At 55.2% G+C, this 115,343-nt stretch carries 96 protein-coding genes, 2 tRNA genes and 1 riboswitch (1 of these 99 only partly in view); of the genes, 52 read left to right on the plus strand and 46 right to left on the minus strand.

What is annotated here, in order from left to right:
* Positions 1–341: 341 nt before the first annotated feature.
* Positions 342–674 (minus strand): thioredoxin TrxA, encoded by a 333-nt coding sequence (trxA, locus tag ACPUC7_RS14610; RefSeq protein WP_008105741.1) that lies wholly within the window; start codon positions 672–674, stop codon positions 342–344.
* 117 nt (positions 675–791) lie between these two features.
* Here trxA and rhlB point away from each other — a divergent pair, with 117 nt between their 5' ends.
* Together rhlB and ppx are read left to right on the plus strand one after the other, a co-directional pair.
* Positions 792–2,087, plus strand: a complete 1,296-nt coding sequence (gene rhlB, locus ACPUC7_RS14615; RefSeq protein WP_343553931.1) for an ATP-dependent RNA helicase RhlB — start codon at positions 792–794, stop codon at positions 2,085–2,087.
* A 7-nt stretch (positions 2,088–2,094) separates the two neighbouring features.
* The gene (gene ppx / locus ACPUC7_RS14620; RefSeq protein ID WP_343553932.1) at positions 2,095–3,579 is read left to right on the plus strand and encodes an exopolyphosphatase; all 1,485 of its coding nucleotides are present in this window, start codon (positions 2,095–2,097) and stop codon (positions 3,577–3,579) included.
* 67 nt (positions 3,580–3,646) lie between these two features.
* Here the strand turns inward: ppx and rep are convergent, their stop codons facing one another.
* The gene (gene rep, locus ACPUC7_RS14625; RefSeq protein ID WP_494923470.1) at positions 3,647–5,668 is read right to left on the minus strand and encodes a DNA helicase Rep; all 2,022 of its coding nucleotides are present in this window, start codon (positions 5,666–5,668) and stop codon (positions 3,647–3,649) included.
* Between the two features lie 77 nt (positions 5,669–5,745).
* Here rep and ppiC point away from each other — a divergent pair, with 77 nt between their 5' ends.
* Complete coding sequence (gene ppiC / locus ACPUC7_RS14630) at positions 5,746–6,027, plus strand: peptidylprolyl isomerase PpiC (protein WP_008105734.1); 282 nt, start codon at positions 5,746–5,748, stop codon at positions 6,025–6,027.
* Here ppiC and ACPUC7_RS14635 read toward each other — a convergent pair whose 3' ends face one another.
* Both ACPUC7_RS14635 and pdeH read right to left on the minus strand, forming a co-directional pair.
* A complete protein-coding gene (locus tag ACPUC7_RS14635) occupies positions 6,028–8,088 on the minus strand; it encodes an AsmA family protein (protein ID WP_494923471.1) in 2,061 nt (686 codons plus the stop codon). It lies immediately after the preceding gene.
* Between the two features lie 61 nt (positions 8,089–8,149).
* The gene (pdeH, locus tag ACPUC7_RS14640; RefSeq protein ID WP_494923472.1) at positions 8,150–8,923 is read right to left on the minus strand and encodes a cyclic-guanylate-specific phosphodiesterase; all 774 of its coding nucleotides are present in this window, start codon (positions 8,921–8,923) and stop codon (positions 8,150–8,152) included.
* 281 nt (positions 8,924–9,204) lie between these two features.
* Between pdeH and kdgK the strand changes: the two genes are divergently transcribed.
* Together kdgK and ACPUC7_RS14650 are read left to right on the plus strand one after the other, a co-directional pair.
* Positions 9,205–10,137 carry a 2-dehydro-3-deoxygluconokinase gene (gene kdgK / locus ACPUC7_RS14645; protein ID WP_494923473.1) on the plus strand — a complete coding sequence of 311 codons (933 nt, stop codon included), beginning with the start codon at positions 9,205–9,207 and terminating at the stop codon, positions 10,135–10,137.
* A 365-nt stretch (positions 10,138–10,502) separates the two neighbouring features.
* The gene (locus tag ACPUC7_RS14650; protein WP_343553937.1) at positions 10,503–11,375 is read left to right on the plus strand and encodes an alpha/beta hydrolase; all 873 of its coding nucleotides are present in this window, start codon (positions 10,503–10,505) and stop codon (positions 11,373–11,375) included.
* A 156-nt stretch (positions 11,376–11,531) separates the two neighbouring features.
* Here ACPUC7_RS14650 and ACPUC7_RS14655 read toward each other — a convergent pair whose 3' ends face one another.
* The 6 genes from ACPUC7_RS14655 to bcsE form a co-directional block, all read right to left on the minus strand.
* Positions 11,532–13,046 (minus strand): M16 family metallopeptidase, encoded by a 1,515-nt coding sequence (locus ACPUC7_RS14655; RefSeq protein ID WP_494923474.1) that lies wholly within the window; start codon positions 13,044–13,046, stop codon positions 11,532–11,534.
* Between the two features lie 245 nt (positions 13,047–13,291).
* On the minus strand, positions 13,292–14,572 hold the full coding sequence (locus ACPUC7_RS14660) for a dicarboxylate/amino acid:cation symporter (RefSeq protein ID WP_343553939.1): 1,281 nt from the start codon (positions 14,570–14,572) through the stop codon (positions 13,292–13,294).
* A 228-nt stretch (positions 14,573–14,800) separates the two neighbouring features.
* Positions 14,801–16,813, minus strand: coding sequence for a biofilm formation regulator HmsP (gene hmsP / locus ACPUC7_RS14665; RefSeq protein ID WP_494923602.1), 2,013 nt, complete (start codon positions 16,811–16,813; stop codon positions 14,801–14,803).
* 204 nt (positions 16,814–17,017) lie between these two features.
* Positions 17,018–18,652 (minus strand): cellulose biosynthesis protein BcsG, encoded by a 1,635-nt coding sequence (bcsG, locus tag ACPUC7_RS14670; protein WP_494923475.1) that lies wholly within the window; start codon positions 18,650–18,652, stop codon positions 17,018–17,020.
* Positions 18,645–18,833, minus strand: coding sequence for a cellulose biosynthesis protein BcsF (gene bcsF, locus ACPUC7_RS14675; protein ID WP_343553941.1), 189 nt, complete (start codon positions 18,831–18,833; stop codon positions 18,645–18,647). The genes bcsG and bcsF overlap by 8 nt, the downstream gene beginning before the upstream one ends.
* On the minus strand, positions 18,830–20,380 hold the full coding sequence (gene bcsE / locus ACPUC7_RS14680) for a cellulose biosynthesis protein BcsE (protein WP_494923476.1): 1,551 nt from the start codon (positions 20,378–20,380) through the stop codon (positions 18,830–18,832). Before bcsE ends, bcsF begins: the two co-directional genes overlap by 4 nt.
* A gap of 193 nt (positions 20,381–20,573) precedes the next feature.
* Here bcsE and bcsR point away from each other — a divergent pair, with 193 nt between their 5' ends.
* From bcsR to bcsC, 5 genes are read left to right on the plus strand one after another with little or no spacing between them, the layout of a single operon-like run.
* The gene (gene bcsR / locus ACPUC7_RS14685; RefSeq protein ID WP_343553943.1) at positions 20,574–20,771 is read left to right on the plus strand and encodes a cellulose biosynthesis protein BcsR; all 198 of its coding nucleotides are present in this window, start codon (positions 20,574–20,576) and stop codon (positions 20,769–20,771) included.
* Complete coding sequence (gene bcsQ / locus ACPUC7_RS14690; RefSeq protein WP_494923477.1) at positions 20,768–21,499, plus strand: cellulose biosynthesis protein BcsQ; 732 nt, start codon at positions 20,768–20,770, stop codon at positions 21,497–21,499. The genes bcsR and bcsQ (ACPUC7_RS14690) overlap by 4 nt, the downstream gene beginning before the upstream one ends.
* A complete protein-coding gene (gene bcsA / locus ACPUC7_RS14695; RefSeq protein ID WP_494923478.1) occupies positions 21,496–24,099 on the plus strand; it encodes a UDP-forming cellulose synthase catalytic subunit in 2,604 nt (867 codons plus the stop codon). The genes bcsQ (ACPUC7_RS14690) and bcsA (ACPUC7_RS14695) overlap by 4 nt, the downstream gene beginning before the upstream one ends.
* Positions 24,100–24,108: 9 nt before the next feature.
* A complete protein-coding gene (gene bcsB / locus ACPUC7_RS14700; RefSeq protein WP_494923479.1) occupies positions 24,109–26,412 on the plus strand; it encodes a cellulose biosynthesis cyclic di-GMP-binding regulatory protein BcsB in 2,304 nt (767 codons plus the stop codon).
* Entirely contained in the window at positions 26,405–29,794 is a 3,390-nt protein-coding gene (gene bcsC, locus ACPUC7_RS14705) for a cellulose synthase complex outer membrane protein BcsC (protein WP_494923480.1), read from the plus strand. Before bcsB (ACPUC7_RS14700) ends, bcsC begins: the two co-directional genes overlap by 8 nt.
* Positions 29,795–29,817: 23 nt before the next feature.
* Here the strand turns inward: bcsC and ACPUC7_RS14710 are convergent, their stop codons facing one another.
* From ACPUC7_RS14710 to ACPUC7_RS14795, 18 genes are all read right to left on the minus strand, one after another.
* Positions 29,818–30,120: a BrnA antitoxin family protein gene (locus ACPUC7_RS14710; protein ID WP_494923481.1), complete on the minus strand. Its 303-nt coding sequence runs from the start codon at positions 30,118–30,120 to the stop codon at positions 29,818–29,820.
* Positions 30,101–30,400: a BrnT family toxin gene (locus tag ACPUC7_RS14715; RefSeq protein WP_494923603.1), complete on the minus strand. Its 300-nt coding sequence runs from the start codon at positions 30,398–30,400 to the stop codon at positions 30,101–30,103. The genes ACPUC7_RS14710 and ACPUC7_RS14715 overlap by 20 nt, the downstream gene beginning before the upstream one ends.
* Before the next feature lie 228 nt (positions 30,401–30,628).
* Positions 30,629–31,633, minus strand: coding sequence for a family 8 glycosyl hydrolase (locus tag ACPUC7_RS14720; protein WP_343553949.1), 1,005 nt, complete (start codon positions 31,631–31,633; stop codon positions 30,629–30,631).
* A gap of 9 nt (positions 31,634–31,642) precedes the next feature.
* On the minus strand, positions 31,643–32,089 hold the full coding sequence (gene bcsD, locus ACPUC7_RS14725) for a cellulose biosynthesis protein BcsD (protein WP_494923482.1): 447 nt from the start codon (positions 32,087–32,089) through the stop codon (positions 31,643–31,645).
* Positions 32,089–35,898: a cellulose biosynthesis protein BcsC gene (locus ACPUC7_RS14730; RefSeq protein ID WP_494923483.1), complete on the minus strand. Its 3,810-nt coding sequence runs from the start codon at positions 35,896–35,898 to the stop codon at positions 32,089–32,091. The genes bcsD and ACPUC7_RS14730 overlap by 1 nt, the downstream gene beginning before the upstream one ends.
* Positions 35,899–35,909: 11 nt before the next feature.
* Positions 35,910–38,399: a cellulose biosynthesis cyclic di-GMP-binding regulatory protein BcsB gene (gene bcsB, locus ACPUC7_RS14735; RefSeq protein WP_494923484.1), complete on the minus strand. Its 2,490-nt coding sequence runs from the start codon at positions 38,397–38,399 to the stop codon at positions 35,910–35,912.
* A complete protein-coding gene (gene bcsA, locus ACPUC7_RS14740; RefSeq protein ID WP_343553953.1) occupies positions 38,396–40,501 on the minus strand; it encodes a UDP-forming cellulose synthase catalytic subunit in 2,106 nt (701 codons plus the stop codon). The genes bcsB (ACPUC7_RS14735) and bcsA (ACPUC7_RS14740) overlap by 4 nt, the downstream gene beginning before the upstream one ends.
* 54 nt (positions 40,502–40,555) lie before the next feature.
* Entirely contained in the window at positions 40,556–41,356 is an 801-nt protein-coding gene (gene bcsQ, locus ACPUC7_RS14745; RefSeq protein ID WP_494923485.1) for a cellulose biosynthesis protein BcsQ, read from the minus strand.
* Positions 41,347–42,063 carry a cellulose biosynthesis protein BcsO gene (gene bcsO, locus ACPUC7_RS14750; RefSeq protein ID WP_494923486.1) on the minus strand — a complete coding sequence of 239 codons (717 nt, stop codon included), beginning with the start codon at positions 42,061–42,063 and terminating at the stop codon, positions 41,347–41,349. The genes bcsQ (ACPUC7_RS14745) and bcsO overlap by 10 nt, the downstream gene beginning before the upstream one ends.
* A gap of 477 nt (positions 42,064–42,540) precedes the next feature.
* The gene (gene dppF, locus ACPUC7_RS14755) at positions 42,541–43,548 is read right to left on the minus strand and encodes a dipeptide ABC transporter ATP-binding subunit DppF (protein WP_343553416.1); all 1,008 of its coding nucleotides are present in this window, start codon (positions 43,546–43,548) and stop codon (positions 42,541–42,543) included.
* Complete coding sequence (gene dppD / locus ACPUC7_RS14760; RefSeq protein WP_222213140.1) at positions 43,538–44,524, minus strand: dipeptide ABC transporter ATP-binding protein; 987 nt, start codon at positions 44,522–44,524, stop codon at positions 43,538–43,540. The genes dppF and dppD overlap by 11 nt, the downstream gene beginning before the upstream one ends.
* Before the next feature lie 12 nt (positions 44,525–44,536).
* Positions 44,537–45,439 carry a dipeptide ABC transporter permease DppC gene (gene dppC, locus ACPUC7_RS14765; protein WP_049852294.1) on the minus strand — a complete coding sequence of 301 codons (903 nt, stop codon included), beginning with the start codon at positions 45,437–45,439 and terminating at the stop codon, positions 44,537–44,539.
* A 9-nt stretch (positions 45,440–45,448) separates the two neighbouring features.
* Positions 45,449–46,468, minus strand: a complete 1,020-nt coding sequence (gene dppB, locus ACPUC7_RS14770; RefSeq protein ID WP_343553414.1) for a dipeptide ABC transporter permease DppB — start codon at positions 46,466–46,468, stop codon at positions 45,449–45,451.
* Positions 46,469–46,741: 273 nt separating this feature from the next.
* Entirely contained in the window at positions 46,742–48,376 is a 1,635-nt protein-coding gene (dppA, locus tag ACPUC7_RS14775) for a dipeptide ABC transporter periplasmic-binding protein DppA (RefSeq protein WP_494923487.1), read from the minus strand.
* A 1,021-nt stretch (positions 48,377–49,397) separates the two neighbouring features.
* A tRNA-Pro gene (locus ACPUC7_RS14780) sits at positions 49,398–49,474 on the minus strand.
* Between the two features lie 159 nt (positions 49,475–49,633).
* On the minus strand, positions 49,634–51,328 hold the full coding sequence (gene eptB, locus ACPUC7_RS14785; protein ID WP_494923488.1) for a kdo(2)-lipid A phosphoethanolamine 7''-transferase: 1,695 nt from the start codon (positions 51,326–51,328) through the stop codon (positions 49,634–49,636).
* Positions 51,329–51,585: 257 nt separating this feature from the next.
* The gene (locus ACPUC7_RS14790; protein WP_343553411.1) at positions 51,586–52,014 is read right to left on the minus strand and encodes an organic hydroperoxide resistance protein; all 429 of its coding nucleotides are present in this window, start codon (positions 52,012–52,014) and stop codon (positions 51,586–51,588) included.
* Positions 52,015–52,115: 101 nt separating this feature from the next.
* Positions 52,116–52,577: a MarR family winged helix-turn-helix transcriptional regulator gene (locus ACPUC7_RS14795; RefSeq protein WP_494923489.1), complete on the minus strand. Its 462-nt coding sequence runs from the start codon at positions 52,575–52,577 to the stop codon at positions 52,116–52,118.
* 62 nt (positions 52,578–52,639) lie between these two features.
* Between ACPUC7_RS14795 and ACPUC7_RS14800 the strand changes: the two genes are divergently transcribed.
* Entirely contained in the window at positions 52,640–53,233 is a 594-nt protein-coding gene (locus tag ACPUC7_RS14800; protein ID WP_494923490.1) for an HD domain-containing protein, read from the plus strand.
* 41 nt (positions 53,234–53,274) lie between these two features.
* On the opposite strand, the gene ACPUC7_RS14805 is transcribed toward ACPUC7_RS14800, so the two are convergent.
* From ACPUC7_RS14805 to ACPUC7_RS14835, 7 genes are all read right to left on the minus strand, one after another.
* Entirely contained in the window at positions 53,275–53,571 is a 297-nt protein-coding gene (locus ACPUC7_RS14805) for an HTH-type transcriptional regulator (protein ID WP_343553408.1), read from the minus strand.
* Positions 53,572–53,756: 185 nt separating this feature from the next.
* Positions 53,757–57,356: an urea carboxylase gene (gene uca / locus ACPUC7_RS14810; protein ID WP_494923491.1), complete on the minus strand. Its 3,600-nt coding sequence runs from the start codon at positions 57,354–57,356 to the stop codon at positions 53,757–53,759.
* Between the two features lie 79 nt (positions 57,357–57,435).
* Positions 57,436–58,071, minus strand: a complete 636-nt coding sequence (locus ACPUC7_RS14815; protein WP_494923492.1) for an urea amidolyase associated protein UAAP2 — start codon at positions 58,069–58,071, stop codon at positions 57,436–57,438.
* On the minus strand, positions 58,071–58,778 hold the full coding sequence (locus tag ACPUC7_RS14820) for an urea amidolyase associated protein UAAP1 (protein ID WP_494923493.1): 708 nt from the start codon (positions 58,776–58,778) through the stop codon (positions 58,071–58,073). The genes ACPUC7_RS14815 and ACPUC7_RS14820 overlap by 1 nt, the downstream gene beginning before the upstream one ends.
* A 10-nt stretch (positions 58,779–58,788) precedes the next feature.
* Entirely contained in the window at positions 58,789–59,535 is a 747-nt protein-coding gene (locus tag ACPUC7_RS14825; protein WP_494923494.1) for an ABC transporter ATP-binding protein, read from the minus strand.
* Between the two features lie 10 nt (positions 59,536–59,545).
* Entirely contained in the window at positions 59,546–60,358 is an 813-nt protein-coding gene (locus tag ACPUC7_RS14830) for an ABC transporter permease (RefSeq protein WP_343553402.1), read from the minus strand.
* Positions 60,359–60,372: 14 nt separating this feature from the next.
* A complete protein-coding gene (locus ACPUC7_RS14835; RefSeq protein ID WP_494923495.1) occupies positions 60,373–61,431 on the minus strand; it encodes a putative urea ABC transporter substrate-binding protein in 1,059 nt (352 codons plus the stop codon).
* 63 nt (positions 61,432–61,494) lie between these two features.
* A riboswitch (guanidine-I (ykkC/yxkD leader) is annotated at positions 61,495–61,589 on the minus strand.
* 407 nt (positions 61,590–61,996) lie between these two features.
* Here ACPUC7_RS14835 and ACPUC7_RS14840 point away from each other — a divergent pair.
* The 12 genes from ACPUC7_RS14840 (at position 61,997) to ACPUC7_RS14895 (ending at position 75,374) form a co-directional block, all read left to right on the plus strand.
* The gene (locus ACPUC7_RS14840; protein ID WP_343553400.1) at positions 61,997–62,719 is read left to right on the plus strand and encodes a FadR/GntR family transcriptional regulator; all 723 of its coding nucleotides are present in this window, start codon (positions 61,997–61,999) and stop codon (positions 62,717–62,719) included.
* Positions 62,716–63,711 (plus strand): ABC transporter ATP-binding protein, encoded by a 996-nt coding sequence (locus ACPUC7_RS14845; protein WP_494923496.1) that lies wholly within the window; start codon positions 62,716–62,718, stop codon positions 63,709–63,711. The genes ACPUC7_RS14840 and ACPUC7_RS14845 overlap by 4 nt, the downstream gene beginning before the upstream one ends.
* Positions 63,708–64,769 carry an ABC transporter ATP-binding protein gene (locus ACPUC7_RS14850; protein WP_494923497.1) on the plus strand — a complete coding sequence of 354 codons (1,062 nt, stop codon included), beginning with the start codon at positions 63,708–63,710 and terminating at the stop codon, positions 64,767–64,769. The genes ACPUC7_RS14845 and ACPUC7_RS14850 overlap by 4 nt, the downstream gene beginning before the upstream one ends.
* A 16-nt stretch (positions 64,770–64,785) precedes the next feature.
* Complete coding sequence (locus tag ACPUC7_RS14855) at positions 64,786–66,303, plus strand: ABC transporter substrate-binding protein (protein ID WP_494923498.1); 1,518 nt, start codon at positions 64,786–64,788, stop codon at positions 66,301–66,303.
* Positions 66,304–66,320: 17 nt separating this feature from the next.
* Positions 66,321–67,262: an ABC transporter permease gene (locus ACPUC7_RS14860; protein ID WP_343553396.1), complete on the plus strand. Its 942-nt coding sequence runs from the start codon at positions 66,321–66,323 to the stop codon at positions 67,260–67,262.
* Positions 67,263–67,264: 2 nt separating this feature from the next.
* On the plus strand, positions 67,265–68,146 hold the full coding sequence (locus ACPUC7_RS14865) for an ABC transporter permease (protein WP_494923499.1): 882 nt from the start codon (positions 67,265–67,267) through the stop codon (positions 68,144–68,146).
* A 9-nt stretch (positions 68,147–68,155) separates the two neighbouring features.
* Positions 68,156–69,754 (plus strand): gamma-glutamyltransferase family protein, encoded by a 1,599-nt coding sequence (locus ACPUC7_RS14870; RefSeq protein WP_494923500.1) that lies wholly within the window; start codon positions 68,156–68,158, stop codon positions 69,752–69,754.
* A 183-nt stretch (positions 69,755–69,937) separates the two neighbouring features.
* Positions 69,938–70,651: a DUF3053 domain-containing protein gene (locus ACPUC7_RS14875; RefSeq protein WP_343553393.1), complete on the plus strand. Its 714-nt coding sequence runs from the start codon at positions 69,938–69,940 to the stop codon at positions 70,649–70,651.
* Positions 70,652–71,122: 471 nt separating this feature from the next.
* Complete coding sequence (locus ACPUC7_RS14880) at positions 71,123–73,057, plus strand: PTS mannitol transporter subunit IICBA (RefSeq protein WP_343553392.1); 1,935 nt, start codon at positions 71,123–71,125, stop codon at positions 73,055–73,057.
* A 93-nt stretch (positions 73,058–73,150) separates the two neighbouring features.
* A complete protein-coding gene (mtlD, locus tag ACPUC7_RS14885; RefSeq protein ID WP_494923501.1) occupies positions 73,151–74,299 on the plus strand; it encodes a mannitol-1-phosphate 5-dehydrogenase in 1,149 nt (382 codons plus the stop codon).
* 59 nt (positions 74,300–74,358) lie between these two features.
* Positions 74,359–74,904 carry a mannitol operon repressor MtlR gene (gene mtlR / locus ACPUC7_RS14890; RefSeq protein WP_343553390.1) on the plus strand — a complete coding sequence of 182 codons (546 nt, stop codon included), beginning with the start codon at positions 74,359–74,361 and terminating at the stop codon, positions 74,902–74,904.
* A 107-nt stretch (positions 74,905–75,011) separates the two neighbouring features.
* Positions 75,012–75,374 (plus strand): YibL family ribosome-associated protein, encoded by a 363-nt coding sequence (locus ACPUC7_RS14895; protein ID WP_343553389.1) that lies wholly within the window; start codon positions 75,012–75,014, stop codon positions 75,372–75,374.
* 6 nt (positions 75,375–75,380) lie between these two features.
* On the opposite strand, the gene ACPUC7_RS14900 is transcribed toward ACPUC7_RS14895, so the two are convergent.
* From ACPUC7_RS14900 to ACPUC7_RS14910, 3 genes are all read right to left on the minus strand, one after another.
* The gene (locus ACPUC7_RS14900; RefSeq protein ID WP_494923502.1) at positions 75,381–76,343 is read right to left on the minus strand and encodes a VirK/YbjX family protein; all 963 of its coding nucleotides are present in this window, start codon (positions 76,341–76,343) and stop codon (positions 75,381–75,383) included.
* A 189-nt stretch (positions 76,344–76,532) separates the two neighbouring features.
* Positions 76,533–77,150 carry a superoxide dismutase [Mn] gene (sodA, locus tag ACPUC7_RS14905; protein WP_494923503.1) on the minus strand — a complete coding sequence of 206 codons (618 nt, stop codon included), beginning with the start codon at positions 77,148–77,150 and terminating at the stop codon, positions 76,533–76,535.
* A 158-nt stretch (positions 77,151–77,308) separates the two neighbouring features.
* Complete coding sequence (locus ACPUC7_RS14910; RefSeq protein WP_494923504.1) at positions 77,309–78,334, minus strand: LacI family DNA-binding transcriptional regulator; 1,026 nt, start codon at positions 78,332–78,334, stop codon at positions 77,309–77,311.
* A 293-nt stretch (positions 78,335–78,627) separates the two neighbouring features.
* Between ACPUC7_RS14910 and ACPUC7_RS14915 the strand changes: the two genes are divergently transcribed.
* From ACPUC7_RS14915 to alsE, 4 genes are read left to right on the plus strand one after another with little or no spacing between them, the layout of a single operon-like run.
* Entirely contained in the window at positions 78,628–79,068 is a 441-nt protein-coding gene (locus tag ACPUC7_RS14915; RefSeq protein WP_494923505.1) for a PTS sugar transporter subunit IIA, read from the plus strand.
* Between the two features lie 18 nt (positions 79,069–79,086).
* A complete protein-coding gene (locus ACPUC7_RS14920; RefSeq protein ID WP_494923506.1) occupies positions 79,087–79,353 on the plus strand; it encodes a PTS sugar transporter subunit IIB in 267 nt (88 codons plus the stop codon).
* A 43-nt stretch (positions 79,354–79,396) separates the two neighbouring features.
* A complete protein-coding gene (gene ulaA, locus ACPUC7_RS14925; RefSeq protein ID WP_343553383.1) occupies positions 79,397–80,656 on the plus strand; it encodes a PTS ascorbate transporter subunit IIC in 1,260 nt (419 codons plus the stop codon).
* Between the two features lie 50 nt (positions 80,657–80,706).
* On the plus strand, positions 80,707–81,387 hold the full coding sequence (gene alsE / locus ACPUC7_RS14930; protein WP_494923507.1) for a D-allulose 6-phosphate 3-epimerase: 681 nt from the start codon (positions 80,707–80,709) through the stop codon (positions 81,385–81,387).
* 69 nt (positions 81,388–81,456) lie between these two features.
* On the opposite strand, the gene ACPUC7_RS14935 is transcribed toward alsE, so the two are convergent.
* The gene (locus ACPUC7_RS14935; protein WP_494923508.1) at positions 81,457–82,797 is read right to left on the minus strand and encodes an aspartate aminotransferase family protein; all 1,341 of its coding nucleotides are present in this window, start codon (positions 82,795–82,797) and stop codon (positions 81,457–81,459) included.
* Positions 82,798–82,971: 174 nt separating this feature from the next.
* On the opposite strand from ACPUC7_RS14935, the gene ACPUC7_RS14940 reads away from it, so the two are divergent.
* Complete coding sequence (locus ACPUC7_RS14940) at positions 82,972–83,748, plus strand: DeoR/GlpR family DNA-binding transcription regulator (RefSeq protein ID WP_494923509.1); 777 nt, start codon at positions 82,972–82,974, stop codon at positions 83,746–83,748.
* On the opposite strand, the gene fdhD is transcribed toward ACPUC7_RS14940, so the two are convergent.
* Entirely contained in the window at positions 83,745–84,587 is an 843-nt protein-coding gene (gene fdhD, locus ACPUC7_RS14945) for a formate dehydrogenase accessory sulfurtransferase FdhD (RefSeq protein ID WP_494923510.1), read from the minus strand. The two genes, ACPUC7_RS14940 and fdhD, sit on opposite strands and share 4 nt — an antisense overlap.
* Positions 84,588–84,711: 124 nt before the next feature.
* On the opposite strand from fdhD, the gene fdnG reads away from it, so the two are divergent.
* From fdnG to ACPUC7_RS14990, 9 genes are all read left to right on the plus strand, one after another.
* Positions 84,712–87,759, plus strand: coding sequence for a formate dehydrogenase-N subunit alpha (gene fdnG / locus ACPUC7_RS14950; RefSeq protein WP_494923511.1), 3,048 nt, complete (start codon positions 84,712–84,714; stop codon positions 87,757–87,759).
* A gap of 11 nt (positions 87,760–87,770) precedes the next feature.
* The gene (gene fdxH / locus ACPUC7_RS14955) at positions 87,771–88,667 is read left to right on the plus strand and encodes a formate dehydrogenase subunit beta (RefSeq protein ID WP_343553377.1); all 897 of its coding nucleotides are present in this window, start codon (positions 87,771–87,773) and stop codon (positions 88,665–88,667) included.
* Complete coding sequence (fdoI, locus tag ACPUC7_RS14960) at positions 88,667–89,308, plus strand: formate dehydrogenase cytochrome b556 subunit (RefSeq protein WP_343553376.1); 642 nt, start codon at positions 88,667–88,669, stop codon at positions 89,306–89,308. Before fdxH ends, fdoI begins: the two co-directional genes overlap by 1 nt.
* Complete coding sequence (fdhE, locus tag ACPUC7_RS14965; RefSeq protein WP_343553375.1) at positions 89,308–90,234, plus strand: formate dehydrogenase accessory protein FdhE; 927 nt, start codon at positions 89,308–89,310, stop codon at positions 90,232–90,234. Before fdoI ends, fdhE begins: the two co-directional genes overlap by 1 nt.
* An 81-nt stretch (positions 90,235–90,315) precedes the next feature.
* Complete coding sequence (locus tag ACPUC7_RS14970; protein ID WP_494923512.1) at positions 90,316–90,927, plus strand: glutathione S-transferase; 612 nt, start codon at positions 90,316–90,318, stop codon at positions 90,925–90,927.
* An 8-nt stretch (positions 90,928–90,935) separates the two neighbouring features.
* The gene (selA, locus tag ACPUC7_RS14975; RefSeq protein ID WP_494923513.1) at positions 90,936–92,315 is read left to right on the plus strand and encodes an L-seryl-tRNA(Sec) selenium transferase; all 1,380 of its coding nucleotides are present in this window, start codon (positions 90,936–90,938) and stop codon (positions 92,313–92,315) included.
* Positions 92,312–94,165, plus strand: coding sequence for a selenocysteine-specific translation elongation factor (selB, locus tag ACPUC7_RS14980; protein ID WP_494923514.1), 1,854 nt, complete (start codon positions 92,312–92,314; stop codon positions 94,163–94,165). Before selA ends, selB begins: the two co-directional genes overlap by 4 nt.
* A gap of 111 nt (positions 94,166–94,276) precedes the next feature.
* On the plus strand, positions 94,277–94,561 hold the full coding sequence (locus ACPUC7_RS14985; RefSeq protein WP_494923604.1) for a type II toxin-antitoxin system ParD family antitoxin: 285 nt from the start codon (positions 94,277–94,279) through the stop codon (positions 94,559–94,561).
* Positions 94,527–94,817: a type II toxin-antitoxin system RelE/ParE family toxin gene (locus ACPUC7_RS14990; RefSeq protein WP_494923515.1), complete on the plus strand. Its 291-nt coding sequence runs from the start codon at positions 94,527–94,529 to the stop codon at positions 94,815–94,817. The genes ACPUC7_RS14985 and ACPUC7_RS14990 overlap by 35 nt, the downstream gene beginning before the upstream one ends.
* A gap of 99 nt (positions 94,818–94,916) precedes the next feature.
* Here ACPUC7_RS14990 and glyS read toward each other — a convergent pair whose 3' ends face one another.
* Both glyS and glyQ read right to left on the minus strand, forming a co-directional pair.
* Entirely contained in the window at positions 94,917–96,986 is a 2,070-nt protein-coding gene (gene glyS, locus ACPUC7_RS14995) for a glycine--tRNA ligase subunit beta (RefSeq protein WP_494923516.1), read from the minus strand.
* Between the two features lie 9 nt (positions 96,987–96,995).
* Complete coding sequence (gene glyQ, locus ACPUC7_RS15000) at positions 96,996–97,907, minus strand: glycine--tRNA ligase subunit alpha (protein ID WP_008105242.1); 912 nt, start codon at positions 97,905–97,907, stop codon at positions 96,996–96,998.
* A 347-nt stretch (positions 97,908–98,254) separates the two neighbouring features.
* Here glyQ and ACPUC7_RS15005 point away from each other — a divergent pair, with 347 nt between their 5' ends.
* From ACPUC7_RS15005 to ACPUC7_RS15050, 10 genes are all read left to right on the plus strand, one after another.
* Positions 98,255–98,647, plus strand: a complete 393-nt coding sequence (locus tag ACPUC7_RS15005; protein WP_494923517.1) for a RidA family protein — start codon at positions 98,255–98,257, stop codon at positions 98,645–98,647.
* Positions 98,647–99,618 (plus strand): NAD(P)-dependent oxidoreductase, encoded by a 972-nt coding sequence (locus ACPUC7_RS15010; protein WP_494923518.1) that lies wholly within the window; start codon positions 98,647–98,649, stop codon positions 99,616–99,618. Before ACPUC7_RS15005 ends, ACPUC7_RS15010 begins: the two co-directional genes overlap by 1 nt.
* Positions 99,619–99,740: 122 nt before the next feature.
* Complete coding sequence (locus ACPUC7_RS15015) at positions 99,741–100,637, plus strand: transporter substrate-binding domain-containing protein (RefSeq protein ID WP_343553140.1); 897 nt, start codon at positions 99,741–99,743, stop codon at positions 100,635–100,637.
* Positions 100,638–100,692: 55 nt separating this feature from the next.
* The gene (locus tag ACPUC7_RS15020) at positions 100,693–102,222 is read left to right on the plus strand and encodes an amino acid ABC transporter permease/ATP-binding protein (RefSeq protein ID WP_494923519.1); all 1,530 of its coding nucleotides are present in this window, start codon (positions 100,693–100,695) and stop codon (positions 102,220–102,222) included.
* The gene (locus ACPUC7_RS15025) at positions 102,206–103,249 is read left to right on the plus strand and encodes an alpha-hydroxy acid oxidase (protein WP_494923520.1); all 1,044 of its coding nucleotides are present in this window, start codon (positions 102,206–102,208) and stop codon (positions 103,247–103,249) included. The genes ACPUC7_RS15020 and ACPUC7_RS15025 overlap by 17 nt, the downstream gene beginning before the upstream one ends.
* 72 nt (positions 103,250–103,321) lie before the next feature.
* The gene (locus ACPUC7_RS15030; RefSeq protein ID WP_494923521.1) at positions 103,322–104,242 is read left to right on the plus strand and encodes an ABC transporter substrate-binding protein; all 921 of its coding nucleotides are present in this window, start codon (positions 103,322–103,324) and stop codon (positions 104,240–104,242) included.
* Positions 104,242–105,618: a dihydroorotase gene (locus ACPUC7_RS15035; protein ID WP_494923522.1), complete on the plus strand. Its 1,377-nt coding sequence runs from the start codon at positions 104,242–104,244 to the stop codon at positions 105,616–105,618. Before ACPUC7_RS15030 ends, ACPUC7_RS15035 begins: the two co-directional genes overlap by 1 nt.
* 14 nt (positions 105,619–105,632) lie before the next feature.
* Positions 105,633–106,394: a GntR family transcriptional regulator gene (locus ACPUC7_RS15040; RefSeq protein WP_343553135.1), complete on the plus strand. Its 762-nt coding sequence runs from the start codon at positions 105,633–105,635 to the stop codon at positions 106,392–106,394.
* Positions 106,395–106,425: 31 nt separating this feature from the next.
* Complete coding sequence (locus ACPUC7_RS15045; protein WP_494923523.1) at positions 106,426–107,541, plus strand: mandelate racemase/muconate lactonizing enzyme family protein; 1,116 nt, start codon at positions 106,426–106,428, stop codon at positions 107,539–107,541.
* A gap of 138 nt (positions 107,542–107,679) precedes the next feature.
* Entirely contained in the window at positions 107,680–108,675 is a 996-nt protein-coding gene (locus tag ACPUC7_RS15050) for an acyltransferase (RefSeq protein ID WP_494923524.1), read from the plus strand.
* On the opposite strand, the gene ACPUC7_RS15055 is transcribed toward ACPUC7_RS15050, so the two are convergent.
* Positions 108,660–109,592: a GlxA family transcriptional regulator gene (locus tag ACPUC7_RS15055; RefSeq protein WP_494923525.1), complete on the minus strand. Its 933-nt coding sequence runs from the start codon at positions 109,590–109,592 to the stop codon at positions 108,660–108,662. The genes ACPUC7_RS15050 and ACPUC7_RS15055 overlap by 16 nt on opposite strands.
* 414 nt (positions 109,593–110,006) lie before the next feature.
* Here ACPUC7_RS15055 and ACPUC7_RS15060 point away from each other — a divergent pair.
* Both ACPUC7_RS15060 and ACPUC7_RS15065 read left to right on the plus strand, forming a co-directional pair.
* Positions 110,007–110,101: transfer RNA gene (locus ACPUC7_RS15060), tRNA-Sec, on the plus strand.
* Between the two features lie 162 nt (positions 110,102–110,263).
* A complete protein-coding gene (locus ACPUC7_RS15065; RefSeq protein WP_494923526.1) occupies positions 110,264–111,439 on the plus strand; it encodes a tyrosine-type recombinase/integrase in 1,176 nt (391 codons plus the stop codon).
* A gap of 13 nt (positions 111,440–111,452) precedes the next feature.
* On the opposite strand, the gene ACPUC7_RS15070 is transcribed toward ACPUC7_RS15065, so the two are convergent.
* The 3 genes from ACPUC7_RS15070 to sid form a co-directional block, all read right to left on the minus strand.
* The gene (locus ACPUC7_RS15070; RefSeq protein WP_494923527.1) at positions 111,453–112,622 is read right to left on the minus strand and encodes a hypothetical protein; all 1,170 of its coding nucleotides are present in this window, start codon (positions 112,620–112,622) and stop codon (positions 111,453–111,455) included.
* 322 nt (positions 112,623–112,944) lie between these two features.
* On the minus strand, positions 112,945–113,196 hold the full coding sequence (locus tag ACPUC7_RS15075; protein ID WP_494923528.1) for an ogr/Delta-like zinc finger family protein: 252 nt from the start codon (positions 113,194–113,196) through the stop codon (positions 112,945–112,947).
* Positions 113,193–113,909, minus strand: a complete 717-nt coding sequence (gene sid, locus ACPUC7_RS15080) for a capsid size-determining scaffold Sid (protein ID WP_494923529.1) — start codon at positions 113,907–113,909, stop codon at positions 113,193–113,195. Before sid ends, ACPUC7_RS15075 begins: the two co-directional genes overlap by 4 nt.
* A gap of 522 nt (positions 113,910–114,431) precedes the next feature.
* Between sid and ACPUC7_RS15085 the strand changes: the two genes are divergently transcribed.
* The 3 genes in view from ACPUC7_RS15085 to ACPUC7_RS15095 are tightly spaced (at most 13 nt apart) and all read left to right on the plus strand, a layout consistent with a single transcriptional unit that may run on beyond the window.
* Positions 114,432–114,689 carry a helix-turn-helix transcriptional regulator gene (locus tag ACPUC7_RS15085; RefSeq protein ID WP_494923530.1) on the plus strand — a complete coding sequence of 86 codons (258 nt, stop codon included), beginning with the start codon at positions 114,432–114,434 and terminating at the stop codon, positions 114,687–114,689.
* Entirely contained in the window at positions 114,686–114,934 is a 249-nt protein-coding gene (locus tag ACPUC7_RS15090; protein ID WP_494923531.1) for a hypothetical protein, read from the plus strand. Before ACPUC7_RS15085 ends, ACPUC7_RS15090 begins: the two co-directional genes overlap by 4 nt.
* Before the next feature lie 13 nt (positions 114,935–114,947).
* On the plus strand, positions 114,948–115,343 hold the 5' portion of the coding sequence (locus ACPUC7_RS15095) for a host cell division inhibitor Icd-like protein (RefSeq protein ID WP_494923532.1). 129 nt of this gene lie beyond the right edge of the window; only the first 396 of its 525 coding nucleotides appear in the window; it begins with the start codon at positions 114,948–114,950; its stop codon lies off the right edge, out of view.

The raw sequence follows: 115,343 nt of genomic DNA on the forward strand, positions 1-115,343 counted from the left end.
GGGTTCTTAAACTCGGGGTAATTCTCGAAATGATTGTCGTGAGTGGTATGGCAAAAATTCCATGCCTGTTAATGGCTCTTTTTCAACTCAGCTCGACGATTATCGTCAGATGTGGCGATAGGAAACGAGGAGACAGTCGAAAGATGATGCCGAATGTGCTTAGTCATCAGATTGCCAAACCACGATAACGTTCATTGCGAGTAGGGTCTGACAAGGGAAAACTTTAGATGCAAACTACAAGGTAAGAGCGTAATGCAGTGAACTCAACTTAACACGCTTAAAGTGAGACGTCCAGCAGTGGCGAAAAAATTCACCACTGCGGGATAAACACCGCGCTGGGCTTAGGCCAGGTTAGCGTTCAGGAACTCTTTCAGCTGCCCTTTAGACAGCGCACCCACTTTGGTTGCCGCCACTTCACCGTTCTTGAACAGCAGCAGAGTTGGGATGCCACGGATGCCATATTTAGGCGCGGTGCCTGGGTTGTCATCAATGTTCAATTTGGCGATGGTAAGCTTACCTTCGTACTCTTCTGCGACTTCGTCGAGAATCGGGGCGATCATTTTGCAAGGACCACACCATTCAGCCCAGAAATCTACCAGAGTGACACCGTCTGCTTTCAGTACGTCTGTGTCGAAACTGTCATCGGTCAAGTGAACGATCTTATCGCTGCTCATGTTTAACTCCAAAAGATTGCGCCTGGCGAATTGGCGGAAATGTTACCAACGTAGGTTGACTTTATTTCATCGGATACGCTTTCGTAAAGCGCTAGTAAGCTGATATTCTACCACACTATGAGCAAAACACACTTAACTGAACAGAAGTTTTCCGACTTCGCCCTGCACCCTCAGGTGGTTGAAGCCCTTGATACCAAAGGCTTTTCTAACTGCACGCCTATTCAGGCGCTCGCGTTGCCATTTACGCTTTCAGGGCGTGATGTCGCGGGTCAGGCGCAAACCGGTACTGGCAAAACGATGGCGTTCCTGACGTCAACGTTTCATTATCTTCTTTCTCATCCTGCCGCTGAAGGCCGCCAGGTTAATCAGCCACGTGCGCTGATCATGGCGCCGACGCGTGAGCTCGCCGTACAAATTCATGCCGATGCTGAACCGTTAGCAAAAGTGACTGGCTTAAAGCTGGGCTTGGCTTACGGTGGCGACGGCTACGATAAACAGTTGAAAGTGTTGGCAGATGGCGTCGATATTCTGGTGGGCACCACCGGACGTTTGATCGACTATGCCAAGCAGAATCACGTCAATCTGGGCGCGATTCAGGTTGTTGTGCTGGATGAAGCCGATCGCATGTTCGATCTCGGTTTCATTAAAGACATTCGTTGGCTGTTCCGCCGCATGCCGCCGGCCACCCAACGCCTGAGTATGCTGTTCTCTGCCACCTTGTCTTACCGCGTGCGTGAACTGGCGTTTGAACACATGAATAACGCCGAATACGTGGAAGTCGAACCGGAGCAGAAAACCGGCCACCGTATTAAAGAAGAGCTTTTCTATCCTTCGAATGAAGAGAAAATGCGCTTGCTGCAAACGCTGGTTGAAGAAGAGTGGCCAGATCGCGCCATCATCTTTGCCAACACCAAACATCGCTGTGAAGACATTTGGGGCCATTTGGCAGCCGATGGTCATCGCGTTGGTTTGTTGACTGGCGATGTGGCACAGAAAAAACGTCTGCGCATCCTTGATGATTTCACCAAAGGTGATGTTGATATTCTGGTTGCCACCGACGTCGCCGCACGTGGTTTGCACATTCCTGCGGTAACGCACGTGTTCAACTACGATCTGCCTGACGATCGCGAAGATTATGTTCACCGTATTGGTCGTACCGGCCGCGCGGGTGCCAGCGGACACTCCATCAGCCTGGCGTGTGAAGAGTACGCGCTGAACCTGCCAGCGATTGAAGAGTATATCGGTCACGGCATTCCGGTCAGCAAGTACAACAGCGATGCTTTGCTGGAAGAGTTGCCACCACCGAAACGTCTGCAACGCAGTCGCTCTGGAAACGGTCCACGCCGTGGCGGTAACAACAGTAACCGTCGTAGCGGTGCACCTCGCAATAGCAACCGTAAACGTCCGGGTTAAGCACACCATGCTAAGCGCATCGTCACTTTATGCTGCGATTGATCTAGGTTCTAACAGCTTTCATATGTTGGTGGTGCGCGAGGTGTCTGGCAGTATCCAGACCGTCGCGCGGATAAAGCGCAAAGTGCGTCTGGCTGCCGGTCTCGACAAAGCCAATCATCTCTCCGCAGAGGCGATGCAGCGCGGCTGGCAGTGCCTGAAATTGTTCTCCGAACAGCTTCAGGATATTCCCCCTGAGCAAATCCGCGTGGTGGCAACCGCCACGCTGCGCATTGCCGAAAACGCGCAGGATTTTCTTACTACTGCTGAACAAATTCTTGGCTGCGCGGTGAATGTCATCAGCGGCGAGGAAGAAGCGCGCCTGATTTATCAAGGTGTGGCGCATACTACCGGCGGTTCCGATCAGCGTTTAGTGGTCGATATCGGCGGCGGCAGCACCGAACTGGTTACCGGCGAAGGTTCACACGCCACCACATTGTTTAGTTTGTCGATGGGTTGCGTCACTTGGCTGGAACGCTATTTCAGCGATCGTCATCTTGCTAAAGAGAATTTCGAGCAGGCCGAATTGGCCGCGCGTGAAATGATTCGCCCGGTCGCCGCGGCATTGCGTGAAAAAGGCTGGCAAATCTGTGTAGGCGCATCCGGTACCGTTCAGGCGTTGCAGGAAATCATGATGGCGCAGGGCATGGATGAGCGCATCACGCTGAGCAAGTTACAGCAGCTTAAGCAGCGCGCCATTCAATGCGGCAAGCTGGAAGAGTTGGAAATTGAAGGATTGACGCTGGAGCGCGCGCTGGTTTTCCCAAGCGGCCTGTCGATTCTCATCGCCATCTTCCAGGAACTCAGTATTGAAGGCATGACGCTGGCTGGCGGCGCACTGCGCGAAGGTTTGGTGTACGGCATGCTGCATCTGCCGATTGATCGCGATATCCGCAGCCGCACACTGCAAAACGTGCAGCGCCGTTTTGCCATTGATGTTGAGCAGGCAGGACGCGTGCGCCAGTTGGCGGAGAGTTTCTTCCGTCAGGTAAGCAGCACGTGGAAGTTGGATAATCGATGTCGCGATCTGCTGTTAAGCGCCTGTTCGATCCACGAAATTGGCCTCAGCGTCGATTTCCGTCAGGCTCCGCAACACGCCGCCTACCTGATTCGCCATCTCGATCTTCCTGGCTTTACTCCCGCGCAGAAAAAGATGCTCGCCTGCTTGTTGCAGAATCAAAGCGGCAGCATTGATTTAGCCTTGCTGACGCAGCAAAACGCCGTGCCACCGCGCATGGCCGAGCGTTTAAGCCGTTTGCTGCGTCTGGCGATTATCTTCTCCAGCCGCCGCCGCGATGACACATTGCCCGCCGTGCGTTTGCAGGCCGATGATGATGCCTTGCATTTAACCTTGCCAAGTGGCTGGCGCGAAGCGCATCCGCTGCGTTCAGAGTTGCTTGAGCAGGAAAGTCATTACCAATCATATGTGCACTGGTTACTGACGATCTCCTGATGTTCGGGCGGCATAAATGCCGCCCCTACATTCGTCGTAGGGGCGCCATTTTTGGCGACCGCTAGCATTAACCCTTCTTCGCATTCTCCAGCATCGCTCTTAACCCCGCGACCCGCGTCTGGCTAGTTTTGGCCCGCTCTTCCGCGCTCACCACTTTTTTCTCGTGTTCCCACAACAGGTCATCCTGCGGCAATTCCAGCAGGAAGCGACTCGGCTCTGGGCGCACCAGCTCGCCATATTGACGGCGCTCGCGGCACAGCGTAAACGTCAGCTCGCGCTGCGCACGCGTGATACCTACGTAGGCTAAACGGCGCTCTTCTTCGATATTGTTCTCATCAATGCTGCTCTGATGCGGCAACAAACCCTCTTCCATGCCGACCAGATAGACATACGGGAACTCAAGTCCTTTAGACGCATGCAGCGTCATCAATTGCACCTGATCCAGCTCCTCGTCGCTCTCACCGCGTTCCATCATGTCGCGCAACGTAAAGCGCGTCACCACTTGCGCCAGCGTCATCGGCTCGTTGAGCTCATCACCTTCCAACATTTCGGTCATCCACTGGAACAGCAAATTGACGTTCTTCATGCGCATTTCAGCGGCTTTTGGGCTGGGCGAGGTTTCGAACAACCAACTCTCATAATCGATGCCGCGAATCAGGTCACGCACCGCATTCACCGGTTCACGCTCGGTTAGCTGGATAATCTCATTCAGCCAATGGGTAAAACGCTGCAAATGCTCTAATCCGCGCCCGCTCAGCGTTTGTTCCAGCCCCATATCAAAGCTGGCGTGATACAGGCTTTTGTTGCGCAGGTTGGCCCATTCACCCAGTTTTTGCAGCGTTGCCGGGCCAATCTCACGACGCGGCGTATTCACAATACGCAGAAATGCGCTGTCATCTTCCTGATTGGTCAGCACACGCAGATAAGCCAGTAAATCTTTGATTTCCGGACGTGAGAAGAACGAAGTGCCGCCGGAAATACGATAAGGAATACGGTTCTGCATCAGCTGCTTTTCAAACACGCGTGACTGATGATTGCCGCGATACAGAATCGCGTAATCTTTGTAGGCGGTTTTATTGATGAAGTGATGCGCAATTAACTCGCCAGCCACGCGTTCGGCTTCATGATCTTCGTTGTTGGCGCTCAGCACTTTCAGCTCGCTGCCCTGCCCCAATTCAGAGAACAGGCGCTTTTCAAACACGTGCGGATTGTTAGCAATCAGGATGTTGGCCGATTTGAGGATGCGCTGGGTTGAGCGGTAATTCTGCTCCAGCTTCACCACTTCCAGCGCTGGGAAATCCTCTTTTAGCAGCACCAGATTTTGCGGTCGCGCCCCGCGCCACGAGTAAATCGATTGATCGTCATCGCCCACCACGGTGAATCGCGCGCGCGCGCCGACAATCAGTTTCACCAGCTCATACTGGCTGGTATTGGTGTCCTGATATTCATCCACCAACAGATAGCGAATACGCTGCTGCCAGCGTTCACGCACTTCCTGATTGCGTTGCAGCAGCAAGGTGGGCAACGCGATTAAATCGTCGAAATCCAGTACGTTACAGGACTTGAGATGCTGGTCATACAGCTGATAGCAGTGGGCAAAAATCTGGTCGCGCTGCGATTGTGCCGCGCCAATCGCCTGTTGCGGATCAACCAGATCGTTCTTCCAGTTGGAGATGGTAGAAATCAGCTGCTGCAACTGGGTTTTATCTTCTTCCAGCCACTGTTGGGTCAAATCTTTGAGTAGCGCCAGCTGATCCTGATCGTCGAACAGCGAGAAGCTGGCTTTCATGCCGAGTGCTTTGTATTCGCGTTTGATGATCTCCAACCCCAAGGTGTGGAAGGTAGAAATCATCAGGCCGCGCGCCTCTTTGCGTCCCAGCGTCTGCGCCACGCGCTCTTTCATCTCACGTGACGCTTTGTTGGTAAAGGTCACGGCGGCGATATGGCGCGCCTGATAGCCGCATTCGCGAATCAAGTGGGCGATTTTATTGGTGATAACGCGGGTTTTACCGGAGCCAGCACCGGCCAGCACCAGGCAAGGTCCAGTGACAAATTCGACAGCACGTTGTTGGCCGGGGTTTAAACGCATAACGGAAATCGCTCAGTGGATTCGAAAAAAAGGTGGGTATAATGCTTGCGCACGATTATACACAACGAGATTCAATGATGGCGAAAACCGCGGCGGCTTTACATATCCTCGTGAAAGAGGAAGCGCAGGCAAAATCCCTGTTGGCGCAGCTTGAGAAAGGCGCGAACTTCCAGCAACTGGCAAAAAAACACTCAACCTGCCCGTCTGGGCGCAACGGCGGAGATTTGGGTGAATTCCGTAAAGGGCAAATGGTGCCAGCCTTTGATAAGGCGGTCTTCTCCTGTCCGCTGCTCCAACCTTATGGACCGGTGAAAACCGCCTTTGGTTACCACATCATCAAAGTGCTGTGGCGTAACTGATCACTTCTGATTCTTCATCTGCTGCAGCACGTTACTGCATTGGTTGGCTTCGTTATCGCTAGGCGACACCAGCGCCAACAATGCAGCAGCCGGAGCCACGACCGCGCCGAGCGCCACCGCAGCCGCGCCACGCGCAATCAGCGGTCCGGCTTTCACGCCAGCATCCGGATTTTTGAAGGTGCCGCGCACATACAGCGGCGAACGCAGCGTGATGATGCGAATCCCTTTACTCTCCGGATTGATCGACAAGTCCATGCGTTCGTTAGCAAAGTTGACGTTGCCGGTCACGTTGATCACCGCATTTTCGGTATCCAGTAAGAACAGCTGCGGCGTCGCTAATCCCTGACGAATATTCAGATCGGTGGCGGCGCAGTTGATTTTCACCTCATCGTCACCGAACAGCTTGCCGACGATATAGTTACCGACGTTCAAACCGGCAATTTCCATTAGGCTGCGGCTGATTAAGCCATCGTTCATCAGCAGTTTCAGTTCACCATTGCTGGTACCGAGCAGATCGGCCACCGAATTGCCGGTGCCGCTCAACGTCGCATCACCATTAAGCTGCCCCAAACTGTTTTGCATTGCCGTGACATCCGGGAACAGCTGACGCAGACGCAATTTCCGCGCATGCAAATCCGCCTTTCCGCGCATCGGCGTGCGATTGCCTTCCAGATGAATAGTGGAGTTGATACTGCCGCCCGCCATGCCGAAGCGCAGCGGATCAAGCAGCAGATCGCCGTTCTTCAATTGCAGATGGGTATACAGATCGCTGAGCGGCAGCTTGCTGCTGTGTTCGATACGTTTGCCGCTGAACTTCACATCGGCATCCATCACGTCCCAGCTTTTGGTATCGAACTTGTCATGCGGCAACACGCGATCGGCCGGTTGCGTTGAGGCATCGCCACGCTGCGCTTTGGCCTGCTGCGTTTTCTCGCTGCCTTTACCCGAATTCACGCCAATCAGCGGCCCCAAATCGGCCATACGCAGTTGATTCGAGGAGAGTTCACCATTCAGTGTTGGCCGTGGTTTACCTTGCTGATAGCGCAGCGAGCCATGAATATCGCTGTCGCCGATATGGCCGTTGAAGTTTTCATAGCGGAACAGCGGCCCTTTCTCGTCGGTAAAGCGCGCAATCAAATGGCCGTCAGTTTCATACGGTGGCGTATCCGGCAACAGCACGCCGGTCAAACCATACAAATTCGCCAGCGTATCGCCGGAGAAGCGCAGACGCACATCCAGCCCGCCGAGATTCAGCGGATCTTGTAAGGTGCCATCGATGCGCACACGCGTGCTGCCATTGCGCACATCAACCTGCAACGGGAACGGCGTGGTTTTACTGCGCAGCGATAACATGCCGCCAATTTTGCCGTCGCCATCCAGTTTCTGATCGTTGTACGTGCCGCTCGCTTGCCAGCCAAAGACAAAATCACCCGCGCCTTTTTGCTGATCGTTGCCGCCAGCGACTTGCGCATACGGCACCGGTTTGCCCAGCGGATTGATGGTGACAGTGACATCGGCTTTGTTGATGGCGTCGCGATAGCGCACTTGCCCCTGATCGAACAGGATATTATCGAGACGGAATGACCATGCCGATGGCGCAGCATTGGCGTCGCTGTTCTTGCTGCTTGCCAGATCGAAGGTCCAGTTGTTCTTTTTATCAGCGGTCTGCACCAGGCGCGCATCCGGCTGTTGCATCTTAATCCATGGCAGGTAGATCTGCTGATGCAGCAACGCCAGCGGCGCTATCGTCGCTTCCACACGCTGCAAATGCACCATGGTGACATCAGGAATCGATGGCGGGTTGCCGAGCATCACATCGTCGGCATGGATCTGCGGCCACGGCACCCAACTGCGCCAGCCGGGTTCTTCGCGATTGCGCACCCACGCCACGCCCAGATCGCCGCGTATCGCGAAAGGTCGATTTAATTCCGCTGAAACTTTTTGATTTATCGTTGGTTTCAGGCGATTCCAGTCAAAAGTGGCGATGATCACCACAATCAGCACAACCAATAACAAAAAAATCCCGACCACCCAGCTCAGGATCTTTCGGGTACGTGACATATTGCATCCTCCTTGCCCTTCCACGTCTCACTAAGGATAGTCGAGACGTCGCGGAACGGGATCAGGGAAGCTCAAGCGCCATACGTTCCAGCTCGCTAAACGGCACCGGACGTGAGAAGAAATAGCCCTGCGCCGCCATTGCTGGCGAGCTACGCACCTGTTGCCACTCTTCCTCGGTTTCCACGCCTTCAACGATCACGCCGTTGCAATAACGGTTAATCAACGCCAGCAGCATCGAAAACATCGAACGCCCTTCATCGCTGGCACGCAGCAGCATAAACAGTTCGCGAGAAAGTTTGATGTAGTCATAACGCAGTTCGGTCAATGCCGAGAAATTCGCCATGCCCGAACCGAAATCATCCAGCCACAACGGGCCGAGTTCCGGCATCTTCGCCACCATCTCTTCCTGCGGCAGCGCGTGGTGTTCGGTCAGTTCAAAACGCACCCACGGCAATTGGGCGATCAGTGTGCGAATCGACTCGTGCTGCTCAATCTCCATCAACGTTGGGCCGTCGATATTGACCGATGCCACCAGTTCACGTTGCTGGAAAAACGGTGACCACTTTATCAATAGTTCAAGTTGCTCCTGCACCACAGCCAAGCGCTGTGCGATAGTCAGTGCATCAAAATACGCTTCGGGCGACAGCCTTTTTTCTGGCGCGGATGGATGAGTTACCGCCGTCAGTAATTCAATGGCCAGCAAGCGGCCTGAGACCTGGTAAATCGGTTGGAAAGTGTAGAATCGTTGGCACTGCTGCCAGAAGAGACGCGTTTCCTGTTGTTGTTCCAGCTCATTTGAAATAGGCAGCCGATGACTCAAATTCTTCATCACCATGGTTTTTTCCTGGTTGGTGGTGAGTGCCTGCAAATAGCATCTCAGCGGCAAGTATCGGCGATCGCATGGATAACTTTATCAATCTAAGCGGGTCCATGAAGAGAGGAGTGTAACAGCGTACTTCGCGCTTAATCGGCAAAACACAAGGCGCTTTGGCCGTTAAATCCGCGCAGCGTGGCGTTTTTGTTGCCTTAAGCTAAATCAAAACATCGTTTTAAAAACCATTGACGACTGCCATACCAGACGCGAGACTAGGGCAAAATCACTATAGGCTACAGACCATGACGCAGAAGAAAATTGCCATCATTGGAGAATGCATGATTGAGCTATCCGAGAAAGGCGACAGCATCAAACGCGGTTTTGGCGGCGACACGCTGAATACTGCGGTATATCTCGCACGCCAGTCAGATGAAAACCAGCTGCGCGTTGATTACATCACCGCACTCGGCACCGACAGCTTTAGCGATCAAATGATCGCCGCCTGGCAGCAAGAGCAAGTACATACCGATCTGATTCAGCGCCTCGACAACAAAATGCCGGGCTTGTACTTCATCGAAACCGATGAACACGGCGAGCGCACCTTCTGGTACTGGCGTAATGACGCAGCGGCGCGTTTCTGGTTGGATAGCGCGCAGGCGGATGAGATTTGCCAGCAACTGGCGCACTACGATTATCTCTATTTGAGTGGCATCAGCCTGGCGATTCTGCCCGCCGCCAGCCGCGACAAATTGATGGCGTTGCTCAGTGCTTGCCGTAAAAACGGCGGCAAGGTGATTTTCGATAACAACTATCGTCCGCGCTTGTGGGCCGATAAAGCCAGCGCGCAGCAAGCCTATGCAGAAATGCTGCGCCACACCGATATGGCGTTTCTTACCCTCGATGATGAAGATTTGCTGTGGGGCGAGCAGCCGCTGGAAGCGGTGATCAAGCGCACGCGTGATGCCGGTGTAACGGAGATTGCGATCAAGCGCGGCGCGGATTCGTGCCTGGTTGCGGTGGGTGACGACGCGATGCGTGAAGTGGCGGCCATTAAGCTGGCGAAAGAAAAGGTCATTGATACCACCGCAGCGGGTGACTCGTTCAGCGCCGGTTATCTGGCGGTGCGTTTAGCCGGTGGCAGCGCCGAAGAATCCGCCGCACGTGGACATCTCACCGCCAGCACCGTGATCCAACATCGCGGCGCGATTATCCCGCTGAGCGCGATGCCAAAGTAAATTTGCCGCTTCGCTGTAGGGTCGCCATTTATGGTGACCCAAATCATTACCAACACTAACAAACCAACCCGCAAAGTTTGCCTTAATTCAGCATTTTCACCTGTGAATTTTAGCTAATCACCCAGCCGACCCACTTCTGTAACAAAACCCGTAACCCAGCTTCAAGCCCGCTTAACAGAATGATTTAAATTCAATGTGTTATGGCACGAAAACTGGCCGCCAGGCATAGTCCGAAACTGGCGAAATCCACGGTTTTCGGCTGGACGTCATCGCCAAAAGAGACCATGTTTTAATCAACAACAGCAGGACGCTGTTACTCCGGCCGCGAAAAAATAACGACAACATGACTCGCTCAGGACTGACTTATGCACACAGAAATTATCAACATCTGGCCACACGGTGATGCGCCCGGCGCGAGCGATTCACGCGCTCAGCCGCAGATCGTCGATCTCGCCAAAGAGTACGAACCTTATGACCGCGCTGCCACTGGCGTGCGTTGCCCGGAAATCGCTATCTGGCATCCCGAAACCTCGAACGGCATCACCTTGCTGGTCGCGCCGGGCGGCGGTTATCAGCGCGTATTAATTGATCGCGAAGGCAGCGCGCTCGCCACCTTCTTCACCTCAATGGGCTATACGCTGGCGGTGATGACTTATCGTCTGCCGTACGATGGCCATCATGAAGGTCCAGACGCGCCACTGGCCGATGCGCAGCGGGCGATGCGCGTGCTGCGTGAACGTGCGCAGCGTGGTTTGAATGGCAAGTACATCGTGATGATGGGCTTTTCCGCTGGCGGACACGTGGCTGCCAGCCTTGGCACCCGCTTCGGCGAAAAACTCTATCCGGTGCAAGATCAAGCCGACAGCTTCTCGCCGCGCCCGGATGCGATGGTGCTGCTCTATCCGGTGATCAGCATGCGCGAAGGGTTAGCGCATGAAGGATCACGCACCCGCTTGCTCGGCGCGTGGCCGGATCAAAGAATGGTTGATGCCTATTCGCTGGAAACGCGCGTACACGCACAAACACCGCCGACCTTGCTGATTCACGCTTCGGACGACGAGTCGGTTTCGGTGAATAACAGCATGGTGTTCTTCAGCGCGCTGCGCGAGCACAAGGTGCCGGTTGAGATTCACTTCTATCAGAAAGGCGGGCACGGATTTGGTATTCGCGGCGTGGCAGATTTGCCTTTAGCCAGCTGGCCGATGCTGGTAACGGAATGGCTTCGTGCTAAAACGTAGGGGCACCATTTTTGGCGTAACACTCGTCAATTAAGCTTTTTGGTCACCATAAATGGCGACCCTACAACGGAATAGCGCGCTTTTCGTAGGGTCGCCATTTATGGTGACCCATTCGCTCAGAATTAGCATAAGGGCGCATTTTAATGCGCCCTTACATTACGAAGACGGTGGCGCCGGATCGGTTACTGCGCCGGCATTACCGCTATCGACTTTCACATCGTCGGGATTGGCTGGCGCCGCTGGCGGATCAGGCAACTTCATCACCTTGTCCCAGCCTTCTTGCAGCATCTTCACATTGGTTTCCGCTTCGCCCTGCGGCTGAATCAGTACCATGGTCAATTCTTGCGACAGTTGCTGGCGCAGTTCCTGATTCAATTGATCGCGCGTTAAGCCGCTGAGGAAAGCCTGACGCAGTTTCTGATACTGCTCCGGCGCGATATCCACCACCGCATTTTGCTGCGAACGCAGACGCTGGCCCATCAAAATATCAGTATCGGTACGCGCGTAAGTGGCAAACAGCTTGTTGAGTTCCAACAACTTCTGCGCCATCAACGCATCGAATTCATCTTGCGGCAAGCCTTTGTCACGTACCGCCGCCAACTCTTTTGCCACCTGATTCATGTTCTGCGGCAACGAGGCATTCGGGCTGTCCATGTTGATTGAGCACTGCGCGCGTTGATACAGCACGCGACAATCAAAACCAACCTGCACGCTTTGCGCTTTGCTGTCCGCCAGCGCACGTTGCACATGCCAGAACAGCGCTTCACGCGCCAAATCACTCTGCCAATAGCGCTGCAAATTCTGCGAATCGCGAATCGGCTGCCATGCCGTATCCCACACCAGCGACAGGCGATCCTGATTCATCCCGCCATTAACCAGATTCACTGGCTGATGCGGCAACGGTGACAAGGTTGGCATTGCGGCCGGTGCGACGCGCTTACCTTTTAGCGGCGAGAAGGCTTTGTTGATCTGCTCTGCCATGCTGCGGCTATCAACGTTACCCACCACATACAGCGTCATGCCATCCGGCGTGTACCACTGCTGATAGAAGCTGTTGAGCTGCGCGATATCCACCGGCGCGCGCGGTTGCTCGCCGGGATCGTGCGCCAGCATCGTTGAACCTTTCAGACGATAGCGCCACCACACATCTTGCGTATTCGGCGGCCAGGTGGCGATCGGATCATTTGCCGTCAACGCGGTGGAAACCACTTGCTCATTAATCGTCATTTTCCCGGCAGTTGCCGCCAGCCAGCTCAGCGCTTCTTTCAGCAAATCTGGGCGGTTGTTGGGCAAGCTCAGGTTGTATTGGGTGTAATCGTAGGACGAAATTGCAGGCGGCAGCGGACGTTGCGGGTCCATGGCTTGTTGCCACAGCGCACGTTGCTGATTGGTGTCCAGCGTGGCGTTATGCACCATCGCTAAACGCGGTAATAAGTGGCTATAGCCAGTTTGTTGTGCGCTCTCCACCAGCGAACCGGTGTTAACAATCAGGCGCAGCTCAATACGATCGCTCGGACGCTGTGGTGTGGTAAGCAGTTGCCAACTAAAACCATTGTCCAGTTTGCCTTCTTGCCAGGCGGGATCGGGTTGGAGCGTCTCGGCGTGCACGCCAAAGCCGGATGCTGCCAGTAGCAATCCGCCAACCAAAAGCCGAATTCTGGTGCCCTGCATGTGAACCCCTAATCAAACAGATCAACGCTCGTTAGCGCGGCATGTTCGGCCACATCTGGGGTGACCGGCGCGGCATTTTGCCGCCACGTTTATTTAAGAACAGACTCTTTGACCACAAGAAGGTCAGGATGTCGCGCAACGAGGCAAAAAATCGGGAAAAAAATCAATGGGGTTTATTATGCAAATGCCCGCTGTCAGGGCAAGCGACAGCGGGCATTTCTCAGCAATTTAACGCAAATGGGCGTTTATACGGCAGTTTCTGATGGCTTATTCACCTTTTTCCCGGAAGAAAGCGTCGCGTTCAACTGATTTTCATCCAGCTGGCCGACCCACTTCGCTACCACGATGGTCGCCACACCGTTACCGACCAGGTTAGTCAGTGCACGCGCTTCGGACATAAAGCGGTCAATACCGAGAATCAGCGCCAGGCCAGCAACCGGCAAGTGTCCCACCGCAGACAACGTCGCCGCCAGCACGATAAAGCCGCTACCGGTTACGCCCGCTGCGCCTTTCGAGGAGAGCAGCAGCACCACCAGCAAGGTAATTTGGTGGAACACATCCATATGCGCGTTGGTCGCCTGCGCGATAAACACCGCCGCCATGGTGAGATAAATCGAAGTGCCATCGAGGTTAAACGAGTACCCGGTTGGGATTACCAAGCCGACCACCGATTTCTTACAACCCAGTTTCTCCATCTTATCCAGCATGCGCGGCAGCGCAGATTCAGATGAAGACGTCCCCAGCACAATCAGCAGTTCTTCTTTGATGTAAGCAACAAACTTGAAGATGTTGAAACCGGCAAAGCGCGCGATTAATCCCAGCACCACCACCACGAACAGCACACAGGTAATGTAGAAGCAGATAATCAACTGACCGAGCTGCACCAGCGATCCCACACCATATTTACCGATGGTAAACGCCATGGCACCAAAGGCACCGATCGGCGCAAGGCGCATGATCATGTTGATCACGCCGAAAATCACTTTGGAGAAACTTTCAATCACGTTAAACATCACGGTACCGGCGCTACCCAGACGATGCAGGGCGAAGCCGAATAGAATCGCGAACAGCAGCACTTGCAGGATATTGCCGCTGGCGAAGGCACCGATAACGCTATTCGGAATCACATCCAGCAGGAAGGCAACCACGCCTTGTTGTTCCGCTTGTTGTGCATAAACCGCTACCGCTTTGGCATCCAGCGTAGCCGGATCAACGTTCATGCCCGCACCCGGCTGCACCACGTTGACTACCACCAAACCGATAATCAGCGCGATGGTGCTGACCACTTCAAAGTACAGCAGCGCAACCGCGCCAGTACGTCCAACGGCTTTCATGCTCTCCATGCCGGCAATACCGGTCACCACCGTACAGAAAATAACGGGGGCGATGATCATCTTGATCAGCTTAACGAATCCATCGCCAAGCGGCTTCATTTGCGCGCCTAACTCAGGATAGAAGTGGCCCAACAGGACGCCGATGCCAATGGCAACCAGTACCTGAAAATAGAGGCTTTTTAAGATTTTCATAACAGGTGTCCAGTAAGACGGTTAGCACCGCCATTGTTGTGGAGAACGCATGCGGCAAGCCGCCAGAAGCGTAAAACCTTACCGATGGCGAGGAAAATAACACCCTGTTAACAAGATTAATATCCCCTAACATTCCTTACAAAAGTTACAAAACTCTAACTATGAACTGAAACGCTTCAGCACCGCGCTTCGCTTGAATTTTGCAAGGAAAATCAATAACCAAGGTGATTATTTAGGGAGTTGCGGGGTTCTGAGCCAGCGGTGATTGAAGACCACCAGCGGTAGGGCTTCAGCGTATAAGTAGCCTTGTCCTATAGTAATTCCACGCGCCAGCAGCCAATCGCGTTGCTCGGCGGTTTCGACGCCTTCGGCAATCACATCGAGATGAATGATGTCGGCAATCGCCGCCACAATGCGCACCATGGTGTCGTCATCCGGCAGCGCGGAAACAAAGCTGCGGTCCATTTTTAACTTATTCACCGGCAGCGCTTTGAACTGATGCAGATAGTTAAGGTTGGAATAGCCCATGCCGAAATCGTCGAGCGCCACGGCGACGCCGGTTTGCTGCAATAAACGCAGCAGCGCGATGGCTTGTTCTGCATCACCAATTTGCGCGGTTTCAGTGATTTCCAGCACGAAGTTGCCTGGCGCAATGCGATGCCGCTCCAGCAAGCCCTGCAAATGACTCACCATGCTGGCATCACGCAGTTGCACCGCTGAAATATTAACGCTCAACGGGATGTTAATGCCCTGCTTCTGCCAGCCGGCGATAATGCGGCACGCTTCTTCGAACACCCAGCGGCCAATCGCTGAAATCACGCCTATCTCTTCGGCGCTAGCAATAAATTCTTCCGACAAACCGTAACTGCCGTCTGGCATCCGCATGCGCAGCAGTGCTTCGGCACCGGCTAATTCACCGGTTTCCATGTTGATTTGCGGCTGCAAATAGAGGGCAAACTGCTCGTCCTGTAAACCTTGCAAGATGTCATGCTCCTGGGTTAACCGCTTTTGCGCCCGCTCGGTGAGCGCCGGGTCGAAGAACAGAATCTGGTTTTTGCCTTGATGGCGCGCCGACATCATCGCCGACGTGGCGCGATCCAACTGCTCGCTGGCCGCGATGCTGCTCTCTTCATGCAGCGCCAGGCCAATGCTGGCGTTCGGTCTGAGCTGGAGCTGTTGCAGGTTTACCGGTTGATTGATGCGAATCATCAAGCTGCGCGCCAGACGCATAGCGCGGAACGGATTGTGCGCGCGCTTCATTAACAAGGCGAAATCGCTGGGTCCGGTTTGCGCCAATAGCGAATGATCGTCCACCGTGCTGCGAATCTTCTCGACCAGCGTCAGCATCAGCGTATCGCGCTGTTCATCGCTCAACACGCCGTTGGCTTCCTGCAACGTCTCAATGCGAATCACCATCAAGCCCCACGGCTGGCGGTTGCTTCGATGGCTGATGTGCTGCTCCAGCAACGCAAGAAACAGCGCGCGATTGGGCAAATCGGTGACGGCGAAATGCGTGGTCATGCGGCTCATTTCGTCGTGAATGGATTCCAGCACCTGCTGGTTACGATTGTAGCTGCGGATCATCATGCCGATTTCATCATCACGATGATTATGCGGCAGCGGCAGCTTGTGAGTCAGAATCGCCTGCGGCGGCAGTTCCTGCAAATCACGCGAAATATTGCGCAGCGGATGAACAATCAACCGATTGATACACCAGCTGATCGCCACGGAAAGAATCAGCGCCAGCAGCAAATAGGTGGTGATCATGGTGGACAAGGTACTGAGCAGGAACTGATAGACGCGCGAAGAATCCGCTTGCAACACTAAATAAGCAATCGGCTTCGGCAATCCCGCACGCTCTGCGGAGTAGAGCGGCAATGTGATTTGCACTGGCAGCTCGAAAAGGCGCGCCACCCAGCGCGGCACCGGTTTTTCTGGCGCAAAATCGGCATGCAGCGCCTGGAACGCATTCGGCAGCACCACATCGGCGCGCGATAAAATCCCCGCCGGTTTCAACGTGTTGAGAATACGTTCTGCTTGGGGAATATCGCCTTTAATCACCGCATCAGTCAGCGGTTGACGCACGGTATGCGCCACATTTTCCATTTGTTGGGCGTAATCAATCCTGCGCTGCTGCACAAAGTGGAACAGTTGGATGACAATAAAGATGCTGATGGTCACCATCGCCACGGCGGAAACCGTCGCCATCTGCTTGATCGTTAGAGAACGACTGACGCGCAACAAAACCTCTCCAGGCTACTTTAGCCGTGTGGTTAGATGAAATTCGCAGCGAGTATATCTCAGGTCATGGGGTTATTTCGCCGGGATAAAGGCGAAAAATGGCCGAGTTCGGTGATTTAGAGGAGGATTCGGAAAAATGCAGGAAAGATGCCATCGCATTGTAACGGCGACCCAACGGGCCGCCCACTCTGATCACTATCGGTTTTACTGCGGATAAGCCACCCAATCACCGCCGTTCAGGCGGATCCACGGTTTGCCCTGATACATCATCACCACCGCATTGTCGTTCTCAGACACCACCGGCGTTTGCGGCAGGTTATCGGTCAACACCGACATATTCACGTTCGGCGCATTGAACACTTGTCCATCCACCACGCGTGAAACAATCTCTGAAATCGCTTGCAGGCTGGTTGGCGTATCCACGCTGAGCGGCTGACCTTGATGCGGCGCTTTCATACCCACAAACTTGATCCCGACTGGCACATGCGTGATATCCGGGCTTGGAATGTCACGCAAGCCCGACATCTGCATTTTATCGCCTTGCAGCGCCGCACCGTGTTCCGGCACCACCAGCACCATCACGCGACGGCCCGATTTCTCCAGATTCGTCAGGAAGGCGTCGAGTTGATCAAACAGCACTTTGGCGCGCGGCTGCCAATCGGCGCTGCGCGTGCTGCCCAATTCGCGTGTCCCGTCATGCAGCGGAATCAGGTTATAGAAAGTGGCGCTGCGCGCATCGCTGCTTTTAGTGCGATCGTCGAGCCAACGCTGCATTAACTGCGCATCATTGAATACCGGCGAACCATCAAATGAGGTCACTTCCGGCGCGATGCCGGCCTGCGACATCAACGGTGCCTGTAAATTGCCCTCTTCGCGCAGCTCTTTGAGATAGTTACCAAACACGCCGGTGTGATCCATCATCAACTGCTGCTTGAAGCCCAGCTTCGCTAAATTATCAAACAGATAGCAGCGCGCGTCGGTGGCTTTATACAGGTCGCTGTGCGAACTTTGGCCGCAACTGGCGCGCAGTAAACGAATCCCTGCCGGGCCGCTGTAGCCGGTGGCGGAATTGTAATTGTTAAGCAGGATATCGAAGTGCTGCCATAACGGATGATTGCGCAGCTGCGCCACGTTCAAATCTGACCACGACAGCGAACAGATGTTGATCACCAGAATATCAAACGGCTGTGAATCCGCAGGCAGCGCATCCGGGAAATGCGTGACGCGCTGGCGCTCGCTGTCGTAGAAGCGGTTAAGCCACGCGGTGAGATTGGCGCTGGTAGGCGGCGCGGATTGATCGAGGCCGTCTGGCGCTTTCGCCGCTGGCGCATTGTCCAGCTTCACGCTGGGCGTGGCCGCGTTGCTTGGCAACAAATTCAGCGCCGGACCGGCAATGGTCAGCACGTTGAGCCAGATCAGCATCAGTGAAACCAGCACGGTGACACGAATCCACTGTGCGACAAACAGATACAGCACCAGCAGCACAAAGCCCGCGCCGATCATTTCCCAGTTGATAAAGCGATTAGCCAGATCGAGCAGATAGCTCGTCGAGAAGCCCGCCAGTTGGCTGCCCTGGCTCATAATCGAACTCAGTCCCGGCAGCCAGGTATCGTGCCAGAACAGCGCAAAACCCATCGGCAGCGAAATCCAGTGGCGCAGGCGGTGCAAACGCAGATTAGGCAACGGGAACAGCAGCCACGCCAGAAACACCAGATTGCTCAGCGCGTGGAAATTCAAATAGCCGTACCACAGCAGCGCAAATTTAATCAGGAAATAGAAATTCCAGCCGCCGAGACCGCGCCACCACGAACCGCGCAGCGTTGAAGATGTGTTATCCATGTTTATCCGTTTTTTTCACTTTGCGTTGCCACTGCCCTTCTGATTTCAATGCACGCGTCGGCAGCAAACGCATCAGCGAACTGCTGCGACTGCGCGACAATCCGCGGCCAAACAGCGATTTCAGAAACAGCAAAACCAATAACAGCAGGATCGCCACCTGCACCCAGTCCATCAGTGTCATGGGCGGCTTACTCCATTGAGATTGAGGCTAATCGGTTGCGGCGTCTGCGCACTGCGCACCGTTTCCGCTGCGTGTGCGGGCTGCGGCAGCGCGGCGATCGGCTCGGTGCTGACATCGCGCTGGACCACCGGTGTGAGCTGGCGAATTTTATGCGCTTCCGACAGGATCTGATTGTCTTCGAACCACACCATGCGATTGCTGAATAGCTCATCGTGCGGCAACGAAAAAATCGATTTAAGCGCGATATCCAAATCGTTAAATCGGCAGGAAGAGAGGAATAAATAGATGCGATCGTTAATTAACGTCACCAAATCGCCAAAACGACGCGGTTTGCATAACGTCAGAATCTGTTCCGGCTTCAATTGCGGCACGGGACGCAACGCCACCATCAACCCTTTATCGTTTTCCGGCAGCAGCGTGTTGCTCATCAACTGCTGCACCGCCGCACAGAACGCCTCCAACGGCAAATAACCTTTCTGCTGCAACGGTTGTAGCGCTTGCATCAACGCATTGAGATTGGCCGGCACATGACGAGAGAATTGCTGCCCCTGAATGCCTTCCAGCGTAGTAAGAAAGCGCGACAAACTGGCCGCTGTTGGCACGATGGCGTTGACGCCACAAGCCAGCAGCAATCGTTCATCACTATAGCGAAGCGTGGTACTCATTTCGCGTACCACAATCTTCAACGCGCTACCACGCGAACGGCGCAAACTATGGACCATCTTCGCTAACGAATTGATGTCCTGATTATGGGCCAGGCTAAAGATCACCGTGGCGGCATTCGCCTGTTGGGCACGCGAAAACACGCTCTCGTTATCGCTAAACATCTGCCACTGCACAGAAAGCGGCGGCGCGCCTTCCAGCACGCTTTCTTGCGCGAGGAATTGATTTTCATCGTTGAGGCTTAATGGGATATTTTGCTCGCTTTCATTGGCGGCAATAAATTGATCTTCGATACAACTCAAGCGTATCGCGCGATCGGCCAACAATTTATCGGCGGAGTACCACCAATTAATTCGATATTGCCAGCTATCTTGTTGAAAATCTAAATGTGCGACACCATCAAGCTGGCGAAAATAACCTTGCAGATGATTGCGCAAGTGAATTATTGCCGTGCCGGAGGCGATCATTAACAAGGTGATTTGTTTATTGATTAACATGCGCCGCATGCGTTTAAGCCAAATTACCAGTTCGTCTGGCGATAATTTTGCCCACAGTTCAGCGTGGCTATAAAACAGCACTAAGCCGCTGTGCCTATCCAGAACACGCGCAAAATCGCTTTCTAACTGCTGTAAACTGGCTTTATTCGCTGGCAGCGAAAATAACGGCATACGCGCGGGACCATCCGCCGGATCGGGCGTCATCAGTGCCTGCGGTTTATCCGCAGCGCTAATCAGCGTAGCGGCATTTTGCTGGCTAACTACCTGACGCAACAATATTCTTGCGTCTTCCTGACGCTGACAAGTGATCCAATACAATCCAGGCGTTTGCAGGGAGTTTAATTCCTGCTGCACCTGTTGCAGTCCGAGCGCGTAGTGATTTTTCATATTTGATTCACGTTCTGTACAATCCAGGCTAGTTTAATCTAGACGACTATGATTGGAACTGCTGAAATAAAAAATAGCGACTTAATGCGAATCACATTGATCTGTGCATAGCATTTGCCTTTACTTCAGGCTTAAACTTTACAAAAAATAGAACCACAATTCATCCGTTGTTGTTTTTCGGTGGCAAAAAGTAATGAAAACTGAAAATGCCTTTTCGTTGATCGCATCCACCAGCGATGATCACGATGACATTAATGCGCTGAGTGATGCTTTTTCGTTAAAAGCATTTCACTACATTGATATTGCTCGCGAAGCGCGACTGAATACTATTATGGCGCGCTGGCCTTTGCTGCGTGAATTAACTGCGGCGCAGGAGTGGGATCGCCAATGAGCGTCATTGCACTTCAGGGTTTACGCGGCGGTTGTGGCGCGACTTCGCTCTGCGCGGCGTTAGGCTGGGCGCTAAATGCGCTGCAACAATCGGTGTTAGTGATTGATCTTTCAGCGGTAAATCAACTCGCCGCCCATTTTAATCTGCCGCTGGATAATGCTTCCGGCTGGGCGTCCGCGCTGCTTGAGCAGCAAGCGTGGCAAAATAGTGCGCAACGCTATCAAAACGGACTCGATTTCCTGCCGTTTGGCCATTTATCTTCAACGCAAGTCGCACGCTTTAATGCCGCTGATGCGGATTTTGCCGCGCCGCTGCTGCACGCTTTACCGGCCCTGAAATCACAGTACGATTGGATTATTTTCGATGTCCCAGCGGATCTGTTGCCGTGGCATCGCGCGTTTTTGCTGGCGGCCGATCGGCTGCTGCAAGTGCTGACGTTGGATGCCAACTGCCAATTGCGTCTGCATCATCCACGTTTCCTGCCGCATACCTTGTTCCTGATTAACCAATTCAACGCCAACAGCCAACTGCAACAAGATCTGCATCAGTTATGGATTAACTCGCTCAACAACCTGATTCCGCAAGTGATTCATCGCGATGAAGCGCTAGCGGAAGCCTTGATGATGAAGCAGCCGGTTGGCGAATATCGCCCGCATGCGCTGGCGAGTGATGAGATCAACACGCTGGCCAACTGGCTGTTGCTGCACGTGGCGGGAGGCGCAGCGTGAATCCGTTGCGTTGGTTGCTGCTACCGCAAGCGTGGCAGGCGCTACATAACCGCGCGCAGGTGGCGCGTCAGCATGGCGCGGGCCGCTTAACCACCGCGCTGCATCTGATGTGGTGCGTGTTGGCCTGGTCGCTGCTGCGGCTGGAATCGCCCAGTTGGCAACGTATCTTGCAACAGCGTCAGCGCTATTATCCCAACATTTCGCCACTGCGCCCGCGCGCGTTGGATGTGCTGCGTTATGCGCTGCAAAGCCTGTGGCTGATGCTGGTGCTGCCAATGCATAACGAGCGCCAACGCTTTAACGCCTTTGGCCCGCTGTTCCGCTGGCGGCAGCGGCTGTATCAATGGTTGGGATCGATTCCCGCCCGCTTAGCGGAAACCGGTCTGCGTGAACGCTCGGAGCAGAAGCTGCAAGCGCTGCCATCGCGCATGCGCCAGCTGCTGTTTATCGTGGCAGCGATTGTCGCCAGCTTGTTGGCACTGCTGTGTATTTCGCAACCGTTCGGCATTACCACCCAGTTTGTCTTCGTGCTGCTGCTGTGGGGTTTGGCGATGCTGGTGCGGCGCGTGCCGGGTCGTTTATCCACCATCATGTTGATCGTGTTGTCGCTGACCATTTCCTGCCGCTATTTGTGGTGGCGTTATACCGAAACGCTGAATTGGGACGATCCGCTCAGCCTGACGTTTGGCTTGCTATTGATTGGTGCGGAAACCTATTCGTGGACGGTGCTGGTGCTGGGTTATTTCCAGACGCTGTGGCCGCTGAATCGCCAGCCGGTTTCCATGCCGCCGGAAATCACCTCGTGGCCAAGCGTCGATATTTTGGTGCCGACCTACAACGAACCGCTCAGCGTAGTGAAACCGACCATTTATGCGGCGATGGGCATCGACTGGCCGCAGGATAAGCTCAACATCTATATTCTCGATGACGGCACGCGCGACGAGTTTCGCGAATTTGCCGCCAGCGTCGGCATCAATTATGTGGTGCGCCCCACGCACGAACACGCCAAAGCCGGCAACATCAACCATGCGCTGAAAGTCGCTTGCCGCAGCGATTACGTGGCAATTTTCGACTGCGACCATGTGCCAACCCGCTCATTCCTGCAACTCACCATGGGCTGGTTCCTGAAAGATCATCGATTGGCGATGCTGCAAACGCCGCACCACTTCTTCTCGCCCGATCCGTTCGAACGCAACCTGGGCCGTTTCCGCCAAACGCCAAACGAAGGCTCGCTGTTTTATGGTTTAGTGCAGGACGGCAACGATACCTGGGATGCGGCCTTCTTCTGCGGCTCTTGCGCCGTATTGCGTCGCAGCGCATTGGATGAAATTGGCGGCATTGCGGTTGAAACCGTGACGGAAGATGCGCACACCTCGCTGCGTTTACATCGCCAGGGCTACACCTCGGCGTATATCCGCATTCCGCAGGCGGCGGGTTTGGCGACCGAGAGTTTGTCGGCGCATATCGGGCAACGTATTCGTTGGGCGCGCGGCATGGTGCAAATTTTCCGCCTCGATAACCCGCTGTTCGGCAAAGGCTTAAAGCTGGTGCAGCGCCTGTGTTACGCCAACGCCATGCTGCATTTCCTTGCTGGTATTCCGCGTTTGATCTTCCTGCTGGCGCCGCTGGCGTTTCTGCTCTGTCACGCTTACATCATCTACGCGCCCGCGCTGGCGATCGCCATTTACGTGCTGCCGCATATGCTGCACACCAGCCTGACCAACTCGCGCATTCAGGGCCGCTGGCGGCATTCGTTCTGGAGCGAAGTGTATGAAACCGTGCTGGCGTGGTACATCGCGCGCCCTACCACGGTGGCGCTGTTCAATCCGCACAAAGGTAAGTTCAACGTTACTGCCAAAGGGGGTTTGGTCACCGAACGCCATCTGGATTGGGTGATCACCAAGCCGTACATGATGCTGGTGCTGTTGAATCTCGCCGGCATCGGCATGGCGTTCTGGCGCATGGCGTATGGCCCGGCGAATGAAATGCTCACCATTTGGGTCAGCCTGGTTTGGGTGCTGTACAACATGATTATTCTTGGCGGCGCGGTGGCAGTTTCGGTGGAAGCACGCCAAATCCGTGAAGCGCACCGCGTGGAGATCGCCATGCCAGCGGCGATTGCGCGCGAGGATGGTCACATGGTGCCGTGCACCTTGCGCGACTATTCCGATGGCGGCGTCGGCGTGGAACTGCGTGAAGAGAATGCGCTGAAAGAGGATGAAGCGGTGTGGCTGCTGCTGCGTCGCGGTCAGCAAGAGTTCAGCTTCCCGTGCCAGGTGCAGCGTGTGTTTGGCCGTCGCGCCGGTATTCGCCTGCATCAACTCTCTACCCGCCAGCACATCGAATTTATTCAATGCACCTTCGCCCGCGCCGATACCTGGGCGCTGTGGCAGGACGGCTTCCCAGAAGATAAACCGGTGCAAAGTCTGGCCGATATTATGGTGCTGGGTTTCAAAGGCTATCTGCGTCTGGCCGAGTACGGTCCCGCGCCGCTGCGCCGATTATTCCGAGGACTCACCGCATTGGTGAGCTGGCTGGCGACATTGCTGCCGCAACGCATTGGCCGCGCGCCCGCAACCATCAAAACCGATTTCACTTAAGTTGATGATATGACCATGACGAGAAAACTGAGTTGGTTCACCGCCCTGCTGCTGGGCTGCGTTTCTACCACCCACGCCGCGCCACAGCCCGACGCGCCGCCTGCGCCGCGCGCCACTGCGCAAACGTCGTTGCCGGTGGTGAACGATCTGCTCGATCCGCAAGCGCCGCTGCGTGATAGCCAACTGGTCTTTAACCAGGTCGCACCGCCGCCGGGCAGCATGACGCTGCGCGGCACCGAGCCGAGCAGTCAGATTGAGTTCGGTGTGCGCAGCGATGAAGTGGTGACACGCGCGCTGCTCAATCTCAGCTATCGTCCCTCGCCCGCGCTAATTCCTACGCTGTCGCAGCTTAAGGTCTATCTCAACGATGAACTGGTTGGTTTGGTGACGGTCACCGCTGACCAACTCGGCAAAGAGAACCAAACGCAACTCCCTATCGATCCGCGCTTCATCAGTGACTTCAACCGTGTGCGGCTGGAGCTGGTTGGCCATTACGCCAACGTGTGTGAAAACCCGGCGAATAGCACCATTTGGCTGGATATCGGCAAAGACAGCAAACTCGATCTGACCTTGCAAAAACTGCCGCTGAAGAACGATTTGTCGCACTTCCCAGAACCGTTCTTTGATACGCGTGATAGCCGTCCGTTGCAGTTGCCGATGGTGTTCAGCGCGCAACCGGATTTAGTGCAGCAACGCGCGGCGGGCATTTTGGCTTCCTGGTTTGGCAGCAAAGCGCAGTGGCGCGGCCAATCCTTCCCGGTGCTGTATAACCAATTGCCGCAAGCGCAGCACGCCATTGTGTTTGCCACTAATGACCATCGCCCAGACTTCCTGAAAGATCTGCCGCCAGTGGATAAACCAACGGTGCAGATGGTCAATCAGCCCGACAATCCCTACGAAAAAATGCTGCTGATTTTGGGTCGTGATGACAACGATCTGCTTACCGCTGTGGAAGGGATCTCGCAAGGCCAGTTGCTGCTGCGTGGCGACAGTTCAACCATTGATAGCGTGAAACTGCTGGCACCGCGTCAGGCTTACGATGCACCAAACTGGGTGCGCACCGATCGCCGCACCACCTTCGCCGAGCTGACGCAGTATCAAAACCAGCTACAAGGCGACGGTTTGCAGCCGAATCCGATTAGCCTGACGCTGAATCTGCCGCCGGATCTGTTCCTGGTGCGCGCACGCGGCATCGATATGGATCTGCATTATCGTTACACCTCGCCGATTCAGCAGGATGGTTCACGCCTGGCGGTGCACCTCAACAATCAGTTCATGCAGGATTATCCACTGACGCCGAAAGATACCGCCGGGCAGCAGCTGATGCGTATTCCGCTGATGCAGGGTTTGCAGGACAGCAATCGCCAGCTGACCATTCCAGCGCTGCGTCTTGGTGTGGTCAATCAGCTACGTTTCAACTTTGATTATGCCAACACCTTTATTGGCGGCACCGCCGATGGTCGCTGCGAAACGGTGACCGCGGTGGGTCATCACGTGGTGATCGACGACAACTCCAGCATCGATTTCTCCGGTTATCGTCACTACATCGAAATGCCGTCGCTGGCGGCGTACGCCAATGCAGGCTTCCCTTACAGCCGCTACGCCGATCTGGCGCAAACGCTGGTGCTGGTGCAGCCGAAGCCGAGCAATAACCAAGTCAGCACCTTGCTGAATGCGCTCGGCAGCATCGGCGCACAAACCGGTTATCCCGCGCTGCGCGTGCAGATGAGCGATGACTGGAGCAAAGCCAAAGCCAGCGATGCCGATCTGCTGATGATCGGCGACCTGCCAAAAGATCTGCAAGATGACAGCAAGATCAACCTGCTGGCTGATGCGGCACGCAGTTGGATCAACATGCCATCGCGCCCAATTACCGCCGCGAACGTGCCGGTTTCTGCCAGCGATCGCGCCGTCGAAAGCCAAACCACCATCAGTTCGCGCGGGCCGATGGGCGCGATTGTCGGCTTCCAGTCACCGTTTAACGATCAACGCAGCGTGGTGGCGTTAATGGCAGACAGCCCACGCGGCTGGGATTTGCTGAATAACGCGCTGCTCGACAGCGGCAAACGCGCGGCAGTGTTTGGTTCGGCCAGCGTGATTCGTGAATCGGGCGTCACCAGCGTGCGTGTCGGCGACACCTATTTCGTCGGTCATTTGCCGTGGTGGGAACGCTTGTGGAACCTGCTGGCGACCCATCCGGTATGGCTGGCGATTTGCGCCACCCTGGTGGTGATTCTGTTTGCATTGATGGCATGGCGTTTAATGCGCATGGTGAGCCGTCGTCGTTTAGCCGAACTTGATGACGATGAATAAGCTCAAACTCGGATTACTGATTGGTAGCACCTTGGGCGTGTTGGCGGGATCAACCGCCGCGCCCATCGGCCCGCAGGTGGCGCCGGTCGAGTGGCTGCTGATGCAGATCCGTACCGGCGAATCGACCAACAAAATCGACCTGGTGCAGCAATCACTGTATCGCCTGGAAAAAATCGATCCCGATAATCCGCAAGTATTGGCGGCGCAAATCCGCATGGCGCTGCGTCAGGGCGATCAGGCCAAAGCGCAGCAGTTGCTGGATCAGTTGAAACGCATCGCGCCGAATGATGCCGCGACGCGTGAATCTGAAACCGGTTTGCGGCTGATCAGCGCTGAAGGCCGTCAGCAGTTGCAGCAAGCGCGTTTGCTGGCGACCGCCGGACGTGTTGAAGAAGCGAAAACCGCGTGGGATAACCTGTTCCACGGCGTGTTCCCCGATGTGAATACCGAGCTGGAATATTGGCGCCTGGTGGCGCGTTTGCCCGGCCAACAGCAGCGTGCCTACAACCAACTGCAAGCGCTGGAGCAGCGCTATCCGGGCAATATCGGCGTGGAATTGCAATTGGCGCGCATGGCGTTTGATAACAATCAACCGGGCGAAGCGCTGACGCAGTTGAAACGCCTGGCCAATCGCAACGGCGGACGCGATGCCGCATCCGAGCTGTGGTTACAACAAATCCAGAATCAGCCGGTGAGTGAACGTAGCGTCGCCAGCCTGCAACAATATCTGCAAACCTTTACCGAAGGCGATGCGCAACAGCGCGGTCAGCAAGAGTTGGCACGTCAGCAAAAGCTGCTTGCCGATCCGGCGTATCGTCAACGTATGCGCGGACTGGCTTTGGTTGATGCGGGCGGCGGCACGGGCGCAATTGCCGCGCTCAATGCCGCACTGAAAGCCAATCCCAATGATGCCGAACTGATGGGCGCGATGGGCCAGGCGCAGGCGCGCGCCAATAATCGTGCGGACGCCATTAGCTGGCTGGAAAAAGCCATCAAAGCCGGTCAGGCCAGCACGCAGATCGGCAAGTGGCAATCGCTGCTGCAAACCAACCGCTATTGGCTGGCGATCAACAACGGTGATGCGGCGCTGAAAAAAGGCGATCTGGCGGGCGCAGAACGCCAATATCGCAGCGCACAGGCGCTGGATAATCGCGACAGTTGGGCGCTGATCGGTTTGGGTGATGTGGCGCAGGCACGCAAAAACAGCAACGTAGCGCAGCAATATTGGCAGCAGGCGCTACGTCTTGATCGCAGCAACAGCACGGCGCAGCGACGCTTATTACAACTGCATACCGATGCGTTATTGGCAGAAGCCGATGCGCTGGCGCAACAAGGCCAATGGCATCAAGCGGCGTTGAAATATCGTCAGGCGGCACAGGAAAATCCTGACGACATCTGGCTGGCTTATCGCCTGGCAGCCGCACTGCGCAGCAGCGGAGAAGCATCACAAGGTGCGCAGGTGATTGAAACCATGCTGCGCCAGCATCCGCAAGATGCGACGGCGCTGTATGCGGCCGCGCTGTGGCTCTCTTCCGGCGATCAAGCTGACAAAGCGCTGGCGACCTTGCATCGACTGCCCGAGGCGCGCTGGGACAGCAATATGCATGAGCTGGCCGATCGTCTGGAACAAGATAAAGTGTTTGCGCGCGCCGATACGTTACGCGCGCAAGGCAAAGAGCAAGCCGCCATCGCGCTGCTGAAACAGCAACCGGCGTCGATTCGTCGCGATATCCGCCTCGCCGATTGGGCGTTGGAGCGCGGTGATGCCAACAGCGCGCTGGCGAGTTATCAGCATGTATTGAAGCAAGATAGTAAAAACAGCGATGCCGCGTTGGGCCGGATTGAAGCGTTGCTGGCACTGAAGCGCAACGCGGAGGCGCGCCAGGCGCTACAAACCTTGCCGGATAGCGTCGTGCTGCAAAGCGTGAACACCGCGCGTCGCGTGGCGCTGGCGTGGCAAAGCAGCGGCGATAACGCCCGCGCGCAGCAGTTGTTTACTCAGCTGAAAACCCGCGCCGACAAACTTGCGCCTTCGCAGGAGAAAGCGCTGGCCTATCGCGATGCTGCACGGCTGGAAACCCAGCGGCAGCAGCCAGAGCTGGCGCAGCAAGATTATCGTTTAGCCATGACCGCCAGCGGCATCAGCGCCGCTGTGCCAGCAGATAACGACAGTTATACCGCGCTGACGCGCAACCAGGTGCAAGACGATTGGCTGAAACGCAGCATCCGCAGTGACGCCGCCGATCTTTATCGCCAGCAAGACACCACGTTTACGTTGGAGCAGGATTACTCGCGCAACAAAGGCAATGGCGGCACCTCTGATTTCACCGCGCACACCACCATGATGCAGGCGGAAACGCCGTTGGCCGACGGACGCAGTTTCGTGCGCGTCGATCATGTGCTGGTTTCGGCGGGCACTTTCTCCACCACCAACGGCAGTCACAGCGAGCGCTTTGGTAGCTGCAACGATGACAATTCCGGCGGATGCAGCCGCGATCTCACGCAGCGCGATGAAGGCACCGCCGTTGGCGTGGGCTGGCACAACGATCGCTGGTCAGCCGATCTCGGCACCACACCGCTCGGTTTTGAAGTCACCAATTGGGTTGGCGGCGTCAGCTGGAAAACCGATGTCGATGATTTCGGCCTAACCTTCACCGCATCACGCCGACCGATTTCCAGTTCGTTGCTGGCTTTCGCCGGCGCACGCGATCCGGCGGCCAACGGCGGCAAAACCTGGGGCGGCGTGGTCGCCACCGGCGGTTCGCTGGGATTGAGTTACGATCAGGGCGGCGCGAATGGCGTGTGGGCTGATTTGAGTGCGCATCAACTCAGCGGTGAAAACGTTGCGGATAACAGCCGCGAACGTCTGATGGCCGGTTATTACTACAAGCTGATCAACGAAGATAATCGCCGCGCCACCGTTGGCCTGAATAGCATGCTGTGGCATTACCAGAAAGATTTGAGCGATTACACCTTCGGCCAGGGCGGCTATTACAGTCCGCAGGAATACTTCTCGCTGTCGGTGCCGGTGACGTATCGCCAGCGTACCGAGAATTGGTCGTTTGATCTCGGTGGCTCGGTTTCGTGGTCACAATCGCAAACCGATGGCCAGCAGCGCTATCCGGTTAATCCGGGCTACGCACTGGCATCAAATCCGACTTCAGATAACGGCTCAGGCAACGGTTTTGGTTACACCGTACAAGCGTTGGTCGAGCGCCGTATCACACCGCATTGGTCGGTTGGCCTGGCGATGGATATTCAGCAAGCCAAGGATTACACCCCAAGTCATGGGTTGATTTTCATGCGTTATTCGATGGCGGGCTGGAACGGAGATATGGATATGCCGCCACAGCCGTTAACGCCGTATGCGGATTTTAAATAATGGCGGCGTTCAGCCGCCCTGCGCTATTTACTTTGCATTTCACGCAGCATCGCAGCGCGTAAAATGGCATTCAAGCGCGTTTGATATCCTTTCCCCGGCGCTTTCAACCACTCCAACACATCGGCATCAATTCTGACTGAAGCCTGTGTTTTGACCGGCCGATAGAATCGTCCATTGGAAGAGGAGGCCCAAAATTCCTCACCCAAAGGAGCGATATCACTGCAATCAATCTCAGCGTCTGGCTTTTGACTAAGCGCTTCCAACTCAGCTTGTTGCGTATCCGTTAATGGCGGTAACGCGCTGCGTTTAAACCGAACCTTGCTCATAGCGCCTCCTCTCATTGCGCGTAGCGGGACGTGCACTGATGATTCTGATTATTTCGCTGCCTTGTTCAAATCGAACAGTATGGGCGACCAGGATAATGATTTGTCCTAATAAATTACCGATGGTTTGCCAGCGATATTCACCGTTTTCAAAGCGATCCTGCTTAGACAAATGAAAGGGATCATCAAATACGCGGGCAGCGATTTCAAAGCGGATACCATGCTTACGGAAGTTGCTTTCCGCCTTCATAAGATCCCACTCAAACTCCAGTTCCGTTTGCATCATGCAATACACTTTTGTCTATACATTTTAGCATGACAAAGTGCATTCGTGCTTGTTTAAGCACTTTGATCGTTAGCAACAAAAAGCTGGAACTTGTGAGATTGAGACAAAACCGTGAGAATTTAACCGTGCCTGAATAAACAAGGTCACCATAAATGGTGGCCTTGTAAGTGAAGAGCCGATTTTGTAGGGTCGCCATTTATGGCGACCTGGTTTCCAGCAATAGAATTAACGCTTTTCCTGATACGCCATCCAGGTCAGCAGTTGCAGGCTGGCGGAGAAGTAGTTTTGATCGGCGGCCAAGCGGTCACTGAGATAACCGGTTTGGTTAAGCGTCAAATCGCGAATCGCTAGCAAGCCACCTTCCATATTGTACGGTGCAGGCTGGTTGCCGAGCACATCATACCAGGCGGGTGTGGTCATGCGCGCAGAGCCTTGCCACACACGCTGGAACGGTACCAGACGCAGGCTTTGCGGATCGTACCACCAGATGTTCAGCGGAATACGAATTGCGTCGTAGCTGAAGCGGTTGGAATACCCCACCGCCGGCGCCACCGAACCATCGGCATTCAACGCCACCCAATCCAGCGGCAGGCCGGTTTTGCCGAAGTGCATATTTCCCAGCAATTCCATGCCATCGTCGATCAGCTCATTCCACACGCGCAAATGGCTGTGCTCCGCGAATTCGCGCCACGCAGCGAACAGGAAATAAGAGGGATTGAGCACCACATAGCTGGTTTTATTGAAACCTTGCGCCCCCGGCAGCATCACTTTGTGGCCGCCGAAATTCACCACCGTCAGTTTCACCACCGCGCGCTGAATGCGATCTGAAGCCTGCTGATAATCGCCGCCCCACTTCTGCGCCGCACGTTGCAGCGCCCAGGCGATCAGCACGTCGCCATCCGACGCATCGTTTTTATCCGCGATTGGATCGGCCGCTCCCGGCGTGTAGCGCCAGTAGAACAGATCGTTTTGCGGATTACGCAGATGAGTGCGCGTCCACTGCCACAGCAGGTCAAAAGTGGCGCGATCGTTATTCGCCACCGCCAACAGCATGCCGTAGCCCTGGCCTTCGGTATGGCTAACATTGTTGTTCGCCGTATCGCTGATGCGACCATCGCTGCCCATAAAGCGGCTTTTGTAAGTGCTCCAGCCATCTGCGGCTGCCTGCGCGCTAAAAAACATCACCATCAAACACAGCATCCATTGACGCCAGAATCGCATCACTCTCATTACAGCTTCCTATTGGTATCGATAGTGCAGCGTGCCGCCGTCATTCTTCTCAAGTATTAAAGGCACTGACGCGCTGCCGCCTTGCGCTTGCAGCCATTGCGCATACACGCCCGCTAACACCGCGCTTAACGCCAACTGCCAACGCTCAACATTCACGTTGCTGTCGCCCTGCGGCAACGCATGATGTTGAAGCAAAATGGCATTTTCCTTGGGCTGTAACTGCACAAAGCCCCAGTTAAAACGCGCCAGCTGCAAATTGATTTCACGCTCCAGATCCTGCACGGTGCGCGCTTCTGGTAAAGGATAGCGGGTTGCCAGCGATGCGCCGACACCGTTAAGGAAGCCTTCTGCTTCCTCGCCTGCGTTGTCCAGCATGCTCTCAATCATCGCGCTAACCAGATCAAACCATCCTGGCTGATGTGGATGGTTAACGCGCGCGGTTACTTGCTCACTCATTAGTAGTCTCCGAACATGTAACGGAAGTACAGATTGGCTGTGCTTTCGTTGTAATCGCCAAAGGTGTCGTAGCCAAGTTGGCCGCCAATGCTGACATCTTTGTTAATTTTGTAATCCGCACCGGCATGCAAGTTATAGCCAATGCCATTCTTGCTTTCACCGCTGTAGAACGCGTTCTTCACGTAGCCCTGATCGGCCAGGCTTTGCAGCTGTGCCTGATAGTCCGGATTGTTCGGGAAGTAGGCGCTCTTATCCTGGCTGTAGGATTGATAACCCACCGAACCGCCAACATTCACTTTCAGGTCGTCAAACTTGCGGCTGAATTCGATTGGGAACGACACCGACGCATAATTTTGCGGGCTGAAGTAGCCGCCCTGACCGTAGCTGAAGTAGCTAAGGTTTTTCGAGTAATCCATCCACGACAAACTCATGCCGACTTTCAGCTCGCGGTCGTCGAAGTGATAAGGACGCACATACGCACCGGCGGTAGCCTGCACGCTGTTGTTGCTCGCCACGTTTTCACCGATGTAGCTGTACGCGCCGCCGCCGACGTAGAAACCGGCATCGCCGTTATCGTAGCTCAGCAAGGCGTTACCGCCGTTTTTGGTCACGCGGCCCCAGCGTTTGCCACTGGTTTTATCTTCGACGCCAACATAAGAGAGCAAGCTGTCGGTCATCGCGCGACGTTCACCAGTGAGGATCAGCGTCAGGAAGTCCGTGAGTTTCGGTGACCACTGCACACCGCCCACCAGCGTACTCAAGTCCTGACCGAGCGGCGTACTGCCGAGGTCGATCTTGTAGCTGTCGCCCTTCAGCGCCATGTTCAGCTCAACGCCGGTGGCAGATTGTGAATCGGTTGAGGAGTTTGGCACGTCGTCGATTTTCGCCGCGCCCGATGCCACCACTTGCCCCTGCACCAGCGAGTTGGTGCCGAAACGACGCCATGCATCGCCACCGGCGCTGCCGGCGGTGAGGGAAACTGGCGTCATCGTGAAGTCAAAGCGTGACTCGCCAAACGGCACGGTGGAGAAGGTCAGCGGCGCTTTGGCTTCGGTCAGTTTACTCAAGCCTGATTCGCCATCACGACCGCGCACCTGCATTTGCCCCTGCACCCACGTGCCGGTTTTCTCTTGCAGATCGTCCATCATGGTATCGATTTGATGCAGCGTTTGGCTCTGCTGAATCGCTGGCGTGTTGCTCGCCAGCGTCACGCCGGACGCGCTGCTGGTCGCATCGCTGGCGGGCGCCGCTTGCCACGGCATCACCGCGCCATAGCTGGATGGCGAACCGGAAACCGGTGAAGTGCTGCGATTGATGAACGGATTATCTGCAATCGCCAATCCGCCCACGCTTGGCACGCTGCCAGTTTGCGCCCCTTGCAAGCCGATCAACTGGCCGCGTGCGGTGCGCAGATAACTCATCGCCTGGCTGTGTTCACCGTTGGCTTCCGCCACGCGTGCCAGCAACAGCAAGCGATCCGGCGACTGCTCATTGCGCAGGCCGCGCGTTAAGGTATTGGCTTTGTTGACATCGTTCTGCGCCAGCGCCACGTTGATCGCGCCGGTACGCGCATCTTGCGTCGCGGTGTCCTGCGTCATCAGGTAGTCGTACACCACGCCAGCTTCTTTGTTCATCTTGCCGGACTGATAGAGACGCGCCATCGCGAACATCAAATCGCGGTTCTGCGGATCGTGTTGCAGCGCGCCAACCAGCTTGTCGTAAGCGGCGGCGTACTGTTTCTGCTCACGCAAGCGATCCACTTCGTTGATCACGTAACCATTGCGAATCCCGGCCAGCTGCGTTGGCGTGCTGCGTGCCTGCAATTCCGGGCTGCTGAGGAAACTCTGCGCTTCGGTATTCAAACCGGCTTGATTCAGCACCGCGACCTGCGCCGCATAATCTCCGGCGTTGCCCTGAATACCGCGCTGCATATTGCTGCGCACCACCGAAACCGCGGTGGTGAGATCGCCAGCTTTTGCCAGTTTCTGCGCCAGGTTCCCGGCATCAACCGGATTCGACGGCGGCGTGGCCGCCAGCGCGCGCAAGGTGTTGGCTGCCGCTGCATTTGAACCCTGCGCCAGATATTGATCGGCGGTGGTCATTTGCAGGTTGAAGTTCACACGCTGCGCCAGCTCACGCATATCGCTGTTTTTGCTGCCGTTAGGAATGCGTGACAGCAACAAGCTCGCCTGCTGCCAGGCACCGCTTTCGCTGGCGTTTAACGCACCCGCGTAAAGTTCCGCGGTGCTGGCGCCGGTGCGCATGGTGGGCTGCATGATATTTGCCGCCATCATGCTATCGCCTTGCGCGCGATAGATGCGCGCCAAATCCAGACGCAACCAACCATCGTTCGGATAACGTTGAATGCCGCTGTTCAGCGTAGCAATCGCCGCGCTGTTGTTGCCAGCCGCCAGCTCACGCTTGGCCTGAGCTCGAATCGGATCGGTGCTGCTGCCGCGCGGTGCCACGCTCTGACGCACGCTGTCTGGCAAGGACGCCAGCAAGGTGTTGGCTTCGGCGCTACGATTTTGCTGACGCAGTACGTAGAACAAGCCTTCTTTGGCGTTGCGGTTGTTGGCATCGCTTTGCAGGATTGAACGATAAGTTTGCTCGGCTTGATCCAGCTGATTGCTGCGACGCTGTACATCCGCACGGAACAGCTTGGCCGATACGCCTTTCTCGCCGTCGGCCTGCGCCAACGGTTCGCTCAGCGCCAACGCTTGCGCGCTGTCGCCATTTTTCAGCGCCTGCTGTGCAGTCGCTAATTGTGCGTAGAAACGCGCATCCGCCGCCTGCTTCTGGCGCGTTTCGCTTTGATCACCGCCCATCTGCGCGGCGCGCGTCAGATAATCCGCGGCTTCGCTATAACGACCGGCACGCTGCGCCACATAACCCATGCCGGCTAACGCATCAGCATCTTGCGGGTTGGCTTGCAGCACTTTCTCAAAGTTGTTCTGCGCATTGCTGACGTCGCCGCTGTTCAGAGCGGTGAAGCCAGCCCCTTTCTCAGCGCCGCCGACGTTTTTACGGTAATAATCCATCACCGCATTGTCTTGCGGATGGCGCTGCTGCCAGGTTTGATAAATCGAGGCATCAGACGCCTGCGGGCCGAGCCACAACAGCGCCTGACGCAGCGAGCGGTCGGCTTCTTTGTTGCCATCCGCCAGACTGCCGAGCAGATCGATACCCTGACGACGCGTCGATTCCTGATAGGTCATCGCTTTGCCCAGCGCCAACTTCGCGCCGGTATCTTGCGGATGATCGGCCGAGAACTGACGCAGCGCTTCTACCGCCTGCGGCAGCAGCGATCGATCGCCCGCCATGGTCAGATAATATTCTGCTGCCACGCTCGGCGGCGGCTCATTGCCGCTAAAGGTGTTGCGCCAGGTTTGCAGCGCCGCCTGAATGTTGCCGCTGCGCGCTTGCTGACGCGCCAGTTGTAGCTGCGCCTGCGGAATAGTTTGCAGCTGACGCGCGTTATCCAGCTCGGTGAGATGCGGATCGTTCGGCGACGCGGCACTCAAACGGGCACGCCACTGCGCGGCTTCCGCTGTGCTGCCACTTTGCTGCGAATACAACGCCAGCAGATACAGCGCTTGCGTATTGTTCGGCTCCACCATCAACACTTTTTGCAGCGATGATTTGGCCAAATCGTCGTGGGCTTTCTGATGCCAGTAAGCCGCCTGATCGAACAGCGCTTGTAACGCAGGATTGGTACTCTCGGCCGCCAGCAGCGGCTGCGAGAGCGTCAGTGCCCCACCCAGAATCAGGGCATGACGGATACCGGCACTTAACAGATGTTTTTTCATTGTTTTTATCCTTACTTCTTGCCGGACTTGCTATCAACTTTTGGGTTGAGACGACGCCACGCATGACGTTTCAGCATCACCCAGGCGCCACCGCCGACCAGAGCTGAAAGCAGCAATGCCGCCAACGCCATCAGCACTGAGTGCTGGTTGGCATACCACACCACCATCATGTACCAAGGCATTTCGCCGCTCGGGAATTGCGGGCCAACGCGGAAGCTGCGGATGCCGTTCTCATCAGTGATGATGGCGGTATCGCCACGAATACCGGCGTTAATGCGCGCGGAATTCAGGTCTTCATGCAGGCGCAGCAATTGCTGATCGCTGGTCGCCACCGTCATCACCACCAAACGATCCGGGTTCCACGGCGAGCGATAGCTGACAAAGCCGCGCCACGCTTCGTTAGACGAGAAGTAACGATCGGCATCCAACTGCTGGCGATACCAATCGCCAGTCAGCCAACCGCGCAGCTTGTCCATGGTGGTTGGGTCTTTCACGCCCAGCGTATTGCCGCTGGTATCAAACGGCGTGTTCGCCAGCATCGACTGATTGAAGTCGTTGTTTTGCGTGGTGCTTACCGCCAGCAGATCGCTCTGCTGCAAGCGCGTTAAGTTAGTGCCACCGTTAGGCAGGCCGAACAACACCTGGTTCTGCAACAGCGGAACACCGGTGGCGTTACCGGCGCGTGACGCCATATCCAGCAGCGTGGAAATTTCCGCATCGCTCGGTTTTTCTGGCAGCAGCAAGGTGGTCTGCGAGAAGTCCGCCAGGCGCGAGAACGGGAACGAGGCGCCGACGAAGTACGACAGGTTCGGCAACATGGTGAAGTGGCGCGTGTGGCTCAAATCAATCCACGAATCCTCTTCAATGCGGCTTTTGATGTTGTTGTTCAGCAACACGCCGCACGGCGCATCCGCTTTCGGCTTGATGTTGAAATACAGCGCCAGTTGGTTGTCACCGTAAATCAGGTACGGTTCCAGCTGCAGGGTGTAATGTTCCTGACGCGCGTCGCCGCCCAGACGATGCCAGGCGCTTTCCAGCAAGCCGACTTTGTTCACCGTCAGGTTGCGCAGGAACGTGCCGTTGATCATCACGTTGAGGAACGAGTTGTTCTCATCAATCCAGCTTTCTGATGGGAAGCGATAGTGCAGCTCCACCGGAATGGTGTCGCCATCCCACATAAACAAATCGGGCGCGGCGCGGAAGTTGACGCTCAACGCATCGTGCCAAATACCGGTGGTGGTCAGGCTCTGATCTTTACGCAGCAGCTCGCTCAAACGTACCGGGCGCGTGGTGTTGATCCAGCGCGGCGCATCGTAAGGTTTACGCAGGCCAATCGGCTGCGGCTGCACGTTGAGGCTACTGGCATCGGTCGCCAGCGGCTGGGTAGTTAAACGGTTCGCCGCCTGACGCAGTTGATCGTCATTCGCACCCACCACCAGCAACAATTTGTAGACCGGGTTGTTCGGATTATCGATGACTTGCAACAGCGGGCCATTGGTCGCAGGCAAGGTTACCGTGCCAATTTTGTCACCTGGATGGCCGATCAAGATGCCGTTGTGCTCCGGCAGATCGCCACGGATAACCGGGAAACGAATGCCGCGATAGTCCGATTGAATACCCATCCACGATGCCACCAACGCGGCGGCGCTGACGCTATCTGGCTCGGCGTTAGCCGCAAAACCAAAGGTCACGCTGGCTGGCGTCATGCGCTGTGCGTCGATAAATGGACGCGGGAAGTTGCGCAGGCTGGTGCCGATATTCAGCTGCTGGCCTTCGAGGCTCAGCGTGGTTTTCGGCAGAATCGAGACCTGATACTGCTGCGCACTCTCTTTCTCACACAGCAACTTATCGGCATCATTGATCTTGAAGCTGAGGTTGTTGCTGGAAACCACCATCGCGGCCGGAATATCCAGCTGATAGTCGCTGACATCGCTATCGCTGGAACCCAGCGGCAAGGTGCCCAACGGCTGACCGTTCAGCATCAGTTGCAGCGAGGTGTTGCGCGCCGCCAACGCTGCCGAGACGCGCAACGATAAATTCAGGCGCGCGTTGGTGATCACTTCATCACTCGGCAAGGTGAACACGATACCGGATTGCAGCTGGCCGCCAGTCAAGGTAATCCCTTGCGGCTGGCCCATTTGCGCGACGGAAATCACGCTGCTGACTGGCTGGTTCAGCATTGCTACTGGCGCTGGCGCAGGAGCAACAGAAGGCAGCACCATTTCAGGCGCAGGCGTGGCATCGCTGGCTGCTGGCGCTGCATCACTTGCCGCAGGCACTGCGTTTTCAGTGCTCGGTGCGGTTTCCGCTGGCGCGTAAGGTGCGGTGCCTGCGGCTTGCTTCAGTTGTTGATCGGCTTCACTTTCAATGCCTTGCGGCGGCGGCACGTTGGAGAGCGCGGAGCTATCCTGCGTCACCGCTGGCGTTTCTGCCCATGCTGGCGCGAGTACCAGCGCCGCTGCCAGCGAGCTTGCCAGCAGCGTTTGCGTCAAATTCTTCATGCAGCGCTGTCCTCTTTTACCGCAGGCTGATTGGCACGCTTACGCTTCTCACGGCGATCTTTCCAGGTCAGCCAGAACAGCTCAAACACGGTACGAATAATGGTGCCAAGTGAAACCAATGGATTGTCTTGTTTGTATTCCGGCTGAATCCACGCATCAGCACGCGCCAATACCACGCGCACCAACTCACGACGCCGCGACAACGGCATATCTTCAAAGCGCAGACGAATACTCTCTTCATCGCCAGAGATTTTGCTCACTGGAATGGTGATGGTGCCGGATTTCAGCAGCAGATCGATCTCTTCGATTTCGTCTTGTTCGTGACGATTATCTGGCGCATCCAACTGCGCGCCACCCATCGACAGATCGCTGGTTTGCGTGCGTGAAGAGATGCCGCTGGCGTAGTGAATCACCGCAGGAATCTGCACCTCGATGCGGATGGTTTTACGCACCTGTTTGGTTTCACGCGCCACGGCAATCGCCGCCATCAGGATGATCAGGCTGAACACCGCCCAACCGACGTTGAGGGCGATAACGTAGGGATCAACGCCAAAGTAATCATGCGCTACCGCTCGCACCACGCCCGCCACGATACCGATGGTCAGCAACACCGCCACAATCACGTGTGGACGCACGATGTGGAAATCGAAAAAGCCCTGATCGAGCAAGCCGCCTTTATCCGTTACGTTAAACTTGCCGCGCTTCGGTGCCAGCATGGTCAGCAAGGTTGGGATAACCAGGTGGAAGCACATCACGGTTTCGTAGATTTCGCCCCAGAAGGTGTAACGGAACTTGCCGTTCATCCGCGAGTTGACGTACAGCGACATCACCAGATGCGGCAGTACGTAGGCGAAAATCAGCGAAGCTGAGGAGTGAATGATGTTCAGGTTGAACAGCAAATACGCCAGCGGCGCAGTCAGAAACGCGACGCGCGGCAAGCCAAACTGGAAGTGCAGCATGGCATTGAGGTAGCACAAACGTTGCTGCCACTTTAAGCCACGACCAAACAGCGGGTTATCGACGCGGAAGATCTGCGTCATGCCACGCGCCCAGCGGTTACGCTGAACCACGTGCAGACCCAAACGTTCGGTCGCTAAGCCAGCCGCCAGCGGGATCGCCAGGAAAGCCGAACCCCAACCGAGGCGCTGCATTTTCAATGCGGTGTGCGCATCTTCCGTTACGGTTTCCACCGCAAAGCCGCCAATCTCTTCCAGCGCGCTACGGCGAATCACCGCACACGAGCCGCAGAAGAAGGTGGCGTTCCAGTTATCGTTACCTTGCTGCACCGGGCCGTAGAACAGTGAACCTTCGTTCGGGATGCTACGCGCGGCGCGCAAGTTACGCTCGAACGGGTCTGGCGAATAGAAATAGTGCGGCGTTTGCAGCAGCGCCAGTTTCGGATCTTTCAGGAACGGGCCAACGGTGGCTTGCAGGAAAGTACGCGTTGCGACGTGGTCGCAGTCAAAAATACAAATCAGCTCACCTTTGGTGATCTTCATGGCATGGTTGAGGTTACCGGCTTTGGCGTGGTTGTTGTCATCGCGGGTGATATAACCCACACCAGCGTCAGCGGCAAATACCGCAAATTCGCTGCGCTTACCGTCATCCAGCAAATAAACTTTTAATTTGTCGCGCGGATAATCAATACACTGCGCCGCCAATACGGTGTCGCGTACCACATCAAGACTTTCGTTGTAGGTCGGCACATAGACGTCAACCGTTGGCCACAGGCTGGTATCATCCGGCAGCGGTTCGATGGTGCGTTTTAATGGCCAGGTGGTTTGCAAGAAACCGAGAATTAAAATCAGCCAGACGTACAGTTCGGCCAGATATAAGCCAATACCGAGAATCGCTTCAACCTCAGAATTAAATTGCAGCGTCTCCGTGGTGCGCCACCAGATATATCGGGTCGACATCAATGCAGAAAGGATAACCATCACGATGGTTATTTTGCGGCTTTTGCTGAAGCCCAGTAAAAACATCATCCCGATGCTGATTAAGCCAAAGATATATTGCTTCTGGCTGTCCATAGGCGTGATGACGATTACCGCAGCGACTGGTGCAAGCACCAGCAGCAGCAGGTAAAACCCGAGTTTACTCATGATTCACCCTGAAGAAGCTGTGTTGTTATTATGCGGCCAGGCTCGGCCTCATTATTAATAGTGGCTGCGAATAGGCGCCTGAACTTCACCGTTGCCCACGGTAATATTCAGGATATTGGCTACGCGTTTTGCCACTAATTCGATATCAAACGCGGCCGCTGATGCCGGGCTGAAATCATAGACAGATTGTTGCGAGGCATTGGCTTCCGCGACACTTTCATCACGATGCACCACGCCTAATAAATTCTCGCCTAAACGTTGCTGCATAAAAGTGGTGACTTCACGGCTAATATTGCGGCGATTATCGCTCTGGTTAAGCACGAAATAATGACCACGCTTATTATTTAGCGGCTGACCAATCATTTTGTCATTTTCAATATGCGGCAATAAAGAAACCGATGCGGTATCCGCTAACATCACCACTAAATGCATATCGGCAAGTGCTTGCATTGCTTTAAGCGCCGGGCCTGGACCTGGCGGGAAATCGGCAATAATGACTAAGCCAGGATAATTTAATACCGTGTCGAGACCACGACGCAGGAAATGCGGGTCTTTCGTCAGGTTCTCTTCAAAGCGCTCACGCTGCTCTTCCGTTACATCGCCATACGGCATGACAAAGATATTGCCGCCGGTTGTCAGAATTGATTGGCTCCAGTCTGCCTGCTCTTCAGAACGCGCCACAAAGCCGCGACCATCATGCAGCGGTACACCGAAATGCAGGCGCAGTGCGTTCTGCACATCGAAATCGATTGCCAATACCTTGCTGCCAGCGCGAGCCAGACTCCACGCAAGGTTGGCCGCCATGGTGGTTTTCCCTACTCCCCCTTTTGGCGAGCACACACAAACTAACGGCATAGCGCAATCTTCTCCAGTAGCGGTTTTAATGGTGTTTCTTTGGCAAGGTTAGCAGGCTCCGCACTCCGCGAGCGGAACAGTGCGCCAAAACGCGAAGGCTCAGCCGCGGCTGGGCGAGGCGCTGGCGGCGGTGCAGCAAAGGTCTGCACGGGCGCTGGGGCAACCGGTGCTGGCGCGATAACCGGCTGCGCAACTGGCGCAGGTGCAGCAGCAATCGGCTGGGCCACAGCCGCAGCCGGTGCCGCAGCGGGTTTCGCTGGCGGGAACAAGGATGTCGTCGCCGGACGCTCCACCAATGTCGCCTTCGGTGCCAATGACGCCGGTGCAGACGCCGGTTTAGCCGGTGGCGCAGGCGGGAATAAGGATGATGTCGCCGCAGGCGCGGGCTGTGCAGCGGCTGGCGTGGATGCGCCTAAGCTATCAAGAATCGATCCACGCGGCGTGGCGTCAGGCGCAGCGGCCACCGCAGGTGCGGCTGGTGCAGGCGCTGTCGGCGCGGCAAATTCATCACCGCGAATCGGCTGTGGCTGCGGCAAATCGATACGCTGGCCGCTGCCTAATTCAGGCTCTTGTTCAGAGGCCAATTGGCGGAGCAACGCCCACTGACTTTGATCGGCTTCTTGCGATTGCCCGGACATATCTTTAAAAGCGATATCCAGTGTCTGGGTTTTCTCTTTGAAACGCTGCAGATCGTCATAGTTCTTCATGATCAGAGCCTGTAAAAGCGGGAGGGAATTTTCCGCGAATATATCACACACATTAAAAGACGGTGAGACAAATCTGATTATTAAAACGTCGCATTCAATAAAAGAATTCTATCTTAAAGATTGAAAAAGCGGATATGCAAGAAGCATGCACATATTTAGGGACGGAGATTAATTAATATCGATTAACAGAAATAATCACGGCGGGGATTTTAACCTAAGCTACTGAAAATACGCTATTGCGCTGCAAGTTGCGGATTTTATTGCTGTGTGATGGCGCTCACGAAATCCTGACGAAAATAAGAATTTGCCTTAACGATTTATATCTTGATCAGGACCAATTGATTACAGATGCAGTGAAGTAATGCTTTTAAAGTTTCCAAAAGAATATGCTTATCTGGTGTTAATTTTACTGATGTATTATTGGGCATAAAAGAAAGGCTCCCGCAGGAGCCTTTAATCATTTATGGCCGTGATTTATTACACGCCCACCGGCTGATTTTCGTCTTGATCGACCGCGAAGCAAGCAATTTGCTGATCGCCATATTGCTTCAGTTTTGGCTGAAGCTGAACGCAGGTGCCAAAACGACGACGACAGCGAGCATTGAACGCACAACCCGGCGGCGGATTAAGCGGGCTCGGCAATTCGCCGGTCAGCTTAATGCGCTCACGGCGATCGTCTGGATTGAGACGCGGCGTGGCGGATAACAACGCTTGGGTGTAAGGATGGCGCGGATTGCTGAAAATCGCCTCCTTGCTGCCCTTCTCCACGCATCGGCCGAGATACATCACCATCACTTCGTCAGCGATGTGTTCGACCACAGACAAGTCGTGCGAGATGAACACATACGACAAACCCAAATCCTGCTGCAAATCCATCATCAGGTTGAGCACCTGCGCACGCACGGAAACGTCGAGCGCAGAAACCGGTTCATCGGCAATCAGCACATCAGGATCGAGCATTAATCCACGCGCAATCGCGATACGTTGACGCTGGCCGCCAGAGAACATGTGCGGATAGCGATCGTAATGCTCGGTCTTCAGGCCAACTTTCGCCATCATCTCCAGCGTTTTTTCCTTGCGCTCCGCCTTGGTCAACGAGGTGTTGATCACCAGCGGCTCTTCCAGAATCTGGCTGATTTTTTTACGCGGATTGAGCGAACCGTACGGGTTCTGGAACACGATCTGGATTTTCTGGCGACGCAGTTTCTGCGCCTGCGGATCGTGCTTTAACAAATCCTGGCCGTGCCAATACAGCTGGCCTTCGGTGGGTGTTTCAATCATCGTCAGCAGACGACCCAGCGTGGATTTACCACAACCCGATTCGCCCACCACCGCCAGCGTTTTGCCGCGTTCGAGGTTAAACGAAACGCCGTCCAGCGCTTTGACCAGACGTTCCTGGCCAAACAGACCTTTCTTCACCGGGTAATGTTTTTTCAGGTCAATCGCCTGCAGCAGGTAATCCTGCTTGGTGTTATCAAGACTCATAAGTCGGTCTCCCGGCATCATCCAGTGGGAAGTGACATTTGGCCTGGCGGCCCGGAATATCACGCAGCTCAGGCTCTTCACTGCGGCAGCGATCGGTCACATATGGACAGCGCGGATTCAACAAGCAGCCGGTTGGACGATCGTATTTACCCGGCACCACGCCCGGCAGCGAAGCCAGACGCGCTTTATCAGCGGCGAACTCTGGCAATGCGCGCAGCAGCGCTTGCGTGTACGGATGACGCGGCGCTTTGAAGATATCTACCGCTTTACCGCTTTCGACTACCTGACCGGCATACATCACGATGATGTGCTGTGCCGCTTCGGCCACCAGCGCCAGATCGTGGGTAATCAGGATCAGCGCCATGTTCTCCTGCTTCTGCAACTCCAGCAGCAGTTCGATGATCTGTGCCTGAATAGTTACGTCGAGCGCGGTGGTCGGCTCATCGGCAATCAACAGTTTTGGTTTGCAGGCAATCGCCATCGCAATCATCACGCGCTGGCTCATACCGCCAGAGAGCTGATGCGGATAAACATCCAGACGCGAAGCCGGATCGGGAATACCGACCTGATCCAGCAAATCAATCGCTCGCTGACGACGAGTTCTTTTGCTGCCGCCCTGATGCACCTTGAGCGCTTCCATAATTTGGAAACCCACGGTATAGCACGGATTAAGGCTGGTCATCGGGTCCTGGAAAATCATCGCTACTTCAGCACCCACCAGCTGGCGGCGCTCTTTTTCGGAGATTTTCTGCAAGTCGCGCTGATTAAATTCCAGCTTTTCGGCCATCACACGGCCGGGATAATCGATCAGGCCCATTATCGCCAGTGAACTGACGGATTTCCCCGAGCCCGATTCACCGACGATGCCAACCACCTGGCCTTGCTCAACTTGATAACTGATGCGGTCAACCGCGCGGAACGGTGTCTTTTCGTCGCCGAAATGCACCGATAGTTTGTCTACATTTAATAACGCCATCTCGGTGCCTCTTTACTGCTTGAGTTTCGGGTCGAGTGCATCACGCAAACCATCGCCCATGAGGTTGAATGCCAGAACCGTAAGCAGAATGGTGACACCAGGGAATGTCACAACCCACCAGGCACTTTGCGCATACTGCAACACGTCAGAGAGCATGGTGCCCCACTCCGGCGTTGGCGGTTGCGCCCCCATACCGAGAAAGCCCAACGCCGCCATATCGAGAATGGCGTTGGAGAAACCTAGTGACGCCTGCACGATCAGTGGTGCGAGGCAGTTAGGCAGAATATTGATAAACATCTGACGCAGCGTACCGGCACCCGCCACGCTTGAGGCGGTGACGTAATCGCGGTTCACTTCCACCAAAACGGCGGCACGCGTCAGACGGATATAGTGCGGCAGCGCCACGAAGGTAATCGCCAGCGAGGCGTTAACAATCGACGGACCAAAGATCGCCACCAGCACCAACGCCAGCAGCAGGCTTGGCAGCGCCAGCATGATATCGACGACGCGCATGATAATCGCGTCAACCACGCCGCCGAGATAGCCGGCCATCAGGCCAAAAATCACGCCGAGAATCAGCGACAACACCACCACCATGCAGCCAACCAGCAGCGACAGGCGTGCGCCGTACATCAGACGCGACAACACATCACGGCCAACATCATCGGTACCCAAGATGTAGCTCCAGTTGCCGCCTTCTTGCCAAACTGGCGGATGCAGCAACGCATCGCGGAACTGTTCAGCCGGTGCGTGCGGAGCCAGCACATCGGCAAAGATGGCAATCAACAGCATCAGAACGATGTAAACCAGGCCGATGACTGCGCCTTTGTTACGTTTAAAGTAGTGCCAGAATTCCTGCAACGGGGTCATCGGCTTGGGTGCAGCAGTTACGCTTGCGGGATCAACAGCAGACATGATTCCCCCTTATTTCTTATGACGGATACGTGGATTGACCACGCCGTACAACAGATCAACCAGCAGGTTGACCACAATGATCAGAATCGCCACCAGCAACACGCCGCCCTGCACTACCGGATAGTCACGGCGTTGCAGCGCTTCGATCAGCCAGCGACCGAGTCCCGGCCACGAGAAGATGGTTTCGGTCAGAATCGCACCGGCCAGCAAAGTACCAACCTGCAAACCGATCACCGTCACTACAGGCAGCATGGCGTTGCGCAGTGCGTGCACCACGATCACGCGCATACGCGTCAAACCTTTAGCGCGCGCGGTGCGGATGTAGTCTTCACCCAGCACTTCCAGCATTGAGGAGCGCGTCATACGCACGATCACCGCCAGCGGAATGGTGCCGAGCACGATAGCCGGCAATATCATGTGCATCACCGCATCTTTGAAATCGCCCTCTTCGCCCCACAGCAAGGTATCAATCAGCATAAAGCCGGTAAGCGGATGACTGTCGTCGAGGAAGATGGTGTCGCTGACGCGCCCGGAAACCGGAGTCAGGTTCCACTGCACCGACACCAGCATGATCAGCATGATGCCCCACCAGAAAATCGGCATTGAATAACCGGTCAGCGAGATGCCGACGGCGGTGTGATCGAAGATGGAGCCGCGTTTTACCGCCGCCAGCACGCCGACAGGAATACCAACAGCCACCGCGAACAACATCGCGCAGATGCCGAGTTCCAGCGTCGCTTTGAAACGCGGTACGAATTCGTCCCAAACCGGGATACGACTTTTCAGCGAGATGCCGAGGTCGCCATGTAATACGCCATTGATGTAGGTGAGATATTGCTTCCACATCGGCTGGTCGAGGCCAAATTGCGCCATTAATTGCGCGTGACGTTCGGGAGAGATGCCGCGCTCGCCAGCCATGATCAGTACCGGATCGCCGGGGATCAAGTGGACAAACGCGAAGGTCAACAGTGTGATACCGATGAACGTTGGGATGACTAAGCCCAAACGTCGGAGTATGAATTGCAGCATAAGCCTGGTTCTCTGACATTTCCCATGGCGCTAACGCCGGGGACAACATTGCTTAACACCCGCAGCCAGCCATAGCCGGACGCGACGCAAGAAGCGCTTCAATAATTAGAATTAGCCGGAAAAAAAGTGCGGAACACGGGCGGCGCAGGTGCCGCCCGAGGGCCAGTAACACTGGCCCTGACCGCGATAATCCGAAAGGTTATTCCTGGATATCGACGTTTTCGAAGTGATGTTTGCCCAATGGATCAACCACGTAGCCGGTCACTTTCTTACTCACTGGCTCATAAACGGTTGAGTGCGCGNCTGGATATCGACGTTTTCGAAGTGATGTTTGCCCAATGGATCAACCACGTAGCCGGTCACTTTCTTACTCACTGGCTCATAAACGGTTGAGTGCGCGATGATCAGCGCTGGCGCTTGATCATGCATCACAACCTGAGCTTGTTTGTACAGTTCAATACGTTTGTTGTGATCGGCTTCAGCACGAGCAGGCTGAATCAGATCTTCAAACGGCTTAGAACACCAACGTGAGTAGTTAGAACCGTCTTTCGCCGCTGCACAGCTGAACAGCGTCGCGAAGAAGTTATCCGGATCCCCATTGTCACCGGTCCAGCCCATCATCACGGTCTGGTGTTCACCGGCTTTAGCACGCTTCAGATACTCGCCCCATTCGAAGGTCACGATCTTGGCTTTCACGCCAATTTTCGCCCAGTCGGCCTGAACCATTTCCGCCATGCGGCGTGCGTTCGGGTTGTATGGACGCTGAACGGGCATCGCCCACAGATCGATGGAGAAACCATCTGGCATGCCGGCTTCTTTCAGCAACTCTTTCGCTTTGGCAGGATCGTAAGCGTAGTCTTTGATGTCGTTGTTGTAGCTCCACATGGTTGGTGGAATCAGGTTTTTCGCGGCCTGGCCAGCGCCCTGATAAACGGCATCAATAATGGCTTGCTTGTTAACCGCCATGGTCAGTGCCTGGCGCACTTTCACGTTATCCAGCGGTTTTTTCTCGGTGTTGAACGACAGGTAACCGACGTTCAGACCAGGCTGCTCCATCAGGTTAATTTTGTCGTCTTTCTTCATGCTCGCGATATCAGCCGGGTTTGGATACGGCATCACCTGGCATTCGCCTTTCTGCAATTTGGCGTAACGCACAGAAGCATCAGGCGTGATGGAGAACACTAAGCGATCGATTTTTGGCTTGGTGCCCCAGAAATCTGGGTTGGCTTTGTACAGAATGCGTGAATCTTTCTGGTACTGCTGCAACACGAATGGACCGGTGCCCACTGGATTCAAGTCCAGCTTCTCAGGCGTACCCGCTTTCAGCATGTTGTCGGCGTACTCTTTAGACAGGATTGAGGCGAAGTCCATGCCGAGGTCAGCAATGAACGGCGCTTCTGGACGCGTCAGGGTGAAGCGTACGGTGTAATCGTCAACTTTTTCGATTTTGGCGATCAGCTTCGGCATATCCATGCCTTCGAAGTATTCGTAGCTGCCGCCAGAAACACCGTGATATTTGTTGTTTTTATCGAGCTGACGCTCGAAGGAGAACACCACATCATCAGCATTGAAGGTGCGGGTTGGCTTGAAGTCCTTAGTGGATTGCCACTTCACGCCCTGGCGCAGGTGGAAGGTATAGGTTTTACCGTCCGCGCTCACATCCCATTTTTCTGCCAGACCCGGCTGCAACTCGGTGGTACCGGTTTTGAACTCAACCAGACGGTTGTAGATCGGTACGGAGCTCGCATCGTAAGTAGTGCCCGATGTGAACAGCTGCGGGTTGAAACCTTCAGGCGAACCTTCTGAACAATAAACGAGGGTTTTCGCCTGGACACCAGCGGCAACGGTCATAGCAATCAGGCTAAGACCGACCTTCAGCATCCTGGATTTAGCCAGGGAGTTGATCATGTTTTGCTCCATTGTGATGTGATGTTGTGTGCGTCGCCCGACCTCTGATTTTTTTATGCGGTTCGGGCAGGTCAATTAAGAGTAATCAAATGTGAGCGGTTATTGTGATGGCCCAGGCACCGTGGAATCTGCCGAGCGGCCCGTCTCTACATTTTATTGACGCATCAATTTGTCAACAGTTGCAATGAACGTCAATACAGTGTGGGGTTATTTACACAGAGTGTGAGTAAGTGCAAGCAACGATAAAAAACACCCTTCTGCGGCTGAGCCAAAATTAAAAAAGGTGATAAAGCACTCAAACCCGCGTGATTATCTGGCTATACAGTCAAATGACAGTGATTATCACCGCTAAAAAACACACAAAACTTATTGGTAAATGTTGAATATCTGAACGATTCTGCGTGCGTTATGACGTTCAGGCAGCGGAATGTGCTAGTGAAATGGCATAAGAAATCAGCATGATGCAGAAACCGGTCATAAGAAGAATGTGTCGCGAATTAAGCGGGCAGCTTAGATTTGGTAAGGGATTGAGGGGTGAAAGTGGGGATAATGGTGAGTAATAGCGATTTAACCAATGTAAGGGATGAATGCGCGGGTTTTGCGGATTATTGGTCTGTTGCTCAGGAAAGGCAACTCGATCGCAAAGACGGCGTGAATACGTCCCTGTAGCCTCGGCCGCCGCATCCCTGCGGCGGACGCTTTGCTAATCGAGTTGCCTTTCCATCGCCTGTACGATTGGCTTCGCTGTAAAACAGAACGCAGCAGAATTGAATAAAGGATGGAATGCGGGCCGCGGAATAAAGCTTTCGACGCATGGACAAAAATGCCGGGAGCATTTTTGTACAACGCGAAGCGTTGCCCGCTAGCGGGCGAGCCCCAGGGATGGGGCGAGTACTCCGTCGGCAGAGCCCACAGGGATGTGTCCACGGCGACTTTACGGAGCGGCCCGGTATTTCAGCCTGATCCACACAAATCGCAGACGAAAAAAAACCTGCTTATAAAAGCAGGTTTCTTCGAAAGATGGTCGGCGAGAGAGGATTCGAACCTCCGACCCACTGGTCCCAAACCAGTTGCGCTACCAAGCTGCGCTACTCGCCGATGGGGGCGCATATTACTGCGCTGCTAAAAAAGCGTCAATCCCTTTTGCAGAAAAGCCGTTTGATCGCCTGGAAAGCAAGCAGTGCCTTAAAAGCCCTGCTGCTCAGCAGGTTCTGAACAGCGGTCACCCTGCATGGCGCCCCTACAACCCCATCCACATTACAGCGCTTTGGCTGGCGTCGCTGCCGCCGGAGACGCACACCAGTTATTGCTTTCTTTAATACCGCCATTTGGCGAGGTATAGCCGAGGCAACCCAGAATGGTGTCAAACAGCTCAACGTGGCGATGGGTTTTGCCCACGCGCTGCTGCGCTTGCAAGCGTTCGAAGTTGCTGCGATTGGTAGGATCGGCCAGGTATTTGTCCGACGCCCACACCATCATTGGCACGCGGAACTGCTCCGGCGGCGCCATTTCACGCGGCGTGCCGTGCAAGTGCATATTCTCGCTGATCGATTCGCCGTGATCGGAGGCGTAAAACACAATCGCTTTCTTATCACGCAGCTGATCGAGCACGCTATCAAGCATGGTATCGACATACAAAATCGAGTTGTCATAAGCGTTAATCAACTGCGCTTTACTACAGGTTTCATCCACGCCCATACATTCCGGCTGGTAACGCGCAAAGCTACGCGGATAACGCTGCGAATAGAGATAGTGCGAGCCTTTGGTGTGCAGAATCACCACATGCTTGCCTTTCGGGAAACGCTGCAATGAAGCCTGCAATTCCGGCACTAACAGCATGTCATCAACCGCTTTGCCCTGATTACGCTTCTCCGAACCAATCTGCTCACGGAAGGAGAAGTTATTGGTATCGGCGTTATCGTAGAACCACACTTCACTCTGCATGGCGAACAATTCAGAGCTGAAACCGAGCTCTTTCAGCACGGCAAAGATGTTCTGCTCTTTCAGCGTACGACCCGGATTATCCATGGTGCCGCCTTCGCGCACGAACATGCAACGCAGCGACAGCTTGGTGGCGGTATCACAAGATTCACCGCGGAACGCCACCAGATTTTTCTCTTTCGACAGCTTCGGCGTGGTATCACGATCGTAGCCAAGCATGCCCATGTGATCCCAGCGCGTGGTTTCGCCAATCACAAACACCATATAAGTGTCGTCGATGCCCGGCGGTGCGACATAGGTAAACTGTTTCGCCGGATCCACCAGCTCTTTGCCATCCCACTCTTCATCGGCTTTGGTCCAGGCAAACAGCCCCAGCGCGGCAATCCAGTTGGATGGCAAGTAAGAGTGCGCCACGACACCGCCGTAACTTGGCAAGTCGATGTTAGTGAGCTCTTCATTCACCTTCTGCAACTTGTCGAAATAACGAATCGGCAGCCACACCAGCGCCACACTCAACAACATAATCACCATAGGCTTAAGACGTTGCCCTGGCGTTTTAAGTTGTTCAATCAGCGTTTGGCTCAGGTTGTTGCGCCAAATCAGCAGCAGCGGCAGCGCGCTGACCAGCACCATCCACAAGATGAAGTGCATACCAATCACTTCTTTCGACAGATCGATATCGGTGGTCATTACCGAAGCGATGATGCCGTAGCCAATCACCACGTTGAAGAACGCCATGTAATAAGCGGCGGCGACAGAAATCACCACAATCAGCGTGGCAAGAATGCGATAAGCCCATTTTCCTCCCAGCGAAATTAAGCGCATTAGGAAGAACGTAGCCAACATGGCGGCCATGACTTCTGCTGCAGCAGAGAACCAGTTAGAGGCGGTGGATTTTGTTAAGAAACCATCAAAACGGCGATAAAAAATCGGCAAATTCAACAAGATGCCGAGATATAACGCAAGCAGCAGTGACAGCTTTTGCTGCGTTAAACTTTTAATATAATTCATGAAATTAGCTTTTCCCGACCTGGTGTCGTTGTATCAACCGTTATGTGACTGTTTAAAGACAGCAGAGTTCGCTTTAATCGCCGAATTGCGAGTTATAACGTGCAGGATCGGGACGAATCCGATGGGTGCGCAGGTGATAATGCGAAGCCGAGTAGTAGAACATTTAACCAATGGTAAGACCAGAAGATTCTTGGAAATGCGCTTATACCAACGCAAAAAAGGCCCCAAACGGGGCCTTCTTCAATTATCAGCAACAATTAGTTGATGATGTTCAGCGTCACATCGATGTTGCCACGCGTCGCGTTGGAATACGGACAAACAATGTGTGCCGCATCAACCAGCTTCTGCGCTTCAGCTGCATCCATTGCTGGCAGATGGATGTTCAGTTTGGCTTCAATACCGAAACCGTTCGGGATTGGGCCGATACCGACTTCGCCTTCAATCCACGCATCTTTTGGCATGGAAATCTTGTCGCGACCGGCAACGAACTTCATTGCGCCGAGGAAGCACGCCGAATAACCAGCAGCAAACAGCTGCTCTGGGTTGGTCACTTCGCCGCCCGCGCCGCCCATCTCTTTTGGCACGCCCAGTTTCACATCCAGCACGTTATCAGAAGAGGTAGCTCGACCATCACGGCCACCGGTAGCTTTGGCTTTTGCAGTATAAACAACTTGTTCTAAAGACATATTAACCTCGTTTAATCGCTATATAATCGCGCACTATTTATATGCGCAAACCGGAACTTCATTATGTTGGATGCCACCGAAGTGACATCCCGAACGCAGTACTAGGCGCGGTTCAAACTATCGCGCAAATCGTCTAACTGACTTTTCAGCTGCGCCATCGCGCTTTCATCGCAGGCAGCCGCACACTGAATCGCTTCGGGGATGCTTTGCGCTTTCTCACGCAGCGCACGCCCTTGCTCAGTCAGCGTCACCACGACCTGACGCTCATCCTGGCGTGAACGCTGGCGATGCAGCAAACCCGCCGCTTCCAGGCGTTTTAACAGCGGCGTGAGCGTCGCCGAATCAAGAAACAGCTGCTCACCGATCTCCGAAACCGTCACATCATCCTGTTGCCACAACACCAACATCACCAGATATTGTGGATAGGTAATCTCCAGCTGAGATAGCAGCTGGCGGTAGACTTTGTGCATCGCGAGATTGGCGGAATAGAGCGCGAAACAGAGCTGTTGATCGAGCTGGAGTGGCGCCTGCTTCACTTTTTTGTCATCTTGATTACTGTTCATGGAACCAAATATAAATAGCGCGCTAGTTAATTGCAAGCAACTTTGTTCTGGGGGAGTGAAATATGCAAGATTCACTGGAAGAGCAAGCGCGCCGTTATGCCACGCAGGCGCACGCCGCTGCGGGTCAGCGCCGAAAATATACCGACGAGCCGTACATTGTGCATCCGGCCGCCGTGGCCGAGCTGGTGCGCAGCGTCACCGACGATCCAGAAATGATTGCCGCCGCCTGGCTGCATGACACGGTGGAAGATACCGCCAGCACCATCGAAGATATCGAACGCCATTTTGGTCCGCGCGTGGCGGAACTGGTGGATATGCTCACCGATAGCGCACAACCCACCGCTAAGAATCGCGCCGCGCGTAAGCTGGCGCATTTCCGCCACACCGCCGCCGCATCGCCCGATGCACAAACCATCAAACTGGCCGACATCATTGATAACACCCGCGCCATCGTGCAGTTCGATGCCGATTTCGCCCGGATTTATCTGGTGGAGAAGCAGGTGCAGATTCAGCTATTGCGCGAAGGTGATGCGCATTTGTGGCAGCAGGCCGATCAAACCATCAAGCAAGGTTTGGCGCAGTTGGCGCAGCCGCCGCACAGCGTGCCGGAAAGTTGGTTTGTGAAGCAGGCAGCAAAGTATGGCGGCTTAAATTAAAAAACCCGCCATAGGGCGGGTTCGAGAAGCAAACGCTGGCATTACTCCAGCAATTGGCGACCCAGGTAGGGATTAGCTTGTAGCAGTTTCATCAGTTTACGCGCCGTAGCGGAAGGACGCGTACGTTGCGCCTCCCAGCTTTTCACTGACGAAACGCTAACACCCATTACACGGGCGAATTCATCGACCTGCATACCGGTCATCTCGCGTAAACGCTGCGGCTCGGGAACTGTAGTTTGATTGAGCGAAATTTCTGATACGGATGGCTTAGCGTCACGTGTCAAAACAATCTGCTCAAGGCTGCTGAGCAACTCGACCATTGGATCTTTTATTTCCATAGAGAACTCCTTAAAAACTCACTATGAATCACGTGAAAGTAGAGAGGTAAGCGCCAGTCGGCGCTGAAACCGTAAGTTGCACACTGCACAAAGATGTCCGAGCAATGCAACAATAGTCCGGGTCTCTAAGTATGGGACAGATCCCCGGCTTTGCTGCCTGATTCGTGATTATTTTTTATTCTTACTTATGCCGCAGAAGGGTCGATCACCATAAGTAATTGTCCCGCCTGCACTTGCTGCCCGGCCTGGCGATAAAGGCTATGGATTTTTCCACTCACCGGCGCCACGATCGGGATTTCCATCTTCATTGATTCGAGTATGCCCACCGTGGCGCCCGCTTCGATGTCACTGCCTTCTGCCGCCAACCATTGCCACACGCTGCCCGCCACCTGGCTCTCAACACTGTGGCATCCGCTTGGTACTACCACTTCTTCACTGCTTTGCTCTTGCAATTGGCTATCGAAGGTAAATTGCCCTTCGGCGCGCCAACGTGCCAGTTCGTGATCGAATGCCTGCTGGCGTTGTTGCTGGAAGGCATCGATTTCTGCGGCTTCGGCTGCCAACATCGCCTGATAATCGGCGAGGCGGAATTCGCCCTGTTCGACGCGCAACGGATAATCGCCCCACGGAAAACGCTCACGAATGTGCAGCAATTCGTCGGCATCTACCGGGTAAAAACGGATCTGATCGAAGAAACGTAGCAACCAAGGTTGAGTAAACGCGGCGGTTGGACGATCGCGATTCCACATCTGCATGGTGCGTCCGACAAACTGATAGCCGCCCGGCCCTTCCATGCCGTACACGCACATATAGGCGCCGCCGATGCCCACCGAGTTTTCTGCCGTCCAGGTGCGCGCCGGATTGTATTTGGTGGTAACTAAGCGATGGCGCGGATCGAGTGGCGTCGCCACTGGCGCACCGAGATAGACATCGCCCAGCCCCATCACCAAATACGACGCGCTGAACACAATCTCTTTCACCGCCTCAATGCTTTCCAGCCCGTTGATGCGGCGAATAAATTCGATATTACTTGGGCACCACGGCGCGTTAGGTCGCACTGATTGGTCGTAACGCACAATCGCTTCCCGACAGGCTACGTCATCCCAACTCAACGGCAGCCATACGGTACGCGATGGCACCGCCGCGTCGGCTAGGCTGCCCAACGCTAAATCAGCGTGCAAAATTTGCGCCAATAGCTCACTTCTTGCACATAGCTGCGCGTCATAATGGATTTGCAGCGAGCGAATGCCGGGCGTCAGTTCCAGCTGCCCCGGCAGCGAATGCGCTTCCAGCCACTGCATCAACGCGTGCACGCGAAAACGCAGGGCAATATCCAGCTGCAAATCACCATATTCCACCAACAGGAAACGGTCGCCCGCCGCACGCACTGTGAGCGAAGGACGCGCTTCCATTGCCGCATGATGGTGCATCACCGGATCAATTAAAGGCAGCGCCGCGTTCACTGTAATCGGCTGACATTGCAGTTTAATGATCTCGTCATGTTGCGCTTGCGCCAATTGATCGGCGGTGGCGAGATCGATCGGCAGGAACTGGATGCGATCGCCGGCTTTGAGTTGACCAAGCTTCCACAGATCGGCCTGGATCACCGTCGCCGGGCAGACAAAGCCACCGAGTGAAGGGCCGTCCGGGCCGAGGATCACTGGCATATCGCCGGTAAAATCCACGGTACCAAAGGCGTAAGCATTGTCATGGATGTTTGAAGGATGCATGCCCGCTTCGCCGCCGTCGCTGCGCGCCCAGGTGGGTTTCGGGCCAATCAGACGGATGCCGGTGCGGCTGGAGTTGTAGTGCACTTGCCATTCAGCGGCAAAAAATTCCGCAATATCGTCATCGGTGAAGAAGGTCGGCGCGCCGTGCGGGCCGTAAATCACCCGTAACTGCCAGCAACCGTTGAGTTGCGGCAGCAAATCGTCGGGCAAACGGGCCGCGCTCAATACTTGCGGCGCAGCCAGATGCAGCACATCGCCAGCACGCAGCGCACGTCCCGCATGACCGCCAAATTTCCCCAAGGTAAAGGTGCTGCGACTGCCAAGATAGCGCGGCGTATCCAGCCCGCCCGCCAACAGCAAATAGCTGCGGCTGCCATCGTGCACCTCGCCCAACGTCAACGTTTGCCCGGCTTGCGCCGTTAAACGCTGATTCATCGGCAAGGTTTGTTGATCGAGCAACGCATCAATCGGCGCGCCGGTTAGCACAAAGCTGCATGCCTGATTAAAGCGCAGCGTCGGGCCGCGCAAAGTGATCTCCAAACCGGCGGCGTTTGCATCGTTATCTAACAGTCGATTGCCGAGCTGAAATGCGCGGCTGTCGAACGGTCCGGAAGGCGGCACGCCAACATGCCAATAACCGATGCGACCCGGCGCGTCCTGTACCGTGGTTAAAGTGCCGCCGCTGAGAATATCCAGCGTCGACGGCTGCCACGGCATGTTGCCGAGCGTAGCGGTGATGATGCGTGCTTGCTGCACTTCGGGCAGCAAGCACAACTGGCGCAGCCACAGCAGATTGGTTTCGATGCCATACAGTTCGGTGGCATTCAGTGCCTGCGTCATGCCGGTTAACGCGTTGGCACGATCGCTGGCGTGCACAATCACTTTTGCCAGCATCGGATCGTAAAACGGTGAAACCTCCATGCCGCTTTCTACGCTGCTATCGATGCGCAGCGTCGCCTGTTCCAGTGCGGCAGGAAATTGCACATGGCTAAGCAATCCGGCGCTGGGCTGAAACTGTTTGGCCGGATCTTCCGCATACACGCGCACCTGAATGGCGTGGCCTTGCGCGACGGGTTGTAAACTGGCGAGCGGCGGTAACTGTTGCTGTGCCAGTTCCACCATCCAACGCACCAAATCCACGCCGTACACCATTTCGGTGACGCCATGCTCCACCTGCAAACGGGTATTTACTTCGAGGAACCAGAACTGCTGGCTGGCATCGTCATAAACGTATTCCACCGTGCCGGCGCTGCGATAATTCACCGCACGCGCCAGTCGCACCGCTGTGGCCTGCAATTCTACGCGCACCGCGTCACTCAAACCCGGCGCGGGCGTCTCTTCCAGCACCTTTTGATTGCGGCGCTGCGCCGAACAATCACGTTCACCCAAGGCGATGACTTCGCCCGCGCCATCGCCAAAAATTTGCACTTCGATGTGGCGCGCACGCGCGATAAATTTCTCTAAAAACACACCATCGTCGGCGAAATTGTTGCCGGCTAAACGCTTCACACGGGTAAACGCGGCATTCAATTGCTCAGCATCATCGCAGCGTTGCATGCCAATGCCGCCGCCGCCCGCGGTGCTTTTCAGCATCACCGGATAACCGATGTGTTCAGCCATCGCCTGCGCTTCGTCTAACGAAGCCAGCAAACCGCTGCCCGGTAACAAGGGCACAGCACTCTGTTCCGCCAGTGCGCGGGCGCGGTGTTTCAAGCCAAACGCCGCCATCTGCTCGGCACTGGGGCCGAGAAAATGCACGCCAGCCGCTTCACAGCGCGTCACAAATTCAGGATTTTCACTGAGAAAACCGTAGCCAGGATGAATGGCCTGCGCGTCACTCTGCGCAGCAATCGCCAGCAATTTATCCTGATTAAGATACGTGTCCCGCACTTGCCCGTCGCCCAGCGGCCAGGCTTCATCCGCCAGCCGCACATGGCGCGCGTGGCGATCGGCTTCGGCATACACTGCAATCGCCCGAATATTCATGGCTCGCAGGGTACGAATAATGCGCACGGCAATCGCGCCACGGTTGGCAATTAATACGCGATCAATCATGACTGAATTCTCATATTGCGGCAGGTCGTCCTGCGTGGCATTGACGGCAAAAAACGGGTCGTCCCGTTGCGTCAGAAAATCACCACACGCTGACTAAAATCGGCGTTGGGTTGTAACCGTTGCAGGGATTGTTGAGTTGCGGGCAGTTGGAAATCAGCACCAGCAGGTTCATCTGCGCCACCATCTCGACATATTTCCCCGGCGCAGAAATGCCGTCGGCAAAGGTCAATCCGCCTTCATGCGTCACCGGTACATTCATGAAAAAGTTGATGTTGTGGGTGATGTCGCGGCGCGTCAGGCCAAACTCTGGCTTCTCCGCCACCGCCAGCATCCAGCTGTCGCGGCACGAATGCATGTGGCGTTTTTCGAGGTCATAACGCACGGTGTTGCTTTCGCAGGAGCAAGCGCCGCCCAGCGTATCGTGACGACCGCAGGTATCGGCGGTGATGGTCAACATCGGGCGATCGGCGTTGGATCGCAGCACGCTGCCGGAAGTGAGAAACACATTGTTCTGGCCGCGCAGCGTGTTGCTCATGCTGTAACGCTCGGCGGTGTCATCGGCGTTGAAGAACAAGGTATCGGCGGCTTGGTTGCCTTCAAGATCGGTGATGCGCAACGTCTGGCCGGCTTCGATGCGCTGCAACCAGTAATCACCAGCATCAATTTGCTGCTGCAAGCACGCTTCGGCGGGATCGCGCTGACTTTCGTTAATCATCACACTTCTCCTTGCAGTTGATACAACGCGTTGTTGCGCAGACCGCGCTGATTTTCTTCGCGTTCGAGACAAATAGCGGGCAGCGGCGCGCGCTGCGCATCGATGTTGATGTGCACCGGCTGGCGCGGATAATCACCCGCGGCACTCAGCGGATGCGGGCAGGTATGCAGCAGCACCAGGGTGTCCATCGCGAAGCGCAAACGCACGCTGGCTCCCGCTGTGCCTTGACGCTCCAGCTGCAAAGTGCCGTTATCGTCGGCGCGCACCTGCGCAAACAGATTGAGGCACGACGCCATATCGCGCTGGCCAAGGCCATATTTCGCCAGCTCGACGAGGAAGCTGTCGTAGCCGTTTTGATGACGCTGATTGCGCGCTTGCTGATAGTTGCTGGCACCAAAACGCGCGGCAGTTTGCTCAGCGTTCAAGGTGCCGCACACGCTTTCATGCCAGCCGAAGGTATCTTCTTCAATGCCGCAGAAAATGCGCCCCATATCGGAGTAGAGGCAATGTCCAGCGGTGAGACGAAAAGTGTGCTGACATTTCAAGGTATCCGGCGCGTTGTAACGCTCCAGCAAGTTTTCCGGGTTGTAAAACAGCATGCCGACATTCGCGCCACCTGCAACATCGGTCAGGGTCAGCGCGCTGCCGCTGCGCATCACCAATGACCAGTGCGCGCCGCTCGGCAAATGGGTTTGGTAGGAATTCATGGTTGCTCCTTTATGCCACCAGCGGCTCGGATGGCTGTGCGCGATCCAGCGGCAGGTCGTAAGTGATAGTCGCGCCCCAGGCTTCGGGCGCGTGCGGATCGTGGCGCAGCTTGTCGAACACCAGCAGCCGCGACGCGAGGCTAAATCCCTCTTTTAAATCGTGGGTGATCATGAAAATCGTCAGGTTGTGTTGCTGCCACAATGCAGTGATCAGTTGGTGCATTTCGCTGCGGATGCCGGGATCGAGCGCGCCGAACGGTTCGTCGAGCAGCAGAATGCGCGGCTGTTTCATTAACGCCTGCGCCAGCGCCAAGCGTTGCTGCATGCCGCCGGAAAGCTGATGCGGATATTTGCTCTGCGCGTGTTCCAGGCCAACCTGCGCCAGCATGGCCTGCGCCCGCTGGCGAATCGCCTGACGTTTTTTGCCCCACACGCGGCCCAACCAACGTGCGCTGCTGAACTCATCGCCCAGCATCACGTTGCCCAGCACCGTTAAATGCGGGAACACCGAATAGCGCTGAAACACCACGCCACGATGCGCGTCCGGCTCGTCGGGAATCGGTTCGCCATCCAGCAGCAGTTGTCCTTTGGTCGGCGATTCGGTGCCGAGCAGCATGTTGAGAAAGGTGGTTTTGCCGCAGCCGGATGCCCCGACAATCGCCACAAATTCGCCCTCTTCCACATTGATGTTGAGGCGCTCCAGCACCACTTGATCGCCATAATGCTTTTCGAGATTTTTCAGTTGCAGTAACGGCATGGCCCGCTCCTTATTTCGCGTGATACCACGGCCAGCAGCGACGGCTAATCAGCCGCAGCAGCAGGTCGAGCAGGAAAGCCAGCAGCGCAATCCACGCCACGTACGGCAGAATCACGTCCATCGCCAGATAACGCCGCATCAGGAAGATGCGATAGCCCAGCCCTTCGGTGGCGGCGATGGCTTCTGCCGCAATCAGGAACAGCCACGCCGACGCCAGCGACAATCGCACCGCATCAAACAGGCGCGGCATCAGTTGCGGCAGAATCACCCGCCACATGATTTGCGCGCTGTGGCCGCCAAGGGTTTGCGCTTTTACCAACTGCTCACGCGGGATTTTCTGCACCTGCAACTGCAAATCGCGGGTAATCAGCGGCGTGATGCCGATAACAATCAGCACCACTTTTGACACTTCTCCCAAGCCAAAGCAGATAAACAGAATCGGCAGAATCGCCAGCGGCGGCACCAGCGCGAACAGCGTCACCAGCGGTGCCAGCACCGCACGCACCACCGGTAGCGCGCCGGTAAACAGACCCAACGCTAACGCCAGCAATGCGCTGATCAACACGCCGCTGAGTAAACGCAGCAGACTGGCGAAGGTGTCGCTCCACAGCAGATATTCGCCGGTGCGCGGGCTGGGCTGAAACGCCATGCGGCTGATGGCATCGCCCATCGCGTTAAAGCCCGGCAATAACTTATCGGCGGCATTGAGGCTGAGACGCGCATCCGACGCGAACAGATAGGCCAGCAGCACCGCCAGCAGCGGCAGCAGGCCGAGCAGCAAACGTCCCAGCGGCAGCGGTTGGTAGTTGATCAACTTACGCATCGGCATCGCCTCGCTTACAGCTGCCCGTCGGCGGCCAGTTTGGTGTACTCATCGGTGAAGCGCAGTTTGAGGTTATCGGCGTTACCCCAATTCCCGGCAGGCGTTTCCACGCCAACCACATCAGCGCTCGGCGCGCCCTCGCCCAGCAAACCGTGCTTGAACGAGAACTCAGCAACCATCTGCATGGTGGCTTTCAGTTGTGGGCTATCAACGAAATCGAGGGTGGTTTTGGCATCGCTAAACAGATGGGTGGCGGCAAGCTGCTGATCGAAGCCCGCCAGATCGGTGCCGGAAGCCTGCGCCATTTGCGTACGTGCGGCTTTGGCGCTGTCGGTCGGGCCAGACATGGTTTTCAGCGTTTCATACCACGCACCGGTCAGCGCTTTACCCAGTTGCGGATACTTTTTCAGCGTGGCGGTATTCACCACCAGCAGGTCGAGAATTTCGCCCGGAATTTGCGCCGAGGAGAAAATCAGATGGCTGTTCGGCTGCTTCTCGGCTTCGGCTAACAGCGGGTTCCAGGTCACGATGGAGTGCACATCATCGGTGCCAAACGCCGCCACTAAATCCGCATCGGCGGTGTTCACTACTTTGACGTCTTTCTCGCTCATGCCGGATTTTTCCAGCGCGCGCCCCAGCAGGTAATGCGAAACCGAAAGCTCGACCAGATTGATCGGTTTGCCCTTCAGCGCCGAGATGTTGCCTGCGCCTTTCAGCAAAATGCCGTCATTGCCGTTGGAGTAATCGCCGACGATCAGCGCGGTGCTATCGACGCCGCCGGTAGCCGGAATGGTCAGCGCATCCATGTTGGTCATGGTGCAACCGTCAAAACCGCCAGCGGTATATTGATTCACCGATTCGATGTAGTCGTTGACCTGCACGAACTGGATGTCGATGCCGTATTTGTCGGCCCATTTTTTGACGATGCCGCTTTGCTGCGCGTAATCCCACGGCATCCAGCCCGCGTAAATTGACCAGCAAATCTTGAAGGAGGGTTTGTCGGCGGCCAGCGTGTTGACGCTGAACAGCGCGATGGAGCAAAGCAACAGCAGGCGGAGGCAGGCTTTCATCATGATGATTCCTCTGGCGTTAACGGGCGAAAAAATAGCAGGAGGCGGCGAGCAACGATCTCGCTTTCCTCCCGGGCTTTTTTCCCGCCGTGTAACCGTCAGAGGACGGTCGGTCACTCTCGGACCAGCATCTTTCGATCGGAACCCTAGTGACCCATTGCAAATTGTCTGGCGACGTCGGTTGCCCGCTATCGCTCCTGCATCTGCGTTAACACATACAAAATAGATGCCAATGTTATATCCATCTGAAAAACATTAACTATTTTCGGAACGCTCATCGCCACGTTACCGCTATTGCACAGATAAGCAGCGTGCGCGCACCACCGTGAAGCAGCGCGACATGGCGGAAGTTGACACGCCTCGCAATTCTTAACGGGCACTGAAAAAACTTTTACTTAGCGATCATGAGGTTATTACACATTCATGACAGCCCAATCCGAACCAATTAAATATTGGTTCACTTCTTGCCTACGCTAAGAAAGCGACCGCATGCGCCTTTCATCAGGAAAAGTGCTGGATACGCGGCGATTACCGATCTTTTTCTGATGCATAAACAGGCGAACCAATCATGAATGACACGCCAGAAACCAGCCGCAACTCCAGCACAGCGCTTGAGCAGCTGCGCCAGCTGATTCAGCAGCAGGAGCACACGCCCGATCGCGCGCTGCCGACCGAGCGTGAATTAGCCGAGCGCTTTGGCGTCGGTCGTCGTGAAATCCGCCGGGCGTTGGATGTGCTGGAAGAAGAAGGCCGCATCTGGCGCAAACAAGGCAAAGGCACTTTTGTTGGTCCGGCCGCGCCGGTGCAACCGCTGGTGCTACAGGATTTGCCGCAGCAATCGAATCTCCTCGAAGTGATGGAAGCGCGTTTGCAGTTGGAGCCAGGGCTGGCAAGTCTTGCCGCCCTGCGCGCCACCAAAGAGCAGATCGCGCTGATGAAGCGTCTGCTGGAACGCATGCACGGCATTACCGCGCCGGAAGATGGCGATCAGCATGAATTATGGGACAGCGCCTTTCACCGCGCCATCGCCGAGGCGGCGGGTAATCGTCTGATGCTGGGCCTGTTTGATGCGATTGATGCGGTGCGCCGCGATCCCGGCTGGCAGCATTTTCGCGTGCAGGCGCGCACTCCGGCGCGCCTCGATATCTACGACGACCATCATCAGCGCTTGGTGAATCACATCGCCCAGCGTCAACCGCATGAAGCGGCGGCGGCGATGCGTGAACACTTGCTGACGCTGCAACAGGCGCTGATGGAAACCCTGTATTCCCACCGTGAGGAGATGCCATGAGTGCCCATCCCGTTTTATCGCTGCGCAATTTGCGCGTGCAGTTTCGCGGCTCGCCCGTCACGGTGCTGGATGATATTTCTCTGGTGCTGCATGCCGGCGAAACGCTGGCGTTGGTGGGCGAATCGGGCTGTGGCAAAAGCATCACCTCGTTGACTTTAATGGGTTTGCAGCCGGACAGCGCGCAAATCTTGCAGGGCGAAATGCAGTTTGATGGCCGCGATCTGCGCCAACTCAGTCGCGACGACTATGCCAGCTTGCGCGGCAATCAACTGGCGATGATTTTTCAGGAACCGATGACCTCGCTCAATCCGGCCTTCACGTTGGGCGATCAGCTGAGTGAAGCGGTGATGCGTCATCGCAAAGTCAACAAACGCCAGGCGATGGCAGCAGCATTGGCGATTCTGCAAAAAGTACAAATCCCGGCTCCAGAACTGCGCTTAAAAGCCTATCCGCATCAACTTTCTGGCGGCATGCGGCAACGCGTGATGATTGCGATGGCGTTGATTAACCAGCCAAAACTATTGATTGCCGACGAACCGACTACCGCGCTCGACGTCACTATCCAGGCGCAGATTCTGGCGCTGCTTAACACGCTAAAACAGGAAACCGGTACTGCGGTGCTGATGATTACCCACGACCTCGGCGTGGTGGCGGAAGTGGCTCAGCGCGTAGCGGTGATGTACGCCGGACAAGTGGTGGAAAGCGGCAGCGTTGAGCGCATTTTCAACGATCCACAACATCCTTACACCATTGGTTTGATGGGATCGATTCCCAGCCTCAGCGCCCGTGAAGGCGCGCTGGCGACCATTCCCGGCCAGGTGCCGTTGCCAGAAAACATGCCCGCTGGTTGCCGCTTCGCCACCCGTTGTCCGTTCGCCGAAACGCGCTGCCATCACAGCCGCCCAACGCTGCGCGCGTTGGCAAACGATCATCAGGTCGCCTGTTTTCGCGCGCCATTAGAACAACACGTCACGCTGGGAGAGATTGCATGAAGCCGATTTTAGAGTGCCGCGATTTAAGCAAAACCTTCTCCGGCGGCAATCGCCTGTTCAGCCGCAATCGTGGCGTGACGGCGGTCGATCGCGTTTCGTTGCAGGTGATGCCTGGCGAAACGCTGGCGATTGTCGGCGAATCGGGTTCCGGTAAATCCACACTTGGCCGTTTGCTGCTGCGTTTACTGGCCGCCAGCGCCGGTGACGTATTTTATCAGGGCGAAAGCATCACCGATGCCAGCGGCGCGCGGCTCAATCAGCTGCGTCGAGAATTGCAGATCATCTTTCAGGACCCGTTTGCTTCCCTCAATCCGCGCATGACAGTGCAACAAATTGTTGGCGAGCCGCTATGGCTGCACGAAAAAATGCGCCGCGATCAGCGCCATGCGCGCGTGGCGGAACTGCTGCGCACCGTGGGTTTGCCTGCGGCGTGGGCGGAACGTTATCCGCACGAATTTTCCGGCGGTCAGCGCCAGCGCATTGGCATCGCCCGCGCGTTGGCATCACAGCCAAAATTATTGCTCGGCGATGAACCGGTGTCCGCGCTGGATGTGTCGGTGCAGGCGCAAGTGGTCAACTTGCTGGAGAACCTGAAACAGCAGTTTGGCCTGACGATGATCATCGTGGCGCACGGTTTGGCGGTGATCCGCCATATGAGCGATCGCGTGGCGGTGATGTATCTCGGCCAGATTGTTGAACTGGCGAGCGTCGATGAGATTTTCGATGCGCCGCTGCATCCGTATACCCAAGCGCTGATCGCTTCCGCGCCGCAAATGCAGCCCGGCGTCAATCGCACCATTCCGATGTTGCAGGGCGATTTGCCGAATCCGGCCGATCCGCCGAGCGGCTGCCGCTTTCACACCCGTTGCCCTTACGCCACCACAGAATGCCGCCAGTTTGAGCCAATCAATCAGGTGCTGAGCGGTGGCCGTCAAATTGCCTGCCATCGCTGGCAGGAGATTAATCGCGATCGCAGCGTCATCACTCTTGCGCCGCCTTCCGCCGCCTTTTTACGTCGCCGCGCCCTGTTTGAGCAGGCGGTGAATCAGCAAGCCTAACCTCTGGAGATACACCGTGAAGCAAGCTCGTCATACGTTATTAACCGCCCTCAGCGGCCTGTTATTGCTCGGTGCTAGCGCACACAGTCAGGCTGATAGCGTGATTCGCATCGGTTTGGGTGCCGATCCCGATATGCTCGATCCGCATCTGGCGCGCACCTACTACGGCCGTTTTGTGTTTGCGGCGATGTGCGATCGTTTGGTCGATGTTGATCAAAACCTCAAAGTAATCCCGGGCCTCGCCACCGATTGGGCGTGGAGTGACGACGGCAAAACGCTGACCATGAATCTGCGTAGCGGCGTGACCTTCCACGACGGTGAAAAATTTGATGCAGAAGCGGTGAAATTCAACATTGAGCGCGCGCTGACGCTGCCGGGTTCACTGCGTAAGAGTGAGATATCTTCAATTGAGAGCGTCGAAGTCAGCGGGCCGATGCAGGTGAAATTCCACCTGAAAAACCCGGATGCGGCGCTGCTTAGCCAGTTGACCGATCGCGCGGGTGCGATGCTGGCACCAGAAGCGGCGAAGAAGCCTGATTTCGCCGCCCATCCGGTGTGTTCCGGTCCGTATCAATTTGACAGCCGCGTGCAGCAGGATCGCATCGTGCTGAAGCGCTATGAAAACTACTGGAACAAAGGCGCGTACCACTTCGACAAAGTGATTTTCCTGCCGATTCCTGATGCGTCAGTACGCCTGGCGAACCTGCGCGCGGGCGATCTCGATCTCACCGAAGGCGTGGCCGCCAGCGATGTGAAAACCGTGGAAAGCGACAGCAAGCTGGCGCTGGCGAAAGTCACCGGCCTCGGTTATCAAGGCATCACCTTCAACATCAACAACGGCAAAGTGGACGCCAACAGCCCGTTGAAAGATGCACGCGTGCGTGAAGCCTTCTCGCTAGCAATCGATCGCGATGCGCTGAATCAGGTGGCATTCGAAGGTTTGTACACGCCCGCCAATCAGGCGTTTTCGCCGGTTAGCCCGTATCACGTCAACATGCCGATTGCCGCACGCGATGTGGAAAAAGCGAAAGCATTGCTGAAGGCCGCAGGCGTGACCACGCCGCTCAATCTGACGCTGCTGGTGAGCAACAACCCCACTTCGCAGCAAGTCGGCCAGGTGATTCAGGCGATGGTCGGCGAAGCAGGCTTCAACCTCAATCTGCAAATGAGCGAGTTCGCCACGCTGCTGGATCGTCAGCAACGCGGTGATTACCAACTCAGCTTGTCCGGTTGGTCTGGTCGTCCCGATCCGGATGGCAGCATCTACTCATTTATCAACAGCAAAGGCACGCTCAACGATGGGCGCTACAACAATCCACAAGTGGATGAGTGGCTGAATGCCGCACGTTTGACTAACGACCAGGCGCAGCGCCAGGCGTTGTACAGCAAAGTGGTGAATCAGCTGCAAAGCGATATGCCGATTGCTTACCTCTACTTTGAGCCGCGCATTTTCGGCATGTCGAAAAAATTGCAGGGCTTTAAAGCCTGGCCGGACGGATTGGTGCGTTTGGCTGGCGTGAGTCTGGCGCAGTAAACCGCTAAGGAGCGAGGATGCTGGAACTGATTGTAAAACGGCTGCTGCTGGCGATTCCGACGCTGTTGCTGGTGAGCATTATGGTGTTCGCGCTGCAAAAGCTGCTGCCGGGCGATCCGGTACTGGCGATGGCGGGCGAAGAGCGTGATCCAGCGGTCATCGCCCAGCTGCGCGCCGAATACCACCTGGATGATCCGATTCCCACGCAATATTTTTCGTGGATTGGTAACGCGCTGACCGGCGATCTCGGCATGTCGCTGCGCACCAAAGAGCCGGTGACGTCGCTGATCGCCAGCAAATTGCCGGTGACGCTGGAGTTGTCGTTGCTGGCGATGATTATCGCGCTGGTGATCGGCATCAGCATGGGGATTATCGCCGCGGTGCGCAAAGACAGTTGGGTCGATCACACCACCAACTTTGTTGCGCTTTCCGGGATTTCAGTGCCTCACTTCTGGCTTGGTATTCTGCTGATTCTGCTGTTTTCGGTGCATCTGCAATGGTTGCCGGCATCGGGATTTGTGCCAATCAGTGAAGACGTGGCGCAGAACCTGAAAACGCTGTTGCTGCCCGCGCTGGTGCTCGGCACGGGATTGGCCGCCACGCTGATGCGCCATACGCGCGCCTCGATGATTTCGGTGCTGAAGGCCGATTACATCCGCACCGCGCGCGCCAAAGGTTTGCTGAGCGGCAAAGTGGTGCTCAAGCATGCGTTTCGCAATGCGCTGATGCCAATCGTCACGCTGACCACGCTGCTGTTTGGTGAATTGCTGGGCGGCGCGGTGTTAACCGAACAGGTTTTCACTCTGCCCGGCTTCGGCAAGATGATTGTCGATGCGGTGTTTAACCGTGATTACGCCGTGGTGCAAGGCGTGGTGTTGGTCGTAGCGATTGGCTTCCTGCTGCTCAACCTGCTGGCCGACGTGTTGTATCTGTTAATCAACCCGAAAATGCGAGGCTAATCATGAGCGAAGTGTTAACGGCTGGCGCGCTGCCCGTGGCGGCCAAGCCCAATCGCCGGGTGTTGAAAAAGTTTCTGCGTAATAAAAGTGCGTTAATTGGCGCGGTGATCGTGCTGCTGTTTGTCGCGGTGGCGTTGCTGGCTCCGTGGCTGGCGCCGTTTGATCCGATCAAAGCCAATTTCCTCGCAGTGCGCAAAGCACCGTCAGTGCTGCACTGGTTCGGCACCGATGAACTGGGACGCGATATTTTGTCGCGCCTGGTTTGGGGCTCACGCACCTCGCTGCTGGCAGGCTGTATTTCGGTGATGATCGCCATTCTGATCGGCGTGCCGCTTGGGTTGATTGCCGGTTACTGGCAAGGCTGGTGCGACGGCATTATTTCGCGCTTTATTGAAGCCTTGCTGGCCTGCCCATTCCTGATTCTGGCGATTGCGCTCGGCGCGTTTCTCGGCCCAAGCCTGTCGAATGCGATGATTGCGATTGGTTTATCCGCCATGCCGATTTTCGCTCGTTTAACGCGCGGCCAGGTGATCGCCATTCGCCATGAAGAGTACATCGACGGGGCGCGAGCAATCGGTTTGCCCGATCGCTGGATCATCCTGCGTTACGTGTTGCCTAACGTGCTGTCGCCGATTCTGGTGCAGGCCACGCTGGCGATTGCTTCCGCCATCATCACCGAAGCCAGCCTCTCTTTCCTCGGTCTCGGCCAGCAACCGCCTTCGCCTTCATGGGGCGCAATGCTGAACACCGCTAAAGGCTTTCTCGAACAGGCGCCGTGGATGTCGATTTTCCCCGGTCTGGCTATTTTTCTTACCGTGCAGGGCTTCAACCTGCTGGGCGACGGCTTGCGCGACGCGCTCGATCCGCGCAATGACTCACATTAAGGAACCCTCATGAGTGAACTGGATTTTAACGTCAGCTATGCCTCACACCGCGTGCCAATGATGGGACGCAATGCGGTCGCCACCTCTCAGCCGCTGGCGGCGCAGGCCGGGATTCGCATGCTGCAACAGGGCGGCAATGCAGTAGATGCGGCGATTGCCAGCGCCATGGCGTTAACCGTGCTGGAACCTACCGGCAACGGTATCGGCAGCGATGCGTTTGCGATTATCTGGGACGGCAAAAAGTTGCACGGTTTGAATGCCTCTGGCCGTTCACCGGCGGCGTGGAACCCGGAACGCTTTGCCGGATTGGACGCTATGCCGGAAATTGGCTGGGAAGCGGTGACCGTACCGGGCGCGGTTTCTGCGTGGGTAGAATTGGCTGAACGCTTCGGCACGCTGCCGCTCACTACGCTGGCGCAACCGGCGATTGAGTATGCGCGCGACGGTTTCCCGGTTTCGCCGCTGATTGGGCATTTGTGGCAGCGCGGCTACAACAAGCTGAAAGATCAGCCAGGCTTCACCGCCTGTTTCGCGCCGGAAGGCCGCCCGCCGCACGCCGGTGAGCTGTACCGCAATCCGGCGCAAGCGGCCACTTTGCAGAAAATCGCTGAAACCCGTGGCGAAGCGTTTTATCACGGCGAGTTGGCAGAGAAGATCGTGGCGTTTGCCCAGCAACACGGTTCGGCGCTCAGTCTCGACGACATGAAAAATCACCGTGCCGATTGGGTGGAACTGTTATCGCGACCGTTCGCCGGGGGTTCGGTGCAGGAGTTGCCGCCAAATGGTCAGGGCATCGCCACGCTGATTGCGCTCGGCATTCTGGAGCAGTGGGATATTGGCCGCTATGAGCCGGATTCGGCGCCGTGGCTGCACCTGTCGTTCGAAGCGATGAAGCTGGCGCTGGTTGATCTGGAACGCTACGTTACCGATGCCGATCATCTGGAATTCCCAGCGGAATTGCTGTTGAGCGATGAATACCTCAAGCAGCGCGCGCAGTTGATTAATCCCGATCAGGCCGGAGATTTCAGCTTTGGTTCGCCCAAACAGAGCGGCACGGTTTATCTCTCCACTGCCGATGCCAGCGGCATGATGGTTTCCTTTATACAATCGAACTACATGGGCTTTGGTTCTGGTGTGGTGGTGCCGGAAACCGGTATCAGTTTGCAGAATCGCGGCTGCGGTTTCTCGCTCGATCCGCAACATCCCAATGTGGTGGCAGGCGGTAAACGTCCGTTCCACACCATCATTCCCGCCTTTGCATTAGATGGCGACGGCCAGCCGCTGATGTCGTTTGGCGTGATGGGCGGCCCGATGCAGGCGCAGGGACATCTGCAAATGGCGTTGCGCGTGATGCTGCATAAGCAGAATCCGCAGGCGGCGATTGATGCGCCGCGCTGGCGCGTGGTGCAAGGGCGCGAAGTGGTGGTTGAGCCGGGTATTGACCGCAATGTGTTGGCGAAGCTGCGCGAAATGGGGCATCACATCACGTTGGAAGATCCGCTGCTCGGCTATAACTTCGGCGGCGCGCAGGCGATTGTGCGCGATCCGCAAGGTTTCTATATCGCTGCTACCGAAAGCCGCAAAGATGGGCAGGCGCTGGTGTATTAATTTTCGCTTTGTGGCGGTCACCATAAATGGCGACCCTACAAAACCAGCAATTTCCACGTAGGGTGCGCATTAATGCGCACCATGCTTAGCGCTCCCGTTGTACAGCTCATGTCATTGCACTATTCTTTAGGACCTTTCTCACCGAATCGAATAGTGCCATTTTGTCACGACAGGAGTTGAAACATGGCGTCAGGAATTAACCGCATCTGGATGCGTATTGGGATGCTGATGGTTGGCACACTCATTGTGCTGCAACTCACTGCCTGCGGCGACAAAGAAGGCGATCAGCGTAAAGCGTTTAGCGATTTCCTTCAGAACACCGTGATGCGCAGCGGCGAACATCTGCCAAGCCTGAGTGAGAACCAGAAACAGACCTTCGGCAACTACGCTAGCGATTACGCCATCCTGTATAGCTTCTCACAGCAGGCCAATCAGGCAATTGAACAGGGTATGCGTCCGGTTGTGGACGAACTGGCAGCGATTCACGTGCCGCAGGATTATCTCACTCGCCGTGATAGCTTGCGCCAGGCCAGCGGCAATCTGAATGTGCTGACTCAGCAGATTCAAAGCGCCAAAATGCAGGCCGACAGCAGCAAGGCCACGCTGAAGCAGCCAGACGACCTGAAGAAAGTGTATGACGCGGCATATACCAAAGTGGTGACGCAGCCAGCCGGTACGCTGATTCCACTGTTGCCACAATTGCAGGCGTTGAGCCAGGCGGCGGTGCAAACCGGCGATTATCTGCAATCGCAGGGTTCACGTGTGAGCTTTAACGACAGCGGCGTGCAGTTCCCGACTCAGGATCAAGCGACGCAGTACAACACGCTGATGAGCAATCTTTCCAGCAATGCACAAGCGCTGACGCAAGCGCAGAATGCGGTGCAAGGCGGATTGTAAAATCCCCGGTGAAATTGCATTAGCAGGCGGCCAAATGGCCGCCTTTTTCATTTTGCCATCCGCTCGCCGTTTTTCAGATTTTCGTCACTTCCTTACAACGTTCTTTTCTGCATCGCCATTGTGTGATCTGGCGCATTTATGACCACAAATTGTTTGTGATCACCATCACATTTATGGAACAAACCAGCAACCTAGAAAGGTGACTTAAGTCACATTCATCGCCTTGATTTGCTTAAAAATTCGTCATCGTTGCTTTCTTACAACGCTTTTTTGTGATCAGCATCACTTTATCGCACCCCTCTTACCCCGAATTAGCGTGATCTATATCACACTTAGCCAGTGCTCTACGCAGCGTAATAAACTAGTGCTAGAGTCCGCGTGCATACAGTAATGCCACGGCCCCCGCCGTAACGTTCAAACAAAAACAAACGCGCTCTCTTATTGCGGCGCGTCTCAATAAGGGGTGGGTTTATGTCCTCATCAGTAAAGGTCAAGGTTCAGAGCTTTGGTCGCTTTCTGAGTAATATGGTGATGCCTAACATCGGTGCGTTTATCGCCTGGGGTATCATCACTGCGCTGTTCATCCCAACCGGATGGATTCCAAACGAAACGCTGGCGAAACTCGTCGGCCCAATGATCACTTATCTGCTGCCACTGCTGATTGGTTTCACCGGTGGACGTCTGGTAGGCGGCGACCGCGGTGGCGTGGTCGGTGCGATCACCACCATGGGCGTGATCGTCGGCGCCGATATGCCGATGTTCCTCGGCTCAATGATTGCGGGTCCGCTGGGCGGCTGGGCGATCAAATCTTTTGACCGCGTTGTTGATGGTAAGATCAAAAGCGGCTTCGAGATGCTGGTTAACAACTTCTCAGCCGGTATCATCGGTATGCTGTTGGCGCTGCTGGCGTTCCTGGCAATCGGTCCATTGGTTGAAGGTCTGTCACATATCCTCGCCGCTGGCGTGAATCTGATGGTGCAGAACAACCTGCTACCGCTGACGTCGATCTTTGTTGAACCGGCGAAAATCCTGTTCCTCAATAACGCCATCAACCACGGTATCTTCTCTCCACTGGGCATCCAGCAGGCGAGCGAAGCAGGCAAATCCATCTTCTTCCTGATTGAAGCGAACCCAGGCCCAGGTATGGGCGTGCTGGTTGCCTACATGATGTTTGGTCGCGGTAGCGCTAAGCAATCTGCTGGCGGCGCCGCGATCATCCACTTCCTTGGTGGTATCCACGAAATTTACTTCCCGTACGTGTTGATGGCGCCACGCTTGCTGCTGGCAGTTATCCTCGGCGGTATGACTGGCGTGTTCACCTTGACGCTGCTGAACGGCGGTCTGGTATCTCCAGCTTCTCCGGGTTCTATCCTGGCAGTGCTGGCGATGACGCCAAAAGGCGCTTACTTCGCTAACATCGCGGCGATTATCGCGGCATTTGCGGTCTCCTTCGTGGTCTCTTCTATCCTGCTGAAAACCAGCAAAGTGAAAGAAGATGACGATATCGAAGCGGCAACGCAGCGCATGAAAGACATGAAAGCGCAGTCGAAAGGCCAGGCCGTTGCCGGTTCTCCGGTTGCGGGTGACGCAAACAGCGTTGATGTGGCTCATGTACGTAAAATCATCGTCGCTTGCGATGCTGGTATGGGTTCAAGTGCGATGGGTGCGGGCGTGCTGCGTAAGAAAGTGCAGGATGCCGGTCTGAGCAACATTTCCGTCACCAACAGCGCGATTAACTCGCTGCCAGGCGACGTCGATTTGGTGATTACTCACCGCGATCTGACGGAACGTGCGATGCGTCAGGCACCGCAGGCGCAGCACATTTCGCTGAACAACTTCCTTGATAGCGCGCTGTACAGCAATCTGACCGAACGTTTAGTGGCGGCCAACCGCAGCGAAACGCATCGCGAAACCGTACAGACTACGCTGGCTGACAGCTACGACGAAGGCAACGCGCACCTGTTCAAACTGGGTGCAGACAACGTGTTCCTCGGTCTGAGCGCCAGCAATAAAGAGCAAGCAATTCGCTTTGCCGGTGAGCAACTGGTGAAAGGCGGCTACGTGCAGCCGGAATACGTTGAAGCGATGCTGGAACGTGAAAAGCTGACGCCAACCTACCTCGGCGAGTCTATCGCAGTGCCGCACGGTACGGTTGAAGCGAAAGATCGCGTGCTGAAAACTGGCGTGGTGTTCTGCCAATATCCAGCGGGCGTGCAGTTTGGTGAAGAAGCTGAAGATGTGGCGCGTCTGGTTATCGGTATTGCCGCACGCAACAACGAACACATCCAGGTGATTACCAGCCTGACCAACGCGCTGGACGATGACAGCGTGATTGAGAAGCTGGCAAACACCACCAGCGTGCAGGACGTGTTGGATCTGCTGTCTGGCAGCACCGTCAAAGCGTAATTCCAGGTTTTACCTTCCCGGGGGCGGGCAAGCCCGTCCCATTTTTCGGGGCGGATTTGCCCGCCCTTTCGTCATTTGATATGGGTCAAATTTATGAAAGCGTTACATTTTGGAGCAGGTAACATTGGTCGCGGTTTTATCGGTAAGTTGCTGGCAGATGCCGGGATCGAACTGGTGTTTGCTGACGTCAATCAAGTGGTACTTGATGCCCTTAACGCCCATCATGAGTATCCGGTTCATGTGGTTGGCGAGCAGGCGAAAGTCGAAATCGTAAGAGGCGTCAGCGCCGTAAACAGCACCAGCGATGACATTGTGACGCTGATTGCTGAGGTTGATATCGTTACCACCGCGGTGGGCCCGCAGATTCTCGAGCGCATCGCCGGTGGCGTGGCCAAAGGCCTGGCCAAACGCAGCGACAACGGTAATGCCCGCCCTCTCAATATCATCGCCTGTGAAAACATGGTGCGTGGCACCAGCCAGCTCAAACAGCATGTGCTGAAAGCGCTGCCAGAGCAGTATCATGCGTGGGTTGAAGAGCATGTTGGCTTCGTCGATTCGGCGGTAGACCGCATCGTGCCACCTTCTGAAGCTGGCACCACCGATCCGCTGGAAGTCACCGTTGAAACCTTCAGCGAGTGGATTGTGGATAAAACCCAATTCAAAGGCGACTTGCCAAACATTCCGGGCATGGAACTGACCGATAACCTGATGGCTTTCGTGGAGCGCAAACTGTTCACTCTGAACACCGGCCACGCCATCACCGCCTATCTCGGCCAGTTAGCCGGTCACGCAACCATTCGTGATGCGATTCTGGATGAAAAAGTGCGTGCTGTGGTGCAAGGCGCGATGCAGGAAAGTGGCGAAGTGCTGATCAAGCGCTACGGCTTTGAAGCGGACAAACATGCGGCGTATATCCAAAAAATCCTCACGCGTTTTGAAAACCCGCATCTGAAAGATGACGTTGAGCGTGTCGGCCGCCAGCCGCTGCGTAAACTGAGCGCCGGCGATCGTTTGATCAAACCGACACTCGGCACCATTGAATACAACCTGCCGCACGCCAATCTGGTGCAAGGCATTGCCGCCGCGATGCACTATCGCAGCGATGCCGATCCGCAGGCGCAGGAACTGGCAACCTTACTGGCAGATAAAGGTCCGCAGGCCACGTTGGCAGAAGTTTCTGGTCTGGATGCCAATAGCGAAGTGGTCACCTCAGTGGTGAGTGCTTACAACGCTATGGCATAATGCGCGCCCTTTAGTGGTTAACTCGGGCACGTTTTGTGTCCGCTGGCGGTAGCTGAACGATGCAGGCAATAATGGAAGAGAAGCAGGCTTTTGAAAACCGGGTGCTTGAGCGCCTGAACGCCGGTCGTTCGGTGAGAAGCTTCCTGATCGCCGCCGTTGAGCTGTTGACTGAAGCGGTTAATCTGCTGGTGCTGCAAGTGTTTCGCAAAGACGATTACGCGGTGAAATACGCCGTTGAGCCGCTGCTGCTGGGTGATGGTCCGTTAGGCGAACTCTCGGTTCGCCTGAAATTGATTTACGGTCTTGGCGTGATCAATCGCCATGAATACGAGGATTGTGAACTGCTGCTGGCGCTGCGCGAGGAGCTGAATCACGACATCAGCGATTACCGGTTTACCGACGATGAAATCCTCGGCCCGTTCGGCGAATTGCACTGCGTGGTCGCCTGGCCGCCACAGCCCGACTTCAATCGAGACGATGATGATTTGCGCGTCATGCAGCAGCAACGTTATCTGCAGATGGTGCGTTCAACCATGGTGCTGTCGCTCACCGAACTGATTTCCCGCATTTCGCACAAACAGGTGTTTAAAAAGCCTGCGATGTGATTTCCCCGGTCGCCATTCATGGCGACCTGCTTTACGAAACTGCCACGCTGCAAAAGCACGCAGATTTGTGTATCCTTTGCCTGTTTTCCTTAACGAGTTTTCCCCCAATGAAAGAACAAGAAAAAGCCGAGATCAAACTGCTCAGCGACCAGCTGGATGCATTGAATCGCAAAGAAGCGCCACTGCTGGCGTCCGGTGATGCCGAGAAACTCGGTGAACTGCTGCGTGAAAAAGAGAAGCTGGAGCTGGAAATTGAGCGTCTGCGCAATGTACGCACCGAGAAGCTGAGCAAAGAAGCACAACAGTTGCAGAAACTGGGCTTTAGCCGCGAAATCACTAAAAAAGAACAAGCCAACATGGGCGCATTTAAGAAAAGCGTGCGCGGCTTGGTGGTGGTGCACCCAATGACCGCGCTCGGACGTGAGATGGGACTGAAAGTGATGACCGGCTACGCGAAGCAGCCGTTCTAAACTGAGTTACGCGGCGTGTGACACGTCGCGTTCGATGCCCGCAGCCTGAGCAACTTGTTGATTCAGGCTGTCCAGCAAGGCATAGCGACGGCGATATTCGGCGCGCTTCTTGCTGGCAATCTCTTCCAGATCTTTACGCTCAACGCGCAGCGGCAACGCAAAAATCTCATCCTCACGCGCCACGCCACCCAGCGATAACCAGAACTCGCTGTAGCTGGCAAAGAACTTATCGCCTTTGCTGTGACGATAACGCAGGCTGCGGAATACGTGGGTGTTATCACCGACCGCGCAGATCGCAGCAACGTGGCACATTTCCGCTAAATTAAATACCGCTTCCATCAGCAAACGTTTTGGGAATACGCCGTGTGCCGCTTTAGTGGCATCACGAATCACATCGTTAGAAATATGTTTGCGCGGCCCCTGCAAACCACCAATTAATAATGTGCGCTGGTGGTGCTCATTAATAATTGAGAAAGATAATGACGCAATCAACACCGTTTCATAGCGCAGTTCCAGAGTCACTTCGCCTTCACGATCGAAACGTCCTGGGCAGCAATGAATAACAAATGCCTCGCCATTTTTGCCCTCTAAATTAGCCAACGGATTGTCGCCTGGGCTTTGTAACAGCTGGCGCAGCGTGACGTTATCCAGTTGTTCCATCAAGGTATAATGGTCAATGATCGCCTGCGCACGCTGTGCCACACTGAAGCCTGCTCGCAAATAGGGACGATGGGGTTTCGCCGGCAGTAAACCTTGTACGGTTAATAACTGCGGCAGCGCGGATAGTTTCGCTAATTGGTTAAGGTAACTAAAAGTAGTTATAGGAAACACTAACGACCTTAAGGCAAATTTCGTGCGAAAGCTTGTGCTATTCCAAAGTTTATTCGGCCTGAACTTTCCGCTTATTAACGGCAAAAACAGCGGTGCTGACGAATCATTATTCGTCACAGAAGTTGTGATAATAGACATGATTATTTAGGCTTTGCGAGACGGATTGCCGCCAGTATATGCCCCAAATTATCAACGGCAGGTTAATAGCTTTCGCAGCGGTATCATCAGGTAGGAAAATAGTGACTTCGTTTAGTAAAGGTTTAGTTAAGACGAAAAAAAACCGGCGACTCAGTCACCGGTTTGCATGCAGTTGGCTCGCGCCGGAACTTACTTAGCAGAAGCGAAACGTGCCGCTGCTTCGTCCCAGTTCACTACATTCCAGAAAGCTTTGATGTAATCAGGACGTTTGTTCTGATACTTCAGGTAGTAAGCGTGTTCCCACACATCCAGACCAATGATTGGGAAGCCAGAAACGCCAGCGACCGCTTCACCCATCAGCGGGCTATCCTGGTTTGCGGTAGAAACCACAGCCAGTTTGTCACCTTTTTTCACCAGCCACGCCCAGCCTGAACCGAAGCGAGTGGTAGCGGCTTTCTCGAACTCAGCCTGGAAAGCTTCAACGCTGCCGAAATCTTTTTCGATGGCAGCTTTCAGCTCGCCTTGCAGCGAGGTGCCCAGTTTCAAGCCTTTCCAGAAGAAGCTGTGGTTAGCGTGGCCACCGGCGTTGTTACGCAGTGGACCTTTTTTGTCTGCTGGCAGCTGATCCAGTTTAGCGATCAGTTCTTCAACCGGCAGGTTAGCGAATTCGGTACCTTCCAGCGCTGCGTTAGCGTTGTTCACGTAAGCCTGGTGGTGTTTAGAGTGATGGATTTCCATCGTCTGCTTGTCGAAGTGCGGTTCCAGTGCGTCGTATGCGTACGGCAGGGATGGCAGTGAATAACTCATGTTCTTCCTCTCCATTTAGTGTTTTGCAGCACCACCGATCGGGTGGGCCGCGTAAGCAGTCGGATCATTATAGTTAAAAACATGATCCGTAAAAGGGTTATCAATGCCTTAGAATTGATAAGGATTTGAAGAATCTGGAAAAAGGTGCGCACGCAGCGCTACACCTTGTGCGTGCTGGCGCGCAGCTTAAGCTGCACCGCTAACTCGTTGATGGCCGGTGGTTCATCGCCTTTAAGTGCCGACAACAGACGTTTGCCCGCCATGCGCCCCATCTCTTCATACGGCAACACAATGCTGGTGAGCGGCGGCGAACACACCGCTGCGATGGGCCCGCCGCCAATGCTGGCAATCGCCAACTGGCTGGGGATGGCGATGCCCGCCGCATGACACGCCATCACCGCGCCACATGCCACTTCATCGCTGGTACAAATCAGCACATCCAGCTCCGGCCAGGTCAGGCGGATCTCCGCCAGCAAGCTATGTCCGGCTGCGAAAGTCGGCATTTTCGGCGATGTCACTACGCGATGCGGCGCCTGATTCATCGCCAACATGCCGCTGTGCCAGCCGTTCAACAGTTGGCGGAAAATGGTGTTGTTGCTATGCGTGCACAGCAAACCGAGGTTGCGATAGCCGCGCTCGACCAGGCTTTGCACCAGTTGGCGAATCGCTTTGGCGTAATCAACCCCAATGCTAATGCCCGCTGAATCCTGATGTACGCCGCCAATATCCATCACCGGCAAGCCGGAATTACTCAGCAGCCGGTGCGCTTCCGCCGCGTTATCAAAATTGAAATGCACCATCGCCGCCGGATTGTAGGAGAGCAACATTTCGATCAAATGGCTCTCTTCCGCCGCCGAGTGATTGGCTTCCGCCAGCATCATGTTGTAACCCTGCGGTCGTAACACTTCCTGCAACGCTTCCGAGACAATCGCACTGCCCGGCGTGGCGAAAGATGGCACCACCATGGTGATCAGCCGCGAGGTCGCCGACGCCAGATTGCTCGCCTGCACGTTCGGTACATACGAAAGCTCAGTGACTGCGGCATCAATTTTGGCGCGAATTTCAGGCGAGACCTTCTCCGGCATGCGCAAAGCGCGTGATGCCGTCATGGTGCTGACGCCGACTAAACGGGCGACATCGGCCAGGGTGCTTTTGCCGGTGCTGCGCCGTCTTTTTTCTGTCATGCCATCTCCTGTCTCACTCGCCTTTTTTGCCAGGACGCAGCTTAAAACCAAAAGTGTTAACGCGCTATGTTAAAAACCACAGATTCGGGCATCCCTCACCTGTTAACGGTTTAAGTAAAGCCGAGCATGTCAGGCGCTTGCAACAATGACAAACGCACCTAGCAAAAATGTTAGCGATAACACGTTTTTTAACAAACTCCGTGTTAGCGCTAACTTTTGCGACAATCATCACAGAAAGTGGGCGAGAAAATAACCTACATTGCACTCCATCGACGAATAAACAGGAATTACTGATGCTCACTCAATGGCTCACCCCGCAACACATTCGCGTAGTCAAGCAGGTTAGCGACTGGCAGGAAGCGGTGCGCTTATCCGCAGAACCGCTGCTGGCTGAAGGGGCCATCAGCCCGGCTTATCTCGACGCCATCTTTACTTCGCATGCCGAACTCGGCCCGTATTACGTGTTGGCACCCGGCCTGGCGATGCCGCATGCCCGACCAGAACAAGGTGCACGTAAAAACGGTCTGACGCTGCTGCACGTGAAAAATGGCGTGAGCTTTCAAGCCGATGAAAACGATCCGGTTTATGTGGTCATCATGCTGTGTGCCGTTTCGGGCGACGATCATATTCAGATGATCACTGCCTTAGCGGATGTCTTCAGCGACGAATCCCGCCTACAGCAATTGCTGTCGGCTTCCACCCTGCCAGCGATCGAAGCTGTCATTAAAAATTAATCACCAGAGAATTTAAAAATGAAAAAAGTATTAATTGTGTGCGGAAATGGTTTAGGCAGCAGCTTTATTGTTGAAATGAACGTGAAGAAGATTGTCGCTGAATTAGGTAAAGAAGCCGAAGTCGGCCATACCGATTTGACTTCAGCGAAATCTGAACACGCCGATTTAATTATTGCCGCTAAAGATATCGCCGATAATCTGGCAGGCCACAGCGCGAAAGTCGTTGGCCTGAGCAATTTATTAGACAATGCAAAAATTAAAGAAATTCTGGCTGAAAACCTCTAATTACGTCGCAAGCTAAGTACGCGTTACTCATACGGAGTAAGTTATGCTGCAATTTATTATAAAGGATGTTCTCGGAACACCCGCAATACTTGTCGGCCTTTTTTCCCTGTTTGGTTTATTGCTGCAAAAGAAACCGGTGTCTGATGTTATTTCCGGTACGCTTAAAACCATCATGGGCTTTGTTATTCTCATCGCCGGGGCCAACTTAATTGCGGCCACCTTGACCATCTTCAGTCAGCTGTTTGAACACTCCTTTAATATTCAGGGCGTGGTGCCAAACACCGATGCGATGGCTGCGCTGGCTCAGAAAAGTTACGGCACCGAAACCGCGATGATCATGGTATTCGGTATGCTGGTTAACATTGTGCTGGCGCGCATTACCCCGTTGAAATACATCTTCCTGACTGGTCACCATACGCTGTATATGTCGGCGATGCTGGCGGTAATCTTGTCGGTTGGCGGTGTGCATGGTTTCTGGCTGGTGCTGATCGGTTCGCTGATTCTCGGCACCATGATGGTGGTGTGCCCGGCGATCTTGCAGCCGTTCACGCGCAAAATCACCAACTCAGATGACCTGGCGCTCGGCCACTTTGGTTCAACCGGTTATCTGCTGTCGGCGTTGGTCGGCAAAGTGGTCGGTAAAGGCAGCCCGTCAATTGAAGAGCTGAAAGTCCCGAAAACCCTCAACTTCCTGCGCGACTCATCGGTAGCGATCTCGCTGACCATGATGATTCTGTTTATCGCGCTGGTGTTGGTGGCAGGCAAAGAGTTCACCGAAAGCGTCAGTGGCGGTCAGAACTACATCGTGTTCGCCATCATCCAGTCAATCACCTTTGCCGCGGGCGTTTACATCATCCTCGCCGGTGTGCGTATGGTAATTGCCGAGATCGTGCCAGCCTTTAAAGGTATCGCCGATAAATTGGTACCCAACGCCAAACCGGCGCTGGATTGCCCAACCGTATTCCCGTTCGCACCGAATGCGGTGATCATCGGCTTCCTGTCGAGCTTCTCCGCCGGTCTGATCAGCATGTTCCTGTGCCCGCTGTTTGGCTTGAGCGTTATCGTGCCGGGCTTAGTGCCGCACTTCTTCTGCGGCGCCACCGCAGGCGTTTACGGCAACATCACTGGCGGCCGTCGCGGCGCGATTATCGGTGCCTTTGTGCAAGGTCTGTTGATCTCCTTCCTGCCAGCGATTTTGCTGCCGCTGATGGGCGATCTGGGCTTCGCATCCACCACCTTCGGTGATGCCGACTTCGGTATCGTCGGTATTGTTCTCGGCCACATTATTTCGTTCTTCCATTGATGTCAGTAACAGCGCCTGCGGGCGCTGTTGTTGTAATGAGGATAAATAACATGAACGCCAAATTTTCACCGTCACTAATGTGTATGGATTTAACGCGTTTTCGTGAGCAAGTTGAAGCCATGAATAGCAAAGCCGCGTTTTATCATGTCGATATTATGGATGGCAGCTACGTTAAAAATATTACGCTGTCGCCGTTCTTTATTGAGAATCTGCGTAAAATTACCGATGTGCCGATTGATGTGCATTTAATGGTGAATCATCCGGAAGATATTATTCCGATGTGTATTGATGCCGGAGCCGATGTGATTAGCTTCCATCCAGAAACCGCCAATAATAAAATCTTCCGCCTGCTAACGCAGATTAAAGATGCCGGTCGCCGTTGTGGCGTAGTTTTAAATCCCGCCACGACAGCAGATAGCATTCGCGAATATGCGCATCTGCTGGATAAAGTCACGGTGATGTCGGTTGACCCTGGTTTTGCTGGTCAGAAATTTATTCCGGAAACCTTGAATAAGATTCGCCAGTTAATCGCGATGCGTGAAGAGCACGGTTATCACTATCTGACGGAAATTGATGGTTCGTGCAATGCGCGCACCTTTAAACAAATCGCGGCGTCCGGCGTGGATGTGTTTATTGTCGGCACATCAGGTTTGTTTAATCTGGATGATGATGTGGCGCAGGCATGGCAGAAGATGGAAAACATTTTCGCCGAAGAAACCGCAACAGCGTAATGTGTAGGGTCGCCATTCATGGCGACCGTTTAAATAAACGCACCTTCTTCATGGCGACCTGGTTTACGTTTATCGTCCCAACTCAGTCAACGACTTATCCAGCGCACCCACCAGCCAATCGATATCCGCTTCCTGGAACGCCAACGGCGGACGCAATTTCAGTACGTTGCCATACGGGCCGGCCACCGACGTGAGCACACGGTGCTCGCGCAGCTTCTCAATTAAATCCAGCGCCAGGGCTTTATCTGGCGTTTTGCTGGCGTGATCTTGCACCAACTCAAAGCCAATAAACAGGCCTGCGCCACGCACATCGCCAATCGATTCATGGCGATCCATCAGCTTCTGCAATTCAGTCAGCAGTTTGGCGCCGACCACGCGGCTGTGCTCCTGCAAACCTTCTTCTTTTATCACTTGCAGCACTGCTTGCGCCGCCGCCATCGCCACCGGATTGCCGCCAAAGGTGTTGAAGTAAGGAATCTCATCGCTGAACGCCGCCAGCACATCGCTTTTCGCCAACAGACCAGAAACCGGAATGCCGTTGCCCATTGGTTTGCCGGTGGTCACCACATCCGGCACCACGCCGTGACGCGCAAAACCCCAGAACGCATCGCCGGTACGACCAAAACCAGGCTGCACTTCATCGGCGATGAAAATACCGCCGTTAGCATGCACCACATCAACGGCTTTTTGCAGGAAGCCGCGCGGATTCGGCAACACGCCATCAGAAGAGAAAATCGAATCAGCGAGGAAACCAGCAAACTTAATGCCGTGCGCTTTCATATCATCGATCTGCTTCTGGATTTCATGGGCAAACCACTCGCCCAAATCCGGCGCATCCACGCGATAAGCATCCGGCGGCGACACCAAACGCGTGGTCGCCGCCAGCGGTTGTCCGCTGCCAAGTGCTGGGGATACGCCTGACGTCAGATCGCTGGTGCCGTGATACGCCTCTTGCGAAACGATAATGCCGGTGCCGCCACTGAAAGCGCGCGCCACGCGAATCGCCAAATCGTTGGCTTCTGATCCGGTGCACATATACATGGCGCGATCGATGGCGTCTGGCGTGGTGGCTAATAATTCTTCGGTGTAATCGAGGATACGTTCGTGCAGATAACGCGTATGCGTATTCAGCATTTTCATCTGCTGATTTACCGCCTCAATCACCGCCGGATGGCAGTGACCAATGCTCGCCACGTTGTTATAGGCGTCCAGGTATTTATCACCCGCCGCATCCCACAAATATTGCCCTTCGCCGCGCACTAAGTGCACCGGCTTGCGGTAAAACAGGCGATACGACTCGCCCAACACTTTGCTGCGCTTATCGGTTAGTTTGCGGGTTGCCGCATCCAATCCATCGGCGTGCTCAGCACGAAAACTGTTGGTGTCCATGATGGTAGAACGTGTAGCCATGGTAACTCCCGTTGCGAAGGTGAAAGGGGTGCATGCGAAATAGCCATTGCGCATTATCATGCCTGCTTTGGCGACAAATGCAACCAAATACACAAATACAACCAAATACACATGACGCCGTGATGACACTCAGGTAAGCTTAGGCCCAGCTTGAACACGCCACAGGGAAAAGTCATGTTGCAGGAAATCCGTTTACACCGCATTCGCGCGCTGCTGACTACGCAGCATCAGCTCAGCACTGAACGCATCATCAAAGAACTCGGGATTTCCCGCGAGACTGCGCGGCGCGACATTATTGAACTGGAAGCGCAAGGATTGGCGCGGCGGGTGCACGGTGGCTTGATGGCGGTGGATAGCCAGCCGGAGCCGCCGTTGCAGGTGCGCCGCAACGCGCAGGCCAAAGAGAAACGCGCGATTGCCGTGGCCGCAACCCAGCATCTCCAGCCGGGCCAAACGCTGTTTCTTGATGCCGGCACCACCACCACCATGCTGGCAGAAGAGTTGCGCACCATGTCGGGCTTAACCATCATCACCAACAGCCTGCAAGCCGCGCTGGCGTTAAGCGCGGCGGAAGAGCATGAAAGTTTGAATAATCAGGTGATTTTGATTGGCGGCATGATGATGGCAGGCGCGCAGCAAACGCGCGGAGAATTGACCCTCGGCGAAATTTATCGTTATCGCGCCGATGTTGCGCTGCTCTCGCCAGTAGGCATTGAGGCGAAAAACGGTGCCAGCAGTTTTCATCCGCACGAAGCGGCGATTGCTCGCGCCATGGTGCAGCAGGCCAATCGCACCATTTTATTGGCCGATCACAGCAAGCTCGGCGTGGTTAGCCGCACGGTTTACGCCCCGATTGGCGAGATCGATCTGGTGATTTGCGACGGCGGCCCGGCTAAACCCGGCGCGCTCAGCGCCCTGCAACAGGCGCTGCCACAAGTTCAGGTGGTTTAACGTAAACGCTGCGGGTGACTATACACCGTGGCGCGTCCTGGCTTACTAAACCCTACCAGCGTTAAATTGCAGCGCTCGGCGACGTCCACCGCCAGTTGTGTCGCCGCCGAAACCGCAAACAAGATTTCCACGCCGCACATCGCCGATTTCTGCACCATCTCATAGCTGGCGCGGCTCGATACCAGCACCGCGCCCTGCTGCCACGCTTGTTGGCTGCGCTGTCCCAGCAGTTTATCCAGCGCCACATGGCGACCCACATCTTCGCAGCCGCCCTGCAATTGGCCGGCTGGCGACATCCACGCCGCCGCATGCGTACAACCGGTAAGATTGCCGATCGGTTGATAGTCGCGTAATTGCGCCAAACCCGTATCGAGATTAGCTAAATCAAAGGTTTGCGTGAACGGCAACGGTTGCAGCGGTTTGCCGATTTGATCGAGCTGCTCGACGCCGCACACGCCGCAACCGGTGCGTCCGGCCATCGCGCGGCGCTGCTCTTTCAGCGCCATAAAGCGACGGCTGGAGAGTTCGATCTGCACTTCAATGCCATTACAGCCCGGCACCACATCGATACCAAAGATTTCATCCGGGCGCGCAATAATGCCTTCCGAGAGCGAGAAACCTAATGCGAAAGTTTCCAGATCGTTCGGCGTTGCCATCATTACTACGTGCGAAATGCCGTTATACACCAGCGCAACCGGCACTTCCTGCGCCAGCCAATCATTTTCCGCAAGGCTGATATCACGCCGCTGTCGCACCTGCGCCTGCACCGCGCCTGAGATCTCATTCACATTACTGTGACTTTCTTGTTCCTTCTCTGTCACTTTTTTTGCCTCATGCAACAACCTTACTAAAGTAGTGGTATTATTAAGCCGCTATTGCCGCAATATTCGTCGGGTTATTCTGACGCCCGATGCACTGCACCGCAAAAGTAAAAATTAATCATTCATGTTGAAAGGATAATCCATGAACGTCAGCCGAAGAAAATTCTTCAAGGTATGCGCTGGCGGTATGGCAGGGACAACGGCAGCGCTGCTGGGCTTTGCGCCAGAAGTAGCACTGGCGGAAACGCGACAGTATAAACTGCTGCGCGCGCGCGAGACGCGTAACACCTGCACTTACTGCTCAGTCGGCTGCGGCTTGTTAATGTACAGCCTCGGTGACGGCGCGAAAAACGCCAAAGAAACCATTTTCCACATCGAAGGGGATCCGGATCATCCGGTGAGCCGCGGCGCATTGTGCCCGAAAGGTGCTGGCCTGCTCGACTTTATCCACAGCGACAGTCGCCTTCATTTCCCAGAATACCGCGCGCCAGGTTCCGATAAATGGCAGCGCATTAGCTGGGATGATGCCTTTGATCGCATCGCCAAACTGATGAAAGCCGACCGCGATACTAACTTTATCGCGCAGAACGCCGCGGGCGTAACGGTTAACCGTTGGCTCTCCACCGGCATGCTGTGTGCTTCGGCCTCCAGCAATGAAACCGGCTATTTAACCCAGAAATTTACCCGATCGCTTGGCATGTTAGCGGTCGACAACCAGGCACGCGTTTGACACGGACCAACGGTAGCAAGTCTTGCTCCAACTTTTGGTCGCGGTGCGATGACCAATCACTGGGTCGACATCCGTAATGCCAATCTGATTGTTGTGATGGGCGGTAACGCCGCTGAAGCGCATCCGGTGGGATTCCGCTGGGCGATGGAAGCCAAAATTCACAACAAAGCCAAAATCATTGTTATCGATCCGCGTTTCACTCGAACCGCATCGGTAGCCGATTTCTATACGCCGATCCGCTCGGGCACCGACATCACGTTCCTGTCGGGCGTACTGCTGTGGCTGCTGCAAAACGAAAAAATCCAGCGCGAATATGTTGAGGCGTACACCAACGCCAGCTTGATCGTGCGCGAGGATTATCATTTTGAAGATGGCCTGTTCAGCGGCTACGACGAAGCGAATCGCAAATACGATAAAACCAGCTGGAACTACGAGCTGGGCGACGATGGCTTTGCCAAACGCGACACCACGCTGACGCATCCGCGCTGCGTGTGGAACCTGCTGAAACAGCACGTCAGCCGCTACACGCCGGAAATCGTCGAGCGCATCTGCGGCACGCCAAAAGCTGACTTCCTGCACGTTTGCGAATTGCTGGGCGAAACCAGCGCGCGCGATCGCACCACCTCATTCCTGTATGCACTCGGCTGGACGCAACACTCAGTTGGCGCGCAGAACATCCGCACTATGGCGATGATTCAGTTGCTGCTGGGCAATATGGGTATGATTGGCGGCGGCATCAACGCACTGCGTGGTCACTCCAACATTCAGGGCTTAACCGATCTTGGCCTGCTGTCGCAAAGTCTGCCGGGCTACATGACGTTGCCATCGGAGAAGCAAACCGACCTGCAAACCTATCTGACCGCTAACACGCCAAAAGCGCTGCTGCCGGGCCAGGTGAACTACTGGAGCAACTACCCGAAATTCTTTGTCAGCCAGATGAAAGCTTTCTATGGCGACAAAGCCCAGAAAGAGAACAACTGGGGCTTCGATTGGTTGCCGAAGTGGGACAAAGGCTACGACGTGTTGCAGTACTTCGAGATGATGTCGCAGGGCAAGGTCAACGGCTATCTGTGCCAGGGCTTTAACCCGGTTGCCTCGTTCCCGAACAAAGGCAAAGTGATTGCGTCGCTGTCGAAGTTGAAGTTCCTGGTGACGATCGATCCGCTCAACACCGAAACTTCCACCTTCTGGGAGAATCACGACGAATTTAATAATGTCGATCCGTCGCAGATTCAAACCGAAGTGTTCCGCTTGCCATCTACCTGCTTCGCCGAAGAGAACGGTTCAATCGTTAACTCTGGCCGTTGGCTGCAATGGCACTGGAAAGGTCAGGATGCGCCGGGCGAAGCGCTAAACGACGGTGAAATTCTTTCTGGCATCTACTCGCGTCTGCGCAAAATGTACGCCAGTGAAGGCGGCGCGTTGCCTGAGCAAGTGCTGAACATGAGCTGGAATTACCTGACGCCAGAGAATCCAGCGCCAGAAGAAGTAGCGATGGAAAACAACGGCAAAGCGCTGGCCGATATCTTCGATGACAAAGGCACGCTGCTGGCGAAAAAAGGCCAACAGCTCAGCACCTTTGCGCATTTGAAAGATGACGGCAGCACCATGAGCGGTTGCTGGATTTTCGCCGGTAGCTGGACGCCGGATGGCAACCAGATGGCGCGCCGCGACAACACCGATCCTACCGGGCTGGGCAACACGCTCAACTGGAGTTGGGCATGGCCGCTGAATCGCCGCATTCTCTACAACCGCGCCTCGGCCGATCCGCAAGGCAATCCGTGGGACCCGAAACGCCAGATCCTCAAATGGGATGGCGCGAAATGGGGCGGCATGGATGTGCCGGATTACAGCGCCGCCGCACCTGGCAGCGATGTCGGTCCGTTCATCATGCAACCGGAAGGAATGGGTCGCCTGTTTGCGCTGGATAAAATGGCCGAAGGTCCGTTCCCGGAACACTACGAGCCGTTTGAAACGCCGATTGGCACCAACCCGCTGCATCCAAACGTGATTTCGAATCCGGCGGCGCGCGTGTTCAAAGACGATTTGGCCGCGATGGGCAAAGCCGAGCAGTTCCCGTATGTCGGCACCACCTATCGTCTCACCGAGCATTTCCATTACTGGACCAAACACGCGCGGCTCAATGCCATCGCGCAACCGGAGCAGTTTATTGAAATCGGCGAGAAGCTGGCGAACAAGCTAGGCATCGCGCAGGGCGATACGGTGAAAGTCAGCTCCAATCGCGGCTACATCAAAGCCAAAGCGGTGGTGACCAAGCGCATCCGTCCATTGGATGTTGACGGCAAAATCGTCGATACCATCGGCATTCCGATTCACTGGGGCTATCAAGGCGTGGCGAAAAAAGGCTTTATCGCCAATACCTTGACGCCATTTGTCGGTGACGCCAACACGCAAACGCCAGAATTTAAGGCGTTCCTCGTTAACGTCGAGAAGGTGTAAGGAGAACGAATATGGCTTATCAATCTCAAGACATTATCCGCCGCTCTGCCACCAATGGATTCACGCCTGCCCCGCAGGCGCGTAACCATCAGCAGGAAGTGGCGAAGCTGATCGACGTGACCACCTGTATCGGCTGCAAAGCCTGTCAGGTGGCGTGTTCGGAGTGGAACGACATCCGTGATGAAGTCGGTCATAACGTTGGGGTGTACGACAACCCGGCGGATTTGACCGCTAAATCCTGGACGGTGATGCGCTTCTCAGAAGTTGAGGAGAACGGCAAGTTAGAGTGGCTAATTCGCAAAGATGGCTGCATGCACTGCGCCGATCCCGGCTGCCTGAAAGCGTGCCCGTCTGAAGGCGCGATCATTCAGTACGCCAACGGCATCGTCGATTTTCAGTCAGAACAGTGCATTGGCTGCGGCTACTGCATCGCAGGCTGTCCGTTCGATGTGCCGCGTCTGAATAAAGACGATAACCGCGTGTATAAATGCACGTTGTGCGTCGATCGTGTCAATGTTGGGCAAGAACCGGCGTGCGTGAAAACCTGTCCGACTGGCGCGATTCACTTCGGCAGCAAAAGCGATATGCAGGCGCTGGCCGGTGAACGCGTGGCCGAGCTGAATACGCGCGGTTATGCCAATGCTGGCTTGTACGATCCGGAAGGCGTCGGCGGCACGCACGTGATGTACGTGTTGCACCATGCCAACAAACCGCAGCTGTATCACGGTTTGCCGGACAATCCGAGCATCAGCAAAGCGGTAACCTTCTGGAAAGGCATCTGGAAACCGCTGGCCGCGGTGGGCTTTGCTGCCACCTTCGCCGCCGCGGTGTTCCACTACGTTGGCGTTGGGCCAAACCGCGTGGAAGAGGATGACGATAACCTGCACGAAAAAGAGGAGCGCGAATAATGAAAAAACGCGATCGCCTGGTGCGCTACAGCGCGCCGGAACGCATCAATCACTGGATTGTGGCGTTCTGTTTTGTGTTTGCCGCGCTGAGCGGATTAGGTTTCTTCTTCCCGTCGTTTAACTGGTTGATGCACGTGCTTGGCACGCCGCAGCTGGCGCGTATCCTGCATCCCTTCGTCGGTACGGTGATGTTTGCCGCCTTTATCATCATGTTCTTGCGTTATTGGAAGCATAATCTGATAAACCGCGAAGATCTGGTGTGGGCGAAAAACATCCACAAAATCGTGCGCAATGAAGAGGTCGGCGACACCGGCAAATACAACTTCGGGCAGAAGTGTGTGTTCTGGGCTGCTATCATCAGCTTAGTCTTGCTGCTGGTGAGCGGAATTGTTATCTGGCGCCCGTACTTTGCCGGTGCCTTTACCATTCCGCTGATTCGCATCGCGTTAGTGGTGCATTCGGTCTCAGCTGTGGCGCTGATCGTGGTGATTATGGTGCACATTTATGCCGCGTTGTGGGTAAAAGGCACCATTACTGCCATGGTTGAGGGCTGGGTTCCGGCTGCGTGGGCGAAGAAACATCATCCACGCTGGTATCGCGAGCAGCGCCAACGCCAAACACAACAGGAAAAACGTCCCTGATGAGTATTCGCATCATCCCGCAGGACCAGCTGGAGAAAGGTGCAAAACTGACGGCGGAGCAAGTTCCGCCGTTACTTTTCCCTCGGCTGAAAAATCTGTATAGCCGCCGTGCGGCACGTTTGCGCGATCTGGCGGCGAAGAATCCGCTGGGCGATTATCTGCGCTTTGCCGCGATGATTGCCGAGGCGCAGGAGATCGTGCTGTATGACCATCCGCTGCAAATTGATCTGCAACAGCGGCTGGCCGACAGCGCCGAGCAAGGCAAACCGCCGCTCGATATCCACACCTTCCCACGTACCGCGCACTGGCAGCGTTTGCTGCATTCGCTGATCGCCGAGCTAAAACCGGAGATGAGCGGCCAGGCGCTGGCGGTGCTGGAGAATCTGGAAAAGGCCTCCACCAGCGAACTGGAAAATCTGGCGCATGCGCTGTTGGAAGGCGATTTCGCGCAAGTCAGCAGCGACAAATCGCCGTTCATCTGGGCGGCGTTGTCGATTTACTGGGCGCAGATGGCGGCGTTAATTCCGGGCAAAGCGCGTGCGGAATATGGCGAACATCGCCAGTTCTGCCCGGTGTGCGCCAGCGTGCCGGTCACCAGCGTGGTGCATATGGATGTGGGTCAGCAAGGCTTGCGCTATCTGCACTGCAACCTGTGTGAAAGTGAATGGTATGTGGTGCGCAGCAAGTGCTCGAACTGCGAAAATACCGGCGACTTGCATTATTGGTCACTGGATAGCGAAAAAGCGGCGGTGAAAGCGGAAAGCTGCGGTGATTGCGGCACTTACCTGAAGATGTTGTATCAGGAGAAAGATCCCGCCGTTGAACCGGTTGCCGATGATTTAGCCACGCTGGTGCTGGATGCGCGCATGGAACAGGAAGGCTTCGCGCGCAGCAGCCTGAATCCGTTTATGTTCCCAGGCGATTAAATGCGCCGCTGTAGGGTCGCCATTCATGGCGACCTTCACGATGAGCGCACCGATCCATGAAATTCAACACGGAGGCGAACGATGAAACTGATTGGCAGCTACACCAGCCCTTTTGTACGCAAAATCTCGGTGATTTTGCTGGAGAAAGGCCTGGTTTTTGAATTCGTCAACCAATCACCGTGGACCGACGACAGCCATGTGCCGCAATACAATCCGCTGGGCAAAGTACCGGCGTTGATTGACGACAATCAGTTGACCTGGTTCGACTCCTCGATCATCGCGCAATTCCTTGAACTGCGCGGTGATGCACCGGCACTGCTGCCCGAAGATGCAGTGCACGCGCTGCAAATTCGCCAGCTGGAAAAGCTGGCCGATGGCATCAACGATGCTGCGGTGATGATCGTGCGCGAGCAAATGCGCCCCGGCGATCAGCAATCCGCAGAGGTGCTGCTGCGCAATCGGGAAAAAATCCAGCGCGGCCTCGATGCACTCGAAACCGCTGCCGCGCAAGGCCAATGGCTCAACAGCGGCACGCTGAATCTGGCGGATATCGCCACCGGCTGCATGATTGGTTATCTGAACTTCCGCCGTGTGATGCCAAACTGGTGCGTTAATCGCCCGGCGTTGGTGAAACTGGCAGAAAGCCTGTTTGAGCGGGAAAGTTTTGCCCGCACCGTTCCGCCTACCCACTAAGCCACGCGATGAAATCCCTGTACAGTCAACTCCCTGCGATTGACAGCCTGCTGCGCGATCCCGCGTTGCAGCCGCTGCTCGAACACATCGGCACCACTTTCACCACACGTCAACTGCGCAACATGCAGCAGGAAGCGCGTGAGCATATCCAGCAGCATCAATCTTTGCCCGAGTGGCACGCCAACTGGCCGGATGAAGCGCTGCGCCGCAGCCAGCAGCAACAACAAAGCGCGCTGCGCCCGGTGTTCAATCTGACCGGCACGGTGCTGCACACCAATCTCGGCCGCGCACAGCTTAGCGGGCGCGCTATCGATGCGGTGATGAACTGCTTACGCCAACCGGTGACGCTGGAATATGCGCTGGATGATGCGGCGCGCGGTCATCGCGATCGCGCCGTTAGCGCATTGCTGTGCGAATTAACCGGCGCGGAAGCGGCGTGCATCGTCAACAACAACGCCGCCGCGGTTTTGCTGATGCTGGCGGCATTGGCGCCGGGCCGCGAAGTGATTGTGTCGCGCGGTGAGCTGGTCGAAATTGGCGGCGCATTCCGCATTCCCGACGTGATGCGCCAGGCGGGCTGTGAACTGGTGGAAGTCGGCACCACCAATCGTACCCACGCCAAAGATTATCGCGCGGCGATTGGCGAAAACACCGCATTGCTAATGAAGGTGCACACCAGCAATTACCAAATTCAGGGCTTTACTCATGCGGTCGCGGAAGCGGAATTGGTGGCCATCGCAGCGGAACATCAACTGCCGGTAATCACCGATCTCGGCAGCGGTTCGCTAATTGATATGACTGCGTTTGGCTTGCCAGCCGAGCCGATGCCGCAGCAGCTGATTGCTGCGGGCGTGAGTTTGGTGAGCTTCTCCGGCGATAAACTGCTCGGCGGGCCGCAAGCGGGCATCATCGTCGGCAAACAAGCATTGATCGATCGCTTACAGCAACATCCGCTGAAGCGCGCCTTGCGCGTGGATAAAATGACGCTCGCTGCATTAGAAGCCACGCTGCAACTCTATCGCCAGCCAGATACATTACGTGAAGCCTTGCCGACGCTGCGATTGTTAACCCGCTCTCCGCACGATATCCAGCAACAAGCAGAACGTTTAATGCCAGCATTAGAACAGGCTTACGGTGAGGATTTTTCACTGGCAATCGCTGCCTGTTCATCGCAAATCGGTAGCGGATCGCTGCCAGTTGAACGCATCCCCAGCTTTGCTATTACCTTCGCACCGCGCGATGGTCACGGCAGCGCACTTGCCAATCTGGCCCAACGCTGGCGCAGCTTGCCGCGTCCAGTGATTGGCCGCATTCAGGAGGGCAAACTGTGGCTGGATTTGCGCTGCCTTGATGATGAAGCCGCGCTGATTCAGGCGTTAGTGCCATGATTATCGCCACCGCTGGACATGTCGATCACGGTAAAACCGCGCTGTTACAGGCGCTAACCGGTGTTGATGCCGATCGCCTGCCAGAAGAGAAACGGCGCGGCATGACCATCGATCTCGGCTACGCCTATTGGCCGCAGCCGGATGGTCGCGTGCTTGGTTTTATCGATGTGCCGGGCCACGAAAAATTCCTCGCCAATATGCTGGCGGGCATCGGTGGCATTCATCATGCGTTATTGGTGGTGGCCTGCGACGACGGCGTGATGCCACAAACGCGTGAACACCTGCAATTACTCAGTTTGGCCGGACAGCCGCCGCTCAGCGTGGCGTTGACCAAAGCCGACCGCGTCGATGAAACCCGCATCGCCGAGGTGCAACTGCAAGTGGCGCAATTAACGCAGCAACTCGGTTGGCAAGCGGTGCCGCAATTCATTACCAGCAGCCACACGCAGCAAGGCATCGACGCGCTGCGCCAACATCTCAGCAGTTTGGCGGAACCGGCCTTCGACGATCGCTACCGCTTCCGTCTCGCCATCGATCGCGCCTTCACGTTGAAAGGCACCGGTTTGGTCGTCACCGGCACCGCGCTGTCGGGCGAAGTCGCGGTGGGCGACACCTTGTGGCTCAGCAGCCTCAATCAGCCGCTGCGCGTGCGTGCGCTGCATGCGCAGAACCAATCAGTGAATCGCGCACAGGCCGGTGAACGCATTGCGCTGAATATCGCTGGCGATGTCGAGAAAGCGCAAATTGCGCGCGGTGACTGGCTGCTGGCCCAGCAACATCCCGAAGGTTGCACCCGCTTAACCGTGGCGCTGCGTTTGCTGCAGCCGCTGAAAAGTGCTTCGCAACCGATTCATATTCATCACGCCGCCAGCCACGTCACCGGACGCGTGACGTTGCTGGCCGATGACATCGCCGAGATAGTACTGAATCAGCCACTGTGGCTGGCAGAGAACGATCGCCTGATCATTCGCGACAGCAATGCGCAGCAAACGCTGGGCGGCGCGCGCGTGCTACTTTTGAACAGCAAAAAGCGCGGCAAGCGGCAGGAAGATTATCTGACTTGGCTGCACCAATTGGCGGTCGCTGAAGATGATATTGACAGCCTGCGCGCGCATCTGGCTTATCAACCGCTTGAAACCACCGAGCTGGCGTGGGCGCGGCAACTGACTGAACCGGCTTCAAATACGTTGATTAAAGACGTTGCGCCGGTACAACTGGGCAACGCGTTGTTCAGCGCCGCGCAGACCGCGACATGGCAACAGAAGCTGCTGGAATCATTGGCGCATTTTCATCAACAGCATCCCGAAGTGCCCGGCATTGGTTACGATCGCCTGCGCCGCGTGGCGTTACCGCATCAACCCGCCGAGTGGGTGCTGGCGCTGATTGAGCAATTGCTGGACCAACGCCAGCTGCAACAGCGTCAAGGCTGGCTGCATCTGCCCGATTTCGAACCACGCTTTAATCCGCAGGAAGAAGTGTTGTGGCAGCAGGTTGGCCCGCTGTTTGGCGAGCAACCGTTGTGGGTGCGCGACATTGCGCTGGAAGTGCAGCAGGATGAAAACGAGATTCGCGCGCTGCTGCTCACCGCCGCGCGCCTTGGCCACATCACCGCGATCGTGCGCGATCGCTACTACCGCAGCGACCAGATCCAGATCTTCGCCGATCTGATTCGGAGCCGCGCCACACAAGGTGGCAGCACCAGCGCCGCTGACTTCCGCACCCAACTTGGCACCGGCAGAAAAGTCGCGGTGCAGATTCTGGAATTCTTTGACCGCAGCGGCTTTACCCGCCGCCGCGGCAACGATCACTTGCTGCGCGACGCACGCCTGTTTAACGCCCCTTCCGCCTAAATTCTCTCGCGTTGCCTCGCAGTTCTGTTTGTAACTGCGCTGCAACGCAGATTCCCTGTTGTATAAAAAAGTGCCAGAATGTAAGAAATACGCTTACATAGGACAGCGATGATGGCACGTACCATGACGATCGATTTAGGCGATGAACTGCGCGAGTTTGTTGAATCTCTGGTTGAGTCCGGCGACTACCGTACGCAAAGCGAAGTGGTGCGCGACTCGCTGCGCTTGCTGCGTGAGAAGCAGGCGGAATCGAAGCTGGAGCAGCTTAGGGAATTAGTGCGAGAAGGATTTGAAAGCGGTCCAGGCAAGGAATGGGATCAGGAAGATTTTCTAAGACGAGCTAAGGCCAGGGTAGGCATTTATGAAAAGAAAAATAACGATAAAACCGGAAGCTGATGCCGATTTATTGAAAATCTGGATGTATGGCTACTGGAATTACGGAGAACAGCTTGCTGATAACTATAACGACAAGTTTGCTGAGCTTTTCAATCAGCTCGCGATGTTTGATTTAGGGCGAAAACGGCCAGATCTGGGCAAACAAATTTATTCGCTGCCCGTGGGGCAACATATTGTCATCTATCGCGCGGAGGTTGATGAGATCTTCATTGGCCGAGTTTTACATCACTCACAAGATGTCAGTGCAGAATTTTAAAACAAAAGGGACGATTTCTCGTCCCTCTGATTATTTATCGCACCCTACGAAAACCACACCGCGCAATCGTAGGGTCGCCATTTATGGTGACCTGGTGAACTACTGTAACAGCGAAATATCCGCCACTTGCAGGAACAGCTGACGCAATTGCGCCAGCAGCGTCAGACGGTTAATACGCACCGCCTGATCGTCAGCATTGACCATCACTTTGTCGAAGAAGTTATCCACCGCTTCACGCAGCTGCGCCAGTTCTTCCAACGCATCCTGATAGCGGCCTTCTGCAAAGTACGGTTGCAGCTTGTCGCCCAGCGCGGTCACGAAGGTCGCCAGTTGGATCTCTTCGTTCTCTTTCAGCAGGGAAGCCTGCACGCTGTCGTTCAGGGTTTCCGTGGATTTCGCCAGGATGTTCGACACACGCTTGTTCGCCGCCGCCAGAGTGGCCGCTGCTTCCAGCGTACGGAAGTGTGAAACCGCCTTCATACGCGCATCAAAATCAGCCGGACGGGTTGGACGACGCGCCAGCACCGCTTGAATGGTGTCAACGCTGTGGCCCTCTTCCTGATACCAGGTACGGAAACGGCCGAGCATAAAGTCGATCACTTCATCGACCACTTTCGCGTTACTCAGCTTGCTGCCGTACAGGCGCACCGCTTCTTCGGTCAGCGTTTGCAGATCGAGTGGCAGGTTTTTCTCCACGATAATGCGCAACACGCCCAGCGCAGCACGACGCAGTGCAAACGGATCTTTATCGCCTTTTGGATGCTGACCAATGCCGAAGATGCCCGCGAGGGTATCCATCTTGTCGGCAATCGCAACCGCGCAAGCCACCGGATTGGATGGCAGATCATCACCGGCAAAACGCGGTTGATACTGCTCGTTCAAGGCAACGGCGACATCTTCTGCTTCGCCGTCATGACGCGCGTAATGCATGCCCATCACGCCTTGCGTGTCAGTGAACTCGAACACCATGTTGGTCATTAGGTCGCACTTCGACAGCAAGCCAGCACGCGTTGCATGATTCACATCGGCACCAATCTGCGCGGCAATCCAGCCCGCCAGCGCTTGAATACGATCGGTTTTATCACGCAGCGTACCCAGCTCTTTCTGGAACAGAACGGTTTCCAGACGCGGCAGGTTATCTTCCAGACGCTTTTTGCGGTCGGTGTTGAAGAAGAACTCAGCATCCGCCAGACGCGGGCGCACCACCTTCTCGTTACCGGAGATGATTTGCTGGGGATCTTTCGATTCGATGTTGGTGACGAAGATGAAATTCGGCAGCAGTTTGCCCGCCGCGTCGTACACCGGGAAGTACTTCTGGTCACCTTTCATGGTGTAAACCAGCGCTTCAGCTGGCACCGCGAGGAACTTCTCTTCGAATTTCGCCGTCAGCACCACTGGCCATTCCACCAGCGAAGTGACTTCTTCCAGCAGGCTCTCGCTCAGATCGGCAATGCCGCCAATCTTCTGCGCAGCCGCTTCGGCATCAGCTTTAATTTTGGCTTTACGCGCCGCGTAATCCGCCACCACTTTGCCGCGTTCCAGCAGCAGCTGTGGATACTGATCGGCATGGTCGATGGTGAATTCTGGCTCGCCCATAAAGCGATGACCGCGAATCACGCGATCGGACTGAATGCCCAGAATGGTGGCTGGAATCAGCTCATCACCCAGCAGCAACGTCACGGTGTGCACCGGACGCACAAACTGCACGTCGCTCGCGCCCCAGCGCATCAATTTTGGAATCGGCAACTTGCTCAGCGCGGTGGCAACCATCGCTGGCAGCAGCGCCTGCGCGCTTTCACCGGTGATTGATGCGCGATGCACCAGCCATTCGCCTTTATCGGTGCTCAGACGTTCAGCCTGATCCACGGTAATACCGTTACCACGCGCCCAACCTTCAGCCGCTTTGGTGGCGTTGCCTTCAGCATCAAACGCAGCGGCAATCGCCGGGCCACGCTTTTCCACTTCACGATCGGGCTGTGCCGCCGCGAGATCGGCAACTTTCAGCGCCAAACGACGCGGCGCTGCAAACCAGCTCACTTCGCCATGCGTTAAGCCAGCGCTGTCGAGCTCGGCGGTGAAGTGCGCAGCAAAGGCTTCAGCCAGGCTGCGCAGCGCTTTCGGAGGCAACTCTTCGGTGCCAATTTCCACCAGGAAAGTTTTATCGGTCATGGCTGCCTCTTACTTGTTTTTATTGCACATCGGGAAGCCAAGCGCCTCACGGGACGCATAATAGGCTTCCGCCACGGCTTTCGTCAGGGTGCGGATACGCAGGATGTAGCGCTGGCGTTCAGTAACTGAAATCGCCTTGCGTGCGTCCAGCAGGTTGAAGCTGTGCGCCGCTTTCAGAATGCGCTCGTACGCAGGCAGTGGCAGCGGTTTTTCCAGCGCCAGCAGCTGCTGCGCTTCTTTCTCATACTGCTCGAAGCAGGTGAAAAGGAAGTCGACATCGGCGTATTCGAAGTTATAGGTCGATTGTTCCACTTCGTTCTGATGGAACACTTCGCCGTAAGTGGTTTTGCCGAACGGACCGTCGCTCCACACCAGATCGTAAACGCTGTCTACGCCCTGAATGTACATCGCCAGACGCTCTAAGCCGTAAGTGATCTCGCCGGTGACCGGCTTGCACTCCAGACCGCCAACCTGCTGGAAGTAAGTGAACTGCGTCACTTCCATGCCGTTCAGCCACACTTCCCAACCGAGTCCCCACGCGCCAAGCGTTGGGTTTTCCCAGTTATCTTCAACGAAGCGAATGTCGTGAATGGTTGGATCCATACCCAGCTCTTTCAGCGACCCAAGGTACAGCTCCTGAAGGTTGTCCGGGTTAGGTTTGATCACCACCTGGAACTGGTAATAGTGCTGTAAACGGTTCGGGTTTTCACCGTAGCGTCCATCGGTTGGACGACGCGATGGCTGCACATAGGCGGTGGCCATTGGCTCTGGGCCTAAGGCACGCAGGCAAGTCATCGGGTGTGAGGTGCCGGCGCCCACTTCCATGTCCAACGGTTGGACAATGGTGCAGCCCTGGCGCGCCCAGTAATCCTGCAAGGTCAGGATCAGGCCCTGAAAGGTCTTGGTATCAAACTTTTGCATGTTGAATTCGCACGCGATACGGATCGGTTAAAAAAAGAGTGCGTCAGTATACCCTTTGACCGCGGATTGTGCAGCCGGAAATCCAGGCGAGAAAATCGGCGCTTGCGCACCGGTTTAGACGGCTAAAATGCGGAGATAAGAAAATCGTATACGATTCAAAACCAGCGAGCTATCACGTCATTAAAAACACATTTTATCATTTAAAATCATTGTCATGAATGAAATATCAGCAAATCCTATTACGTGATATGCATCACCTTTTCGACCCAGTGGTCAAAAATCGCACATTGACACTCGTATAATCGTATACGAAATTGCGGTGAAACAGATTTGCTTGAGATTTCACAATGAAGATTGCGTTGAGTTATCCAGGAATGAACGCCAGCGACCGCCCGATGGGGCCTGCGCCGCTGTCTGCCGCCGTGCTGCACGAACCGATGTTGTTCATTTCTGGCCAGGTGGCGATTGACCCGTACAGCGGCCAGATTGTGGGTAGCGACATCGCTAGCCAAACGCGCCAGGTACTGAAAAACGTCGGCGATCTGCTGAGCGAAGCCAACATGACCTTCGACAACGTAGTACGCGTCACCATCTATCTGACCGATCTCACCACCTTCAGCGCCATGAACGACGCTTACAGCGAGTTCTTCCAGTTCCCGTTCCCAGCGCGCGCCACCGTGGGCATTCAACTCAACCATCCTGACCTGCTGGTCGAGATGGAAGTCACGGCGATGCGCTAATGCACATTCATATTGAGAACGACGCCAGCGCCCCGCACGCGCTCCATCTGTCGATTGAGCAACTGCAACAGCGGCTGGATGCGCACCCGCAACTGCGTAACCACTTTATGTTGAGCGAAAACAGCGACAGCACGCAGACCGCCACTTTCCTCGCCAACTGCGACATCTTGTGGAGCGGGCGCAAGCTGGCGCTCGATCAGTTCACCACGCCGCGTTTGGGCTGGGTACAGGTGATGTCGGCGGGCGTTAAGCAGTGGCTGGCGCACTGGCCGCAAGGCGTAACGCTGACCAACGCGTCTGGCGTGCACGGCGACAAAGGCGCGGAGTTCATTTTGATGGCGGCGCTGATGTTCAACTTTGGCATCCCCGGATTTTTGCAGGATCAAGCGCAGCGCCTGTGGCGTCCCACGTTTGGCGGCTGCGCACGCGGTAAAACCGTGTTGCTGCTGGGTGTCGGCGGCATCGGCGCGGCGGCGGCGCAACTGCTCACCGCGCAGGGTTATCGGGTGATTGGCGTGACGCGCAGCGGCCAGTGCGATGCCAACGTGGCGCGCTGCATTCGTATTGATGCGATGGATGATGTGCTGCCACAAGTCGATGTGGTGGTTTCCACCTTGCCGCTGACGCCACAAACCCATCGCCTGTTTGATCGCCGTCGTCTGGATCGGCTGCCTGCACGGGCGGGCATTGTGATTGTGGGCCGTGCTGATGTGTTCGATTACAGCGCGATGCGCGAAAAGCTGTGCGCGGGCGAATTGGCCGGCGCAGTACTGGATGTCTATCCGCAAGAGCCTTTACCGGCTGACGATCCGCTGTGGAGCACGCCCGGCGTGGTGATGACGCCCCATTGCAGCCTCGACGATCACAGCGCGTATCTCGCCGGTTGTCTCGATGTGTTCATCGATAACCTGCTGCACTTCCGCAGCGGACAGCCACTGCGCAACCTGGTTGACGCTGAACGCGGGTATTGAGTTACAGCACGCATGATTTCCGTAGGGTCGCCATTCATGGCGACCAGCAAAAAAGCACCAAAGACGTTCATAAAACACAAGGTCATCGCTTTCTCATTCACCAGCACCAGGGGAACCTTATTATGAAATTTGCACGCATTGCTTTGTTAATCTCTGGCCTCACCGGCAGCTTGCTGGCGGGCATCTCCAGCGCCCACGCGGCCAGCACCGATCCGATCACCCCAACCGCCAGCGACTTCGCTGCCATGGCGCAGTGCAAGGCGCTGCAAACCAAATATCCATCGCTGAAAGGCAAAGATCTGGTTGTCGGACTCGGCGGCTACACCAAAGGCTTTGAAGCACCATCAGAGAAAGATCCGAGCATTATTGAAGGCCTCGATCCATCACTGTTCGAGCGCATCAGCAGCTGCTTAGGCGCGAAACACAGCTATCAAAGCGGCTCCTTCAACGTATTGCTGACCTCAATTTCCAGCGGCCGCGCTGACATCGGCCCAATGCTGTATGTCACTGACGAGCGTATGAAGCAGATCGCCTTCGTCGCCTCAATGCAGGTGCAAGACGGTTCGATCCTCGCCAAAGGCAACCCGAAGAAAATCAGCAGCGTAGATGACCTGTGCGGCAAAACCGTGGCCGCCGCCGCGGGATCCTACGAAGCCAACAAACTGGTGCCGGAGCAAAGCGCCAAATGCACCGCCGCTGGCAAACCCGAAGTCAGCATGTTGATGGTGCAGAACACCGACAACAGCATTCAGGCGGTGAAAAGCGGTCGTGCTGATATCTATCTGACCGAAGCCGGTTCAGCGATTGCGATTGCCAAAGCCGATAAAACGCTGGAAAGCGGCTTCACCGTGGATCTGCCAATCATGGTTGGTTTCCCCATAGCCAAAGACAACGCCACGCTGCGCGGCGCGGTGCTGGATGCGATGAAGGTGATTCAGGAAAGCGGCGCACAGAAAAAATTGCTGGATTACTGGGGCCAGGGCAGTGCTGCTGAGCGTCCAGTTGTTGCACGTGGTTAATGCATAAACTCAGCCGCCTCGGTGTTGCAGCCGAGGCGTTGAGGAGGATAACGCCTTGGATGATTTTCTCAAGTATCTGACCTTCCCCTACTTATGGGAAGGCGCCGTCATCGCCGTGCAGCTGTTAGTAGGCGCGCTGGCCGGTGGCATTTTGATTGGCTTTTTCCTGGCGTTAGCCAGCAACTCAAAGCACTGGTTTATCCGCATTCCGGTGAAAGTCTACATCTATACGCTGCGCGGTACGCCGGTGCTGTTGCAGCTGATTCTGCTGTACAACGTGTTGCCAGAATTTGGTCTGCGTCTTGATCCGTTCACCAGCGCGCTGCTGGCGTTGATGATCAACGAAACCGCCTTCTGCGCCGAAATCATTCGCGGCGGCATCATGGCCACCGATCGCGATCAAAGCATGGCGGCGCAAGCATTCGGTTACTCGCGCACCAAAGAGATGATTCACGTGGTGATTCCGCAGGCACTGCGCGCCATTTTGCCGACCATGGGCAACGAAACCGTTGGCTTGCTGAAATCCACCTCGCTGGCGTCGGTGGTGGGCGTGAACGAATTGACGATGCGCGGCCAGGCGATTGTGTCGCAAAACTTCCTGTTTATTCCGGTGCTGGTCGCCTCGGGCGGCATCTACCTGATTCTTTCCACGCTGTTGGCGGGTGGCCAATGGTGGCTGGAGAAGTTCTACAACCTCGATGAACGTGCGCGCCGTGCGCGGGCAAGATTGGCAAAACTGCCACCGGAAGCTGACGTCACGCCGATGCAGCTACCAAAACGTCGTTGGGATACGCAAACCGCTGCGCCCGTGCTGGAAGTCGATCAACTGTGCGTCGAATACGCCGGTAAAGCGGTATTGAAATCGCTGTCGCTTACCGTGCGTCGCGGCGAAGTGGTGGTGCTGCTCGGGCGTTCCGGTTCGGGCAAAAGTACGCTGTTGAAATCGATTCTGGCATTAACGCCACGCAGCAGCGGCACCATTCAAACCGAAGGCCACTTTATGGGCAGCGACGAGAAGGGTCGCGCGCTGGCGCAACGTCATTTACCGGCCAACCGCGCCAAATCCGGCATTGGCATCGTGTTCCAGCACTTCGCGTTGTTTGATCATCTTACCGCGCTGGAAAATGTGATGAGCATTTTGTTGCGCGTACAAGGCGCACAGCCGGAAATCGCGCGTGCCAAAGCGATGCGCGCCTTGAAAATGGTGGGATTGGGCGATTTCGCGGCCTCGTTGCCGCACGAGCTTTCCGGCGGCCAGAAACAGCGCGTTGGCATTGCGCGGGCGCTGGCGGCAGAACCGCAAATCCTGCTGTTTGATGAGCCAACCTCGGCGCTCGATCCCGAGCTGGTACGCGAAGTGAACCAAACCATGCGCAGTCTGGCGCAAACCGGCATCACCATGATCATCAGCACCCACGACATTGCCTTTGCTGCGGGCGTGGCCGATCGCGTGGTGTTCCTGCAAAACGGTGCGCTGATTGAAGAAGGCCCACCGGCGATTCTGCAAAATCCGCAGACGCCGGCCTTCGCCACCTTCCTTGAGCATGAAAATGCTGTGGAGGCGCAACATGCCAACGCGCTTTGAATTAACGGCGCGCGAGCGCCTCGGCGATGCGCTGTTCCGCTACATGCAAGGCCAACCGGCTGATGCGCTAGGCGACGAACCGGACGCCAATCAACAGGCATTGCGCCGCTTTCGTCTGCTGCCGCGCGTGTTGCAGGGCAATGACGGCATCGACACACAGATTTCGCTGCGCGATCAAAACTGGAGTGCACCGATTGGTGTCGGCGCGTTTGCTGGCGACCGCATTTTCCATGAAGAAGGTGTGTTGCCGATTGCGCGCGCCTGTAAACGTCTGCAATTGCCGCTGGTGATTTCGGAAGAAACCGTCACGCCGCTGGAGCAGATTGGCGCGGAGTACGATCGCTGCTGGCTGCAACTGCGTGCAGCGGGCGATGTCGGCCGCATTAAAGACTTAATCGATCAGGCCGTAAACGCCGGATTCAAAAACATCGTGCTGACGGTATTAGCGCCAGTGCATCCGGTCGCCGGTTTGCAGCCTGGCGGCTTTTCGATTGGCGATGCGTTAAAGCAGCGCGGCTGGCACACCATCGGCGGCACGCAACCTGGCGTTGAACCGCTACCGGCATTTCCGGTGTGGCGCTGGCAACAGATTGATGAAGTGGCCGCGCACTGCGCCGATCATCATATTCCGCTGTGGCTGAAAGGTATTTTGCATCATGACGATGCGGCGCAAGCGGCGCAGCACGGCGTGAGCGGATTGATCGCTTCAAATATTGGTCTGCGCCAAAGCGCGCGTTGGGCGACGCCGGTCGATCAGCTGCCAGATTTACACGCCGTCACGCGCTTGCCGCTGCTGTTGGATGGCGGCGTGCGCTGCGGCAGCGATGCGGTAATCGCGCGCTGTCTTGGCGCATCGCTGTCACTCAGCGTGCGACCGATCATCAGCGCGTTAGTGGCGGGCGGCGAAAGCGCGGTATTCGATGTGCTTTCCGGCTGGATCAATGAAATCACCGCGATCGGTCATTGGTGCGGCGTCAGCGATATGACCGCACTGAACGGCAGTTTCATCATCGAGGTGCATTCGTAGGGTCGCCATTTATGGTGACCGATATTGCGCAGCCGACGGGCATGACAACTCTATTTATTGAGGTACGTGGCAATGCAGATACTGATTTTTAATCAAGGCGATGCCAGCGAATCACGCATTTACTACTGCGCGCACTATCTGGCGCAAAGCCTCGGCTTGTTTGCGGCTGAGCAACTGGAGGTGATTTTCACCACCAGCGAATCCGGTGGACACACGGTGCAAGGCGGCCAGGTTCCGGCGGTATTGAGCCGCGATGCCGATCTAACGCTCGGCGGCCCGATGGTGGTGATGAAGCATTACCAGCAGCACGGTGCCGAATTGCAGTGCTTCTGCGCTTCGGTTGCGGCGAATCCGTGGTTCCTCGCCGCCGCACAAGCACAGCCGCAATTTACCCTCAGCGATCTGCGTGGCAAGCGCGTGCTGGATGTCGGCAATGTCGGCACCGCCACGCTGACCTTCCGCTGGTTGCTGGCGCGTCACGGTTTGCAGGATGTGGAATTGATTGCTGGCAGTGGCGATCAGGCGCGCGATTTTGCCGCGGTTGCCAACGGCGAAGCCGATTATGCCTTGCACGCCATGCACATGCTGGCACCCGCCATCGCCGCCGGACAATTACACAGCGTCAGTAGCCTGGCCGACGTCTGCGGTCACGTGCCGTGGAGCGCCTACATCGCGCGCGCCGATGTACTGATCGAGAAAGCCGCCGCCTTCGACGTCTTTGCGCGCGCCATCGCCCACGCGCTGAGGTGGATCGCTGAACACAGCGCCGCCGAGCTGGCAGAACAAGTGCAGCCGTTCTTTGCCGATTATCCACGCGAGGCGCTGGTACGCGGTCTGGATGCCTATCAACAGGCCCACGTTTTTGCGCCCGGCTGCGTAATTCCGCGCGCTGAGTTTGATCATTTCACCCAGCTACTCGGCGCGATTGGCTGGCTGGATCCTTCACAACCGGTGCCGTACACGGCGCTGGTGACGCAGGCAGGAGCAGAGTGATGAAACAGTTAATTATTAATGGTTTGGTGGTAACAGAAACCCGCGCAGCCTTGGCTGATTTGCTGATTGAAAACGGCAAAATCAGCGGCGTGTTATCGCCCGGTGCGATGACGCACGGCGCGGATGAAGTGATTGATGCGCAAGGGCTGATCATCGTGCCCGGCGCAATCGATGTGCACACCCATTTCACCGGTTCGCACGATTTCCCGCAGCAGGAATTGCGTGAAGGCACGCGCGGCGCGGCGGCGCACGGCGTCACCACCATTGTTGAGATGCCGCATTCATTGCCGCCAGCCACCACGCTCGCCAATTTTACCAACAAGAAAAGCTGGCTGGCCGAGAACTGCTCGGTGGATTACGCCCTATGGGCTGGATTGGACGGAAATAACGTACATGAACTGGCGGCGCTGGATCAGGCTGGCGCGCTGGCGTTCAAAGCCTTCTTATGCAGCGGCGCGCCGAACGGCGAAGCCACCGATGAGAAAGGTTTGCCGCGTCTGGATGATGACGGTTTGCTGCGTGCGATGCGTGAACTGGCGACCTTCGACGGCCTGATTGGTGTGCACGCGGAGAACCACGACATTTTAATCGGCGCTGGCAGCGAACAGCGCCGCGCCGGACGCAAAGATGAGCGCGCCCACGCGCTGGCTGGCCCGGAAATCGCTGAAATCGAAGCGGTTGGCCGCGTGCTGGCGGTAGCCGAAGAGACCGGCGCTCGTTGCCATATCGTCCACGTCAGTTCGGCACGCGCGGCTGAAACCATCGTCGCCGCTAAGGGCCGCGTGCGCGCCAGCTTCGAAACCTGCCCGCACTATTTATTACTCGATGAAGACGATTTGGTGCGCATTGGTCCGAACGCGCGCTGCGGCCCGCCGATTCGTCCTCGTCCGGTAGTGGATGCATTGTGGCAGGTGCTGCTGCGCGGCGAAGTCGACATGATTGCCTCCGATCACTGCCCGTACACGCCAGCACAGAAACAGGCCGGTGAAACCAGCATCTGGGATGCCGGCATGGGATTAACCGGCGTTGAGACCCTCAGCCCGATGTTCTTCAGCGCGGCGCATATTGAACGCGGCGTGGCGCTGACTGAATTTGCCCGTATGACCGCCAGCGGACCGGCCAAAGCCTTCCAGCTGTGGGGCAAAAAAGGCGCGATTGCGCCCGGCTTCGATGCCGATTTGGTGTTCTACGACGCCAATCAGAGCTGGACGGTTGCAGGCGAAAAATTCCAGGGACTCGGCAAGTGGAGCGCATTTGAAGGGATGCGCTGTCAGGGTAAAGTGGTGCGCACATTGATACGTGGCGTCACGGTATTCCAGGATGATCAGATGCAGGTGGAACCCGGCTTCGGTCAATTCGTGACCCGACAGGTTTAAACAGGACAAATAACATGGCAGGAAAATCGTCTACCGCTCGCCGTAAAAACAGCGCCCCGCTGGCGCAGGAAGCGGCAACAGATAGCAACTGGAGCGCAGCACGCCCACGCACGCTGGTTGATCACGCTGTTGATGCCATTCTCAGCGCCGCCTCGCGCGGCCTGATCCTGCCCGGCGACCGCATTGCAGAGCCGGAACTGGTGGCAAAACTCGGCATGAGCCGCGTGCCGATTCGCGAAGCGCTGCGCATTCTGGAGAGCCAGGGCATTGTCACCAGCGAGCCGTATAAAGGCATCCGCCTGATGGAAATTTCGCATCAGCGGCTGGAGCAGATCATTGATGTGCGCATTCCGCTGGAGACGCTGGCATGCCGCCGGGCGATTGAAGCCGGACGCAACGGCGCGGAGCAACTCAACCTGCTGTATCAAGGCGTGGCGCAGATGCAGACCATGATGCAAAACGATGATGTGTATGGGTTTGCCTCAGCCGATACCGATTTTCACCGCACGCTGTGCAGCTTCGCACACAACCCGGTGCTGAGTAACTTGTGGGAGTCGATTGCCCGTCAGCTGACGGTGATTTTCGGCCTTTCCACCATGGGCAAATCAATGAGCGACATCATTGAGGAGCACCAACGGCTGATCAATGTGTTTGCCGATGGCGATATCGCCAAAATTTCCGCCGAGGTTGAGAACCACATCCGCATTCAAGCGCTGGACGTGGATTACGAAACCCTTATTACGCAACGCCGCCAGCATCGTTCCGCTCTCGGCTGATTTGAATTGCCTTACACCAGGGAAACTCACTATGAAAATCACCAACGTTGAGGCGTTTTACCTGCGCCTTCCTGTGATTGAACAGCGCACCGACAGTTCTCAGGATGCGCTGCTGATCAAAATCACCACCGACGCGGGCATCACCGGCTGGGGCGAAGTGGATGGCAGCCCGTATGTCACCAAAGCGATTATTGAAGCGCCCTATTCGCACACCATGGTGACGGGCCTGAAATCGCTGCTGATCGGCGAAAATCCGCTGGAAACCGGCCGTTTGTGGAAGAAGATGCACAAAGCCACCATCTATTACGGTCGCAGCGGCGCGGTGTTGCAGGCGATGGCGGGCATCGATATCGCCCTGTGGGACATCAAAGGCAAAGCGCTCGGCAAACCGATTGTCGAGCTGCTGGGCGGCGCGATGCGCGACAAGATGCGCGTTTACTCCTCCAACATGTTCCAGTTCAGCGTCGAAGAAACAGTGACGCGCGCTAAACACGCTATCGATACCGGCCACACCGGCGTGAAGTTTGGTTGGGAGCCGTTCGGTACTGATGAAGCGCTGGATCTGCGTTATCTGGAAGCGCTGCGTGAGGCGATGGGCGACAGCGTGGATTTGATGCTGGATGTTGGTCACGTGTGGGATGCCAAAACCACCCTTCGCCGCAGCCAGCGTTATGAACACCTCAACCTGTTCTGGATTGAAGAACCGCTGCATCCAGACAACTACGCCGGTTACGGCCAGGTTTCGGCGGCGTGCCAGCAGCACATCGCCGCCGGTGAGCAAGAGTGCTCGGTAACGGGCTTCCAGCGTCTGATTGATGAAGGCGGCATCGATATCGTGCAGATCGATTTGACGCGCACCGGCTTTACTCAAGCGATGGAAATCGCCAGCTACGCGCACAGCCGTGGGCGCAAAGTGTGTAATCACAACTTCACCACCGACATTAATACCGCTGCGTCGCTGCATTTCCTGTGTGCGATTGAGAACGCGCTGGTGATGGAATATTGCGTCGAGCCGGGCGAAATCAGCCGCTCGCTGGCGAAAAATCCAGTGCGTATCGCCGACGGTTACGCATGGTTGCCAAGCGAGCCGGGCCTCGGCGTCGAACCGGATGAAGCGGTGATCGAGAAGTTTTTAGTACGCGATTAATGCGTGAAGGTGGTTCGGTTTCGTAGGGTCGCCATTTAGGGTGACCTCCATAACAGAGAGCTCCGAATTCCATCACCAAAGGTTGTTGGCGCGCCGCCAGATGGCTAACCTCTTGCACAGCGAATGCAAGAGGAAGCCATGCAGCAAAAAATTCACTGGATCGATAATCTCCGCGCCATCGCCTGCCTGATGGTGATCGTCATTCACACCACCACTTGGTACATCACCGGACCGATGGCGGTAACCGGCATGAGTTGGGACGTGGCGAACCTGCTCAATTCAGCATCACGCGTGTGTGTGCCGCTGTTCTTTATGATTTCCGGCTACCTGTTCTTCGGCGAACGCAGCGCGCAAGGGCGGCATCTGCTACGCATCGTGCTGTGTTTGCTGTTTTACAGCGCGGTGGCGCTGGCCTATATCACCTGGCTAACGCCGATCAGCGAAGGACGTTCACTGCTGAAGCTGCTGCAAAAGCCGGTGTTCTATCATCTGTGGTTCTTCTTCGCCATCATCGGCATCTATCTGCTGTCGCCGCTGATTCAGGTGAAAAGCGTCGCACCGCGTTATGTGGCGATGTTGGTGATGGTGCTGGCGGTGCTGGCGAATCCGAATACCGTCAGTCAATCGCTGGGGCCGTTTCACTGGCTGCCGGTGAATCTGTATGTCAGTGGCGACACCATTTATTACCTGCTGTATGCGCTGCTCGGTCGTGCGATTGGCTGCATGGAAACCGATAAACGTGGCATTAGCTGGCTAGCGGGATTGGGCTTTATCGCCTGCGTAATTGGCATCGCGCTTGGCACCAAACAGATGCTGAAAATTAACGGCGCGTTCAACGATACCTGGTATCTCTACTGCGGTCCGCTGGTGTTTATCGCCGCCATCAGTTTGTTGCTGCTGGCGAAGAACAGCCTGAATCAGTGCACGCTGCCCGGCTTAGCCACCATTTCGCGCTACTCGTTGCCGATCTACGGCTTCCACGCCTTATTCATCCACTTCCTGCGCACCCATCATTACGATGACATGGCGCGACCGTGGCTCGATTTGCCGTGGGTATTTGGCGTGACGCTGATCGGCAGTTTAGGGCTGGCGATGCTGCTGAAACGCGTGGATAAGCATCACTTGGTGAGCTGATCGTCCCAGCGCTGATGCGCCCGACGTAGCTGGCGCGCCGAAGAAAATCCCGCCGCCAGCGCCGCTTTCTCCGCCGCTTCGCCCTGCTGCTGGCGCTGGCGCGCAATCACTAAACGCAGCTGTTCGTGATATTCGCGCACGCTGATACCCAGATGCTGGCGAAACAGCCGCGTCAGATGGCGCTCGCTAACGTGCGCGCGCTCGGCTAACGCCGTTAACGACCAATCGTGTTCGGGATGGGCAATCATCACATCCTGCGCGCGGTGAATCGCCGGATGCATATGATTGCGATAACGCAGCCACGGCGACAGTTGCGGATCGTCACCCGAACGGCGGAACCACACCACCATTTCGCGCGCCACTCTCAGCGCCTGTGCCGCGCCGCATAAGCGGTTGATCAGATGCAGTGCCAAATCAATTCCGGCGGTAATCCCGGCACTGGTCCAGATGCCACCATCTTCGACAAACACGCGGTTATCTTTCACTAACGCTGCGGGCGCGGCCGCTTTCAAACGCGGCAACACATCGTGATGGGTGGTGCACTGAATGCCATCCAGCAATCCGGCCTGCGCAGACAGCAATGCGCCAGAGCAGATGCACACCAAAGTGATGCGTTTGGCATTTATGACCGCTTGTTGCTGGCGCAACCAGTCACGCGCTTGTGCGGCCGGTGCGGTATCAAACCAGACTTTGGAGTTAAGTACGCCGGGCACCACCAGCAGGCAGTTTTCGGGCAGTTCGGCGGGCAAAGGCGCGATCTCGGCGATGGTCATACCGGTTGATGCCAGCACGCTGGATTGCGGCCCGATGTAATGCAGCGAAAAGTGACCGTCGGCAAGTTGCAGCGTTTCCGCCGGACCGGTGAGATCCAGCGCCATCACACCAGGAAGAACGAGGAAGTAAACGGGCTGCGGCATGGTGGATTCCAGTTGAGTGTGGTGCGTTTTCCCCTCACCCTAGCCCTCTCCCGCACGCGGGCGAGGGAACCGATCGAGGGTCGATGTAAGCTTGCATTCAGCCCCAGCTTTGCACTATCGGCCCCCTCTCCCGTACGCGGGAGAGGGTTGGGGTGAGGGACAGATCAAGCCATAACTATCAAGATTAATATCTTATCCTATCTGATAAAACCACTGATAACCTGCCAAATCCAGCCATCACTTAGCCACATCAAGACCAACTGTAGAAAATGGCGATAAGTTCAGCGCGAATCAGTCACCATAAATGGCGACCCTGCGGCGTTTTGTCGTATGAGATCAATTTAACTGAACGCGTAAGTGAGTATTCCTAGCCGCTATTTGCGCATCCCGCTATAATCCGCCAGCTTCCTGTGAGGAAGATCGTCGTCTCCGGTGAGGCGGCCGGACTTCAAATCCGGTTGGGGCCGCCAGCGGTCCCGGGCAGGTTCGACTCCTGTGATCTTCCGCCACTACACTTCCGCAGCCTTCCGATAAAATCTTAAATTCCTTTTAAAAACAGCCATATTAGCATTTTACCTGTCCGTATGAGTCCTACAGCATCTGCCAGAATCCACGACAAATGTGTATAGTGATGCGTATAGAATTTTTATACACACTTTAGACTTATACACATGGCTCTTACAGACATACAAATTCGACGCGCAAAACCTCAAGAAAAGCCTTACACCCTCAGCGACGGCCTCGGGCTGGCTTTACTCATCAATCCGGATGGCAGTAAAGGCTGGCGCTTTCGCTATCGCTTCAACGACAAAGCTAAGCTGATGTCGTTTGGCTCATACAGTCTCGTTTCACTTGCTGAGGCGAGAGAGAAGCGCGATGTGGCGCGCAAGCAGGTAGCTAATGGCATTGATCCAGTTGAGGAGCGCAAGGCTCAAAAGTTGGCGCTTAAAATCTCCACGGAGAACTCATTCGAAGCCATTAGCCGTGAATGGCATACGAATAAGGCTGATCGTTGGACGGTGGCTTATCGCGAGGAGATCATTAAGACCTTTGAGCAAGATGTGTTTCCATTTATTGGCAGTCGCCCTATATCGGAAATTAAACCGATGGAATTGCTTGAGGTGCTTCGCCGTATTGAAAAGCGTGGTGCGCTAGAGAAAACGCGTAAGGTGCGTCAGCGCTGCGGCGAGGTTTTTCGTTATGCGATCATCACGGGTAGAGCTGAGTACAATCCAGCTCCTGATTTGGCTATCGCGCTGGCAGTGCCTAAGCAAAAGAACCACCCTTATCTATCTGCTGATGAATTACGTCATTTTGTAAGGGATCTGGAAGCGTACACTGGGAGCAACATTACTAAGAATGCGACAAAGATTGTAATGTTAACTGGTGTAAGAACACAGGAAATGCGTTTTGCAACTTGGGATGAGGTTGATCTTGAAAAGGGTATATGGGAAATTCCTGCTGAACGAATGAAAATGCGCAGGCCTCACATTGTGCCTCTTTCCACGCAGGTGATTGAACTTTTCAAGCAGCTAATGCCTATTACCGGCCATTATCCTTATATTTTTATTGGTAGAAATAACCGCAGCAAACCTATCTCCAAAGAAAGTGTCACGCAAGTTATTGAGTTACTGGGCTATAAAGGGCGAGCTACAGGACATGGATTTAGGCATACAATGTCAACAATTCTACATGAGAAAGGATATGATAGCGCTTGGGTTGAAATGCAATTAGCGCACGTAGATAAAAATAAAATTCGCGCGATATATAATCATGCTCAGTATTACGAAGATCGGAAAAAAATGATGCAATGGTTTAGCGACTTTCTTTTGAATGGTGGTCTGTAACCACCGTTCAAAACTAAATGTTATTTATTATCCCTTTGAGATTCTGAATGTAATATTCCAAATCATACTCATTCAGTTCAAATCCTTGAGAATGTACTATTACATTTCTAACATGAGATAAATTAACAATCGAATCATATATAGCCTCATCGATAAGCTGTCTTTCTCTAAGATCTCGTGAAAGGGATATGATACTTAAATAACCTCTTTCTTTAGGTATCCCAGCTTTAACAGCAAGATCTTTGATCCTTTTTTCTAAAGCTCGCCAACTTAACAAAAATTCTCCAACTTTGTAGTTTGTACTTACTGCAGCATTTTCTGCCAGCTCTTCCCTTTCCTCTTCCGGCACTGTAATCTTCTCTAAGGAAGATATTGCCCCTTCAATAATGGGCTTAATTTCACTGCTCATTTCCATTAATATATCGAAATCATTTCTTTCGAAGAAGTTATTATGTGCAACCTTACATCTAATTAAATATAACTTTTCCCACCTCGATTTGAGTAGGCTCTCTTCACAATCTACATGTTTTTGAAAATAACGCTGCCAGTTTGACTTTGGTATAAAGTCTCTAACGTCATCTATGGGTATAGAATCTCCATCGTGATTTTTTATTTTACGTATAAGCCCATCTAAATCTTGAGTTCTATACGAATCAAAAAGAAATGTAGATAACTGTATAAAATCAGCATCATATAAATAGTTATTTGAACCTTGCTGTTTTTTATCTCTTCTGATTTTTTTAAGTTCATCTGGAATTGCCGTTTCAGACCACCCCAAACCCACGTTTGTTAGCATAAATTTTGTAATTAACTTTCTCATGAGATTTTCTAGCTCATGAATAATTGGGTATGCTTTACGCGAATAGCTATAACTGACATCATCCCATAACGTCTGAATGTTGTTATTTGATGCCAAATTAAGCAAACCCCTTATAACTCTCAAAAAAGCAGAAAACAACCCCAAGTCTTCAGAAGAACTTGCCAATTTAAGATTAAATATTTTGTATTTTTCTGAAGGTGTGCTTTCCTCAACCACATCAATATCGAACTCATTTCCTTTATACTTAGCTTTTTTACCAGAAAGCGTTATATCAGAATCCGACTGAAGAAAATTCAAAAAAGATTTTTTCGTTTTACAAAATGAATTTTTTAATTCAATAGTGACCAAATATTCTACTTTCATTTAATCCCCAGTTTCGACATTTGATGCAATCCTAGCACCAAGTACAAAATGCTTTGGTTATCAAACTACATTTTTCATTCGCGCGCAATGCTATCCCCGCCACGCCTGCCCGCTTTATGCACCGCTTTTCATGCAGGTGCATAAAGCTATTGAATCCGCGCCCTGTCTGGCCTCAACGCATCCCGCTGACGCATGGTTTTGCATGCGAATCCATGCACTCTATGCATGCACGGCTCTTTATAAACCGGCTTGCCAGAAAAAAGGCTCCAAACGGCGAATAGCAGACACAAAAAAGCCGCTGTGTAATCAGCGGCTGCGAAGATTAATGAGTGATTCGAAATGCTGAGCCGTATCGGCCTAACGTCTGTCGTTCTTTAACCGGCATCGGCGCAACTTCCTCAATTGTTTCCGGCGGTGGCGGCGAAGTAATGACTTTCGTGATGCTTTCGTTCGTCTTAAACGTGCATGAGCAATCCAGATTCGTGCACTGGTGATAACGCTCTTTTACCTGCTCTGACATATAGCGGCTGGATTTCGCATGCGCCGGGCTTTTGCAGAAGGGGCAGTGCATCATTTCTTTACTTCCCCCTGCAGTTTAGCGCGTTGCTCTCGAATAGTTGTGCCAAGTCTCTGGCGGCGCGAAAATGAATTGTAGAGTCCCATATCAACACCTGTCAGCGCAGGCCGGTACAGACCAATATTTTCCAGCAGTGGAGCCTCGCGCAAAATACTTTCAGGTAACGCCGCAGCAGCTCGCGTCAGAGCTTCCCCCACAACCCCGGCAACGTCGCGGATAGTATCGCGATCGTCCCCGGTAAAGGTCGGTGAGATTTTTTCACGCTGTATGCGTAGCTTAATCGCCCAAAGCAACGACGGGCTGACGTTGCGCAGCGCCGACTGCCAGTGTGCATCCGCGAATTCCGTAAAAGCTGTACTGTGTGACTCGATTAATTCCTTACCGCTGGTACAGCAGCACAGCATGGCGTATTGCTTATCCAACTCCAGTTCTTTCAACAACCCTGCAAACTCATCGGCCAGCTCGCGGTTGGCGATGCGCTGAGTATGTTCGGCGCGAAGTTCCTCAGTGAGATTACCGCGCAGTTTTCGAAAATTAGTGCGCCAGTTGCTCTCTGCTTCCTTGCCCGCCTCTAGAGCGGCCTGACGCTCTTTTTCGCAACGAGTGATGTTAGCGACAACACCATTAAATTCTGTCATCTGCGCAGTGTGTCCCGCTCGCGCTTTCTCAAATCGAATCAGTGAGGCTGGTTTGTTTTCTGCATTGCTCATCGTCGTCTCGCATCGTCTGTAAAGGATGAAGACATTCTGTCGTGCACCAACGGACAAATCATTTCATTGCTTTCCGCCTGTCGCTCAGCAAACAAACCAAAAATTGAGACTGGATCACTCCTTAAAGACTTTTAGTTCTTATAAAACTATTCACTACTGTTCACTAAAGTAAAAAAGATAATAAATACAATAATTAAAGAGGTGAACAGTTACATGTTAAGTCTTCACTCAGTATTCACTGGTCTTCACCGTCTTTCAAATAACAGCCTTTCTCTGGCTAGCTGTTTATAGAATTTATTCCTATAAATTTGGCAATTTCAATTACCGTTAGATATTAAAAAGCAACGTTTGGCACCCCCTAGCAAACAGGGTGTAACAGGATAGAACAGAGCTTATTTTTTGCTCATTTATCAGCAAGCAGGGGGTTGTTTACATTAGATAAAATATTCTCAAAATAGCGAGTTACCTGAAGACACACCCGGAACCGGGCAGCACCGACCGGACTCATTATGAGGTAACACCATGCATGCCGTTTCCCCTATTCCAACCCCAATGACGTCTTTAGCTGGCAACGTCTCTTACCCCCGTGATCGCTTCATGCGCCTACCAGAAGTGATCAACACCTGCGGCCTTTCCCGCTCAACTATTTATGACTTAATCAGCCGTGAGCAGTTTCCGTCGCAGATTTCCCTTGGTGGTAAAAACGTTGCATGGCTGGCCTCTGAAATTGATGGCTGGATGCAGTCGCGTATCGCACAGCGCGCAGGGGGTGCAGCATGATCACACTCAATTTCGACACACGCTCATTCCCGTTGACCAAAGATGAAGCAACCTTCATAGCAGAAAGCCTTACAAGCGCGCTCAGTAATAAACCACCAACCTCACCTTCTTTTAACAGCGGGATGCACGGCCATATTTCGGTTCTGGGCAACAAAGCTCAGTCAAGAAATCACATAACGGGTAAAGCTGACAGCAAACGCCGATCAAATCCGCAGCAGTCCGATCAAGTCCTGACCGATTGCTAGGGAAAACGTCCAGATGAACGAAAAAAGCCTTTTCTCTGGCGAGCGACCGTTATACAGTTTCCCCGCTGTCGCAAAATCGGCAGCCGGGCGTGAGAACCCGAGCTTCTTCAAGGCGACACCAGACGCGCCATGCGTCTTTTTTTGTGTCTATGCCCTCGTGCACCTTTCTTTTGCGTTGCGGTTCTTATGCCGTAGCTGCATCCGAGTAATGGTGATCCGGGCGGGGCAGCCTTCGGGCTGGCCGGTTTCCTTGAAGGCCGGTTTCTCACCCCCGTTCGGGTCGCCACCAGAGCGTGAGAACTCCGGTGGTGGCGTTAACCGCTACTTCAAGGAGATTGCCACTATGGCAACGGTTCTTACTATTGCTCGCCCCAAATTCACCTTTATTTTCGCCGCCGTGCGCCGCACC

The organism is Pantoea sp. CFCC18179, from assembly GCF_059412405.1.

Excerpts from the sequence above, each read along its gene's own strand:
- ACPUC7_RS15005 (WP_494923517.1), top strand. The coding sequence starts at position 98,255 with ATGAAGATTGCGTTGAGTTATCCAGGAATGAACGCCAGCGACCGCCCG.
- bcsF (WP_343553941.1), bottom strand. The coding sequence starts at position 18,833 with ATGACACTGATGGACTGGGTGCAGGTGGCGATCCTGCTGTTATTGGTT.
- uca (WP_494923491.1), bottom strand. The coding sequence starts at position 57,356 with ATGATTGATCGCGTATTAATTGCCAACCGTGGCGCGATTGCCGTGCGC.
- ACPUC7_RS14940 (WP_494923509.1), top strand. The coding sequence starts at position 82,972 with ATGTTGCAGGAAATCCGTTTACACCGCATTCGCGCGCTGCTGACTACG.
- ACPUC7_RS14835 (WP_494923495.1), bottom strand. The coding sequence starts at position 61,431 with ATGATGAAAGCCTGCCTCCGCCTGCTGTTGCTTTGCTCCATCGCGCTG.
- bcsQ (WP_494923477.1), top strand. The coding sequence starts at position 20,768 with ATGAGCGTCATTGCACTTCAGGGTTTACGCGGCGGTTGTGGCGCGACT.
- ppiC (WP_008105734.1), top strand. The coding sequence starts at position 5,746 with ATGGCGAAAACCGCGGCGGCTTTACATATCCTCGTGAAAGAGGAAGCG.
- fdhE (WP_343553375.1), top strand. The coding sequence starts at position 89,308 with ATGAGTATTCGCATCATCCCGCAGGACCAGCTGGAGAAAGGTGCAAAA.
- ACPUC7_RS14820 (WP_494923493.1), bottom strand. The coding sequence starts at position 58,778 with ATGAATTCCTACCAAACCCATTTGCCGAGCGGCGCGCACTGGTCATTG.
- ppx (WP_343553932.1), top strand. The coding sequence starts at position 2,095 with ATGCTAAGCGCATCGTCACTTTATGCTGCGATTGATCTAGGTTCTAAC.
- ACPUC7_RS14910 (WP_494923504.1), bottom strand. The coding sequence starts at position 78,334 with ATGACAGAAAAAAGACGGCGCAGCACCGGCAAAAGCACCCTGGCCGAT.
- ACPUC7_RS15085 (WP_494923530.1), top strand. The coding sequence starts at position 114,432 with ATGCATGCCGTTTCCCCTATTCCAACCCCAATGACGTCTTTAGCTGGC.
- ACPUC7_RS14990 (WP_494923515.1), top strand. The coding sequence starts at position 94,527 with ATGAAAAGAAAAATAACGATAAAACCGGAAGCTGATGCCGATTTATTG.
- ACPUC7_RS14870 (WP_494923500.1), top strand. The coding sequence starts at position 68,156 with ATGAGTGAACTGGATTTTAACGTCAGCTATGCCTCACACCGCGTGCCA.
- ACPUC7_RS14790 (WP_343553411.1), bottom strand. The coding sequence starts at position 52,014 with ATGTCTTTAGAACAAGTTGTTTATACTGCAAAAGCCAAAGCTACCGGT.
- ACPUC7_RS14650 (WP_343553937.1), top strand. The coding sequence starts at position 10,503 with ATGCACACAGAAATTATCAACATCTGGCCACACGGTGATGCGCCCGGC.
- rep (WP_494923470.1), bottom strand. The coding sequence starts at position 5,668 with ATGCGTTTAAACCCCGGCCAACAACGTGCTGTCGAATTTGTCACTGGA.
- ACPUC7_RS15010 (WP_494923518.1), top strand. The coding sequence starts at position 98,647 with ATGCACATTCATATTGAGAACGACGCCAGCGCCCCGCACGCGCTCCAT.
- ACPUC7_RS14865 (WP_494923499.1), top strand. The coding sequence starts at position 67,265 with ATGAGCGAAGTGTTAACGGCTGGCGCGCTGCCCGTGGCGGCCAAGCCC.
- ACPUC7_RS14795 (WP_494923489.1), bottom strand. The coding sequence starts at position 52,577 with ATGAACAGTAATCAAGATGACAAAAAAGTGAAGCAGGCGCCACTCCAG.
- ACPUC7_RS14655 (WP_494923474.1), bottom strand. The coding sequence starts at position 13,046 with ATGCAGGGCACCAGAATTCGGCTTTTGGTTGGCGGATTGCTACTGGCA.
- dppB (WP_343553414.1), bottom strand. The coding sequence starts at position 46,468 with ATGCTGCAATTCATACTCCGACGTTTGGGCTTAGTCATCCCAACGTTC.
- bcsB (WP_494923479.1), top strand. The coding sequence starts at position 24,109 with ATGACCATGACGAGAAAACTGAGTTGGTTCACCGCCCTGCTGCTGGGC.
- eptB (WP_494923488.1), bottom strand. The coding sequence starts at position 51,328 with ATGAATTATATTAAAAGTTTAACGCAGCAAAAGCTGTCACTGCTGCTT.
- bcsD (WP_494923482.1), bottom strand. The coding sequence starts at position 32,089 with ATGAGTGAGCAAGTAACCGCGCGCGTTAACCATCCACATCAGCCAGGA.
- fdoI (WP_343553376.1), top strand. The coding sequence starts at position 88,667 with ATGAAAAAACGCGATCGCCTGGTGCGCTACAGCGCGCCGGAACGCATC.
- dppF (WP_343553416.1), bottom strand. The coding sequence starts at position 43,548 with ATGAGTCTTGATAACACCAAGCAGGATTACCTGCTGCAGGCGATTGAC.
- ACPUC7_RS15090 (WP_494923531.1), top strand. The coding sequence starts at position 114,686 with ATGATCACACTCAATTTCGACACACGCTCATTCCCGTTGACCAAAGAT.
- ACPUC7_RS15050 (WP_494923524.1), top strand. The coding sequence starts at position 107,680 with ATGCAGCAAAAAATTCACTGGATCGATAATCTCCGCGCCATCGCCTGC.
- sid (WP_494923529.1), bottom strand. The coding sequence starts at position 113,909 with ATGAGCAATGCAGAAAACAAACCAGCCTCACTGATTCGATTTGAGAAA.
- bcsA (WP_343553953.1), bottom strand. The coding sequence starts at position 40,501 with ATGAGTAAACTCGGGTTTTACCTGCTGCTGCTGGTGCTTGCACCAGTC.
- glyS (WP_494923516.1), bottom strand. The coding sequence starts at position 96,986 with ATGACCGATAAAACTTTCCTGGTGGAAATTGGCACCGAAGAGTTGCCT.
- ACPUC7_RS14920 (WP_494923506.1), top strand. The coding sequence starts at position 79,087 with ATGAAAAAAGTATTAATTGTGTGCGGAAATGGTTTAGGCAGCAGCTTT.
- dppC (WP_049852294.1), bottom strand. The coding sequence starts at position 45,439 with ATGTCTGCTGTTGATCCCGCAAGCGTAACTGCTGCACCCAAGCCGATG.
- ACPUC7_RS15015 (WP_343553140.1), top strand. The coding sequence starts at position 99,741 with ATGAAATTTGCACGCATTGCTTTGTTAATCTCTGGCCTCACCGGCAGC.
- ACPUC7_RS15070 (WP_494923527.1), bottom strand. The coding sequence starts at position 112,622 with ATGAAAGTAGAATATTTGGTCACTATTGAATTAAAAAATTCATTTTGT.
- ACPUC7_RS14915 (WP_494923505.1), top strand. The coding sequence starts at position 78,628 with ATGCTCACTCAATGGCTCACCCCGCAACACATTCGCGTAGTCAAGCAG.
- ACPUC7_RS14985 (WP_494923604.1), top strand. The coding sequence starts at position 94,277 with ATGGCACGTACCATGACGATCGATTTAGGCGATGAACTGCGCGAGTTT.
- ACPUC7_RS14800 (WP_494923490.1), top strand. The coding sequence starts at position 52,640 with ATGCAAGATTCACTGGAAGAGCAAGCGCGCCGTTATGCCACGCAGGCG.
- bcsB (WP_494923484.1), bottom strand. The coding sequence starts at position 38,399 with ATGAAGAATTTGACGCAAACGCTGCTGGCAAGCTCGCTGGCAGCGGCG.
- ACPUC7_RS14900 (WP_494923502.1), bottom strand. The coding sequence starts at position 76,343 with ATGTCTATTATCACAACTTCTGTGACGAATAATGATTCGTCAGCACCG.
- mtlR (WP_343553390.1), top strand. The coding sequence starts at position 74,359 with ATGCAGGCAATAATGGAAGAGAAGCAGGCTTTTGAAAACCGGGTGCTT.
- bcsQ (WP_494923485.1), bottom strand. The coding sequence starts at position 41,356 with ATGCCGTTAGTTTGTGTGTGCTCGCCAAAAGGGGGAGTAGGGAAAACC.
- trxA (WP_008105741.1), bottom strand. The coding sequence starts at position 674 with ATGAGCAGCGATAAGATCGTTCACTTGACCGATGACAGTTTCGACACA.
- fdxH (WP_343553377.1), top strand. The coding sequence starts at position 87,771 with ATGGCTTATCAATCTCAAGACATTATCCGCCGCTCTGCCACCAATGGA.
- ulaA (WP_343553383.1), top strand. The coding sequence starts at position 79,397 with ATGCTGCAATTTATTATAAAGGATGTTCTCGGAACACCCGCAATACTT.
- kdgK (WP_494923473.1), top strand. The coding sequence starts at position 9,205 with ATGACGCAGAAGAAAATTGCCATCATTGGAGAATGCATGATTGAGCTA.
- ACPUC7_RS14825 (WP_494923494.1), bottom strand. The coding sequence starts at position 59,535 with ATGCCGTTACTGCAACTGAAAAATCTCGAAAAGCATTATGGCGATCAA.
- selA (WP_494923513.1), top strand. The coding sequence starts at position 90,936 with ATGAAATCCCTGTACAGTCAACTCCCTGCGATTGACAGCCTGCTGCGC.
- ACPUC7_RS15040 (WP_343553135.1), top strand. The coding sequence starts at position 105,633 with ATGGCAGGAAAATCGTCTACCGCTCGCCGTAAAAACAGCGCCCCGCTG.
- ACPUC7_RS14730 (WP_494923483.1), bottom strand. The coding sequence starts at position 35,898 with ATGAAAAAACATCTGTTAAGTGCCGGTATCCGTCATGCCCTGATTCTG.
- ACPUC7_RS15075 (WP_494923528.1), bottom strand. The coding sequence starts at position 113,196 with ATGATGCACTGCCCCTTCTGCAAAAGCCCGGCGCATGCGAAATCCAGC.
- ACPUC7_RS14970 (WP_494923512.1), top strand. The coding sequence starts at position 90,316 with ATGAAACTGATTGGCAGCTACACCAGCCCTTTTGTACGCAAAATCTCG.
- ACPUC7_RS14845 (WP_494923496.1), top strand. The coding sequence starts at position 62,716 with ATGAGTGCCCATCCCGTTTTATCGCTGCGCAATTTGCGCGTGCAGTTT.
- ACPUC7_RS14635 (WP_494923471.1), bottom strand. The coding sequence starts at position 8,088 with ATGTCACGTACCCGAAAGATCCTGAGCTGGGTGGTCGGGATTTTTTTG.
- bcsC (WP_494923480.1), top strand. The coding sequence starts at position 26,405 with ATGAATAAGCTCAAACTCGGATTACTGATTGGTAGCACCTTGGGCGTG.
- ACPUC7_RS15030 (WP_494923521.1), top strand. The coding sequence starts at position 103,322 with ATGCAGATACTGATTTTTAATCAAGGCGATGCCAGCGAATCACGCATT.
- ACPUC7_RS14850 (WP_494923497.1), top strand. The coding sequence starts at position 63,708 with ATGAAGCCGATTTTAGAGTGCCGCGATTTAAGCAAAACCTTCTCCGGC.
- ACPUC7_RS14935 (WP_494923508.1), bottom strand. The coding sequence starts at position 82,797 with ATGGCTACACGTTCTACCATCATGGACACCAACAGTTTTCGTGCTGAG.
- ACPUC7_RS14875 (WP_343553393.1), top strand. The coding sequence starts at position 69,938 with ATGGCGTCAGGAATTAACCGCATCTGGATGCGTATTGGGATGCTGATG.
- ACPUC7_RS15045 (WP_494923523.1), top strand. The coding sequence starts at position 106,426 with ATGAAAATCACCAACGTTGAGGCGTTTTACCTGCGCCTTCCTGTGATT.
- ACPUC7_RS15035 (WP_494923522.1), top strand. The coding sequence starts at position 104,242 with ATGAAACAGTTAATTATTAATGGTTTGGTGGTAACAGAAACCCGCGCA.
- rhlB (WP_343553931.1), top strand. The coding sequence starts at position 792 with ATGAGCAAAACACACTTAACTGAACAGAAGTTTTCCGACTTCGCCCTG.
- ACPUC7_RS14720 (WP_343553949.1), bottom strand. The coding sequence starts at position 31,633 with ATGAGAGTGATGCGATTCTGGCGTCAATGGATGCTGTGTTTGATGGTG.
- ACPUC7_RS14710 (WP_494923481.1), bottom strand. The coding sequence starts at position 30,120 with ATGAGCAAGGTTCGGTTTAAACGCAGCGCGTTACCGCCATTAACGGAT.
- ACPUC7_RS14895 (WP_343553389.1), top strand. The coding sequence starts at position 75,012 with ATGAAAGAACAAGAAAAAGCCGAGATCAAACTGCTCAGCGACCAGCTG.
- alsE (WP_494923507.1), top strand. The coding sequence starts at position 80,707 with ATGAACGCCAAATTTTCACCGTCACTAATGTGTATGGATTTAACGCGT.
- bcsG (WP_494923475.1), bottom strand. The coding sequence starts at position 18,652 with ATGGATAACACATCTTCAACGCTGCGCGGTTCGTGGTGGCGCGGTCTC.
- bcsE (WP_494923476.1), bottom strand. The coding sequence starts at position 20,380 with ATGAAAAATCACTACGCGCTCGGACTGCAACAGGTGCAGCAGGAATTA.
- ACPUC7_RS15065 (WP_494923526.1), top strand. The coding sequence starts at position 110,264 with ATGGCTCTTACAGACATACAAATTCGACGCGCAAAACCTCAAGAAAAG.
- pdeH (WP_494923472.1), bottom strand. The coding sequence starts at position 8,923 with ATGGTGATGAAGAATTTGAGTCATCGGCTGCCTATTTCAAATGAGCTG.
- bcsO (WP_494923486.1), bottom strand. The coding sequence starts at position 42,063 with ATGAAGAACTATGACGATCTGCAGCGTTTCAAAGAGAAAACCCAGACA.
- sodA (WP_494923503.1), bottom strand. The coding sequence starts at position 77,150 with ATGAGTTATTCACTGCCATCCCTGCCGTACGCATACGACGCACTGGAA.
- ACPUC7_RS14815 (WP_494923492.1), bottom strand. The coding sequence starts at position 58,071 with ATGATTAACGAAAGTCAGCGCGATCCCGCCGAAGCGTGCTTGCAGCAG.
- ACPUC7_RS14715 (WP_494923603.1), bottom strand. The coding sequence starts at position 30,400 with ATGCAAACGGAACTGGAGTTTGAGTGGGATCTTATGAAGGCGGAAAGC.
- ACPUC7_RS15055 (WP_494923525.1), bottom strand. The coding sequence starts at position 109,592 with ATGCCGCAGCCCGTTTACTTCCTCGTTCTTCCTGGTGTGATGGCGCTG.
- glyQ (WP_008105242.1), bottom strand. The coding sequence starts at position 97,907 with ATGCAAAAGTTTGATACCAAGACCTTTCAGGGCCTGATCCTGACCTTG.
- ACPUC7_RS14830 (WP_343553402.1), bottom strand. The coding sequence starts at position 60,358 with ATGCGTAAGTTGATCAACTACCAACCGCTGCCGCTGGGACGTTTGCTG.
- ACPUC7_RS14840 (WP_343553400.1), top strand. The coding sequence starts at position 61,997 with ATGAATGACACGCCAGAAACCAGCCGCAACTCCAGCACAGCGCTTGAG.
- dppD (WP_222213140.1), bottom strand. The coding sequence starts at position 44,524 with ATGGCGTTATTAAATGTAGACAAACTATCGGTGCATTTCGGCGACGAA.
- ACPUC7_RS14805 (WP_343553408.1), bottom strand. The coding sequence starts at position 53,571 with ATGGAAATAAAAGATCCAATGGTCGAGTTGCTCAGCAGCCTTGAGCAG.
- ACPUC7_RS14860 (WP_343553396.1), top strand. The coding sequence starts at position 66,321 with ATGCTGGAACTGATTGTAAAACGGCTGCTGCTGGCGATTCCGACGCTG.
- mtlD (WP_494923501.1), top strand. The coding sequence starts at position 73,151 with ATGAAAGCGTTACATTTTGGAGCAGGTAACATTGGTCGCGGTTTTATC.
- ACPUC7_RS14660 (WP_343553939.1), bottom strand. The coding sequence starts at position 14,572 with ATGAAAATCTTAAAAAGCCTCTATTTTCAGGTACTGGTTGCCATTGGC.
- bcsR (WP_343553943.1), top strand. The coding sequence starts at position 20,574 with ATGAAAACTGAAAATGCCTTTTCGTTGATCGCATCCACCAGCGATGAT.
- ACPUC7_RS15025 (WP_494923520.1), top strand. The coding sequence starts at position 102,206 with ATGCCAACGCGCTTTGAATTAACGGCGCGCGAGCGCCTCGGCGATGCG.
- selB (WP_494923514.1), top strand. The coding sequence starts at position 92,312 with ATGATTATCGCCACCGCTGGACATGTCGATCACGGTAAAACCGCGCTG.
- ACPUC7_RS14880 (WP_343553392.1), top strand. The coding sequence starts at position 71,123 with ATGTCCTCATCAGTAAAGGTCAAGGTTCAGAGCTTTGGTCGCTTTCTG.